Genomic DNA, 115,343 nt, shown 5'->3' on the forward strand with positions numbered 1-115,343 from the left:
ACATCGACGTTGATTTTAACGATATGATCTCCTGGGCCAACTTGCACCGATTTCAGCGTTTCAGAGAATAACACTTTATCAGGATTGTCTTTCTTGTAAACGGAAACTTGTAAATCCGTTGAATTCGATTTATCCTTCGTATTTCGGACAGTAGCATGCACCACCACACGCTTTGGCTCTGGTGTGTTCTGAACATAAACATCTTGAAGATATACGGGGCCAACAGCTTCCAGCCTCACGTCACCAGTAATACCACCGAACGCATGACCATAGGGCAATACATAATCACCCCATTTAAATTGGCGAAAATCTTCCCAGTCATAGTTTCCACCCGGATTGGTCACTCGGACATCCAATTCAAAGGAACTTCCCGGTTTTATCAAATCCGTGATATCCACTTCAAACGGGGTATAACCGACAACATCGTAGGCGACTAGTTGCTGATTGACAAAAACTTCCGCACGCTGCCGTACCGCTTCAAATTTAAGGATGAGTCGCTTGCCTGCAAAGGATTTTGGTACCTCAACCGAGCGACTCCACCAGCTGACGCCAAGAAACTGCTCGTACAGCTTAGACGCCCGAATTTCAATTAGATCAGGATTCCTAAATGCATACTCCACCACCGTTCCGGGAACAGACACATCCAAAACATCCGTGTTCGTCAGCATATGCCAACCTCCTGTTGGAATGAATGCCGGCACCTCAGCCAAATTGACCGGAGGAGCAAAAAGTGGTTCGTTCTGCCATGCGGCTTCCTTATCTTGCCATAATTTCCATCCAGGACCACTGAGATTCAACTGATCACGGGCATTAACTGAACTGGCAATCAGTAAAGCACCCAGTAGTACAATTATAATTCTTGTCTTCATATCGCTATTTATTCTAAGAAGTTATTGTCTCACTTTTCGTAATGCACGGTAACGGTCCCTTATAACCGCCTGTTACGGGTTTATACCCGTTAATTTTCGGTTTGGCACAGACGTTGGCAATTCCGAGCGAAGCGAACAGGAAAACAAATTGCGTTTATACATTGTGCCTGTTGCACAAGTTAGCGAAAAAGAGGGGTGAAAAAGCTTGCTTTGTCATTTTTAGTGGAAAACAGGTTCCATGAACCGGAAAGATCACTTTTAGGCTCCTAGAAATCCGGAGTGCCCAGTTGCCTAAAAACAAAAACCCCCTAAAAAGGGCGAAAAAGAGGTCTCTTTTTTGCTGTTCAAGGGTTTGTGCAACGATTACCGTTGTTGGCAATGGTTATTTTTAATTTCTTATCCTTAACAATTCGATTTCTAATTCTTCCTTAGCTTTTTTTTCAATAGTATTCAGCGTCGAATTCAGAATGTTGTTTTTTTCGTACGGATCATTAATTAAGTTGTACATTTCTTCTTTTCCATTAGCAAACACTAATAATTTGTATGTACCATTGCTAATTGTCCAGGCATCCTTTTTTTCATTCTTCATTTCAGAATACTGGTACTTTCTGATTGGTTTTTTTTCAGACAAAAGCGATTTAAAGCTTTTACTATCATTGATTTCATCAATTTCCACACCTGCTATTTCGGCTATTGTAGCAAAAATATCCGTACTCGTAATTAAATTGTTATCCATTCCTTTTCTTTCAACCCCCTTACCGGATACAAATAATGGCATATTAATACCACCTTGATATAGACTCCTCTTTACTTGATTTGAGGTGTAGGGAGCCTGTGTTACAACGGGTTCAGTGCCATTATCACCCATAAAAATAATAAGGGTATTTTCTCTATCTTCTTTTGACATTGAATTTAAAAGTTTTCCTATTTGAAAATCCATAGCCTCAATAGAGGCCATAAAATAAGGAGTTGGGTCTACATCCTTTGTGTAAGGAGGTAAATTTCCTTGACTATGCATTTCTGCAGGAGGAATATGAAAAGGAGTATGTGGAGCATTATAGGCTAACCACATAAACCAAGGCTTTTCTTGTTTTTTAATCCAATTGGATGCTAAATCCGTAAATTTTTTGGTAGTATATTCTGTCGATATTGTTTGTTTTCCTTTTTCTGATAAAGGCCAATTATAATAATCCTTTACAGAACCTATAAATATTCCTGCGTAATAGTCGATGCCAAATTTCTCAGGATTAATAGTTGTATCATAACCAGAGATATGCCATTTGCCAACTACAGCTGTCGCATATGAATTATCAGTGTTTTTGTTAATGTATTTTTGTAATAAAATTTCACTTTCACTCAATTTTTGATTTGCCCATCTTACATTTGTTCGATATCCATATTTACCCGTAATCATTGATGCTCTAGTAGGTGAACAAGTTGGATATGTCCAGAAATTATTAAAGCTCAAACCTTCTTTTCCAATAGAATCTATATTTGGTGTATGGGGTTTTATAGTTCCTTCGGTATATCCGGCTAATGCATCTTTCCCCATATCATCTGCTATAATAAATAATATGTTCGGTTCTTTATTGGATGTTTTTTTATTGTGATTTATTTCACAACTTAAGAATAAGATTGCTATTAAAATGTACAATGTTTTTTTCATTAATATATGGGAGTGGGTTATAATTATTGCCAACGTATTTGTGTATGATTTCGTTGCGTGATTAAGCAACTTAATTAGTATATAGAAAACGAACCAGGGGAAATTCCGAAGGATTTTCCGAATAGGCGAGAATCAAGCAATTATTTTTTACAAGATGTTGGCAACTGGCATTATTCCAGTATTTTACTTAATTTTTCATTCAGTTTTCCTCCTCTTAGATTCCGACCGATTATTTCTCCGTTTTCTGAAATTAGAAAATTGTCAGGAATTCCGTTAATTCCATAAATAAGTGATGCTTCATTCCCCTGTCCTTTTAAATCACTTACATGCACCCAATTTAAACTGTCTTTTCTAATGGCTTCTATCCAACTGTATCTGTCTTCGTCTAGAGAAACCGCAAGTATTTCAAATCCTTTTGGTTTAAATTTTTCGTAAGTTTTTACAAGATTTGGATTTTCTTTTCGGCAAGGACCACACCAAGAAGACCAAAATTCCAGAAGGACGGTTTTTCCTTTGAAATTAGATAATTTTTGTGATTTACCATTTTGGTCCGTCATTTCAAAGTCTGCATATCGTTCCCCAATTTTAGGGTCTTTATTTAGCTCAATATACTTTGCAATATTCTGTCCGTAATTTGATTCTTTGATTTTTTCAGGAAAGTGATTGAAAAGTTCCATTGTTTTTTCTTTTCCCCAAGTTGTAGAATAAACTGAAAGGATTGAAGCGCTAACAACGCTATTCGGATTATTCTCAACAAATTTCATTTCCATTTCCAACTGTTCTTTTCTGGATAAATTATCGGCAATGGGATATAAAGTTTGACTTAAATTCTCTGATTCTGACCCTGAAACTTTTGCGTTGATAAAATCCGTTTTAGAAGCGTCAAAAGTCATTGGAACATTTTCTAGCCATAGAACTCTACGTTGAAACCAATCGGACGTCCGCAATGTGGCTTCCATTGGTGATTTTGATAATTTAGTCTTAAAATAAAAGGCGTTATTCCCAATCATTGTAGAGTCTGTAACGTCATCAGTATGTAGAAAAATATAAGTGCCATTTTCAATTCCATTTGTTGTACCTCTCAATGAGAATTCAGCTGTTTGCTTTTCATTACATGAAATGATGAATAATGTTATTATTCCGAATATTAATTTCTTCATGGAGGTTTGTTTTGCTTGTGCGCAACGGTCTCGGCTATGAGTAGTTGCGTGAGTTAGTACTTAACTTTGCAAGTACACACCAAACTGAAAATCCGCGAGGATTTTCAGAAGTAGGCGAGAACAAGCAATTACTTATAGCCATTGTTAGCAGCTGCCTTTTCTTTTTTGAAACTATGTAGCATCATTCCAATTATTACTAATATAATTCCAATAATTGAGAAGATATCGGGTAAATGAATCTTTAAGATTATTATTTCTCCGATCAACGCAAATAGAACTTCAGCTGATTGGGTAGCTTCTACAGAGGCTAGTGCTTTCTCATCTTTTTGAACTTTATCTGTTGCCATGAAAAACAAAACAGTAGCAATCACTCCTGAACATATAGCTACGACCAATGTTTGATAAACCTGTGATTCATTTGGTAATTCATTTATAGCAACTCCGTAGATTGATAATAAAATCCAAAAAGGCAAACTCCCTAACGTCATTCCCAATGTTCTTTGAATTGCGTTTAAATTTCCGTTAGTGACTTGCATCATTTTTCGATTCCCTAGAGGATAAGCAAAAGCAGCGATTAAAACTGGGATTGTACCAAGTAAAAGTTCAGTTGTTGAAATGGATTTTGCTTGACTTATTTGCATTATTAATATTCCTAACAATATTATTAGAGAAAAAGCGAGTGCTTGTAGAGATATTGTTTTCTTAAAACTTGTTCGGTTAATAATTGGCGAGATTAACATTCCTGCAACTATGGTAATTTGCCAAGTACTGGCAACAAGCCAAGAAGGTCCATAAGCAGCTGCGAAAGTTAAAGGGGCATAAAACACACCAAAACCAATTGTACTCCAAAGTATCCATTGCCAAGGTTTTTTTCTCATTTCGGATAACAATGGGTTTAAGTTTTTCCTAAAAAATACTAAAATCAATAGGAAAGGAATCATCCAAAAGAAACGAAGTGAAGAACTCCAAATCCAATGCCCGCCATCTACAGACATTAATCTATTCAATACAAAAGTTACTGCAAAAAATAAGGCGGATAAAACGCCTAACAAAATTGCTGAGGATTTATTTGATTTCATTTATTTATACGTGTGTTTCTTTAGGTTGCTGCTAACTTGTTTATATCCGTGTAAAACACCTCTTTATACGACCCTACCAGTAAAAAACCAATTATAGAAACTGTTCGTTAGCACCTTACAAAAAACTTTGGATGGCCAGATCATAACTCTGTAGGCCGAACCCCAAAATAACCCCTTTGGCCGCCGGGGAAATATAAGAGGTATGCCGAAAGGCCTCCCTACCGAAGGTATTTGAAATATGTACTTCGATGACCGGGGCGGTAATGCCGCGTATCGCATCCCCAATACCGATGGAGGTATGCGTATAGGCCCCTGCATTCAAAATGACCCCATCATACGAAAAACCCACTTCCTGGATCTTGGTTATGAGTTCCCCTTCGATATTCGATTGGTAATACGCCAACTCCACCGTCTTGAACTTGGACTGCAACTGTCCAAAATATTCCTCAAAAGTGGTATTCCCATATACTTCGGGTTCCCGTTTGCCCAATAGGTTCAAATTGGGACCGTTGATGATCATTAGTTTCATTGTATTTATTTTTGGGCCGATAGCCGCACAACCGATGTTCCCCCATCCTTAGCATCCCGTTGGCCGCCTTCCTGTGGCATTATTTTGTATAAATGTATACGAATTCTACCGAATAAAAAAAGGGAAGCATGATCGCTTCCCTTCCTTGTTTTATTTTTATGGGATTACCGTTTTGGGCCTAACGACTACGTTTCGATTTAAAGGTATACAAGACCCCAAGATTCAGCGTGTTCCAAGTGGCCCCATCCAACGCTACCGTGGCATATGAAAAATTGACCTCGGTACTGGGCCCCATTAAATATCCGATTATAGGCCGATAATACAACCCGCCATCATTGTCCGCATTGATCCCAACGGCATAGCCCCCTTCTACCCCAAAGGAGAACGAATTGGAGGTCCATATACGAACGGCAGCGGCCAATGGCATAAACTGCATATCGGGATAATCGGCGGCTAAGGCCTCCGAACTGAAACTTTCCGCAAAACCATGGATAAAACCCGTGGCAATCCCGACATCGATCGTTTCGTTCACGGCATACATATACCCGAGATCCAAGCCCAGGGTCAGCGTTACGGCATCATTGAAATCATCGATGGGCAGTCCCCCGTGAAATCCAAGTTTAAATCCTTCTTGGGCGTAAATCCCGCTCCCCAAAAGAAGTATGGCAAGGGCAATCAGTTTTTTTTGCATGGGTCGGTAATTGGGTATTGGTTTTTATTACCAATCAAAACGCTCCCAATGCGCATTTGTTGCAAGACAACCGACTTTATTTTCGGGAAAAAACCATCATCCCGTAGGGCAATTGCAGGTTTTACAGGATTATTTTATGGGCATAAACATGGATTTAATCCAAAATTAATGGGATTTTTGTACCATGAAATGGGAACAAGCTTTGGAAGATTACCGGCACTACCTTAAACTTGAACGTGGCCTATCTAAAAACTCCATCGACAATTACATTCTGGATGTTTCCAAATTAATAGGGTTTCTTGAGGCCAATTCCCTTCCCGTAAGTCCTATAACCATAGATAGGGAAACCGTTCAACACTTTGTTTATGAAATTGCGAAGACCGTAAACCCCCGTTCACAAGCGCGTATTATCTCGGGCTTAAAAAGTTTTTTCAACTATTTGAATTTTGAGGAGTACCGTTCCGACAACCCCATGGATCTGTTGGAATCGCCTAAAATCGGAAGAAAACTGCCCGATACCCTTTCCGAAGAGGAAATCGACGAGATCATCGGTGCCATAGACCTATCCAAACCTGAAGGGGAACGTAACCGGGCCATGTTGGAAACCTTATACGGTTGTGGGCTGCGGGTTTCCGAATTGACCAATCTACGGCTATCCGACCTGTTTTTCAAGGAAGATTTCATCAAGGTAACGGGCAAAGGGGACAAACAACGCTTTGTACCCATTAGCGACCTTAATAAAAAGTATATCACGATCTACAGCAAAGAGGTACGTGTACACCAGAACATACAAAAAGGTTTCGAAGACATCCTTTTTTTAAACCGAAGGGGCAAGCAATTGACCCGTGCCATGGTCTTTACGATCATCAAACAATTGGCGACCAAGATCGAATTGGGCAAACGCATAAGTCCGCATACGTTTCGGCATTCCTTTGCCACGCATTTATTGAAGAACGGGGCCGATCTTAGGGCCATTCAGCAAATGCTCGGGCACGAAAGCATAACCACCACCGAGGTATATGTGCATTTAGACCGTACGCATTTGACCGAGGTTATGGACAAATACCATCCAAGGAAAAAATAGGTGCTTCATTCTTGTTACCAATCACTCGCTACCCCTTACAAATTGGATGAATTCATTATCTTTAATCATCGTTTCAATCTGTAAACGCTTCTGAAAATAATCGCGCTTGCTTTTTAAGAAAAACCAATAAAAAACCTCGATATATTATGATTTCCGCATTTCAAAAAACCATCCCGGTAATTGCCTTGACCTTTTTGACCTTAACTACGGCGACCGCCCAAAAAAATACCAAGGAGGTCCTAAAAAAATTGGATGGCAAAACCGAAGCCTACAGTGAAATTGCCCAGACCATTTGGGAGTGGGCCGAAATGGGCTACCAAGAAGAAAAAAGTAGCGCCCTATTACAACAAACATTGAGTGAAAACGGATTTACCATTAAAAAAGGGGTGGCCGGTATTCCGACCGCCTTTATTGCAGAATATGGGAGCGGCACTCCGATCATAGCTGTTTTGGGCGAATATGATGCCCTTCCGGGCCTATCACAGGAACGAATGGCAGAGAAAAAATCGGCCGGTAAGGCTGCCGGCCATGCCTGTGGGCACCATTTGTTCGGTACGGCTTCGACGGCAGCTGCCATTGAGGTAAAGGATTGGATGACGGCAACAGGAACAAAAGGCACCCTCCGGTTTTACGGTACCCCGGCCGAAGAAGGAGGTTCGGGTAAAGTATATATGGTACGTGAAGGCCTTTTTGATGATGTTGATGTGGCCCTACACTGGCATCCTGGCGCACAAAATGCCGCTAGTGCCGGCGCGGCATTGGCGAACAAGTCGGCAAAATTCCGTTTTTACGGGGTATCTGCCCATGCAGCCGCAGCTCCCGATAAGGGGCGTTCGGCATTGGATGGTGTAGAGGCCATGAATAATATGGTAAATATGATGCGGGAACACGTACCGGAAAAAGCACGTATACACTACGTCATAACCCAAGGCGGAAAGGCACCCAATGTGGTTCCCGATTTTGCCGAAGTCTATTATTATGCCCGCCATGAGAAAAGGGATGTGGTCATCGATATCTTTGATCGCATGGTCAAAGCGGCCGAAGGGGCAGCCTTGGGAACGGGTACTACGATGGACTATGAGATGATCGGGGGCACGCATGAATTGCTCCCCAACCTGACCCTCCAAAAACTGATGCACGACAACCTCACCAAAGTCGGAGGCGTTACCTACACCCCTGAAGAAAAAGAATTCGCGGATAAGATCGCGAAAACTTTGGGATATGAAGAAGCCAATGTGGCCATGGCCAGTGATATACAGCCTTATAAGACGGAAGCCAAGCCCTTTGGGTCTACCGATGTTGGGGATGTCAGTTTTACCGTGCCCACCGTAGGTATGGGTTCTGCAACCTGGGTACCCGGAACTCCCGCCCATAGTTGGCAAGCCGTTGCTGCCGGAGGTACGGGTATCGGTAACAAGGGGATGATGGTAGCGGCCAAAACCATTACCTTAACCGCAATCGACCTGTTGAAAGATCCGAAAATCGTGAAAGCCGCCAAACAGGAATTCCTGGAACGACGGGGACCCGACTTTGAATATATTCCTTTATTGGGTGACAGGGCACCTGCACTTGATTACAGGAAATAAGACTACATTCGAAATCCGGACTTTTGGATTTTGGAATTCAAATACCGATCATGGGCCATTGGAATTCATCCTTTGGCCTTCGGCGTTTGGTTCTTGAATTTCATTACCCTATCCTGTTTTTTCGATCAAGGTGTAACATTCTTATAAAACCTACTACTAACTAGGTACTAACTACCGACCAACGCGTGGATAAAAAACTGGAGCATCAATTTGTGACGGAGCTTGAGAACAATCAGAACATTGTTCATAAGGTATGTACGTTGTACACCAATGACAAGCATTCGCACAACGACCTGTTCCAGGAAATAACGATACAGCTTTGGAAGGCCTACCCAAAATTCCGGGGAGAATCGAAATTCAGTACTTGGATGTACCGGGTAGCCCTGAACACGGCCATTACGTTATACCGAAAATCAAAAAAAAGAGTACAAACACAGGATTATGACTCGGTCATATATAAAATTACCGCCAATGAGTACGATCCACAGGAAGAAGAACAATTAAAGTTGATGTATGCCGCGGTAAAACAGCTGGGCGATATAGAAAAAGCTTTGGTGTTCTTATATCTTGAAGATAAGGACTATCGGGAAATCGCCAGCACATTGGGGATTACGGAAGTGAATGCCAGAGTGAAAATGAACAGGATAAAAAAGAAATTAAAAACCATATTGAACCCTTGACGATATGATTGATGAACTTGAATTATTAAAGAAAGATTGGCAAAGTAGGGAGGAACACCTTCCCAAGTTGTCCTTTGACCAAATACATAAAATGCTCTGGAAGAAATCTTCCTCGATCGTACGATGGATATGCATTATCAGTATTTTGGAATTTACGCTTCCCCATCTATTGTACCTCTTCCCCTCCTTCACCAAGAACATGGAAATCTACGATAAATTGGGATTGCATGATTATATCATAGGGATTAGCATATTCTCGTATAGCGTGGCCCTATATTTCATTTTTCAATTCTATCGTCGCTATAAGGAAATATCCGTTTTGGATAGCGCCAAGAGTTTAATGCAAAAGATCATACGAACCCGAAGAACCGTAAAACATTATATCATCTTCTCCTTATCAATGATCATGGTCATCGTTATTTTTATGATTATCGGAGTTTATCTCAATGATGACATATTTTCAACGTTTACCGAACTGCAGAAAAAAGCCGGGACCGTTTCGGCCGAAAAGATAAAAGTGAGCCTTATGGTCGCCATAGGAATAATGGGGGTCGTACTAACGGCCCTTATAGGGGGAATCTACTTTTTGCTCTACGGATTATTGTTGCGGAAATTAAAAAAGAACTACAAAGAATTGAAACAATTGGAGGTCTAGAATTTCTTTCTGTTACGAAACCTACGGAGCTCATTCTCTTCTTCCATGGCCAGTAGGTCTTTTTGGGAAATCACTTTTAAGAACGATGGGTGCTGCTCTATGGCATATTCCAACTTTTCAATGATCGCTTCGAAAGATTCGTTTTCATAATCGATATCCAAGGGTTCCTTGATCACCATATTCTGGAGAATACCCTTTTTCTTTACCCGAAGGCCTTTCTTGTCAAAAGAACGTCTAAAACCGTCAATGACTACAGGTACCACGACCGGTTTGTATTTTTTGATAATATGGGCCGTACCCTTACGTAGCGGTTTCCAAGGTGTTGTGGTCCCTTGTGGAAAGGTAATGACCCAACCATCGTCAAGCGCTTTTCCGATATTCGTAATATCGCTCATCTTTACTTGGCGGTTCACGTCTTTTCCTTCGGCACGCCATGTACGTTCAACACTGATCGATCCCGCGTAGGCAAAGATCTTCGTCAATAGACTTTTTTTCATGGTCTCTGCGGCCGCCACATAATAAACGTTCAATTTAGGATTCCATAAATAACCGACATTCTTTAGGGAATCTTCCCGACCGCTTAAACTGGCATTGAATACATGGAACATAGCCACTACATCGGCGAAATAGGTCTGGTGATTGCTGACGAAAAGCACATTGGTTTCCGGAAGGTTTCGGATAATCTCAGATCCTTCAATCTCTAAAGTATTAAAACCCTTATACCGTTGGTGGGTAACTACCCCCAAGATACGTATCAACCATTTTTTAATAAAAAGGATGTGCCCAAATGGATTTTTTTTGAATATACCCATAACGACAAAGCTACGAAATAAGCCTTATAAAACCTGCTTCAAAAGTTCCTTGATTTCATTAAGCATCATGGCTGTTGCCCCCCAAACCGTGTAACCCTTTAATTTAAAGGCGGGTACTTCGATGTTTTCGGCATAGGAAGTCGATAATTTTTGGGTAAAGACCTTTCTGTCATCCATAAAATCGTGCAAAGGTACCTCGACCAAAGCTTCAACTTCAGATTCCTGCAATACAAATGGACTTGGATTTTCCATAAGCCCCATAAACGGTTTTACCTCAAAATTACTCGGTGGAATATAGATCTCGCTCAACGATTTAATGACCGATATCCTTTCCGGGGGCACACCGACCTCCTCATACGTTTCCCGTAATGCGGTATGTAAAATATCCGGATCTTCTTTTTCGGACTTGCCCCCCGGGAATCCTATTTGGTTCGAATGCACTCCCTTATAGGTCTTGCGGAGTATCAGCAGTAGATTGGTGATGCTTTGCCGATCTGGATAAAACAAAGCCATGACAGCGGCTTTTCTCGCATTTTGCTTCTGGATCACACCGGCCTCCAACTCCTTTATTCGAATCGAGGGGGCCATTTTATAATGCGATGCACTACCCGGTAAGGGCAGATTTTTTATTTTTGAACTACATATGGCAAAATCATCAAAATTCATGGCTTTCAACAAATCCTATAATATTACAATATTACTACTTATATTTTTGGTTGCCTGCCAAGAAAAACCAAAAACAACCACTTCGGACAAAAAGGCAACAATTACCATAAAGGATTCCGTACCGCCAAAGGAAGAAATACCAAAAGAGGAAGAACCCTTTAAACTTACCGATGAAAACGCCATAGAATTCTTCTTTAACTATAATAAATCATTAAAAGATGATAAAGTAAAGATCACGACCTCTTTGGGGAGTTTCACCATCCAATTGTACGACGATGTCCCCTATCATAAGGCAAACTTCATCTACCTGACAAAACAGGGGTATTTTGACCATACCCAATTCCATCGCGTGGTCAAGAATTTTATCATTCAAGGTGGAAATTCAGACGACAAGGCCACTGCCGATAAGCGTAGGGCCATCGGCAGGTACTTATTGCCCCCTGATGCCAAGAAAGGATACAAACACCACCGAGGCACCATTTCGATGCCCAGTAGTGAAGTCAACAATCCACATATGTTGGCCTCCCCTTATGAATTCTTTATTGTTGTGACCGATCCCGGATCCTATCATTTAGATGGCGAATACACCCCGTTCGGAAAGGTCATCGAAGGTATGGACGTCGTTGACAAGATCAATGTACAACCGGTAGGTAAAGGCGATTGGCCCTTTAAGAACATCTATATTACCAAGGCGGAAGTGGTGAAGTAGACGTCGATGGACAGTTAACAATTAGCAATTATCAATGAACAATTAGGATTCTGCGATAAGCGCTGTACACAGTAATCAGTGATCAGTGTGCAGTAGGCAGTGGGCAGTGATCAGTAGACAGTGGACAGTTAACAATTAGCAATGAACAATTATCAATTAGTAATGAACAATTAGGATTCTGTGAGAAGCGAAACGCAATGAGCGGTGATCAATGGGCAGTAGGCAGTGATCAGTGGACAGTTGACAGTTCTCAATTAGCAATTAGCAATGAACAATTATCAATAAGCGTTGAGCGAGAAGCGATCAGCGATAAGCGCTGTACACAGTGGACAGTAGGCAGTGGACAGTTGACAGTTCACAATTAGCAATTAGCAATGAACAATAGGCGTTGAGCGAGAAGCGATCAGCGATAAGCGCTGTACACAGTGATCAGTGGGCAGTATTCAGTGGGCAGTTGACAATTAGCAATTAGCAATGAACGATTATCAAAAAGCGTTGAGCGAGAAGCGATAAGCGATAAGCGCTGTACACAGTGATCAGTGGGCAGTGGACAGTTAACAATTAGCAATGAACAATTATCAATGAACAATTATCAATGAACAATTATCAATTACCAATGAACAATTAGGATTCTGCGAGAAGCGATTTCCTTTTGGATATCGGTATTTCCCTTGAACTTGATTCTTGAACTTGATCCTTGAACTTGCCCCTTGAACTTGAACTTGATCCTTGAACTTGACCCTTGAACTTGATTCTTGAACTTGAACCTTGAACTTGAACCTTGAACTTGATCCTTGAACTCGACCCTTGAACTCGACCCTTGAACTTGAACCTTGAACTTGATCCTTGAACTCGACCCTTGAACTTGATTCTTGAACTTGACCCTTGAACTTGACCCTTGAACTTGATCCTTGAACTTGAATATTATTTCTTGACCCTATAGATATTCGGTAAGGTAATATGAAATTTAACGGCCAATAGTCGCAACACAATAATCAGCACGATCGCACCCATATAGGAATACACCGGCTCAATAGGAAACATACTCAATAGAAAATAGCATATACCCCCTAAAATAGAGGGCGTAGCGTAAATTTCCTTATGGAAAATCACGGGGATGTCATTGCAGAGAATATCGCGGATTACCCCCCCGAAAGAGGCCGTAATGGTCCCAAGGACAATACACATAGGGGGTATCAATTCCGCCGCAAGTCCCTTTTCGATACCTACCATCGTAAACAGCCCCAGTCCGATGGTATCGAATAAAAAGAGGGTTTTTCTGAGGTATTTCAACTGTTTCACGAATATAATCGCCAATATGACCGCCCCTAATATCGTAAAGAGATACACCGGGTTAAGCATCCAGAACACAGGGGTGTTCCCAACAAGAACATCCCTTAGGGTACCCCCACCGGTCGCGGTTACAAAGGCAATGATAAGCACTCCGAAAAAATCGAGTTTCTTATCCATGGCAACCAAAACCCCTGAAATGGCAAAGGCTGCCGCACCTAAAATATCTATGATCAAATACATCATGGCCTATTAATTTTGGTCGGCAAAAATATGGAATTGCAATGAACTATTTTCAAAAATTTTCAAGGGGTGGCACCTACTACTTTTTCTTGAAAATCAATAGGTTGGAAAACACCTTTTTTACCTACTACAGGTCTTGTGTATAATAACTATAATCCTTGATGATCTTGTCCACAAAATCGAAAGGTTTATCCGCCGTCGTAATATGGGCCACTTTTTTAACCTGCTCACTTAAAGATAGGATGATCTGATGATTCCCTTCACGGCGTGCCTGATCGTACAATTCCTTGATGGTCTGCATTTCAGGATCTTTAAAAACAGTAACCTGTGGGTATGTAGGCACATAATCTTCCGGTAGGTCACGCAACAAGGTATCCTTGATGCCAAACCGCACCTTTTCACTGATAACCGTCGTACCTGCCGCTATATCGCCAATACGCTGACCTTTCCCACGTATCAAAATCGTCAATACCGCCAAGCCTCCGGAAGTAAGGGTCACGTCGATAATGCGTAAGATCCAACGAATGAAATAACTTGAAAATCCGGGTTTGGATCCATCCAATTTTACGACACGGATCTTCATCAATGCCTTTCCGATCGTTTTCCCATCCATAAAAGTTTCCAACAACACATAATATAAGAATGCCGGTAAACCCAATACCATATACGCAGCCCACATATCACCAAAATCAATATCCATTGAAACCAACAGCCATATGATTAAAATCGTATAGGCAAGGATCACAAAACTATCGATGATATAGGCCAGCATACGATCTCCCAAGTGGGCGGTATTTTGACTTATACTTATATTTTGGGCAGTTTCTATTTGAAATTGTTCCATATTTTAGTTTCTTTGGGTAAAACCCGGGATAATGCGAGAGGCCGCCTTTGTTAAGCAAAATAAAGACAAATGGATAACTTTTGAAAATGCCCTTTCGAACAAAACGAAGATATCACCCGATGTATTGTCGGATCTATACATTGAAATAACAGATCACTTGGGTTATGCCAAAACTTTTTATGCAGGTAGCAATACGGAGTTTTATCTAAACACCCTGGCATCACAGGCCCATCAAAAAATCTACAAAACCAAAAAGGAACCCAAGAACCGTATTCTGGCATTTTGGAAAACGGAGTTCCCCACACTTTTCTATTACCATCAAAGGGAACTTTTGATCGCTTTTCTGGTATTTGCCTTCTTTTGTGCGGTCGGGGCTTTTTCTGCCGCCAACGAAGGTGATTTTGTACGCTCCATTCTTGGGGACGGCTATGTGAACATGACCTTGGACAATATTGGGAAGGGCGACCCTATGGCCGTGTATAAAAAAATGGGCGAATTCAATATGTTCATGGGTATTACCATCAACAATATCAAGGTGGCCTTAATGGCCTTTGCCTACGGTATCATGTTGGGCATTGGAACGTTATGGATCATGATGCAAAATGGAATTATGCTGGGGAGTTTTCAGTATTTCTTCTATGAAAAAGGGCTGCTTTGGGAATCTGCCCGTACGATTTGGATCCATGGTACTATTGAGATTTCGGTCATAATAGTGGCAGGGTGCGCCGGATTGGTCCTCGCCAACGGGATGCTCTTTCCCGGCACGTATACCCGGTTGGAATCCTTTAAAAGAGGGGTTAAGAACGGACTGAAGATAATGCTCAGCACCATTCCCTTTTTTATCATCGCCGGCTTTCTGGAAGGTTTCGTGACCCGACATACCGAAATGCCCGATTGGTTGGCCATTTCGATAATTACCGCCTCTTTGGCACTAATTCTATTTTATTACGTTATATATCCACACCAATTACATTTAAAAACCAATCAATAATGATTTCATTCATCCAATTTAAGAAACAACGTGAATTAGGGGAGATCCTTTCAGACACTTTTGCATTTATCAGAACGCAGTTTAAACCCTTTATGACTACCTATTTTAAGATCGTCGCCCCCTATTTGGTAGTACTCCTGATTGCCTTGGGATTCTACATGTATTCTTTTTCCACGGTATTGGATTTTAACTCCACCAATTATAATGGGGTGTTTTCAGGAGTCAGTATGCTTGTTAGTGGACTCGTTTTTATGGTAGCCATGATATTGGTCTATGCCGTCTCCCAATCTACCGTTTTACACTACATAAAATCTTATTCGGACCTCAATGGGGAAATAGATTTTGAGGGGATAAAAACAAATGTCTACGGTTCTTTATGGAGCTTTATAGGCTTAGGTATTATCGTGGTGCTATCGATCATGGCAGGCTTTATTTTCTGCATTCTTCCGGGGATATACTTGGCGGTCCCCCTTTCTTTATCCTTCAGCATCATGGTATTCATGGACAAAAGTGTGGGAGAATCATACAGTTACGGTTTTACCCTGGTCAAGGATGAATGGTGGATTACCTTCGCCACACTATTGGTCGTCGGTATCATCGTGGGGATAGCAGGGTATGCTTTCAGCCTGCCTGCCGTAATCTATCAATATGCCAGTATGGGAATATTTTCCGGGGAAATGGATGCCACCTCCTTAACCGGCAATTTCGTCGATCCCGTTTATTTGATCTTGAATATGATAGGAACCTTGGCACAGATGCTTTTGAATATCATTTCGATAATCGCAGGGGCCTTCATTTTTTTCAATTTGAACGAAAAGAAAAACTTTACCGGCACCTATGAACGCATTCAAAACCTAGGGAGTACCCCTAGGGAATAACCGGCAGAGAGAACAGACCACCATGATGCTCAACAAGCTTTTCCTTATCATACTTTTCGCCCTGAACGCAATTCCCCTGTTCGCACGGCAAGATTCGACCCAGGTGCGGTACGATAAGGAAAAGTTACAGGTTCAAACAATCACCCAAGGGGATCTTGACGTCTATAAAAACGACCCTGATTTTGACTATGCCATTGTGGAGCCCCAAATAACCTGGTGGGACAATTTCACCTCTTGGATCGGTAATCTTATTCTCCGTTTCTTTGAGTGGCTGTTCGGGTCTGAAAAAGCCCTAGGGGTATTTGCTGTTTTCCTTCGGTCATTGCCCTATATCCTAATAATCATACTACTCTTTCTGCTGGTAAAATTCTTTTTGAATGTAAACGCCAGGGGCTTATTTTATGCAAAGAACAATGAGGCATCGGTGACCTTGTCCGAAGAGGAACATATCCTTAAAAACGAGGATATAGACCAACTCATACAAAAGGCCTTAAACGAAAAGGATTACCGTTTGGCCATTCGGTATTACTACTTACTCGTTCTGAAACAATTGGGGGATCGGGGACTGATTGCATGGGAACCCCAGAAAACCAATGATGATTATATCAAGGAATTGAAAAATAAAGCATTACAAAAACCCTTCTACCATATAACACGGCTGTACGACTATATTTGGTATGGTGATTTCCCGATCGATGAAAGCCAATACCTTAAGGCCGAGGACCAATTTACCACACTGCGAAAAACCTTGGATGCCCATGGGTAAGAAAGGATCCATATACCTCATTATCGCCTTGGTCACCTTGGCCGTCCTTATGCTCTTTCAATATAGCAAACCCAAGGAAATCAATTGGTTTCCTTCCTATGTTTCCCAACATAAGATACCGTACGGCACCTATGTCCTGAATGAGATTATGGCCAAGCTTTATCAGGATAAGTTTACCCAAATACCACGACCTCCTTATGAAATGCTTCAAGCTGCCGATACCCTTCAAGGAACCTATTTCTTTGTGAACGAAGCCGTTTCTTTTGGGGAGGCCGAGTTGAACGGTCTGCTCGATTGGACTTCCAAAGGAAATACGCTTTTTATCGCCTCTAACAGCTTTGACGCGCCCTTAATGGACACCTTGAACATTAAATTGTCGCGTTTGTATCCAGAATTGGATAACGACAGGATACAGAGGCATAAATTATTGAATCCCAATTTAAACAACGGGGCCTTCAACTTCGAGAAAGACCATAGTGCCGGCTATTTCAGTGCGATAGACACCTTACATACCTCGGTCTTGGCTGAAGTGGCGTATTCCCAGGAAAACACCTCCGAAAAACCAATGTACTATAATGTAATCAAACAGGAATTCGGCCAAGGTGAAATCATACTCAGCACCTTTCCAAAAGCCTTTACCAATTATTTTATTTTAAAAGACGACCATAAGGACTATACCGCCGGACTCCTAAGCTATATCGATGGCAATAGACCCGTGTATATGGACAACTATCATAAATCGGGGAAATCATTCTATTCCTCGCCCATGTATATCTTCTTGAACAATCCTGCGTTAAAATGGGCGTATTACATAGTACTGGTTGGGGCCCTACTCTATATCATTTTTGAAGGAAAGCGCAAACAAAGGGCCATTCCCGTAATAGAACCCTTAAAAAACCAGACCTTGGCATTTACCCGGACCATCGCCGACATGTATTATGAAAAAGGGGAACAGCAAGCGATCACCCTTCATAAAATCGAATATTTCTTGGAGTACATACGGTCCCGTTTTTATCTGAATACCATTGAACAAAACGACGTGTTCTTTCACAACCTTGCCGCCCGAAGCAACCATACCTTTGATGAAGTGAAAGAGCTGTTTACCTTTATGGATGGACTTAAAATCCGTTCGGTAATTACCAATGCCGACCTAATGAAACTGAATAAAAGTATTGAACAATTTAAATCGAAAGCCGATGGAAAATAATGAGCAACCTGCCAATGACCTTGAATTTGACAATAGGATTCCGTTAGAGGAACTTAAACAAGCCGTTACGCAGGTCAAGACCGAACTGGCAAAGGTCATCATAGGACAGGAAAATTTCATTGAGTTATTGATCGTCTCCTTGTTGGTAGACGGGCATGTACTTATTGAAGGGGTTCCCGGGATTGCAAAGACCATTACGGCCAAGCTCTTTGCCAAAACCTTGAAAACCGATTTTAGCCGTATACAGTTTACCCCCGATCTAATGCCCAGTGATATCCTGGGAACATCGATATTCAACGTAAAAACCTCGGAATTCGAATTTAAGAAAGGGCCTATTTTCTCCAACATCATCCTTATTGATGAAATCAACCGGGCCCCGGCCAAAACCCAGGCCGCCATGTTCGAAACCATGGAAGAACGACAAGTAACCATGGACGGCACCACCTATGCCATGGAAACCCCATTTATGGTACTTGCCACCCAAAACCCTATTGAGCAAGAAGGCACCTACGCCCTTCCGGAAGCACAATTGGACCGATTTATTTTCAAGATAAAGGTCGATTACCCTACCCCTGAGGAAGAGGTCAGGATCCTACAAACACATCATGAACGGAAAGGAAAAAAACCACAAGAACAGATTGCGGCCGTACTGACCCCAGAACAACTGGTCGATTTCAAATCAAAGATCCAAGATGTGGTCGTCGAAGAAAAAATCATTAAATACATTGCCGAGATCATCACCAAAACCAGAAATCACCCCCATTTATATTTAGGGGGTTCCCCAAGGGCCTCGATTGCCACGTTGAATGCCGCCAAGGCTTTCGCTGCCATCCAAGGTAGGGACTTTGTGATTCCCGAAGACATCAAAAGGGCTTTGGTCCCTGTATTGAACCATAGGGTCATACTCACCCCTGAACGCGAAATGGAAGGAATGACCACGGATAATGTCGTGAACATGATCATGGAGTCTGTAGAAATCCCTAGATAGCCCTATGCAGTTTTTAAGATCGTTCTATATCCATAACACCTTTTTTAGGTATATCGCAGGGCTTGCGGCCTGTTTTACGCTATCGTTCTGGATACCTGCCCTCTACCCCATTGCATGGGTGTTGATATGGGTGTTATGGGGACTTTTTTTATTCGACATCTATTTGCTTTATTCCAATTCCAAAGGTGTTGGGGCACATCGAAATTTGCCGCAAAAGCTATCGAACAGCGATTTGAACCCCATACATATCCAATTTCAATCGTACTACCCGTTCAACGTGCATGTCTCGATAATTGACGAATTACCACCACAATTCCAAAAACGAGACTTTGAACACAGGTCCCATTTGTTGAAAAATGAAAAAAAGGAATTTGAATATACCGTACGGCCGGTAGATCGTGGGATGTATGTTTTCGGCAACCTCAACCTATATGTCTCCTCCCCCTTAAGCATCGTTAAACGGCGCCTTGTTTTCCAAAAAGACCAGATGGTTCCGGTGTATCCCAGCATTATCCAAATGCAACAATACGACTTCCTGGCCATCAGCAATAACCTGACCCAGTTCGGCCTAAAAAAAATAAGGCGCATTGGACATACCCAAGAATTTGAACAGATAAAGGAGTATGTGGCCGGAGATGATCTACGTACCGTTAACTGGAAAGCCACTGCCAAACAGAACCAATTGATGGTGAACCAATATCAGGATGAAAAATCACAACCCATCTATTCGGTCATTGATACGGGTAGGGTAATGAAAATGCCTTTTAACGGACTCAAATTACTCGACTACGCCATTAATTCAACCCTGGCATTTTCCAATGTGGCGCTCAAACGGAACGATAAGACCGGAATGATCACCTTTTCGAAAAATATAGAAACGTTTGTACCCGCTTTACAGAAAATCAGCCACCTGAATACGATCCTAGAAAAACTGTACCATATAACCACGACGTTTACCGAAGCTGATTACGGACTGCTCTATGCCCATGTGAAACGAAAAATAACACATCGGAGCCTGCTGCTTTTATATACCAATTTTGAACATATCTCGGCCCTTAAAAGGCAATTGCCCTTTTTATTGGCCATAGCAAAGAAGCATGTTTTGGTCGTTATCTTTTTTGAAAATACCGAGTTGGAAGACCTCATAGCAACCGATGCCGAAGATCTGCAGACCATTTATCACAAAACCGTTGCTGAGAAACTATCCTTAGAGAAAAGATTGATGCAAAAGGAACTCCAGCGATATGGCATTCAGACCATACTTACCAAACCCGAGGAACTCACCATCAATACCATCAACAAATATCTGGAAATAAAGGCCCGGGGACTGTTATGATCATTCCACCGATGGCAATCGAAGAATTCGTTGTGCTTGGTAGGCCGAGGTAATGTCACGGGTTTCAGAATGGGTAATATCGAAATAATCAACGTTCCCGATTCCTATTCCCGGCCTATCGAATGATCCGGCGTAGCAATTACAAGATCTGTAATTCTTTCGTTTCTTACTTTTTTTCAAAAAGAGTTCGAGTACGACCCCAGATGCGACCCCCCCAAGGACGGTGAACAAAATATCATTATTGTCCCACAACCCATATTCGGCCTTATCTATGGCTTCCTTGGTAACGCCTGCAGCCAAACTGCTACCCACAGCACCGGCCCAGGTCCAATACGGATTGCCATTGAACATATGATGTGCCGTATAGCCCCCGACGGCCCCGATCACAAAACCCGCACCAAAATGCTTGGGTTTGTCCTCGCTAATGGTGATCTGGGCATTCATGACCCCGTGAAAAACAAAGCACAATATCATTAGGTACTTCTTCATAAGAAAAGAGATCGATCGCTTAAAGCATTCTTGATTTTCCAATATTCCGTTTGGAAATTACAAAATACCCCAATACGATTACATAAGCTTACAGATTTTCATTAATTCGATATATGGTAAAATAACCCCTACAAATGACTAATCTTCAATTTTAACATCGAATATTTATCCCATCGATAAAAATTCATTCAAAACCCTATGGCCCATGAAAATGAGCGGATGTTTTCCTGTCGATTTTCTATCTTCATGGCCATACAATACATTAAAACAATACAACTTTTTTTATGAAAACCCCGAAAAGAATCCCCCTCTTAGCACTCCTGTTCCTACTTTCCATTTTTAAGATTTCGGCCCAAACCTATGCCAAAAACGGGATGGTCGTTTCTTCGAACTTGGAATCGTCAAAAGTAGGTCGCACCATTCTTCAACAAGGTGGTAATGCCATCGATGCCGCTGTTGCCACTGCCTTCTCATTGGCGGTAACCCTTCCCTCAGCAGGAAATATCGGAGGTGGCGGATTCATTGTATTCATGGATTCAATAGGGAAGACGACCACTATCGATTTTAGGGAAAAAGCACCTTTGGCCGCCACCAACGACATGTATCTAAATAAAGACGGGGAACTCGTAAAGGGAAGCAACCATACCAGTATAAAAGCGATTGGGGTACCCGGCACCGTGGCCGGACTTTATATGGCCCATAAAAAATATGGAAAACTCCCCTGGAAAGACCTGGTACAACCCGCCATTGACCAAGCCAAAAACGGATTTATCTTTAATTGGTCGCTTTATAGGGCCGCACAGCGTTTTACCAAAGAGGGGAATGACAATGCCTTTATGGACGCCTATTTCAGAAAAGAAAACGGAGCGGTGCTAGAGCCCGGGGATAACTGGAAACAACCCCAACTGGCAGCTACCCTGACAGCCATAAGGGACAAAGGCAAAGATGGGTTCTATAAAGGGGAAGTCGCCAAAAAGATAGCGCTTTGGATGAAAGAAAACGGCGGTATCATCACAAAAAAAGACCTTAAAAAGTATGAGGCCATTGAGCGTAAACCCATTGAGGGCACCTATAAGGGATATACGATTTACTCCATGCCACCACCAAGCTCCGGGGGTGTGGCATTGGTAGAAATGATGAACTTAATGGAACAGGCCGATCTTAAGGATATTGAATTCAATTCTACGGCCTATGTACACCTAGTTGCCGAAGCCATGCGCCGGGCTTTTGCCGATCGTGCCGAACATTTGGGAGATGCCGATTTCAATCTGGATATGCCTTTGGAAAAGCTGACCTCAAAAGAATTTGCAAAACAACGTTTTAAGGGCATCGACATGAAAAAGGCTTCTGTTAGTGATTCCACCAAATTCGGTCAACTATACGATGGGCAAAACACGACCCATTTCTCCGTATTGGATAAGGACGGCAATGCCGTGTCATTGACCTATACCCTTGAATATAGCTATGGGTCCAGGATGGGCTCCGAGGAACTGGGTTTTATCTTCAATAATGAAATGGGCGATTTTAACCCACAGCCCGGAATAACAAAAGGTAACGGACAAATCGGTACGGCCCCCAACTTAGTGGCCCCGGAAAAAAGAATGCTTTCCAGCATGTCCCCTACCATTGTAGCCAAGGACGGCAAACCCTATTTGGTCATCGGTAGCCCAGGAGGGCGAACGATCATCAATACCGTATTCCAAACGGTATTGGGTGTTTTGGAATATGAAATGCGCATTGACAAGGCTATTGAAGCCCTAAAAATCCACCACCAATGGCTTCCCGATATCATACGTTATGAAAAGCATTTACTCTCTCCGGATACAAGGGACGCCCTTGAATCCATGGGACACACCTTAAAACCCACGAACAATCTGGGTTCTTTGATGGGTATTACCTGGGATGCGGAAAATAAGGTAATGACAGGTGCCTCGGATTCCTCAAGCCCGGATGGTGGGGCTGCAGGCTATTGATTACTATATTTTCAAATACGAATACACATGTTCCCATGAAGAAAATCGGAATGATCGGCGGTTTAAGCTGGGAGTCGACCCAAATCTATTACCAAATCCTCAACACCAAAGTAAAAGAGACCTTGGGTGGGTTTCATTCGGCCAAATGCATTGTTGAATCCGTGGATTTTGCTGAAATTGAAAAACTCCAAAGGGCAGATGATTGGGTAGCTTTGGACAACTATATGGTCGAAGCGGCCCAAAATCTTCAAAATGCAAAGGCCGACCTTATTATCATTTGCGCCAATACCATGCATTTATGCAGTGATGCCATCGTTGAAAACGTTGATATCCCCCTGCTCCATATCGCAAGGGAGACCGGTAAAGCGATAAAAGCCTCTGGTTTGGAAAAGGTATTGTTATTGGGAACTAAATTCACCATGGAAAAAGACTTTTATAAAGCTATGCTTGCCGATGAATTCGGTATTGAGGTATTGGTCCCGAACGAGCAGGATATCAACAGCGTTCACAACGTGATTTATAAAGAACTGGTACATGGACGCGTTTTACCCGAATCCAAGGCCATATATTTGGATATTATCGCAAAAGCCGCTGCCCAGGGTGCCCAAGGGGTTATTTTAGGCTGTACGGAGATTCCGATGTTGATCAAGGCCCATGATGTTGATATCCCCATCTTCGACACAACGAAGATACATTCAGAGGCAGCTGTGGATTTCGCATTGAAGGTTTAGGGGGAACTACCAACTTATCAGGGTAAAAAAGGCGTTCGCAATTACCGATCTGTAAATAAGGTAAGGAACCTTAAAACTTTACCGAAAACCATTTAAAATACCATAATACAATAAAACTAAACGGCATCCTATTTCCTTCATAAACAACTGAATTCTTAAGTTGTAAACCTACTTCACCATTTGTATAACCCGTTATGTTTTCGATATTAAAATCGGGAACAAGCCAAAATCAAACACTGAAACTTACTAACCATAAAGGTTTTTGGACCCCCTATTAATTCCAAAAAACCTTTAGTCCGATTTTGGCTTTGCCCCCATTGATTTAAAATCAGGCAACATCAAAAAGATGAGCAATATCGTGGATATCGCTATAATGGATTTTCCAATGGTACAAAATGTACACTCAAAATAGGTCGTTGAGCATCCGGCATAATTGCTGATACAACCTACCAAGATCATAAGCATATAGTCGACCATCGCGATGACCGATAAAAAGAACAACGATTTCAAGGCTATATTTTTCATATCAATATTTTTAACTTCCCTACCTATTCATAAAGGTATATGACGATGGTCGGCCAATAAAGAAATCCCCACCATCATTTCTTCTGCTTTGAAATGGTATATTTTGCCATCAATGATGTAATTTTACATGGCATGCCCTGTAAAACAAAAAGTTAGTAAACACAATGTAAATCCCATGCCAGATTTTTTGACCCAAAAAAGCCGCCTTAGCAATGAATTCATCAGTGCAGAAGCCTGTTTAAACACGCTATCGGAACAAGAAAAACAGGAATTGATAAGCCATAAGACCGATATTGAATTTGAGGCCGGGAAATATATCGTAAAACGTGGTTTATTGGCCAATAATGTCCTCTATTTGACCGAAGGCCTCGTAAAATTGGAGTTTTTCAACGACACTAAACCATCTACCATCGCAATACTCCAACCCCATTCCTTCATCGGTATTGTTTGCTGCTTTGCCTTTAAAAAAATAGATTTTACGGCAACGGCCTTGAACAAGGCCAAAGTCAGTTTTATAAGTATGGATGTATTTGAGCGCTTCATCAAAGGTAATGGGGATTTTGCCTTAAGCCTTATCAAACATATGTCAGGCATCAGCAATCAATTAATTCATCGACTTACCTTATTGTCCCAAAAAAATGTTGACGGGGCCTTGTCTTTCATTTTATTGGACTTTAAATCGATTATGGGATCGGATGAATTTGAGCTGCCTATGACGAGGATCGAACTGGCCAATATGTTGGATTATTCCAAGGAAAGCATCATTAACACCTTATCAAAATTCAACAAAGAAGGTATCCTAAAGGTCGATGGTCGTAAGGTCAATATCCTTAAACCCCAGAATTTGGCGCAGATCTGCAAGTTGGGATGAGCCCATATTGAAATCCCTCCCACAAAATCACCTTGTGTAGGCAATTAATTTACCCAAGGTGACCTATGTTACAAAAAAAACCGGTTTTAGACCATACCTTGCAGTGTTTCAAACCCTGATCTAGTGTGATCAACCCATAAAAGAAGATATGCCATGGAACCACATCATTATAACGTAGAAGTAACCTGGAAAGAAGATCGCAAAGGGGTTATGTGCTCCCCTGAATTGAACCTTGGAGCGAACAATTGTATAGAAGTGGCCACTCCCCCGGAATTCCCTAAGGGTATGTCGGGCATATGGTCCCCCGAACATTTATTTACAGCAGCTGTGAACAGTTGTTTAATGACCACCTTTTTGGCCATCGCCGAAAATTCCAAATTGGTGTTTTCAGATTTCAGCTGTAAATCCAAAGGAACATTGGAACGTATTGAAGGTAAGTTCTTAATGACCGAAATCACCTTGGAACCATCAGTGACCATTTCAGATGAAAAATACAGGGAAAAAGCCGAAAAAATCTTGCAAAAATCGGAAGCGGCCTGTTTAATTTCAAATTCGATAACCTCGAAAATAACGATGGTACCGACAATTTTGGTCAAGGAGTCCGTCCCAAAATAAATACCGTTTATTTTAGGGATGACTGCTTCCCGAAAACTATCTACAATGGAGCTAACACCCCAAAAATGCTCCTCATAAACCAGTTGTCCGTTCGGTTGCCATTTGTACCCCAATTTTGTACCTTACCAATTCAATTCGCTTTGAGACGATCAATTCAAAACATATGGATGTCATGAAAAACAAAACAAAGTCATTTGCGGTGGCCTGCTGTACGATTTTCCTATTTTCAGTTACTTTTGGCTGCAAGAACAAAGATTCAAAACCCTCAGAAGCCGAATCCACAGAAGTTCAGGCGAAAGCCGAACCAGACTTTAAGATTTCCTTGGCCCAATGGTCCCTGCACAAAACTTTTTTTGGGGTCGAGACCATGGATTGGGAAAATTTCGGAAAAACATTAAAGGAATCACCCGATGATCTTTTAAAAGGTCCGGATCCCATGGAATTTCCCGCTATGGCAGCGTCTTATGGGATAAACACCATAGAATTGGTGAATACCTTTTACTTCAGCAAAGGAGATGACATGGCGTATTGGACCGAGTTTAAAAAGAAATGTGATGAATCTGGGGTAACAGTTGGCTTGATCATGTGCGATGCCTTGGGGCATTTAGGGGATGCTGATACCGAAAAGCGCAAGGCTACGGTTGAAAACCATTACAAATGGGTTGATGTCGCCAAGTTCCTAGGGGCACATTCCATTCGTGTGAATGCAGCCGGTGAAGGTACAGGGGAAGAAGTGGCTAAACATGCAGTGGCCGGACTTAAAAGTTTGGCGGAATACGGTGCAACCAAAGGAATCAACATCATTGTTGAAAACCATGGTGGGTATTCCTCCGATGGTAAATGGCTGAGTGGGGTCATGGCCAAAGTAGGAATGGACAATGTAGGCACGCTACCCGATTTCGGAAATTTCTGCATCGAACGTGGCCCTGACGGTTGTAAAAATGAGTATGACCGTTATCAAGGTATTAAAGAACTAATGCCCTATGCCAAAGGAGTAAGTGCTAAGTCACACGAATTTGATGCCGAAGGAAACGAGGTACATTCCGATTTCCTGAAAATCATGAAAATTGTCAAGGAATCCGGCTTTAAGGGTTATATAGGCATTGAATACGAGGGCACCCAACTTTCCGAGGATGAAGGCATAAAGGCCACCAAAGCCTTGCTTGAAAAAGTGATTGCACAACTGTAATTAAGCACCAAAATTTTTTATACAAGAACAAGGTCTAAAGGGATATGGCCCCATTGAGGCCCCATGTCTTTGTTCATCTTTCGACCTGAGCCTGTCCCAAGTGCAATTAAAAGATGCAACCTGACCCTCCACTTCGTTTTTTAGACGTTGTTACCCCTGGCCCATTGTATCATTGCCCCTCCTAGCTTTGGAATATTGTTTAAACTGCATAAACAAAGGACAACCCCAAACATTGCAATCCGTTGGTTTGAAATCACCGACCTGCCCATACCCGATGGTACATTTAACAGGCCATCACCCAAAATTAATTACGGTAAGGCCGAAGGATTTGTGCCAAATGGTCGTTGCATTGTATATTAGATGTAAAATCAGGATACTATGAACAAATCTTTAGCACATTTTAAAGCCCAAATCGGTAAAGATGCCTCCCAATCCCCCTCTCCCCTTATGCAATGGTTAAACCCGACCTTGATCAGTGCCGAAGCCGGGGAACTTGAGTTTTCATATAAGGTACGTGAGGAAATGACCAACCCTATGGGGATAATACATGGTGGCACCACGGCTGCGATAATCGATGATGCCATAGGCGCCGCTGTTTTCTCCTTAGGGGTTACCCACGTGTATACCACCGTAAGTCTTTCGGTAGATTATTTTAGTCGGGCAAAAGCAGGTGAAACGATCATCTCCAAAACCAAGATCGTAAAAAAAGGCCAACAGATCATCAATGGGGAATGCGAAGTATGGAATGCCGATAAAACCCGAATGATCGCCAAAGGGCATTCCAACTTGATAAAGACTAAATTGGAACTTTAAAACAAGTCATTGTTCATCCTTGGAATAAGGTATATCTTAAGATTTCACCCAAGGTTTATAACGTGACCATTGCGTTCGCGGGCACCCTTTTATACTTGCATAAAAATTAATTCATAAGGCCTATTAATTTCCTTAAAAAAATCCAACCTGTTGTATATTTACCCTTTTCATTCATTTTTTTACTATTTTCCAATACGATAAACCTTAAAAACACACTACCCACAAAGCAATTCCATCCTTACATAACACATAGGCACCTAAACCACTAACCATTCTTAAACCATTTGCAATGCTACGACCTAAAGACCACATCAATGAAAAAGAACGATTAGCCTCCTTAGCATCCTATTCCATCTTAGATTCACTTCCTGAAGAAGATTACGATAACTTAACGGCAATTGCGGCAGAAATATGTGCCCCCCATTAGTTTGATCAGTTTAGTGGATCATGAAAGACAATGGTTTAAATCCCATTATGGTGTCGATGCTTCTGAGATCCCATGAGAATATGCTTTCTGCGCACATGCGATCAACGCGGACGAAAACATATTCGTCGTCCAGGATGCTAGAAAAGATGAGCGCTTCCATGATAATCCCTTAGTTACGGGTGATACAAATGTTGTTTTTTATGCAGGTATCCCATCGATCTCGGATAATGGTTTGCCTTTGGGAACCTTATGTGTCATTGATCATAAGCCAAAATTACTTAGTCATAGTCAGATCGATTCCCATAAAATCAAGTACGTAACCTTTTACAACTCCGAAAGAGCAACATGCTTCTTGAAAAGAACGTTGAGGAGCTGAAAGAAAAAAATATCGCATTGGAGCGTTTTGCCTAAATCGCCGCACATGATCTAAAATCGCCCTTATATGCGATAAACACCACCGCCCAACTATTCTCCGATTGTTACGCCTCTAATTTTGATGAGGATGGAAAAAAATGCTGGGGTTCATTAAATCCTCTACGAACCAATTAAAAAGACTCATAGACGGACTTCTTGAGTACAGTAAGAGTGAATCGCTAATTCAGGAAGATGTGGCACCGATTGAAATAGAAGTGCTCAAAGATGACATTAGTGGCCTTTTTTCATATGACAATTCATTGAAACTAAAGTTCCATTCCCCACTAAAGACCATCAACACCAATAAAACGGCCCTAAACCAAATATTGATTAATCTTGTTTCCAACGCCATCAAATATAGCGACAAGGAGGAAACAGAAATGCAGATTACCGTTGATAAAAAAGGAAACCATTATGAATTTTCAGTCAAGGATAGTGGTCCTGGAATCGCCAAGGAGCATCAAGAATAAATCTTTAAGACATTCAAGGTCCTAACCCCTACCGATAAGTTTGGGGAAAGGGGAAATGGTATTGGACTTGCCACCGAAAAAAAAATCACCGAAAAAATGGGTGACAGTGTTTTTCTTGAATCGGACCTAGGAAGGATGTAAATTCAATTTTACTCTTTTAAGTACCGATTGCGAAACGGGGAAACTAAAAATGGCATAACCCTACAGCAAAAAATACCCTTCTTCAGAATAACATAATATCGAATAATGCCTTGATACATGCAAATTGTTGCGTATCTTGAAGAGAATAAATCATGTACTCATGACATCAAACTATATAAAGATATACACAGGGGAATCATTTGTCGCACAACAAATAGTAAGCCAATTGCAAGGTATGGGTATTGAGGCTATCATCAAGGACGAAGCGGAATCTGCACGCTTGGCTGGCTTTGCATCATCGATGTTGGGACAAGTGGATCTATATGTAAACAAGGACGAGGTAGAGAAGGCGACCGCAGTGGTTAAAGCGGTTTTAAAAGAATCTTAGGCCCAACAATCGACCGAGCACGTAATGCTACCCGGGTACCATATACACACGGAATAGGGCGAATTAAACGCAGTTTGGCCCAAAGTATACAGTTTATCACATTAAAGGGAGTTGCTGTACTATATTCGTTACGCATGCAGTAGACAAACATTCATTTCCAATCTGGAGGTAATTTGTGTTTCCTTGCCATTTCAATTGGGCCAATGTCCCTGAAAAACCGAGTGAATATGGAAGTCACCCTCGTATTAAAACTGATTCCGTACACCTTTCGGCATCGCCTATGGGTTTCCCTTGCGGTTATTACCCTACTGACTTTCCATGCCGCACAATCCCAAAACGTTTCAGAGACCGGTCTCCCCTATATTCAGAATTATAGTCCAGATGAATATGGAGCTTTTATCCAAAATTGGGGTGCCGTTCAAGATAGTTTGGGTATTATTTATTTTGCGAATGGAGATGGCATACTCTCCTTTAATGGGGCGAGTTGGAAATTATTGGAATTACCTGGATTAGTAAGCCCAAATGCAATAGTATCTACAAAAAAAGGGACAGTTTTTTTGGGAGGAATTGATGAAATAGGCTATTTAGATTCAGATGAAATAGGCCAACTTTCCTACGTTTCTTTACTATCTATTCTACCGGAAAAATTTCATGATTTCAATAGAATAAGATCCATATATAGTGTAGCGGATGATGTATTTTTTAGTTCGGAAAAATACATTTTCAAATGGGATGGAATAAAATTTAAAATCTGGGAAAATTCTGGGGATCCTTTGCTGTTTTTAGCTCGCAACACCATATTTAAAAGAATACATGGGGAAGGGTTAACAGCTTATAATAAAGGAGATTTTGAATTGGTTTCACAAGGAGCAATGTTTGCCAATATAAAAATAAGAGCCGTTCTTCCCTATAAAAAGAACTCATATGTAATAGCAACCAATAATCAGCTATATATTTATGATGGCACCCGTTTTGAGAGATTTGAAACCAATGTTCCCGAATTCTTCAATGATAATGTCATTAGTTGTGGAATAGCTTTAAACCCCAATACTTTCGCTTTTGGATCCTTTAAAAAAGGAGTATTGATCCTAGATGACAAAGGACTGAAAAAAGTTATGCTCTCTAAAAAAGGAATATTTCAATCGAATATGGTAATTAATCTTTTCCAAGACCGATCTGACTTACTTTGGGCCTCATTAAATTCTGGAATAGCAAAAATTGAATATCCGTCTCCATTTTCCTTTTATAATGAGCTCAATAATACTCCTGGCTTAGTAATGGGTTTTCAAAGATATTATGACAAACTTTATGTGGGTACTGGGGAAGGATTATATGTGCTAAAAAATGATAATAAATCACAAGTTAATCTATTGGAACCTTTAGGTGACATGGGAATGGTTTTTGAAACCTTACTTCATAGAAACAAAATGTTAGTAGGCTCCAGAGGAGGGCTTTTTGAAATTGACAAAAAAGGAAACTCAAAAGAATTGTTAGATCTACCTAACGTTTCATCTTTGTGCGCCTCTAAAATAGATTCGAACAGGGTTTTTATTGGAACGAGTTCGGGATTGACCTCCTTATACCTAAAAAATGGCAGTTGGGCAATAGAACATATGTTTGAAGGAATAAATATTCAGGTCAGCAAAATTATTGAAGACATCAAAGGCAATTTATGGCTAACTATAAATAAAAACGAAGCAATACGAATTTCATTTGATGATATTCTGGAAACTAGGAATATAACAAATCCCATAGTAAGAACCTTCAAAGTGAAAGATGGGGTTCCTGATAATATTGGAAGGCAGTATTATATTGAAGATCAGCTTTATATTGAATCTGCTAATGAATTGTATTTGTTTGACCCACTTTCTCAGAAATTCGTCAATAATAAAAAATTACTTCAAAAACTAGGCCTTGATAACATAATAGCGAAAGTCCATTCGACCGATGATAATGGAAATATATGGTTAATAGAATATGACGGTGAAAATAGACTAGAACAATTGGCGGCCTTTGCCAAAAAAAATGGCTCCTATAAAGTGAAAGCGCTTGATGAAGAGAGAATAATGGACTTAAGAAAAAATGACATGTTTCCTGAACTGGAAGATAGTGTTATATGGTATCGGGGCAAAAAAGGGGTCGTCATTCGTCACGATTTAAAGCAAAAATTAGACAAAAGCATCCTGAATTCAAGGGCAATAATAACAGATATTTTTTGGCAAAACGACTCTCTGCTTTTTGGTGGTTATACGACTACTATTACAGCACAACTTCCCTATAAAAGCAATCAATTGCGATTTCAATACGCCAACCCGAGTTTCTACGACGAATCAAAAAATAAATTCCAGTATATCTTGGAGGGTTTTGATGAAGATTGGTCTGCATGGACCGATGAAACCAAAAAAGATTATACCAATATCCCGGCTGGGGATTATAGTTTTAAAGTCCGTTCAAAAAATATCTTTAATCAGGTTAGTTCATACGATAGCTATTCCTTTTCCATTCTACCGCCGTGGTATGGCAGTTGGTGGGCGTATGTACTCTATGGGTTGGGAGCGATCGGGATAGTGGCCCTATATTCTAAATGGAGGTCCCGGGAATTGCAACGGCAAAATGAAAATCTGGAAAATTTGGTCGCAGCACGCACTACGGAAATACGACATAAAAATGAACTTCTGAACCACCAAACGGAACAACTGGAGCAGTTGAACGAATCTAAGACACGCTTATATTCAAACATTACCCATGAATTTCGGACACCTTTGACGGTTATCCTGGGAATGGCGGAAACATTAAAAACGAATGTGCTGAACGACCGTTTTGAAGGGGCCGAAAAATCCTTGGAAATGATTCGTCGTAATGGCAAGAATCTATTGCAATTGGTCAATGAAATGTTGGATTTAGCCAAGGTGGAAAGTGGTTCCATGGAATTAAATCTGGTACAGACCGATGCCATTCCGTTTGTAAAGTATTTGAGTGAAAGTTTCCATTCCTTGGCACAGTCAAAAAATATCAACCTCACGGTATATTCAGAAATTGAATCTTTGGAGATGGATATTGACGTGAATAAAATGGCATCGATTATTTCCAATTTACTTTCAAATGCCATAAAATTCACCGGAGCCAATGGCAAAATAATCGTACACCTCAACAAAATCACGACAAAAGAGAGTGAGTTTTTCTCCATAAAAGTACAAGACAACGGTTTGGGGTTGGCAGAAGAAGATATTACCCATCTATTTGACCGCTTTTATCAAGTAGACAATGAATCGTCATCTAAACAGGAAGGGACAGGTATTGGCCTCTCCTTGGCCAAGGAATTTGTGGAATTGATGAACGGGACCATTGGCGTAGAGAGCACCCTTGGTAAAGGCAGTACTTTTACGGCACAAATACCGGTAACCCATAAGGCAGTCAAAACCTTGGATACCAAAATAACGGTTGAACCGCCCATTAAAAAAACAACGAACAGTAAAAACACGGAACCGTCAGTTTCAGAAGAGGCTTCCGCACTACCCTCTGTACTCATAATTGAGGATAATGAGGATGTGGCCCATTACTTAAAAACCTGTTTAAAAGGGAAGTACCAAACCATGCATGCCATCAATGGGGATTTGGGCATAGCAAAGGCCTTTGAAAACATACCTGATATCATTATCAGCGATGTTATGATGCCTGGTAAGGATGGTTTTGAAGTGTGTTCCATTCTTAAAACGGATGAGCGCACCGATCATATACCCATTATACTTTTGACCGCAAAAGTAACCACGGATGATCGATTGACAGGACTGGCCCATGGTGCAGATGCCTACCTTGGAAAACCTTTTAACGAGAAGGAATTGTTCATTCGATTAGATCAATTGGTATTGCTCCGCAAAAAATTCATCGATAAAATCCAAAAGGATGGCTTGAACATCTTTTTGGATAAAAAGGCTGAAGGTCCAGAAATAAAATTCCTCCAAAAAGTCATACAATCCATCAATGAAAATATGGACAATTCCGCATTTGGTTCAAGTGACCTAGCTGATAAATTACATTTAAGCGAATCACAGGTCTATAGAAAACTGAAAGCCATTACCGATAAATCCACAGCGGTCTTTATCCGTTCCGTCCGTCTTCAAAAAGCAAAAGAATTGATCCAAACTACGGATAAAACCATCTCCGAAATCGCCTATGAGTCGGGATTCAACGACCCATCCTGGTTTAGTAGGGCCTTTAAGGACGAATTTGGGTTTCCTCCCAGTGATTTATCTAAATAACTGATTACAAGCTTATTATATCTGTTAATTGCATTTTTATGCAATAATAGTACATGGATTTTCTTTCTGATTCAGAATTACTACATGGGATTGGAATAATGGTGAACCCCTTTTTTTTATTAGTACGATATCATTGTATCATATTTAATTAAATGGAATAGTTATGAAATCTACAATGAAATTTTTCACCTATGGATTAATCATTTTTTCATTAGTCATTAATTCTTGTGCTAAAGATGGAGAGGTTGGTCCGATGGGCCCAGCAGGTACAGCCGGTATTGACGGAACCAACGCGGAAGATGGTAATGCGAATGTACAAGCATTCGATATATATGTAAACAAAGAGGCTTGGAGTGAAAATCTACATTTTGGAGGGAACAATGAATATAGAAAATATACTATCCCAGCAGATAGTGTAGGAGGCGTTGAATTGAATTTTTTTTACGGTGCGGGAAATGTTATTCTTACGTATGCCAAACCATCCTATGCCTCTGGTGCTGATTACGGTACGCAGATCAATATTAAGCCACTACCCTATACATCTCTTGTTTCTGGAGTCTCGGGCAGTTTTGGCCTCCTAATAGATTATGCAGCCCAATATGGCAGCTTTACTCTTGCTAAGACTGTTAACGGGTATGAACCCGATAGAATTACAGAGGCAGAAATACCAGACACCATAGAATTTAGAATTGTCCTTATTGAGGCTTCAAATACAACTTCTAGTAAATCGATCCGTCCAGACATACTAAACGAATTGAAGTCGGCTGAAGTAGATATCAACGATTATTATGCAGTCTGTGACTATTATGGAATTTGTAAGAATTAAACTTAATGGCTTATTGGAATACTACGTACGATACTCCAATTGTCCTAGGAAGCCTTCTCTTGACTCAAAATTAAATCATATGGAAACAATAAAAACACTTTGGAAGAGCACCTACAAAATCCACCTCATCATTTACTTATTATTGGCCGTCGTGGTTACCCGGTGTAGCAAAGATGATACTAAGGAGCCTGTTGTCATAGCAACCCCAGAAGAAGAACCAGAACTAAGCGATGCCAAAGAGATCACCAGTTTTGTGTTTTTACTTACCAATAACCCCATTGACATTAATGTAGTGGCAAACATAGATGAAGACAATAAGACCGTTACGGCCGCCATGCCCCCAGATACGGACATTACAGGGCTATTGCCGGAAGTGAAAATATCTGAACTTTCAACTATTGACCATGATACAGCCCAAGACTTTACAGAGCCGATAGAGTATACCGTAACCGCAGAAGATGGTAGTACCACGGTTTATACCGTAACTATAACTAACCTGTTGACCCAACGGCAAATTTTACAGGCTATTCTAGATGCTAATCCGGGAAACATTCTCACTTGGAATCTAAATACAATCGAGAATTTAGGAGACTTAGACGGTGTAACGTTAAATACAGAAGGTGAAATTATTGAATTAAATATAGAATATGGGACTATTTCCACACTTCCTAAAGAAATAGGGCAATTAACAAGCTTGGAATCTCTAAATCTAGCTCGCAACCAACTTGCAGCAATTCCTGCAGAGATAAAGCAATTGGTTCATTTGGAATTTTTAAACGCAAGTAATAACGAACTTATGGTAATTCCTTCAGAAATAGGACAATTGACCAGTCTAATAGAATTAAACTTATTTGGATGTTATATTTCTCAAATACCCCCAGAAATTGGGCAATTGAAAAATTTAGAAAAATTGCATTTACACTGGAATAATATTACTTCGCTTCCTCCAGAAATAGGACAATTAACCAATTTGGAACTATTAAGGTTAGATGATAACGAACTTACTGAAATACCCCCAGAAATAGGACGCTTGTCAAATTTAAAAATGTTACTGATAGGAAGTAACGATTATACTGAATTACCTTCGGAAATAGGACAATTAACTAAATTAACAAGATTATCTTCAACCAATGGCCCACTAACTCACCTACCACCAGAAATAGGACAATTAAGAAATTTAACAGAATTGGAGGTTTATAATACCCAACTTACTTCCTTACCTCCAGAAATAGGCTTTCTTCGTCAATTAGAAAGGATAGAATTATTCCAAATAAATAATATATCTGTATTACCTGAGTCAATCTCTTATTTAGTCGAATTGCGAGATCTGATTGTTTTATCAGATGATATGATTACTTACGAAACTACTTCACAAAAAGATGCTCTTATTAGTATATATAGTGCCAACCCCGGTAACACCTTAGGTTGGGGAGTAGATAACTATCCTGAAGTTTCATTTGATGACAATGGCAACCCTAAGGCCATTACTATGAATAATAGAAACTTAACTAGAATACCAGGAAATATTTCGTCTTTATCAAGTTTAGAAAGCTTTAATGTAAATAGCAATAATCTGACAAGCTTACCATCTACGTTGGGCGATATAAATACATTAAGTGTAATAACAGCGGCGAGTAACAATCTAAGTACTGTCCCGTCAGAATTAGGGCAACTAAACAATTTAGCCCTATTGAGTTTGACCAACAACCCTATAAGTAGTATACCCCAAGAAGTATGTGAACTGCAAACAAATAGCGTCCCACTTACCCTACTTACAGATCCCGGTAAGGGTTGTGACTAAATACCTTTTTATCAAATTAAAAAACGCTTTAAACATATAGTTATGAAAACACGTACAACCCTTTATAAAAACATCTTTCCGATAAAGCTAATTGCCGTGCTCCTTTTAGTAACAAACACCATAGGATGTAGCAAAGATGATGACTCAGCCTCTAAGGAAATCACAAAAAGTAGCGAAAAGCAAATCACCAGTTTTGTTTTTCGATCAACCGTCACCTTTTTCCAAACCGATCTGGTGGCAACCATAGATGAAGAGAATAAAACGATCGATGTCACCGTACCACCAGATGCGGACGTTTCAAACCTGTTACCCGAAATTATGATATCAGAGGCAGCCACTATAGATAAAACCACAGCCCAAAACTTTACCCAGCCTGTTATGTACATGGTTACCGCCGAAGATGGGTCTACGGCCACATATACGATAACTGTTCATTTCCCATTAACACAACGTCAGGTTTTACAGGCCATTTTAGATTTTAACCCCGGCAATACCATAACTTGGGATTTACAAAACACCAATGATTTAAATGATCTTGATGGCGTAGTTACAAATACAGAAGACAAAATCACTCGTTTAAGCCTTGGAGAATTAGGCATAACTGCTTTACCCAAAGAAATTGGCCAATTAACCGATTTAACCTATTTATACCTTGGGGAATCCGAACTCAGGGAATTATCAAGTGAAATAGGGCAATTAACCAACTTGGAAGAATTGCATCTACATGATAACTTTCTTACCTCCTTACCCAAGGAAATTGGCAATTTAGCTTCTTTATTGTTTTTAGGTCTTGATGGAAACTCGCTGACAACATTACCTGATGAAATCAACAAGTTAAAAAACCTGGAAAAACTTTATTTAGGGGCCAACCAGCTCACCGCTATACCAGCAAATATTAGTGAAATGGTAAATCTTACACAACTTATCCTATCCAGCAACCTATTAACCGAATTACCTATTGAACTATGTTCATTGGTGAATTTGACCATATTGGATTTGAGTATCAACGATATCATATCGGTGCCCCAAGAAATAGGGCAGCTGGTTCATTTAGAAAGGTTATTCTTGGCTGGAAATGAACTTACTACGATCCCAAAGGAATTGGGGAAATTGGTAAATCTTGAAATTCTGTCATTAAACAATAATCAACTTACTTCCGTTCCTCCTGAAATAGGGTTTCTCATAAACTTAAAGACATTGCGCTTATCCGAGAACAACATAACTACTTTACCATTATCGGTTTATTATATTAAGAATTTTCATAATCCTACAATGACCATCACCCATGATCTGGTCCAATTGGGAAATGACACACCAATAGACGCGCTCATTGGAATTTACACTGCTAACCCCGAAAATACCTTGGGTTGGAGCGTGGACCACTATCCTGAGGTTACATTTCATGACAATGGTAACCCTAAAACCATTACCATGAACAATAAAAACCTGACAAGAATACCTGAAAACATCAACCGTATTAATTCCTTAGAGACTTTAAATGCAAACAACAATAATCTAGAAAGCCTACCCTCATCCCTTGGAAGTATAGAAACTTTAGCCGTTTTGACTTTGGCCAGTAACCAACTTAATACAGTTCCGCCGGAGTTAGGACAGCTAAACAATTTAGCCTTACTGAGTATAACCAACAACCCTATAAGTAGCATACCCCAAGAGGTTTGTGATCTGCAAATATCGAACGGAGGCATACTTACCATCTTAACTGATTCTGGTGAAGGTTGTGATTAAATGAAGGGACAGAATGATCTTTAAAACAATACTATTTCAAAATCATATAAATCAAAAATCATGTATACGGATATCACAGAAGGGCGTAAAAGAAATTTCATTTACTTAATTATATGTCTTTTGATATCCGTTTATCTTTCCCCTATACTCGCCCAAGATACACGCGATCATCGACCAAATAAAAAAGCCTTTGCCAGTCAAGTATTCTATTTTGATGAAGCTGATGCCATTTTTGGTAAAAGAACTGAGGTTAAAAAAGCATACCCCACATTTAAATATACGGGTAAGGTACCTACAATCAGGGTAACCCAAGCATTGAAGGACGGGGTGAATTCGATTTATGGATTGAAGTCTGGCCACACCTTATATGCCATTGTACAAAAAGGAAAGATAATTCGATTTGAAGGGGCCAATGACGGGTCCTCCAATACATTACTTTTTTCAGAAACTGACAAAAACAAATCTTGCTTTACTTGTACAGAACTCTGTTTTAATACGGCAGATGGCAGCGTACAAGATTGCTGGACGATTTGCGAAACGGTTGATTGTTCAAAAGATTACAATGCCCAAAAACAAGGACAATCGGCACCAACACCAAAATCACCCCCATTACCAGTAGGACCCATTCCCATACCCTATCCAAATAGCTCAAAGTTGGATAGCACGAACCGGTTTAACCCCAATTAAATACGTGTAGGTCAAATACCTGCATTTTGATAAGGGGACTTTATTAAAATCTTAGAACAAATAAATTTAAAGTCAAATATCATGAAGACAGCAACGATATTGAAGTTTATAAAGAACCCGATTTACCCATTTATCGTGTTTTTTACAACGGTTTGCATTTGGCCCGTTCAGGCGCAAACCGTTCGCGACCATAGAAATAAACCAAAAAAAACGGTGGTACGTGACCATAAAAACCAAACCACCTTTAAACCCTTAAACCATTATTGGAATGGTAGTAGAAAGGACAACCAGCTTACTGCAACAATCGAAGGTAAGAATGGGGCATTAGGCGCGGACTATCGTTTTGTGCGACAAGATGGATATGTCTTGGAAAAAGCTTCTAGCATAGAAGGTCAAGCAGTACCCCTCTATTTGTACTACAGCGATGCACGAAAAGACAATTTTACAACTGCTACAACTGAAGGAATCAGGGCTGCTAAAGCGGCGGGATATAAAAAAGTAAGAGTCCAAGGTTATATTCTAAAAAATGTAAAACCAAAATATCAACATTTATACAAGCCGCTTTGGTTGTATTACCATGACACACGAAAGGACAATTTCACAATTGCTACAGCAGAGGGGAGGAGCGTAGCAGAAGCAGACGGTTATAGAAAGGTACGAATTGAAGGTTATATTTTAAACGCTTTAGACAATAACCATCAAATAGAACTCACAACAGTACTAAGTGCAAGGTACTTGAACAATTATCCAAGCGACCGAGGAAATGGTTGGAGTGACAAACTACAAGGTGTTGGCCATAACGATGCCAATTGGTTTTTTACGCAAAAGAAGCGGTTGTGGAAGTTTCCTATATCACACGACCTGAACAAACATATTAGTCGAAGTAATTTGCCCTCTGGAGTCAAAACCGTATCAATTCCAAATGTATTGAGTAGTAAAGGCTACAACCATTTTGGTGATCTGGTCGAATATAAGGGCTTTTTGTTTATCCCTTTGGAAGCTGAGCACAATAGCTATGGAAAAGTAGTTAGTTATGTAGGTATTGAAGTAGACAGTCCTAAGAACGGAAAGAACCCATTAATTGCAGTATTTAGAGCCTCTGATTTATCTTATGTTGGTTCGGGTGCTTTACCAGCCCAGACCAAAGCTGGTTGGTGCGCTATTCACCCTCAAAATGGCATGTTGTATACGTCTAACAATAGTATGAATATCGACAATAAATTACTGGTCTATACCATGGACTTAGAAGCTTTGAAAGAGAATAGGAAATGGCTAAAGTATAGTGGTTCTAAAGATTTGTTGGATGAGAATGGAAACATTATTACCATAAAAGAATACATGCAGGGTGGGGAATTTTCAGATGACGGTAAATTTCTGTTCATCATAAATGGTAAAGGCACTGATTTCAATAAAAAAGATGGGGGTATATGGGTTTTCAATTTTAAAACTAGAAGAAAGGCACTAAAATCTGAAACCAGTGGAATTTTTAAATATGAATTTAATCCAGGTTATAATATGGAAGAACCGGAAGGTCTTACCTACTGGGATTTAGACAACTTAAACGCGCCAGGAATCAAGGGGAAGCTTCATGCTATCTTATTGAACAGCGATGCCACGAGTAGCGATGAATTTTGGTTTAAACATTATGATCTTAAATCAGTTAGAGTCTCTTTATATGGGAATTGAAGGCAAGAATAAAATAATTCTAAAAATTAAAGTTATGATACTAAAAACAAAATTAAAAAGAAACCTGATTTGCCTGATAATAGGCCTTTTTGTAACAGTCTATGTTTCGCCACTGCAAGCTCAAATTGTACGTGACCATAGAACAAAAAAAACAAGCGACCCTTTTACAAGGTTAAAGACCGAAGCAAAAAAAACGGCAGTACAGAAATCTAAAATGACCTCGGTTCAGATAACCGTAAACAATCCTAATTGGAAAGGAACGTCAAAGACTAAAATTGAATTCGTACCATTTAAACTTGAAGATAAAAACGGAAATCCTATTCCGCCAAATAAGAGGGTTTCATTAAAAGATGGTAGAGTAATCACGGCACAACAGTATTTGAATGAAACCAATGCACTCGAAAAAAAACTAAATAGCCAAGGTTATAGTTTAAGGAACAATGGTGAAAAGGTTGTTTCTAGAACTGTCACAAATAAAAAATTTTTAGATGGGAGAAGAGCTTTGGCACCGAAATCCATAGGTGCTTTTAAAAAAGAAGCAGAAGTTAAAAAATTCATGAGTTTAGAACAAAGGGTTAAAGTGGTTGGGGCATCGCCAAACGGTAGGTCCCCGATGATCATGCTAAAGCCATATAGTAGCTATACACAAAGAGAGCGGGAAAAGATAAATATGTATAATTTTTCTAAAAGAGCAGGAACTGTCATAGCACAAAAAACAACAAAACAGCGACCTTTTAAGGACCTGAGGCCAAAAAAAATAGGCAACCTTTCAAAACTCTATGAATTCAATAAAACGAACAGTAAAAATTGGGGGTTTGGAAATCCAGATACATTTCAAGCAAGTCTAGAAGGATCTATTACCCGTTTTGTAAAAATTTACCCTTTTGACCCACAAAATACCGACAATAACAAGTCGGAGTTTAAAGTAAAAGCAACAAGCAAAGCAACAGGCTCACTTTTAGGAAAATCCATAGATGTTCTTAATGCGAGTTGTCAATTTTACGCACCTTCCAATGTGTCCAAAAAAATGAGTGCGACAATTTCGGTAAAAGCATTGGAAATGAACCTTTTTCCTCCAAAATCAACCACTTTTTCACAGCAAGAATCATTTTCTAAAACCTATGGTAGATCTTTTGATAAATCTTTTCCTTTACAGGTGCCAATTTTGCCAGGAATAGATTTTGTAGGCCTTATTGGTGTAAAAGGGGAAGTAGGATTTGAATATGAAGCAAAAATTGAAAGAACGGTAGCCTCCGTTCATGCCAAGCCTTTAATTGATCTAAAAGTCTACGGCGAAGGCGGTCTTAATCTTATAGGGGTCTTCGAAGGCGGTGTTGAGGCAGAATTAACCTTTATCAAAGGTGAATTGGACTTAAATGCATTCGCAGGCATATTCAGTCAAAATTCTGAAAATATCGTGGTTGGCATCAATCATTATTTTGGATACGACATTGAAATCTTAAGTGGTTCAATAAGTGCCTATGGTGAAGCCTGCTCCCCCATAGATATCCCCTTTATTGATGATTGTTATCGGAAAGAACATGAATTGTTCGAATGGAGTGGCTTTATGGATTCCGGAACCATAACTGAAGGTGGATTCGAACCTTTTACATTGAAAAACATCGCAAGATATGATGAAACCCCAGTGTTCACCCAAGATTAGGAAATAATGAAAATCATCGGAAATTTAGGTACCCTACTTCTTTTATGTTCCTTTATTCATGGATGTATCGGGAGTAGAAGTACCCTTGGTCCAAACCGATCCCATTATACCTACAGTGCGGAAAATTTCGGGTATAGCGATATAAAAAAACTTTATAATCCTGATTCCGTAATTGCTGCCAATGACTTTTTCGATAGTGAATCATTACAGTATTTGGAAATGACCCTTCAGAGCGATTTAGAAAAAACAATGCTGATAAAAACTAAGGACAGTATGTTGATCTGTTATCAATTACAAAACCCGATACTGAATTTAAAGAACGAAGGAATTTCAATTGATCTACATCCGATTCTTCAAGAGTTGATAAAACCGGTATTTGTATATACCGATACTTATGGAAAAATAGGAACTATACGATTTGATTCTCAATTGTCTGAAATAACAACGGGAATATACAAAGACATACTTAGTAGAATGCAATTTGTAAGGCCCATGGAAAATGCTAAAGATTGGCGAACGACCGAAGAGAATACCCAAGGGACCTATATTGCCGAATACCAAAGCGTGGATTCCCATAATTCCAATCCAATCTACAAAAAGAATGTGCTTATTTATCTAGCCTACAAATCGGAAAATGAAAATCAAAAAATAAACACGGATAGCAATACCATTATAGAAACTGATGCTACCGGGGCAATCAAGAAAATAAATATTTCCGAAGCCCAAATCGTGGTACGGGACAATGACACTTTGAGTGTACAAGGGGCTAAAGTGTCGGTCTTTATGCTTTTTGAAAAGCAAATGGAAAATATTGACATTTCACCTCTCTTAACGCTGGAAAAATCTTCTGCCTATAATCAGAAAACAACATTGAGTGAGGCTACCTCACTAGGGGAGATCAGAAGAACGGCCTATAAAGGAACTTTAGGTTCGGATAATTGGGAGGCCTTAATTCAAAAACTGTCAAAAGTAAATACCTTGAACGAAGCTTTGAAAGAAGATTTGATTTTAAAGTTTAGGGCTCTATTTTATCTGCAGCCGGAGTATTGCAGTAAGGCTGTTTCTTTCCTCGATAATCAATTAGCCACCTCTAGTGAATTTGTCATATTAAGCAAAGCCTTAACCATTACCGAAACCCCTAGTGCCACAAATGCCTTGGCGTTGCTTATAGATAAGAACAAAAGTAACGAAGACCTAGTGGGGGCATTGATTCCCGTACTGACCACCACAAAGTACCCTACAGGCAAAGCCATTGAAGTTTTAAAGAAAATAGCCTTTAAGGAAGATGAATCCCTAGGATATTTTACAAAATCAACAGCACAACTCGCCTTAGGTGGTATGGCCAAACATCTAAGGCCTTCCGATAGTTTAGGATCCCAGGCACTGACAAATTATCTTATTGAAAAAATGAAAACCGAAAAAGATACGATGCAGCATCTAATGGTATTGGGCAATACAGGATCTCCTGCAATCTTCCCATATATAAAATCTTTATTGGAAGACAAACATCCGTCAGAGGAAATAAAACTTGAAGCCGTTTCCACCTTGGGGCCCATAGATGACATGGAAGTATCCGTTTACTTAAAAAAATTGTTGCAGCATGCGAATGTGGCTATACAAAATAAGGCTAAGGAAGTTCTTGATTTTAAGATGGACAATTAGGAATAAGCACATAGAACAGTAACACTAAAACCAAAAGCCATGAATATTGCAATGAAGTCAAAAAACACTATTATTCTACTAACAATAAGCATCTTAGCTTTGTTGTATATTGTTCCGGCGTACGCCCAAAATATCCGTGATCATCGAAAAAAGAAAACGGCAGAAAAATCGGGAGTCGAAACATTCCATCCCCAAAGTACAGAACGCATTGCAAAAAAAGTCAATGCATATTTACCTTTTCATCAAGAATCAAAACTTGTCGCTATGGAATTTGTGGATGGTATGGCGGTCATGGAAGGTGATATAGTATTGGGGCCAAGCCATCTATATTCCGGTGAAAATCAATTTGCCGTTGTCATTGATGGTGATACATATCGCTGGAGAGATGGTATAATTCCCTTTACGATTGAAAGCGGACATCCCCAACGGGAATTAATCCTACAGGCCATTCAACATATTCATGAACAAACCAATCTTAAATTAGTTTCACGCACCATTGAAAATGATTATGTCACATTCATTACAGGAGATGGTTGTTGGTCTAGAATAGGCAGATGTGGCGGAAAGCAAAGCATCAATATTGGGGCTTGTGGTTTTGGCAGTATTGTCCATGAAATTCTGCACACTGCAGGATTATGGCACGAACAGTCTCGCGAAGACCGGAATGAACATGTCACCATACTATGGGAGAATATAAAACCGGACAAAAAAAACAACTTTGAAAGACATATTTCTGATGGCATTGATATTGGACAATACGATTGTAACTCTATCATGCATTATCCGCCTTACGCTTTCAGTAAAAGTATTTTACCAACCATCACGAGTACAAAATGCACCTCTTTTGGTCAACGCAGCGGCATGAGCTCGGGAGATAAAATGGCAATCAATGAATTGTATAAAGTTACAGTGCCTGAAAATCTCACCAATAGGCCTTGGTATTTGGTGGCTAGGCATAGTGGTAAAGTAGTCAATATCCACGGGGGTCGCCTAAATCCTAAAGCCAATGTACTGCAATACGAACTCATTCATAAAGATTCCCAAAAATTCCGTCTGCTTAAAGCTGGAGGCGGATATTACTATATCCAAAATATTAGGAGTAATCTAATACTGGATATTGAGGGTGGAAATGCCTCCCCTCCTTCAAATGTTTGGCAATATCCAAAAAATGGCACCGATGCCCAAAAATGGCAATTGATAGATGCCGGGAGTGATTACTTTTATATACGTTCGAAATTGGGTGACTTGAATTTAGATGTACAAGGAGGACTTACAAACAATGGGACAAATATCAGGGTAGCGGCTATCAAAGGAGGTCCGGCACAACAGTTTAAACTTAAGGCAGCCCATAATTCCTCCCCACCAAGGGATAATTACGCCAAACCCTTAGAGCATTATTGGAACAGTAGCCGAAAAGATAACTTCACCACAGCTAGTGCCGAAGGTAAGAATAATGCCATAAACGGGAACTACAGATTTGTTCGCGTAGATGGTTATGTATTAAACAAACCTACTTCTTCCGAGGGTACGGTTGTACCCCTATACTTGTATTACAATAATTCAAGAAAGGATAATTTCACCACTGCCTCGGCCGATGGCATATGGGCTGCAGAAGCCGGGGGTTATCGCAAAGCTGGCATTGAGGGCTATGTCTTGAGATCGGTAAAGCAGAAATACAAACACTTATACAAACCACTTTGGTTGTATTATCATGACAAACGAAAGGACAATTTTACCATTGCCACACCAGAAGGAATGCGAATTGCAGAAGCAGGCGGTTACCGTAAGGTAAGGATAGAGGGCTATGTTAGGATTGATATGACTTCAAATCTTGCAACAAACCAAAATACAAAAACAAAAAATTAGTATGCTGAAGGATGTGCTTGACCAAACCCATTCACAAATACTCCTAGAAGTTGCATGAATGGTGAATGACTGTTCTTTAGTATTAAACTAGTATTGTATAAGCAAAATAATCAGTTGGGCCACAATCTCCTCCTAGCCACCCAACCCAAGCCTTTTAAAAGGCATAACCATTTATTTCAACAATCTAAAACCTAAAATCATGAAAAAAATTCTTGTTATCCTTTACGGGATTGTCGCCTATGTTATTTTTTTAATCGCATTCATATATGCCATTGGTTTTGTCGGCAATTTAGTGGTCCCAAAATCCATTGATTCGGGCGTTGAGGGGCCCTTACTGCAATCTATTTTAATTAACATTGGACTTCTTAGCATATTCGCCCTACAACATAGTGTTATGGCTCGACCTGCTTTTAAAAAATGGATCAAACGGTTTATCAATCCGGCTATTGAGAGAAGTACTTATATTCTATTATCGAGCCTTGCACTTTTACTTATTTACTGGAAATGGCAACCCATGACCACAATAGTCTGGGAAACGGATGGTACAATAGCCTTGCTATTGACCGTAGTTTTCTTTTTGGGTTGGCTGGTGGTATTCCTTTCCACCTTTATGATAAGCCATTTTGAGCTTTTTGGACTTACCCAGATCTATGAGAATTTCAAGGATCAAAAATTGACGTATCCAAAATTCCAGACGAAGTGGTTCTATAAAATCGTAAGACATCCGATTATGTTAGGCTTTATTATCGCTTTTTGGGCAACACCGACAATGTCACTTGGGCATTTGTTGTTCACAGTAGTCACTACTGCATATATTTTGATAGCGGTCAAATTTTTGGAAGAAAAGGATTTGAAAAAGATAATTGGCAAAGAATATGAAGAATATCAAAAAAAGGTACCTATGATCGTACCATTTATGAAGGCCAAAGCATAGCTAAAAAACATACAACAGGAAAACCATTTATTTGCTGACTATACGTAATCAATGACAGATCGAACGTGAATTGTTCCCTGACATACAGATTACTGATTTATTCGGATTAAAAATGTTACATTACAGCGATAACTATCTGTTTTTTAACAGCTTATTTATTATCAAACACTGCATCAACACCCCACGATCTTACTAAATACCGCAAGTAATTGCATACATAGTGGAGGTGATTCTTAGGGAAGAACATTAAAATTGTGACAATCGTATATAAAAGTGAATAACAACAATTTATGCTATTAAAAGTGTCCATTACCAAAAGTGCAGTTTAAATATTGACCATTACGCTTCCCTATCCCCACATTACCGCATGCTGGAAATAACAGCAATCGCTGTTATGAATGTTTAACTTAAAAATCATAATCATGAAAATCAAAAAAGAAGACCTTCCAACAACGATGCAGGACGGAAATTTACACATGCGCGCACAATCCGATTGCGGAGGCATAACCATAGGGTACAACGAACTACCGGCAGGGACCGATTTTACACCCCTGTTAAAAGGATTGATCAAAGACCTATGCCATTGTCCGCATTGGGGTTATGTCATAGAAGGAAAAATGCTGATTATTTACGATGACGGAAAAGAAGAATTGGTAACCAAAGGTGATGTTTACTACTGGCCCGCCGGCCATACCGCCATTGTAAAGGAAGATCTGAAATTACTTGAATTCAGTCCCACAAAGGAGCTCAACGAAGTACTCGCCAATGTGGGAAAAAGAATGGCTGAAATGACGAAGTAAGAATAACAATCCATTAACGAGTATTTTATGAGAAAAAAAGGGGAAACACCTATAGAAATCGAAAGAGAGGAATTCAAAAAATTGGGATATCAATTAGTAGATGCCTAAGCTGGATTTATGGATAATATTGACGAATATCCGGTTACTAGAGGGGAATCCCCTTTGCAAAATCTTAATGTATTAGGGGATTCCTAATTTCCCAAGCACTGAAAAACGGCTCAAGAAATAGTAACCCGATCAACTGAATTATTATTGGATCATTCCTTGTTTAACGGTCATCCGAAGTTTCTGGGTTATATTACCTCCTCACCTGCCCCTATAGGTATCCTGGCGGATATGCTTGCAGCCGCGGTAAACCAAAACCTAGGTGCCCAGATTTTAAGTCCTATGGCCACTGAAATAGAGAAACAAACCGTAAAATGGTTGGCCCAGTTCATTGGGGTATCACCGAGTTATGGGGGCATTTTGGTCAGTGGGGGCTATATGGCCAACTTTAACGCTTTTCTGGTCGCGAGGACCGCTAAGGCTTCTAAAACCCTAAATGAAGATGGACTCCTTGGCTCCAATTCAAAACTAATTGCCTATTGCTCTAAAACTACCCATACTTGTATAGAAAAAGCAGCCATATTATTTGACCATGGATCCAAACAAATTCGTTGGATTCCCACTGATGCATCAAATAAATAATGCCATTCTAGGGCAAACCATTGAAAATGATATTAAAAAAGGGTGAGTCCAAATATATAAATTAGAAAATCATATCCATTGTTTAATATTTGGCCCATGTCTCCTCGAACACAGTCGAGAAGTCAATCATCAACCATAAATTTCAGTAGGTCTCGACTGCGCTCGACCAGACATATTCTTAATTGTATGAAATTAGAATGACCATATAGATCGGAAGTAAAAACATTCCTTTCATGAATCCATTAAAAAATCACCTTCAGACACGATTCCTTTTCATAAAGTAGGCTACACAAGTGTTTTTGCTTCTATTTATGCTTCAAAGGAAATTCGCACGCTGCAGAATTCCCAACTTAACCTGTGTATTTTTCACAACCTCAATGCGAACCATAAGAGATTTTTGTTTTTCGACAATTCTATAAAAAAAGGACTGATTCCAATCCATAAACCGACGATTGAAAATGGAAAATTCGGTATCTTGAAATCATTAAAATAACCCACCATGACCCGATATTTCTTTACCTTATTGTTTACCGTAATTACGGGTGCGGTTGCCGCACAGACGAATATCATCGGATTCACTTCCGAGAACACCAAAAAACAACTAGAGCTCGAAAAGTCATTCGAATCCAAGCTCAACCCTAAAAACTTAGATGAATGGATGCAGAAAATGTCGGCCCAACCCCATTGGGTAGGTACCGAGTTTGGACGCAAGAATGCCGAGTGGATACAAAAACAATTCAAATCCTGGGGATATGATGCCAAAATCGAAACTTACCATGTGCTGTTCCCCTATCCAAAAATAAGGGTTGTGGAAATGACCGCGCCCACAACCTATACGGCAAAATTGACTGCCGTACCTGTTGATGGCGATGAATTCACCGCTCAGGGAGATGCCCTACTACCCAGCTATAATGCCTTTTCGACCGATGGGGACGTAGAAGCTGAATTGGTGTTTGTGAATTATGGCATTCCTGCAGACTATGAGGAATTGGACAAATTGGGCATTTCTGTCGAAGGGAAGATCGTTATTGCCAAATATGCCGGATCGTGGCGGGGCATAAAACCTAAATTGGCCGCAGAACATGGTGCCATCGGTTGTTTGATTTACTCAGACCCTAAAGATGATGGATATGTTCGTGGCGATGTATATCCAAAAGGCGCATTTAAAAACAAAACTGGCGTGCAACGTGGTTCCGTAATGGATATGCCAACATATCCAGGGGATGTGTTGACACCGGGCTACGGGGCAACAAAAGACGCCAAGCGCTTAAATCGCGAAGATGCCCCAACCATCACAAAAATACCGGTATTACCTATTTCTAATGAAGATGCCCAACCTTTACTACAGGCATTGGACGGCCAAGTGGTACCGAATTCTTGGAAAGGTGGATTACCTATTACCTATCATATCGGTCCGGGACCTGCCAAAGTACATCTGAAATTGGAATTTGACTGGCAACTAAAACCCGCCCACAATGTTATTGCCACCATGAAAGGCACCGATTTTCCTGACCAGTGGGTTATGCGTGGCAACCACCATGATGCTTGGGTACATGGAGCCAACGACCCTATCAGCGGTATGGTGGCCCTTATGGAAGAAGCCCGGGCGGTTGGGGAATTGGCAAAAAAAGGCCATAAGCCCAAGCGCACCTTAATCTATTGCGCATGGGATGCCGAAGAACCCGGACTTATAGGTTCTACCGAATGGGTAGAAGACCATAAGGCAGAGTTACAACAAAAGGTAGTCGCTTATATCAATACCGATGGCAATGGCCGTGGATTTTTGGGTGCCGGGGGCTCCCATTCCCTTCAGGCTATGGTAAGTGAGGTGGCCGGAACCGTAATAGATCCGCAAAAAGGCGTTTCGGTGAAAGAAAGGAAAAGTGCCTTGAACAGGGTCAATGGAGGTGAAAAGGACTTTGGTCTTTATGCTTTGGGATCGGGTTCGGACTATACCCCGTTTATCCAACATGCCGGAATTGCAGCCTTGAATTTGGGGTTTGGCGGTGAAAATGCAGGGGGAGAGTACCATACCATTTATGATACTTATCCCCATTATAAAAGATTCAAAGATCCCGAGTTCGCTTATGGGGTCGCCCTTGCCAATACCGCAGGTCGAATATCCCTACGACTGGCCAATGCCGATGTATTACCCTTTGAATATGAACAATGGCACCAAACGGTTTCGACCTATTTGCAGGAGGTTATAAATACCAGCGAAACCATGCGAAGAGAAGTTGAAAAACACAATAAAATGGTCGATGAAAATATATATGAGCTGGCTGCCGACCCTAGAAAACCATTTAAAAAACCGGTCAAAGAAGAAGAAATACCTTATTTGAATTTCGCTCCCTTGCAGAATGCGATGGCGGCCATGGAAACAAGTATAGCTGCTTTTTCTAAAATCGATATTTCCAAATTATCAGCTGCCAAACGCGATGACCTCAACAATAAACTGATGCTCGCAGAGCATGTCCTTACCTCAGAAGAAGGATTACCTAGAAGGGGTTGGTACAAACACCAAATATATGCCCCTGGTTTTTATACCGGTTATGGGGTAAAGACCTTACCGGGTGTACGGGAGGCGATAGAACAAAAAAATTGGACGGAAGCCCAGGAACAGATCAATAAGTTGGCCGACACCTTTAATGCCTTCAATACCTATATTCAAAAAATGAGCCCCTTAAATTAGCCCAATGCCCTGAACGTATTGAATGAAGTGTTCAAACCACGGGTTACGGTAATTGCCCTTATGCATTACAGTTGAAGAAGTAAAATCGACAAACGCGATCGATTTCGTTTATATAGGTTCAAAAGTATGTTCCCAATAGGCTCGTTGTTTTCAATTTTAGGGGTCTTTTGCCTAGTATTCCCTATAACCAATTCAACCTTGACCCTGAACGGGCCGATTAGGCTAAATAAATAAGCGGCGTCTTTGGGTACCGAAGAAGAAGATAAGAAGCTATTGATCGCATTGAAAGGAATATTAAAAATCCCTTACAGACCCAAGCATTCGATTTATAATTGGCTTACCTTCTTTTTTGCGGCTTCAAATTCGGCTACAATTTCGGAAACGATCTCGGCGGCCGGTTTTATATCATGTATTAAAGCGGATACCTGACCGATTTCAAGTTCCCCCTCTTCCATATCCCCCTCAAACATCCCTTTTTTGGCCCGTGCCCTACCCAAAAGTTCTTTCAACTGTTCTTTGTCCGCACCCTTTCCGTAGGCTTCCTGTACATCGTGGTAGAACTTGTTCTTGATCAATCGAACCGGTGTCAATTCTTTAAGGGTCAATTGGGTATCCCCTTCCCCGGCTTCAACCACTTTCTGTTTGAACAATTCATGGGAAGATGCTTCGCAACTGGCTACAAATCGACTCCCGATTTGCACCCCTTCCGCACCCAACACCATGCTGGCCAACATAGCCTTTCCGGTGGCAATGCCACCTGCAGCGATTACGGGAATATCGATTTTTTCCTTAACTGCAGGAATCAGTACGAGGGTAGTGGTCTCGTCGCGTCCATTATGACCACCCGCTTCAAATCCTTCGGCCACAATAGCATCTACCCCCGCCTCTTGGGCCTTTAGTGCAAATTTGACACTACTGACCACATGCACCACAGTTATGCCATGGGATTTTAAATGCCCTGTCCATGTTTTGGGATTACCAGCAGCGGTAAAGACGATTTTGACCCCCATATCAATAATGAGCTCCATTAGCTCATCAATATTGGGATACAACATGGGAATATTTACCCCAAAAGGGCGATCAGTTGCTTTTTGGCATTTTTGAATATGTTCCCGTAAAACATCGGGATACATGCTCCCGGCCCCGATCAGTCCCAAACCACCTGCATTCGAAACTGCGGAAGCCAAGCGCCAACCGCTGGCCCAAACCATTCCTGCTTGTATAATGGGATATTCAATCCCGAAAAGTTCGGTAATTCTGTTTTTCATTATAACTGGGTATATTAGCACCTCCCGATTAGGTTCGAAAGGAAATGATCAATTAAGAAATAACCCCTGAGCCGATCAACTCATCCCCATCATACCAAGCCACGAATTGTCCCTCGGTAATGGCCGATTGTTTTTCATCAAAATCCACATAAAGTCCATTCCCGACCTTATATAAGGTTGCTTTTTGCAAAGGTTGTCGATAGCGTATCCTTGCCATAACCTCCATGGTTTCCCCTTCCTGTAAAGCTAAATCCGTACGTATCCAATGCAACTCATCATTGGTAACGAACAAGGTCCTACGATATAATCCCGGATGTGATTTTCCTTGACCGGTATAGATGATATTCGCATCCACATCGGTTTCTATGACATACAATGGCTCTTTAGTGCCCCCAACATCCAAACCTTTTCGTTGGCCTTTGGTAAAATAATGCGCTCCTTGGTGTTCCCCAACGGTCTTACCGTCTTTAGCCGAATAAATAGGCTTTTTTGAATAAAACGCCAATTCATCTTCCTTTTTCGTAAACTCCGGAATCCTTTCCATATAAGGCCCCGCCGATGCATCGACTTCAACGATCACCCCCTTTTTGGGCTTTAATTTCTGCTGAAGAAATTCGGGCAACCTTACCTTACCGATAAAGCAAAGCCCTTGGGAATCTTTTTTATCGGCCGTGATCAAGTCATTGTCCGCAGCGATGCGTCGAACTTCCGGTTTTGTGAGTTCCCCGATCGGAAATAGTGTTCTAGACAACTGTTCTTGGGAAAGTTGGCATAAAAAATAGGATTGGTCCTTATTCCCATCAATACCCGACAAAAGCCGAAAGGTTTCCTTTCCATTCCCATCCATGAAGGAATCTTTACGACAGTAATGCCCTGTCGCAACATAATCGGCCCCCAATTCGATCGCGATCTTCATAAACACATCGAACTTTATTTCGCGATTACACAATACATCAGGGTTTGGGGTCCGCCCTTTTTCGTATTCATCGAACATATAATCCACGATACGTTCCTTGTACTCCTCACTCAAATCTACCGTTTGGAACGGAATTCCCAATTTATCGGCAACGATCATGGCATCATTACTATCTTCCAACCAAGGACATTCTTCTGAAATGGTCACGGAATCATCGTGCCAATTTTTCATAAAAAGGCCTATGACATCATATCCCTGTTCTTTCAATAGATATGCGGCCACACTCGAATCAACGCCTCCCGAAAGTCCTATAACTACTTTGTCCATATTTTTTTAAAAAGAGTACAAAAATACAAAATTAGGTTATGGGATGGCATAGTTGGGCATCACCATCCCATTGATCCCATTTATTTTTGTTAAACTTTTTCTAATTATAGTTAAACAAGAAGTAATCTTTCGTATAATTGTTTAATCTTTTATTGCATTTCCTAAACAAAACAATTTTTAACCTTTAAAATCTACTAGAAATGAAAACAAAATTCTTAAATCGATTTATGCTGTTGCTATTGGCAACATTTGTACTGGCCTGTTCCGATGATGATGACAATGGTGTTGATCACAATGACGATCCCGACATGATTGAATTGAACATTGTGGAAACGGCCCAAGCTACGGAAAGTGTAAGCATTTTAGTTTCTGCCTTGGCAAAGGCCGATGAAAGTTCGTCAAATGATTTAATTTCAACGCTTAGTGATGAAACCACCGATTTTACGGTTTTAGCCCCTACCAACGATGCCTTTACCGATTTATTGGAACGTTTGGACGGTTTTGACTCGCTTGATGATTTCAACGACGAACAATTACAGGATCTTCTGGCTACTATTTTAACCTATCACGTGGTTGCAGGTGCCTCAGTTACCTCGGGAGACCTTTCCGAAGGTCAGGTCATTACTACGGTTCAGGGTGAGGATTTAATGGTCAGTTTGACCGGTGGGGTATATTTTACCGATGCAGCAGGGGAATCCGCGCAAGTTACTTTAGCCGATGTGGAAACCAATAATGGCGTGATCCATTTAATAGATAAGGTTCTTTTACCACAGGCAGCCATTGATGCCTTGGCCGATGTACTACTTTATTCCATTACCGATTTGGCGATTGCCACCCCAACTTTGAGCAATCTGGTTGCGGCCCTTCAAGCGGCTGATGGTGACCTTCCTACGGTTTTGGCAGGCGACGGACCGTTTACGGTTTTTGCACCGACAGATGATGCTTTTGAAACCTTTTTATCCGATAATGGATTTGCTAGTTTAAGTGATGTGCCGGTAGACGTATTGACGCAAGTACTTTTAAACCATGTTATCAGCGGGGCGAATTTCTCCACTGATTTAACGGCAGGTTATATTTCCACCTTATCCACGGCAGGGGTAGATGGTAACAATTTGAGTATGTTGGTGGATCTTTCCAGTGGCGTTACCCTAAACGGAGTATCCTCGGTCTCAACGGCTGATGTCAAAGCCTTGAACGGAGTGGTACATATCGTGGATGCCGTAATCGGTTTACCCAATATCGTTGACCATGCGGTGGCGAATTCGGATTTGACCGAATTAGTAGGTGCCTTGACTGCTGAGGGGAATACCACCTTTACCGATTTATTGTCAGACAGTACTACTGATTTTACGGTATTTGCACCTGTTAATACAGCCTTTACCGCATTTACCAATCCTAATTCCAATGCATTGGATGCCATATTATCGAACCATGTAATCGTTGGTACCGCGGCATTCTCTGCCAGCTTGACCAATTCCTATGTAACCACGGCCGCCACGAATTCCGATGGTGATGCCCTAAGTATGTATATCAATACCGATGATGGGGTTACCCTTAATGGAGGCAGTATGGTTGCTGCCGCCGATATCGTAGCGACCAATGGGGTCATACATGCCGTAGATGCCGTAATTGACCTACCGACCATCGTGACGTTCGCCGTTGCCGATCCCACATTCAGCACTTTGGTGACCGCATTGACAGAATTGACACCTGAAACGGATTTCGCCGGAATCCTATCGCGTTCGGAAGGAGGAAACACCGACGGGATAAATCCCGATTTCACGGTTTTCGCACCCACAAATGATGCCTTTGCCGCCTTGGCCTCCATTCCGGAAGAAGATGTCTTGACCCAAGTGTTATTGCATCATGTAGTGGCCGGAGCCAATGTCCGTTCCACCGATTTAACCCAGGAGGGCGATACAATGGCCACAACGTTGGAGGGTGATAGTATGACGATAACACTTCCTGGAACCGGTACGAATATAGCCGATGTAACCGATGGATCGGGAACTACCGGAATTGGCATTATCGCAGTGGACGTACAAGCCAACAACGGTGTGATCCACGTTTTGAACCAAGTAATGATACCGGATACCACGAATTAATTTAACTTAAATAGGAAAAGTCGTCTTTATCGGCTTTTCCTTTTTTGTATGCATGCAATACCTGAACATCCGGAAGCAGGAAGACCGCAAGGGAAACGAGAAAAAAATAACCGAAAGAAGGAGGCCAATACCTTTTCGAATATGGGCTATAATGGCTTTTGACCGACATCTTAAGGTATTCTATTATGTGATCGATGAATGGGTTATTTAAACTTCCATGATTAAAATCTGAAGCTGTTTCAGATTTGGACTTGGGAGTTTTTTTATAGTCCCAATCCTTTATTCAGGAACGAACTGACGCGCTAACTACATTACACGCCCCGTTAGCATACAAAACCCCATACTTTACAACTTTTAATTCGGTAATTCACTATGATCCCCCATCTTTATAATCCCAAATCTTACCAAACTAAACCAAGCTAATGCTAAAAGCCCCGACTTCATGTCAGGGCTTTTTGTTTTATATCCATTTGGTATTCATCGGAAACCAAAATCAGCAATCCGATCTATTACGTCTAAGACACCTATCGCTTACCTGTCTTTTTCTGCTCTTCGGCCTGCTCCATCATTTCGCGCATCCTACGCTGAAATTTATTCTCTTTCTTAGGCTTCTGTTTGTTCTCCTGGATTTGGGCATGGATCTTTTCATCATCCAAGATGAATTTCTTAATCACCAACATGATTCCTATGGTAATCAAGTTCGATACAAAATAGTACAAACTTAAACCACTGGCGTAGTTATTAAAGAAGAACAGCATCATGAAAGGCATTAAGTACATAATGAATTTCATATTGGGCATTCCTGGCTGCTGCGGCATATTCTGCCCAGTGGTCATCATCATATAAAAGAAGATGGCGATAGAGGCCAAAATCGGGAATAAACTAACATGATCCCCGTAAAAAGGAATTGAAAAACCTTCCGGGAACTGATAAATGGCATCAAATGAAGAAAGGTCATCTGCCCATAGGAATGATTTTTGGCGCAATGCGAAAGATGTAGGGAAAAACATGAACAAAGCATAGAATATGGGCATCTGTAAAAATGCGGGCACACAACCACTCATGGGACTGACCCCTGCTTTGTTGTATAGCTTCATGGTCTCTTGCTGCTTTTTCATGGCATTATCCTTGTACTTCTCACCCAACTCCGTAATCTCCGGTTTCAAGACCTTCATTTTGGCTTGGGACAGATAGGACTTATAGGTGACCGGTGACATGGCCAAACGAACCAAAATCGTCATGATCACAATGGCAATCCCATAAGGGAAGTACGTACTTAAAAAGGTATAGAATGGGGTGAACACATATCTATTGATCCAACCGAAAATACCCCAACCGAAAGGAATCGAATCCGCAAGGCCCAAATCCTTATAATGCTCGAGCACGTCAACATCGGTAGGACCGTAAAACCAGTGCATGTTTTGTGAAATTTCGCCCCCTTTCAACTCCAAAGGTACCTTGGATTCGTAAACCTTTGTAAAACCAAAGGTCCTACTTTCTTCCTCTACCAAATTCTTGGAAGACAATTCGGCGGTTTTGAAATTCTCTTTGGTAGCCAGGATCGAACTGAAGAAATGTTGCCGGTACGATAACCATTTCACATCCTCTTCGGTTTCCTCATCATCACTACCTTCAGAAAGCTTACTTATTTTACCATCTTCATGGTTATAAGTCAATCGTGTATACCTATTTTCATATTGGATACTTTTTGAATGGCGTATCCCTTTTAATTTCCATTCCAATTGAACCGGCTTACTGCTATTGATAACTCCACTCAAGCCTTGGGAGCGGATCGTAAAGTCGACCAGATAATCATCGGGCTTCATTTCGTACCGGAATTCCAAAAATTTATCGGGTGCCACTTTGGCTTTCATGGAAAGGACTTGGTTTTCCCCATTTTTACCCATAGCGGGTTCAAAATAAAGATCCTTGGTGTTGAGGACCCGGTTATCTGATGTGGTAAAATCCAAACCAAAAGAAGCGTTACCATCCTTTACCAAATACACCGGTACGGAGTCATAGGTTACAAAATCCCTCATTTTGGCTTCGATAATCTGACCTCCTTTATTGTCGATCTTAAGGGTAACCAGTTCATTCTCCAATGTGGTAACACCTTCTGTCGGGGTAGTAAAACCAAATGCACCTATGGCCCCTTTATAATTCGCAATCGCCGTAGAATCCTGAAGATCAATGACATTCGAGCTTTCCTCTTCCGTTATTGATGGTGTTTCTTCCTTGGCTTGGGCCTCCACCTGTTCTTGTGCGGCTTTCTCCGCTTCAAGTTCTTCTGGAGTAGGTCTGTTTTGGTAAAACATAAAAATAAGTATCCCAAAAATCAGAACAAATCCTATTATAGAATTAATATCTAACTTCTTTTCTTCCATTTAATTATTTATCAATATTAAGTACTGCATTAAATTTTCGGCCCAACTTTCTATATTCCCAAGAGCCCAAAAAATTTATCAGTCTGCAAATATATGCCCAAATAAGTAGATTATGCCATACTGGCATTACTTTGTTCCTTTTTGTGGTTCAGTGCCGCTTTTACAAGTCCGACAAATAAAGGATGTGGATTTGCCACGGTACTTTTATACTCCGGATGGTATTGAACCCCAATAAACCAAGGATGGTCCCCGAGCTCTACAATTTCCACCAATCCGGTATCTTTATTGATTCCCGAGGTGATCAGTCCGGCTTTTTCCAATCGTTCCTTATATTTATTATTGAACTCATATCGGTGCCGATGTCTTTCTGAAATATCGGTAGCCCCCTTATACACTTGTTGTACCAAACTACCCTCTTTCAAATGGCAGTCCCAAGCCCCTAAACGCATGGTCCCTCCCATATTGGTGATGTTCTTTTGCTCTTCCATTAAACTGATAACGGGATCGGGGGTACTACCGTCCATTTCGGTAGAACTAGCCTTGGTAAGTCCGAGTACATTGCGCGCGAACTCGATCACCGCCATTTGCATACCCAAACAGATGCCCAAGAACGGAATTTTGTTTTCACGTGCATAGCGTACGGCTTCTATCTTTCCTTCGATTCCACGTTCGCCGAATCCTGGTGCAACCAAGATACCGTCGAGCCCGTCCAATGTTTTGTCCAGGCTTTTTTTCATAATATGTTCCGAATGGATGAAACGCACATTGACGCGTACTTCATTGACCGCCCCGGCATGTATAAAAGATTCCAAAATGGATTTATACGAATCCTGTAACTCCACATACTTACCGACCAAACCGATCGTCACTTCATGTTTGGGGTTTTTATGACGGTGTAAAAACTCGTCCCAATATTTTAAATCCGGTACCGTTGTATCGGACAAAGCCAACTTTTTCAACGTCACGGTATCAAGTCCTTCCTGTTGCATCAGTTTTGGAACATCGTAAATGGTGGATGCATCAATGGATTGAATCACGGCTTCCCGTCTCACATTGCAAAACAGTGCCAATTTGTTCTTTATTTCGTCTGAAATCTCATGTTCGGTCCTACAGACCAGAATATCGGCCTTAATCCCACTCTCCATCAAGGTCTTAACGGAATGCTGGGTCGGCTTGGTCTTCAATTCCCCTGCGGCCGAAAGATACGGTATCAATGTCAGGTGGATCACAATGGCATTATTATCCCCCAATTCCCAAAGTAATTGGCGTACGGCTTCTATATAGGGCAATGACTCTATATCACCTACGGTTCCCCCGATTTCGGTAATTACGATATCATATTCCCCACTTTTACCCAATATTTGAACCCTTTCCTTGATTTCATTGGTAATATGCGGTACAACCTGGACCGTCTTCCCCAAAAACTCACCACGACGTTCTTTATCGATAACACTTTGGTAAATCCTACCTGTAGTCACATTATTGGCCTGGGACGTCTTGACATTGAGAAAACGTTCGTAATGGCCCAAGTCCAAATCGGTCTCCGCCCCGTCATCCGTAACATAACATTCCCCGTGCTCATAGGGATTTAAAGTTCCGGGATCTACATTGATATAAGGATCCAATTTCTGGATGGTCGTTTTGTAACCCCGTGCTTGAAGTAATTTTGCCAAGGATGCGGCGATAATCCCTTTCCCTAGGGAAGAAGAAACCCCACCGGTTACAAAAATATATTTGGTTTGTGACATGAAGCGTTCGATTGTGTTCGTAACGCAGGCAAAAATACAAATTGCATTAAGAAATCGAAGGTATTAGCGGGGAAATTCTTTTTGAATTTTACGGATAAGGGGTTCTAAACCATTGATTTTTATCTCCAGCATCGATCGCAACAGAATCCCTAGCTTTCCTTCAGGAAAACCTTTTTGTTGAAACCACACCAAATAAGGCTCTGGCAGGTCTACCAAATAACGGTTTTTGAACTTTCCCATAGGCATTTTATAATGGGCCAATTCAATAAGTTGCTTATAATCGGGGCCAGCCTCCATCATTTAATATTTTCTAAAGTGGATATCGAATTTAAAGTATTTTCTTAGGATACCGGTACCAATACCCCTCAATTTTGCAATGCTTCCTTTATGCGGGTGTTCCATAAGGCCTGTTGCACCTTATCCCTCGAAAAATCGGTTTCCCTATCGTATTGACCTTGATACGCTTCCAGTTCCTTCAGGATTTCACGATAGATCGTTTTAACTTCTTGCTTTATATTTTGGGTAAACGTGCTTTGGGCCAAACAAGCGCCCAATTTACGGGCATAGAGTTCGGAAATATCAAAATGGAGTTGTTCATGGCTTAGAATCGTTGAATCGCATAAATGGGGGCGGTACCACGATTTATCGGGATAAAAATACGCCGAGACCTTAAAATCGACATTTAATTTACCGCTGGTATAGGAGGTGGAAAACCCGTAGGATATTCCGCTTGCCGTAACTGCTGCCGCCCTGTCATTTTGCGGGGCCCGACCTTTAAAGTCATCCCAGGATAGGCGATGATCTGGGCTCCATGCGATTTCAGGGTCTTCCTGGGCATGACCTAAGCCCATACCCACAAGGAACAACGGTAAAATATACTTTAAAGCACCCAATTGAAGGAAATCACTTTCTCAATTTCAGGATTCAGGCTGTAAAGTACCGGACAGGTTCTGGCCGTATTTTCCAAAATTTTGCGATGCTTGTCGGATAGCGTTGAAGGCAATTTTAATTCCACTTCGATTTTACCGATCCTTCGGGGGTCGGTTGCCATATGTTTGGTTACCTCAGCCGTAGTATCGCCCAAATCGATTTCCAAATCCCGCGCTTTGATCCCCATCATGGTGATCATGCAACTGGCCAAACCCGTCGCAACGGTATCGGTGGGTGAAAAAGCCGCTCCCAACCCATTGTTATCAACGGGCGCATCGGTAATAAAAGCATCTCCAGATCGTTCGTGCTCACAAATTGTCCTTAGATTTCCCGTATAGGTTACTTTTGAGGTCATACTATTTATTTGCTTGGATTACCCTTAGGCTATCGATAGCCATAATATAGGAGGCTTGGTTAAAATATCCGGAGTTTAAATCCTTTTCGTAAGAAAATTTATTCCCGGTATACTCCGTTTCCCCGATAATTTTGGAAACATCCATTAAATCGTTTTTATAGGCCAGTTTCAAAAGTAGGTCATAGGTTAAATCAAAACCTCTTACCGCGTACCGATCCGGAACATCACCAAAACGTTTCGAATAACTCTTTACAAAAGCATTGTTTTCCACTTCACGATGTACCGAAGGATAAGTGAAATGAAGGTTCGATAAATGGGTACTGGAAATAATATCATTGTCGAACGCCTTGTTCTTGTTCGTCGTGAACATACGTACTTTGACCTTTTCCTCACTCGTTTCCGAATCCAGGAAAGAGCCCTCAAAAGCATTTAAGATGGAAACCACACTGGAGGTCAATTTAAAGTTCTCGGTTTCCACAAATACCCAATTTTCGACTTCTTCCGACAACAAGGATGCCAATTTATCCCTATTGATCCCAATATTTTCTTTTTCCTCTATGACCCCGAGTACTTTCGCGTTAGGGAATTTTCGTAAAATCAAGGCCTTGGCCTCTTTACTTTTTTCATCGGCGATGATGATGATGTTCTCATTCGTTAACTTTTCTTCTACGAACGACAACATCCTTTCACGTAAAACCTCATCAGAGGTATACGAAAAATACACATTACCCAAACTCAGATCGCTATTGGCGGGTATTGGGGCAATTACGGGAACATTATAGGTCGAAGCCCGGACAGCAACTTCCTTCAGGGAAGGAAGATCCAATGGCCCCACGATCGCACTTACGTCGGCCAGGTTCTCCTTGAGCAGTATCTCTTTGGTCTTTGCAAGATCCAATTGATTGTCAAAGGTTTTTACATCGACCGAAACACCCAACTTCGCTACGGAATCAATGGCCATTAAGGCCCCTGAATACAGCCCCAAGCTATACTTTAGACTATTTCTGCCTTCAATGGTTTCCTTTACCCCTTCCTTATCCTTTAAATCCAGACGATCCAAACGAAAGGGCAACAGGAACATCAATTTCGGACGGTTTAAGGTATTGATACTGTCCAACAGGTCGATTTTATCGAGAACCAAAGAATTCCGAACTTCAAAATTACCTGTATGGTCCTTGGGCAATTTCAATACCATCCCGGCTTTTAGCCCTTCTTTTAAATCCGGGTTCAACGCCAAAAGCTCTTTATAGGTAACCCCTAATTTACGGGTCAAGGAAAATTCGGTCTGTTTTGGTTTTACCTCGTAAAAGATATAATTATCGGTATTGACTTCCCCCGGGTCGATCTTCTGCACCGGAATTCGGATGACCATTCCCTCCTTTAATCCTCCCCGTTCCGCTATTTCAGGATTCAATCGAACGATTTCGTCCGATTTTACATTGAACTGTTTTTCCAAACGGTAAAAATTCATCTTTGGAGGAACGGTATAGGACTGGAACAACTGTGTTTCCTGATCTTCGATCGTACTTCCGGGAAGCTTAGGCATCCTCAACTCCTGACCACTGGCCAAATAATCCGTAGTCTTGGAAAGTCCGGGATTCAACACCACCATACTATCTATGGTAATACCAAACTTATTGGCAATACTCCATCGTGTCTCTTTTGGAGCAACGGTATATATTTCAAAATCCTCCTCATTAAAAGTTGAACCCTCCTCGGGATCCACCCTTTTATACTTGGGTATTTTAAGCCGCATCCCTTTTTTGAGTTGGGAAGAGTACAATTCGGAATTGTATCGCTTTAAGTCATCCTCGGTAATATGATAACGCTGGGAAATTCCGTAGAGGGTTTCCCGTTTTCTAACTTTATGAACGGTAAAACCCATGGGTTTTTCCTGTACCGGTTCCGCTTTTTCAAAAAGGGCAACCGGTTTTTCCCCTTGAGGTCGTACGGTATCCCCGGGAACCCCTGCCGCTATCGGAATCACCAAAATAGTATTCTCTTTAATAGCCTCACCCCGTTTTATTTCCTTATTATAGGTAAGGATCGTGTTCGGACTAACTTCGTATTGCTTGGAAATACCCTCCAATGTCTCCCCTTTTTTCACCGCATGTGTGGTAAATTTTTGAGCCATTGCCGATCCTCCCAAAAAGATAAAAAGAAGCAATACAATACTATTCTTGAAAAACTGATTCATAACTATTCCCATTCTATGGTAGCCGGGGGTTTTGAACTTATATCATAAACCACTCTGTTCACTCCCGGAACTTTATTTATTATCTCATTAGAGATTTTTTGCAAAAACTCATAGGGTAAATCCACCCAATCGGCAGTCATCCCATCAGTACTTTCAACGGCCCGTAAAGCCACACATTTTTCATAGGTTCGTTCATCGCCCATTACCCCTACACTATTTACGGGTAAAAGCATGGCTCCGGCCTGCCAAATCTTATCATAAAGGCCCCATTCCCTCAAACCATCAATGAAAATGGCATCAACTTCCTGTAAAATGACCACTTTTTCACGGGTGACATCGCCCAAAATCCTAATGGCCAGTCCTGGACCCGGGAATGGATGCCGGCCCAAACGTTCACCGGTGATCTTTAAACTTGCCCCTACTCTACGAACTTCGTCCTTAAACAGCATTTTTAGCGGCTCTACCACTTTCAATTTCATATAATCCGGCAATCCACCAACATTGTGATGGCTCTTAATTGTTGCCGAAGGCCCTCCTGTCACTGAAACGGACTCAATGACATCGGGATATATCGTACCCTGTGCCAACCATTTGGCATCTTTGACCAAATGCGCTTCATCATCAAAAACATCGATAAAGACCTTTCCGATGATCTTTCGTTTTTTCTCGGGATCACTCTCTCCGGCCAATGCATCCAAAAAGCGTGCCGAAGCATCCACCCCTTTGACATTAAGCCCCATATTCTCATATTGATCCAATACTTCCTGGAATTCGTTTTTACGCAACAATCCATTGTTCACGAAAATACAATAAAGGTTTTTTCCAATGGCTTTGTTCAATAATACGGCAGCAACGGTCGAATCCACACCCCCAGACAATCCCAGGATCACCCTATCATCACCGATCTTTTCCTTTAATTCAGAAATCGTCCTTTCCGCAAAGGCATCCGGGGTCCAGGTTTGCTCCAATCCCGCAATATGCACAAGGAAGTTCTGCAATATTATTTTACCCTGACTTGTATGGTAAACTTCCGGGTGAAACTGGATGGCATAGGTATCTTCCCCTTCAATCCTGAATGCGGCGTTTTTCACATCTATGGTATTCGCAAGGACCACGGCGTTCTTCGGCAATTCCTGGATGGTATCGCTATGGCTCATCCAAACTTGGGAGCCACCTATGATCCCATAAAAGAAGGGTTCATCCCCTTTGATGTTCGTTAACCGGGCCCGACCATACTCCCTCGTATTGGAAGGCTCTACCTTTCCGCCATTAAAATGGGCCAAGTACTGGGCACCGTAACACACCCCCAGCAAGGGGATCTTTCCTTTGATTTGGGAAAGATCAGGGTGCGGTGCTTCTTCGGATCGCACTGAAAACGGTGAACCGGATAGGATCACAGCCTTATAAATCGACAGATCTTTAGGTAATTTATTGTACGGTTTGATTTCACAGAATATATTGAGTTCCCTAACCCTCCTAGCGATGAGTTGTGTATACTGGGAACCAAAATCGAGTATTAGGACGTTATTTTGCATGGGCAAAAATAATAAAATGCAAATTTTAAGAAAGGGTCTTGGGCGGATATTTATTCAAGAATTTCAAAACTTATAAACAGATCGTACGGGACCACAACCCAAACATCAAGATTTAACCGTAAAAGCACCATGGTAAAAGTAATGAATATGGATTCGGGAAAATTCGGAAAAACCCTGATAATTCCTTTTCAGACACAAGGAATTTTACCTAAAATCCCTTATCTTTATATACACATCATCCTTTGGCAATACACCTTAATGGTTTAGTATCCAATGTATTTGAATTGAAATCGGTGCAAGGCACAAGATGCTTGTTAAGGAATTCTGCCAAGTCGGGAAGAAGACAAATTAGTTATAACTATAAAACTAAATAATATGCAGACAGAAGCAGTATATTCAAGCGACCTTAAATTCAACTTGGAGATTTGGAAAAGGGAATTGAAATTCCATTTGTCCGAGATGGACTTGTTTCAAAAAAAGCTGGAAGAAATCGCGGGCAGGGAAGATATCGACACCTCTTCGTTAGAGCTGGAAGGATTTCAGAACAGGATTTTACTGGAACGGGATGCCATAAACAAATTATTACATCGTTGTCGCTCTAAATTGGGAAATCTACATAGTGCCGACCAATACATAAACATAGACGGTCAGCTACACTACGAAAAACGTTCGTTATACGAAGACTTAAAACATTACATCAAATTACATTACGATTTTAAGGAAGAAATCATGGACTTCTTTTCCAAATGGCTATAAATCAATATCCCATTCATACGACCTATTTAAAATTAAAGCCTCGACCCTACATCGAGGCTTTTTCTTAATCAAAAATCAACCTAAACACATGAACGAATTGATTGCAATTTAAATTTTCAACTCATAGCTATTTGGGTATAGAACAACACACGCCCTAAAAACCCTACCTTTTTTTTCAAAAAAAATTTCCCGCCCGCAACGGAATTCGTTCAAAACCCTTGAAATCCGCTCATTGCACCCTAAGAATTCGATTATTATGGGGGTTTTTACAGGGTCTTTTTTTATCTTTATGAGTACGAAAACAATCATACACCCATGAAGGTCGATTTTGAGGAAATACTAACGGAATTGGAAAAAGGAGCCAAGGATAAGAAACATCCCTTCCATTATTTCACCATAGCCACGTTGGGGGTAGATAAATTCGCCCGTTTGCGGTTAGTGGCCCTTAGAAATGTGTCCAAGGATCTCAAATTGACCTTTTTCACGGATAAACGTTCGAAAAAAGTCCTTCATATAAAAGAAAATCCCAGGGTCAGTCTTTTGTTCTACCATCCGGGAAAACTCTTACAATTACGTATCGAAGCGATGGCCACCATAAATTCGGACCAGTTCCAAATTCAAAAAACCTGGGAAATGATCGATGACGAATCCCGAAAGGACTACCTTACTACCGAGGCTCCGGGAACATCGATTACACATCCGGACTCCGTGGAATATTTAAAAGAAGGGGATTACTTTTCCATCGTGGATATTGAACCTTTTCGCATAGAACGATTGCAACTTAATCCTGAAGGGCATAAAAAAATCAAATATTTCAAGCAAGACCAAAACCAAAAAGAATGGTCTAGTGAATATTTGGTTCCTTAATCCTTTTTATTCCATGGATTGCAAAATCGCGACAATATCCTCTATGGTCGTATGCGGATTGATAAAACAAAACCTTGCCACGGTTTCCGATGTACCTTGGGTTTTCCATTTCGTTGGCGTCACCAATGCAAATCCTTCCTCATGGTTTTTATAGGTCCATGACCTATAGTCATCAGGCGACCACCCTTTACGCCTAAAAAGCACACATGAGAGACTAGGTTCCCTCACCAATTCCAAATCGTCATGGTCGGCGATAAGCTCCCCGGCCAAATTCGCCAATTTTATTCCCTCTTCCACGGCCCATTTATATTTATCGGTCCCGTGCATTGCCAAGGAAAACCATAAAGGCAGTCCCCGCACCCGTCGTGTAAGTTGAATTTGATAATCGGAAGGATTGAACCCCCTGGCCCCTTCATCTTTAAAGATATCCAAATAAGAACCTTCTTGCTCATGGGCTTCTTTCGCCAATTCCGGATTCTTATATATCACTGCCCCACAATCGTAAGGGGAAAAAAGCCATTTATGCGGATCTATCGTAATACTATCGGCCTTTTCGATTCCTTTGAACAAATGCCGCGCCGAATCCGATGCCAAAGCACCCCCTCCATACGCTGCATCAACATGAAACCATAATTCTTCCTGGGCACAAACTTCGGCCACCCCTTCAAGGTCATCAATAATTCCCGCATTTGTAGTACCTCCTGTTGCGACGACAGCAAATAACCTTTTGCGCTGAGCGGGATCCAAACCGGCAATTTTCGCTTTCAACATGTCAGCGGTCATCAAATCCTCAGTCTCTACCAAAAGTACATCGGCATCGATGACTTTTGCCATCGATTTAATAGAGGAATGGGCACCTTCCGAGGTAATGACCAACGCCTTTACATTGCGGTTTTCCGGATTCTTTCTCCAATTTTCCCGGGCCGTCACCATCGCGGACAGGTTGGCCGCCGTACCTCCACTGGTAAATACACCGAATGCCCCTTTTGGCAACCCTGTAAGGGATACCAGCCATTTCATGGCCTCATTCTCACAAAATATGCCCCCTGCACCTTCCATCCAATAGGCTCCATGGATACTGGAAGCCGAGGTTACCAAGTCGAACATGATCGCAGCCCTAGTAGGCGATGCCGGAACAAAGGCCAAATGCCTGGGGTGATCTATGGGCACGGTAGCCTTTACCAATACGTCCTTAAAGAGACCAAAGGCACTTTCACCTCCTATTCCTTCGGGAGTTATGGTCTCGCCCACCAATTCGCGAAGATCCTCCTCACTTTTAGGTTTTCCCAACTCCGGTGAGGAATGGGTGATTCGACTAATGGCGTATTTCATGACATCCAAGGTCATTTCCACTACTTCAATATCTATGTTGTGCATTAAATCAAAATTAATATTTACTTTTTCGTACGGGCATGCCCGTTCCCTTTACGTTCCACTATAAATAAGGCACTCCTTTCTTTTCCGAAATCAGAAATACTATCGAGCACTTTCCGTTCTTTCACCAAATCTTTTCCCAGTACTACTTCAACACCTTTAAAATTCAGGAATTTCGATTTCGGGTAGGAAAAATCGTCTTTGGAAACAATCTCCTTTTCAGGATCCAGTAGCCTGATATTACCTCCATAGGTAACATCGGGAAGCATCCAATCCTTACCCCCATAATCTTTGCGCAAGGTATTGTAAATTGGTCCAAAATCAAAATGCACCGAAGACGGTATACCCAATACTTTTTCGGCCGGGGTCCGTACCACCTGAAAGCCGATTACGGTTAAAAAAAGGACAAAACCATAAGTCGACCATTTACTTACCGATTTGAATTCGATAGTCCGTACCAACACTATCACAAAAGGCAACACCAGAGGCATCAACCAACGTTCTTCCACTTTTTGCACATTCAGCACCACAAAGAACAGGACCAGGACCACCATTTGCGCTATAGCCATTTTTACAAACCAGTCCATTTTCAGGGTTTGCCACCGTAATTTCCTCAACAGCGTTCCCAATCCCAGGACCACTGCCAAGGGGAGTATCAACCGTAACAAATTCAAAAGCAAGGAAAACAACGGTCCGATGACGTATAGGCCATTACCGGAAACATTTTCCGTTTTTTCAGCTATGCTTTGCTGCAATTCCGTCAAATAACCTTCAGGCCCTAAAAGCCAATGAAAATGGGGGAATGAAACCGCAACCACAAGCAGCACGGTCAAAAATATCTTTTTATGGCATACGACTTTTTGAACAGGGGCATCAAAAAACATCGTAAGTCCCAAAGCGGCCAAAAAGAATGCATAATTGTATTTGGATAAGAGCCCAATACCGACAACAAGACCAAAAAGGGCGTAATTACCCCATGTTCTTCGATGCATCAACCGTTCCAAAATAAGATAAGAAGCAAGGACCGCCGCACACAATAAGGAGGTATGGGAAAGTCTTCTAAATGTAAAATCGATAAAGACCGGTAACAGCACCAACCCCAATATGGCCAGTTCGACCTTATTAGTATCCTTGATCATTTTATGGGCAAATCGCCACATCAACAGTAATATACTTGCAAAAATAGCTCCCCGTAACAATGAAAAAGATACCTTATGGCTACCGAATACCTGATTTACGCCATATTGCAACCACGTATACAATGGGGGTTGGTCATCGTAGCCCCAACGCAACCATTGGGTATAATAAGCCTGTTCCGCATCTTCAAGTTCCAATGCCGCTTTGAATAAGGTAATACCGGTGATGGCCGCAAAGGAAACCACGGAAAGAAGAACGGGTCTTTTTACAAAGAGCTTCTTTCCCCAAACCATTGCTATTCTGCAGTAAGTATGGCAAATTCCAGTTGAAGCGGATCTAGTCTTTTAAAGAGCATAGGCAGTAATGCCTCCCCGTATTCGAGATATAATTCCGAAAAATTAAGGTTTCGTTCTTGTAATGATCGTCCTGGGAAGAGTTCATCCTGTATTTGGGTCATTCGCCCCACATGATCCTTTAATTTTCTTTTTTGGGCTTTCAGCAATCGTTTTTCCAAGTGGTCCAATCCTTTCAATTGCTTTACTTCCTGGGCTTTTACCGCCCCTAAAAAAGAAGCGTCGGTTTTTGAGGCAATGTCGTACATGGATTTGAAGTGCTCTTGCAAAAAACGCCTCTGGGGAGAAAAATCTATCTCTATATTCGAGATTTCCCTTATTTTCTTATTGATGAAACTGTTTCGTTTTAAAAACAGATCAGCTATGGACACCTTCATTTTGTCCAATTTCAATTGCTGTTTTTCCGATAGGACCAAGGCCGAATTCCGTGGTAAGAGTATGGGGAAAGTAACTTCCATAGCCTCGAAAGAAGCCTTCAGTTCCAACCAATACGCAAGTTCCCCTCCACCTCCGATATAACAGAGATTGGGAAGAATGATTTCTTGATAAAGGGGTCTGGCAATTACATTGGGTGAAAACCGTTCGGGGTGGTTTTCCAATTCATTCAGAATTTCGTCCTTTGTAAAAACCATTTCGGTATCATGTACATGAAACTTACCGTTCCTGTGTACAATACGTTCCCGAAGTCCATCCTTTAAATAAAAATAGTTTATTTCCCTAGGATTGACTTGAATTTTGTACGTATCGGAAACCTCTCGCAATTGGGAAATAGACTCGGTAACCTTGTTGAACGAAACCCTATCGATGATATCCTTTTTGATATAGGGGACCAACAACTTTTTCAAACTTTCATCATCCCCATCGACAATTACGAGTCCGTATGGCCCAAACAGTTCATTGGCAAGATAGCGGGTGGCGCCTGCCAAGGTATCATGTTCCAGATACGCCTTTCTGAAAAGGGTCTTTAAGGTCTCCGCATTCGCCCCTCCTCCCAGTTCGTGGGCAAAGGTTTCATATATATCTTCCAGACCCTTGGTATGCAACCTACCTACGGCCCCGGAGGCATCCTTATTCCATTGGATTTTTTTGCTCTTAAAATTAAAGTAATTGATTTCCTCGAAATCATGGTCTTCGGTAGCCATCCAATAAATGGGCACAAAATTGAATCTTGGGTATTGTTTTTTTAAGGCAATGGTGAGGTTTATGGTCGAGATGATCTTGTATAAAAAATAGAGCGGTCCTGTAAATAAATTGAGTTGATGCCCTGTAACTATCGTAAATGTAATGGGTTCCTTAAGCTGTATCAGGTGCTCCCCCGTACTTTCGGAAACCGGGACACCTTGGTATTGTCGCTGAAGGGCCTCATATAGGATCGATCGATGCTTCTCAGGATAATTGCTCGATTTTTCCTCCAGTTGCCCCTTAAAGTTTACGATTTTCGGATATCGATTATAAAACGGCCCTAAACCTTCCTTTCCACCAATATAATCACAAATCAAATCGGAAAAATATCCCGTATCCTTAAAGGGTAAACAATCAATATCCATATAGCTATAAAAAATAGAGGTAAAGATAAAACTCTTCGATTTTCTTGTTCCTAAAAATACGTTAATTACTTCAGCCCTTGATCCCAAAAATGGACCGGTCGAAAAAAGTTAGGCCGATCTATCGTTTTTATCATTAAATTGGCTCCTGCCAAACCAAAATAAGACCATGAAGCATTTTTTTTACCTTTTCATTACGATTTTCACCTATAGTTTAACGGCCCAAGATTTAAAATCCCCGTCCGAATTTCTAGGATACGAACTTGGCACACAATTCACAAGACACCACGAGGTTGTGGATTATTACGAATATCTGGCGAATAGTGCCCCAGACCGTGTTTTGCTTCAAGAATACGGGAAGACGAACGAGCGAAGACCCCTACTTTTGGCCATCGTGTCAACTGCCGCGAATATCGGCAATCTCGAAAAAATACGGACCGAACACCTAAAAAGCACCACGGGTGAAGGTAATCCTACAAAAGCCATCGTTTGGCTGAGCTATAATGTACACGGCAATGAGAGTGTAAGTACCGAAGCTTCCATGCAAACCATTTATGAACTACTTACACAAAAAAGCGACTATCTCGAGGACACCATCGTTCTTTTGGATCCCTGTATCAATCCCGATGGCCGGGACCGATATGTAAACTGGTACAACCAATACAAGAACACTCCGAACAACATCGACCCCAATAGCAAGGAACACCATGAAGGTTGGTGGAACGGAAGAAGCAATCACTATATGTTCGACCTTAACAGGGATTGGGCATGGCTCACCCAAGTCGAAAGTCAGAATAGATTGAAGGTCTACAACAAATGGCTCCCCCACATACATGTCGATTTTCACGAGCAAAATGTTGATAGCCCTTATTATTTTGCCCCTGCGGCAGAACCCTATCATGAGGTCATTACTCCTTTCCAAAGAGAGTTTCAATCGACCATAGGTAAGAACCACGCCAAATACTTCGATGCCAATGGCTGGTTTTATTTTACCAAGGAGGTCTTTGACCTATTGTATCCAAGTTATGGGGACACCTATCCCATTTACAATGGAGGTATCGGCATGACCTACGAACAAGGAGGAAGTGGAAGGGCCGGTTTGGGCATTGAGACCCAAATTGGAGACACACTAACCCTAAAGGACAGGATCGACCACCATAGGACCACTGGCCTATCGACGGTGGAAGTCGCTTCCCAAAACATCCAAAAATTGAATGAAGAGTTCAAGAAGTTCTATACGAATAAAAATTACGTCTATAATAGCTATGTCTTGAACGGCGATCCCGACCGCATCAATGCATTGACGCAATTATTGGACAAACATGAAATCGAATATGGAAAAGTAAAACCAACTACCCTAAAAGGTTTTAAATACGGTACCAGTAAAACCGGTAACATGAATATTTCCGAAAATAATTTGGTAATCAACATGGACCAACCAAAAAGCACTTTGGTGAAGGTGTTGTTCGAACCTAGGACAAAATTAAGTGATTCGGTCACCTATGATATTACCGCCTGGTCATTGCCTTACGCCTATGGCCTGGATGCGTTGGCCACAGAGCGTATGGTCGCCAAAGTCCCTTTTGACAAGCAAAAAGACATCCAAGAACCTTTGAATCCCAATTCCTATGCCTATGTCACGGAATGGAACAGTTTTAAGGATGCAAAGTTCTTAGCCGAATTATTGGAAAACAGGATAAAGGTCCGTTATACATACAAGCCTTTTTCACTGGAAGGAAAATCCTATGACAGGGGTAGTTTGATCATAACCAATGGAGATAACAGGAACAATTCAACTTTCTTGAAGACCTTAAATAAAATAGCCTCCGATCATGGGATAAAACTGACCTCCACAACTACCGGTTTTGTGGATTCGGGAAAAGATTTTGGTTCCGATTACGTAAAAATGATCAAGGCCCCTAAGGTCGCCATACTTTCGGGAAAACCAACATCCACTTTGAAGTTCGGCGAAATCTGGCATTATTTTGAACAACAGCTCCACTATCCGATTACCGTGATCGACACGGATTATATGGGCCGTGTGGACCTTTCTTCCTATGACATCCTTATCCTGCCCGATGGTCGGGGGTACCGCTCATTCCTTGATGGGGATAAAAAGGAAGACTTGAAAAATTGGGTATCACATGGTGGTAAATTGATTGCCATGGGTGGCGCGATCGATGGCCTTACCGGAGAAAACGGTTTCAAGATCAAATCCAAGGAAGCCCCTAAAGACTCAACAATGAATCTTCAGGTATTCGATGAAACCGAAAGGGAATCGATCAAAAAGAACATCACCGGGGCCATCTTCAAAGCGAAGGTAGACAACACCCACCCTTTGGCCTATGGATACAAGAACACGTATTTCACGTTAAAAAACGGATCGGCCGCTTATGACTATCTAAAAAATGGTTCCGTTGTTTATCTAGAAGAAAACCAAAACGTTCCCATCGCCGGGTTTGCGGGCAGTGAAGCGCAAAAGAAAATAGCGAACACCTTGGTTTTCGGGGTAGAATACTTTGGCAGGGGCCAAGTAGTTTATATGGTCGACGACCCTTTGTTCAGGGGCTTTTGGGAAAATGGAAAACTATTGTTCTCCAATGCGCTCTTTATGGTGGATTGATTCAATCCACCATAAAAATGCTGAAGCCATAAATGACCATAAAGGCCGAGACCCCAAGAATCAATGTTCCCAAGGTCAAGGTTTTATTCCCTTGTTTTACATCCATACCGGTCAATTGGGTAAACACCCAAAAGAAACTATCATTGGCATGGGACACGACTAAGGAACCCGCACCAATGGCCAAAACGGTCATGGTAGCCATCGTGCTTCCGTCTAAACCCAAAGCGGGCATTATGGGAGCAATAATTGAAGCTGTCGTAATCAACGCCACGGTCGAAGAGCCTTGTGTCGTTTTCAAACAAGCTGCCAGTAAGAAAGGCAATAAGAGGCCGACGCCCATATCCGGAAAATTATCGGTAATGAGATCTGCAATACCCGAACCCTGTAACATCTTCCCAAAAATACCCCCAGCACCCGTAATCAACAGTATCGGTGCAGCAGATTTTACGGCATCCCCAAACCAACCTGTGGCCGAGTATACCTTTTCATCCAGCTTCCTTGGCAACATCAGGGAAAGGGCCACCCCTATCAACAAAGCAATTACCGGAGTGCCCAAAAAAGAAATCACGGGATAAAGGGCATTCGTTGTCAATGCGGCATCGGGATACTCAAAAACCGATTTAAGGACAATCAGGACTATAGGCACAAGAATGGATAATAACGACACCCATAGTTTGGGCCTATATTCCTTTTCTTTTACCACTTCCAATAGAATGGGTATTTTCGTTTTAGAGGCGATTTGGGTTGCAAAAAAATAACTGGGGACCAATGCGATCGAACTTACTATGACTCCCCATAAAATGACATCCCCTAAATCTGCCTTCAAAATTCCGGCAGCTGCAATAGGCCCGGGTGTTGGGGGAACCATAACATGGGTCGCGAACAGTCCCAATCCCAGGGCAACCGATGTACCTGCAAATGATTTCCCTGCCTGATCGGACAAAGCTTTGTTCAACGAATTCAACATGATAAATGCACTATCCGCAAATACCGGAATGGAAACCAGATACCCTGTAAGCAACATGGCCAAATGGATCGATTTCTCCCCGATAATCTTGATCATACGTACCGAGATTACCATGGCTCCCCCGGATTTTTCCAAAACCGTACCTATGACCACCCCAAAAAATATGATCAGGCCTATTTTGCCCATCAAGCCACCAAAACCGTCATTGATAGCACTTAAGATATCCGAAATGTCCATCCCTTTTATAAATCCGTAGGCGATGGCCGCAATAAGCAATACAAAAAACGGATGTATTTTCCATTTCACGATTCCCAATACAATAAAGGCCAAGGAAAGTACTAAAGCGAAGATATACAACATGGTAAGTGGTCGGGATTAGATAATACCTAATCCTAAAAATAGGGATTATTTTTGTTCCCGCCCTATATGATCTTCCATTTGGATTGGGTCCAACCCAAAATCGCCATGGGATATTTACTTATGAAACAGGCACACCGTATAGATCGAAATCAGCAGCTTCCACGATTTTGATCATCGCAAATTCGCCCTGTTTCAAATAAAATTGAGTAGCATCTATCAATACCTCGTTATCCACATCCGGCGAATCGAATTCGGTCCTACCCACAAAATAGTTGCCTTCTTTACGATCGATGATACATCGGAACGTTTTCCCTATTTTTTCTTGGTTCAGCTCCCATGAAATCTGTGATTGTATCTCCATGATCTCATTGGCACGTTCTTGCTTTACTTCCTCAGGAACATTATCCTCTAGATTATAGGCATGGGTATTTTCCTCATGACTGTAGGTAAAACAACCCAAGCGCTCAAAACGCATGGCTTGCACCCAATCTTTCAAGGTTTGGAAATCTTCCTCGGTTTCTCCGGGATACCCAACGATCAAGGTGGTCCTGATCGCCATATTGGGGACATACTCCCTAAAATCGGAAATAAGTTTGGTGGTTTTCTGCTGGGTAGTCCCACGACGCATACTCTTTAGAATGCTGTCCGAGATATGTTGTAATGGTATATCGAGGTAATTACAGACCTTGGGTTCTTTGTTCATAACGTCAAGAACATCCATGGGGAATCCGGTAGGAAATGCATAATGCAAACGGATCCACTCAATTCCCTCAACCTTCACCAACGCTTGGAGCAATTCGGCCAAATTCCGCTTTTTATAAATATCCAAACCGTAGTAGGTAAGGTCTTGGGCAATCAAAATCAACTCCTTGACCCCCTTTACAGCCAACTTTTCGGCTTCAATGACCAAGTCCTCAATAGGTTTGCTTTTATGCTTGCCTCGCATTAGGGGGATAGCACAAAAAGAACAAGGCCTATCACACCCCTCAGCTATTTTTAGGTAGGCATAATTTTTCGGGGTCGTCGTCAAACGTTCCCCAATCAACTCATGCTTATAATCAGCCCCTAAGGCTTTTAACAAATTGGGCAATTCACTGGTTCCGAAATAAGCATCTACATTGGGGATTTCCTTTTGAAGATCGGGCTTATACCGTTCACTTAAACACCCGGTCACAAAAACCTTGTCCACTATACCGCTCTCTTTCTTTTCGACATATTCCAATATGGTATTCACACTTTCCTCTTTGGCATTATCAATAAAGCCACAGGTATTGATGACGACCACATTGCCCTCCTCCTCATGTACAACCTCCTTCTCATTGGCCTTTAACTGCCCCATGAGCACTTCGGAATCGTACACATTTTTGGAGCAGCCCAAGGTTACTACATTGATTTTGTTCTTCTTAAGTGATTTTGTTCGCATAGCTTTTTTAATGGGATGCAAAAATACAACTTGACACAGGAACAATCGGAATTAAAGACGATTTCTTGACTTTTTTCGTTACAACATTAACTGATCTTAGCAATAAACCTTAAATCATTGGCAGAATGAGACCAATACCACTGACTTTTATTTCCTTTTTTCTTACCCTGATTATTGGGTGCAACGGCGATTCGGACGAAATTGACATTGAGAATGAAGAACCCATTCCGTTGAACATGTACTTTCCGCCATTGGAAGGCACTACCTGGGAAACGGTAACCGCGTCCCAATTACAGTGGAATACCGAAAATGAAACCGCTTTGAACGATTACCTTGAAGAAACCAACTCCAAAGGTTTCATTGTCTTAAAGAATGGGAGGATCGTCTTCGAAAAATACTTTAACGGCCATGATATCAATGCGGAATGGACCTGGTACTCCGCCGCTAAAAGTTTGACTGCGACATTCGTGGGCATCGCCCAAGATGAAGGCATCTTGGACATCAACAATAAAACTTCGGATTATTTAGGCGATGATTGGAGCCAATTGACCCCTGAAAAGCAGGATTTGATTACCGTAAGACATCATTTGACCATGACCACCGGACTTACCCCCCATTTGGGCGATTATATCCCTTGGATATGCACTTTACCGGCATGTCTTGATTATACGGCCGATGCAGGTACGAGTTGGGCCTATCATCAAGGAGCCTATATGCTGCTCCAAAATATGATAACACAAAGCTCGGGAATCTCATTTCAGGACTATTGCAAAACCAAAGTCTCCGACAAAATAGGAATGCAAGGCAATTGGACCAGCACCTTAGGACTTAATGTATACAACAGCAACACACGAAGTATGGCCCGTTTTGGCCTCTTAATATTGAATGAAGGAAAATGGGACGGTACGACAATAGTGGGTAAATCCTATTTTGATGAGATGACCAACACTTCACAGGAGATTAATGAATCCTATGGGTATTTATGGTGGTTGAACGGAAAAGAGACGGTTGTAGGTACATCCTCAACAGAAATTCTTTCTGGCCCATTGGTACCGAATGCCCCGGAAGATATGATTGCCGCCCTTGGGGCCAACGACCAAAAAATCTATGTTGTCCCCAGTCAAGAACTGGTTGTGGTACGCTGCGGTGAAAGTGCCGGGGAAATGCAATTGGGGCCTTCGAGCTTTGACAATGAATTATGGGCCAAGATCAACGCTGTTATCGACCAATAACAGCACATGGATCAAACCCGGGATTTAAGACAAGAAAAGATAAAGTGCAAATAATAGTACCGGAAGCACTACCAGCAAAGAAAGAACAATGACATTGGTCTTGAATTTCTTAAGCGTAACGGCATCAAAACCCTTCAAATCAATTGGATTGGGGTATTTGTCCATATAGTGCTTTTTCAGATACCTTATAATCCCAAAAACCAAAACCAAAAACCCAATGATAATATACCATCGGTACGGTCCAAGACTGAATTTCATTTTGATACCGGACACCGTATTGAGGACGACCAAGACAATATTCATCAGATAGAAAAACAGTACGACCATACAAGACACCAATTTATAAATAGCCGTGCCCACATGCTTTTTATGGACGATGCCTTTCTTTTGCAACCCTTCGATTACATAAAAACTTAAAAATAGTTTATCCATGGGTTTCATTTTTATTCTTCAATTTTAACGGGCGGAATTGCCTTCCAAAGCCTTATGTTTTTTTCATTCATTCGAACAAACTCGTCTTTACCTTCCTGCCTTGCGAGTTTCAATGATTTTTGGGCCGAGATGACAGCTGCCCCATAATCGCCCAAGGCCGCCTCTACCATTGATTTGACCCTATGGAAATAATACGTGTCCCCTCCAATTTCAATGGCTTTATCCAAATAAGACAAAGCCGTCTTCAATTTCACCCCTTCTTCCTGATAATACCTTGCAGCTTCATAATAGGTCTGTGCCGACGGATTTTCCTTTAATTGCCTGCCGATTTCCTCTTCCATGATACCCTGTGTATCAACTTGTATGGGGACACGGACCTGGGTATGTGCCCAATGCCAAACCATCTGCGCCGAATTATGGCCTATGCTATCGAAACCGATAAAAAAGTTCTCTTGGAAATCCGCTGATGTCACCGGTGCCACCTGCACACGTAAGGCATCTTCGGCAGGATTATAATCTTTTCGCCCATCACCCCAATGGGCAGTGTTTTTATGAAAGACCACTTCCCAACTATCGGCTTCGGGAAAAGCATAAAGGGCATAGGTCCCTTTTTGCAGGGTACTGCCATTGATGATGACATCGTTACTGAAAGTAATCTTGGTTGATTCATTGGCCCCTACACGCCAAATACGGCCATAAGGAACCAAATCGCCGAATATTTTTCTACCACGGACCGCCGGTCTGGAATATGCAACCTTGATATTGGCCAACCCCACATCCTGACTAAGGGTCGTAAACGGACTAGCTTTAGGATGTTTTATTTGTGCAGATGGGATCAGCACCGTAAATAAGCAAACAACAAAGAGGATGCCTTTAACCATTACATAGTGAAAAAGGAATCTACGAACTCGTATTTATTGAAGATTTGAAGATCTTCGATACCTTCCCCAACACCAATATATTTAACAGGAATCTGAAACTGATCCGATATTCCGATCACCACACCGCCTTTTGCGGTACCGTCCAATTTGGTTACTGCCAAGGAAGTGACCTCCGTGGCCTTGGTGAATTGTTTTGCCTGCTCAAAGGCATTTTGACCGGTTGAACCATCCAATACCAATAAAACGTCGTGCGGGGTATCGGCGACCACTTTTTGCATTACCCGTTTTACCTTGGTCAATTCATTCATTAAATTGACTTTATTATGTAACCGACCGGCGGTATCTATGATTACGACGTCTGCATCTTGGGTTACCGCCGAACTTAAGGTATCGAAGGCAACGGAAGCGGGATCGCTGCCCATTTTTTGTTTTATGATGGGGACATCCACACGATCGGCCCAAACCTGTAATTGATCGATCGCTGCCGCCCTAAACGTATCGGCCGCACCAAGGACCACTTTGAGTCCTTGTTTCTTGAATTGATAGGCCAACTTACCTATAGTAGTGGTTTTACCCACCCCATTAACACCAACGACCATGATCACATAGGGTTTTTTATCTTTTGGGATACTAAATTCGGTATCCTCCCCAACATTGGTTTCCGAAAGGAGCCCGGCGATTTCTTCCCTTAAGATCTTATTCAGCTCCTCAGTACCCATATATTTATCCTTGGCAACACGCGCTTCAATCCGATCAATGATCTTTAAGGTGGTATCAACACCCACATCCGAAGTAACCAGTACCTCCTCCAGATTATCGAGCACCTCATCATCTACCTTGGACTTGCCGGCAACGGCCTTGCTTAACTTTGAGAAAAAAGTGGTTTTGGTCTTTTCCAACCCTTTATCCAAGGATTCTTTTTTCTGAGAGGAAAATATATTTTTGAATAAACTCATAATTTCTTGACAATTTTAACCAAAGATATAAAATAAAAAAGCTCCTTTCTTTCAAAAGGAGCTTTGACGAATTGATTATCTCAATCCATTATTTTTTCGCAAGCCATTCATTGACAACTTCAGGAGCCATAACGGACTCTTGGAAAATGTATGCCCCACTCTTTGGAGACTTAACCATTTTAATTGCCTTGGTTAATCTTTTTGAACTTGTTTGTAAACTTGCTACCGTCTTCTTTGCCATGACCTTATACGTTATTTGACATTTTCACAGATTGCGAATGCCTTAATTACTTAATTTCTTTATGAACAGTCATTCTCTTAAGGATAGGATTGAATTTCTTGATTTCCATCCTTTCCGGAGTGTTCTTTTTGTTTTTCGTGGTAATATACCTAGAAGTCCCTGGTTGTCCAGATGCTTTGTGCTCTGTACACTCCAATATAACTTGAACTCTATTTCCTTTTTTTGCCATTGTAATCTATCTTTTTAGGATTATTTTACCAACCCTTGTGCTTTAGCCTCTTTTAAAACAGCAGAAATGCCTTTCTTATTTATGCTTTTCAACGCCTTGGCAGATACCTTTAGCGTAATCCAGCGGTCTTCCTCTGGAATATAAAAGCGCTTTTTAGAAAGATTCACATTAAATCTTCTCCTGGTTTTATTGATGGAAAACGATACGTTGTTTCCAAACATCGCTCTCTTTCCCGTAATTTCACAAACTTTTGACATCGCGCCTAATTTTTCATTTTAAACAGGCTGCAAATTTATATCTTTTTTATGTGATGGACAAAATTCTACTTCAGATTTTTGAAATTTCTTTTAGAATCAATTCAAACGCCTTATTTACAGCCTTTTGTACAATCCTAAAACGCTGTTTCCCAAAGACGAACTTCTCCACGATCACTTCTTTGGGGGTTGCAATGGCAATATATACCGTTCCTACCTCTGCATCCGAATCCCCTTTTGTGGGTCCGGCATTCCCTGTCGTGGCGACCGCAAAATCCGCATTCATCATCGTCTTCACATTCAAGGCCATGGCCTTTGCCACCTCGGCACTGACTACGGAATGTTTGTCGATCAGTGTTTTTGGCACATTCAGTACATTGATTTTAGTTTCGGTGGCATAACTCACGACAGTACCCTTATAATAGGCGGAAGCCCCGGGCAGGGCCGTAATTTGTTCCGCGATCTTTCCTCCCGTACAGCTTTCCGCGGTGGCCAAGGTCATTCTTTTGGCCGTAAATGATTTCGCGACCTGCTCTTCGACGGTTTCTTCATCCTCGGTACCATATAATATATCACCGATCAATAGTTGCAATTTTGCGATTTGCGCTTCCATGGCATCGACCAACATTTGCCGATCCTCCCCTTTTGCGCTTAAACGCAACCTGACTTTCCCTAAATTGGGCAAATAGGCCAATTTTATGAATGAAGGCAGATTATCTTCCCAATCCTCGATTTTTTCAGCCAAAGCACTTTCCCCCATCCCATACGTTACCAAGGTTTTGTGAATGATGTACGGCCTTTTGAATTCCTTGACGATCTTTGGTATCACCTGACCTACGATCAAGGCTTTCATTTCAAAGGGTACTCCCGGTAGGGAAACGAAAGCCACACCATCCGATTGCATCCACATTCCCGGTGCGGTGCCATTGGCATTATGCAAAACCGTCGCCTTTGCCGGCACCATGGCCTGTTGCCTATTGATCTCGGAAATAGGCGCTGCGATGACACCTTCGAAATAATGCTCTATATGCTGAAGTACCGACTTGTCCCGAACCAACTTATCTTCAAAAAATTCACAAAAAACCTCTTTTGTTATATCGTCTTTGGTGGGTCCCAACCCTCCTGTGACAATAACGATTTGAGCTCTGGACTTGGCTTCCGATAGTGCATTGAGAATATGTTGCCTATCGTCCTGTACCGAAGTAATCTGATAAACCAATACACCTATCTTATTCAGCTCTTTGGCGATAAAAGCCGAATTGGTATCAATAACCTGACCGATGAGGATCTCATCGCCAATGGTGATTATCTCTGCGAACATTACAGATTGAAATCATTTTTCAGTTCTGCAACCACTTGGTGGATATCTTTTTTCAATAAGGGAAATACAGTTCGGATCTCACTCATATTGGCAGAATTTTTACCCAAAGTTTCAATTTGAAGCGCTACCGCCCTGGTCTGTTCCATTCCCAACAAATCCACATTGGGTTTTATTTTATGGGCGAGCTGGTACACCTGTTGATGATCTTGTTCTTCCAAGGCCTTTTCAAGCCCTTCAAGATCCTGGGGGACTTCGTCAAGGAACACGGATATCACAGAATTGATGAAATCCTCATCACCCTCTGCCATTTCATTTATTTTATCAAGATTGTATATCATTATTTTATTTTTAAAGAAAAAATTTCCTGTCCCTCCAACTTACCCGAAAGATAATCATTTGCCACAATCTGACCAACCCCCGCCGGTGTTCCCGTAAACAAAACATCTCCCTTTTTCAAGGTAAAATAGGTAGAGACATAGGCAATGAGTTCATCTATCTTCCAAAGCATCAAATTCGTATTGCCCCGCTGCACGGTCTTACCGTTTTGCTCAAGGGTAAAATTCAAATTTTGAAGATCCTTAAAATCGGATTTCGGCAGCCATTTACCTATAACCGCAGAGCCATCGAAACCCTTGGCTTTTTCCCAGGGCAATCCTTTCGCTTTCAATTGCGATTGGATGTCCCGAGCCGTAAAATCGATTCCCAATCCTATTTCGTTATAATATTTATGCGCAAAGTCTACCCCGATGTGCTTACCTACCTTACATATCTTAACCAAGACCTCGACCTCATAATGTACATTTTGGGTAAAATCGGGAATGTAAAAGTCCTGTTCTTTGGATAATACCGCAGAGTCCGGTTTTATGAACACCACGGGATCTTTGGGTCGTTCATTCTCCAATTCCGCTATATGCGCCGCATAATTCCTCCCTATACAAACAATCTTCATATCGCGGTCAATCCAATTTATTGTTCAATCTGCTCAGCTTTATCTGGGTCAGGACCTTTTTAGTATAAAGGGGAAAATCGGCATTCAATATCCAACCAAAATAACCGGGTTCTTTGTCCAAAACCTCCAATACTTTTTTCCCTTTATGCTTTCCAAAAGCAAAAACCTCCTCTTCTTCTTCATCCAAGGCAATGAAACCGGCAAAATCGACCATTTTCCTGTGGGTTGAAAACTCCGCCAACTTTTTAACGTTGTTCTCCAATTCGGGGTAACGCTCCAATTGGGACAAAAGTACCTCATAAGTCGCCATAGTATCCGCCTCAGCACTATGTGCATCGGTCAGATCTTTATCGCAATAGAACTTATAGGCCGCCTCCAAGGTTCTTTTTTCCATTTTATGAAAGATGGTCTGTACATCTATCGAGACCATATTCTTCATATCAAAATCAACATCGGCACGTAACATTTCCTCCGCCAACAAAGGAATGTCAAAGCGATCGGAATTGAAGCCTCCCAGATCACTATCCTTGATCATTGCATAAATTTCCTTTGACAACTCCTTGAAAGTGGGCTCATTAGCCACTTTTTCATTGGAAATACCATGGATTTTCACGACCTCATCAGGGATCGGGACCCCAGGATTCACCAACCAGGTCTTACTTTCCTTATTGCCATTCGGATACACTTTTAAAATAGATATCTCTACGATCCTATCCTGAGCGACATTGGTTCCTGTCGTCTCCAAATCAAAAAAGCAAATCGGTCTTGTCAGTTTTAATTCCATTCCTTCTATAAATTTGAACAAAGATAAGTTTTAGGGGTCTCCAACCGAACGAATACACCCAATAATTGTCCATGGTTTTTTTTTTGATACTATTTTTAAGGTAGCCCAATCGTTGTACAGTGACCCGACAATCCTCGGTTTTAAAGTCAATAACTTCCGATGCCGTAAAAATCACCATTCCCAAATACCCTCCACGTATAGGAACCGGTCATTTTACACCTCGCGACTTACATCCCAAGCTTCTAAATAATCGGCCACGGCCTTTACGAACATACTGCCTAAAGCCCCATTCACAACCCTATGGTCATAACTATGGGAAAGATACATCTTACTTCGGACACCTATAAAATCACCTTCAGGGGTTTCTATTACCGAAGGCACTTTCCTAATAGCCCCCAAGGCCAAGATACCCACTTGGGGCTGATTGATTATGGGCGTACCGAATACACTTCCGAAAGTACCGACATTGGTAACCGTATATGTGCCATCTTGCACTTCATCGGGCTTCAATTGGTTGTTTCGTGAGCGTTCCGCAAGATCGTTGACAACCTTGGTCATCCCCACTAGGTTCAATTGATCGGCATTTTTAATGACAGGAACGATCAAATTACCATCGGGAAGGGCCGCGGCCATCCCGATATTGATATTTTTTTTCTTCAATATCGTATCGCCCTCGACCGATATATTCATCAGCGGATATTTCTTCAAAGCCTTGGCTACCGCCTCCATAAAAATTGGGGTATAGGTCAATTTCTCCCCTTCAGCGGCATAAAATACATCCTTGACCTTGTTCCTCCACTTGACGATATTGGTTACATCAACCTCAATAAAACTCTGGACATGGGCCGAAGTTGAAACACTTTCGCTCATATGTTTGGCAATGAGTTTCCCCATTCGCGACATTTCAACCACTTCAACACCATCGACCGATTCCCTCGGCATGGGCTTTGGTTTTTCAATTACAGGTGGCAAGGTATTTTCGACTACTGCGGGTTCCTTTTTTTGTACCCTAGGCTGTGCATCGGGCATACCTGAGGATTTTCTTGAGGCAACGAATTTCAAGATATCATCTTTTGTCACCCTTCCTTCCAGCCCGGTACCAAGTATGCTATCCAATTCAGACATGGAAATTCCTTCCTGTTTGGCAATATTTTTTACCAAAGGGGAATAAAACCGATCTGAGGAGCCTTGGATCTGTTTCGCACTACCCGCGGTTTCCTTGGCCAAAACTACGGTTTCCGAAATTTCTTCAACCACTTGGACCGGCACCTCGGGCACTTCTTCTTCAACAGCCCCTTCTTCAGGAGCAGCATCCATTTCCCCTTCTACTTCGATGATCGCCACCGTATCACCGACTTTGACCACATCATCAACATTGAATAATTTTTCGACCAATACACCATCCACTTCGCTAGGTACTTCAGAATCTACCTTGTCCGTAGCTATTTCAAAAACAGCTTCATCCATTTCGATGGCATCACCTACTTCTTTCAACCACGAGGTCAATGTTGCTTCGGCAACACTCTCTCCCATTCGCGGTAATTTCAATTCAAATTTTGACATATTGTTAATTTGTATACTATATTCGGTAGATTATTTGCAAAATAAATAAAAAATAAAGCAAATCAATCCATTAGTTGCAACCTTAATTTGTTTTTAATGATTTTTCAAACGGAATTCGATTCAGGATACTACGCCCCAAGGTCACCTCATCTGCATATTCCAATTCATCCCCAATGGCAATGCCACGGGCAATGGTCGATGTCGCAATTTCCAGACCTTCAAGCTGTTTGTAGATATAGAAATTGGTGGTATCCCCTTCCATCGTCGAACTTAAGGCAAAAATCAACTCTTTGATCTCTCCTTCTTTGGCCTTGTTCACCAAGGATGAAATGGTCAGCTCTTGTGGGCCGACACCCTCCATTGGTGAAATCTTTCCACCCAAAACATGATAAAGTCCATTGAACTGACCTGTATTCTCTATGGCCATTACATCGCGAATATCCTCCACCACACAAACCACGGTTTCATCACGATTGGGATTCGTGCATATTTCACAGACCTCAACGTCTGAAATATTATGGCATCGGTTACAAAATTTCACCGAGTTCCGAAGGTCTTCCAACGCAGATGCCAACCGCATGGTTTGACTATTGGGTTGTTTTAATAAATGAAGTACCAACCGCAAAGCAGTCCGTTTTCCTATACCGGGCAACTGCGACATTTCATGAACGGCGTTCTCCAAAAGTTTTGACGAAAAATCCATAACAACAAAATTACACACTATTTTTGCTTTATGTACTTTGCATTTGAATAAAATTTATATGACAGCAACCCACATTCTGCTTCTTATCGGGGCCTATTTCATTGTACTTTTATTAATATCCCATTTTACCGGCAAAAACGATTCCAATGTCGATTTCTTCAAAGCAGGCAAACAATCACCTTGGTATTTGGTCGCCTTTGGTATGATCGGGGCTTCCCTTTCAGGGGTAACTTTCATTTCCGTTCCAGGTTGGGTAGAAGCTTCCGAATTCAGTTATATGCAAGTGGTTTTCGGTTATTCCCTGGGGTATATAGTGGTTGCTTATGTACTTCTCCCCATATACTATAAGCAGAATGTTACATCGATTTATGAATACCTCGATGAACGATTTGGATTTGTCAGTTATAAAGTAGGTGCGATTTCATTTTTTGTTTCCCGTGTGTTGGGGGCTGCGTTTCGGCTTTTCTTGGTAGCCATAGTCTTGCAGCAATTCGTGTTCGACACATGGAATGTTCCTTTTGAACTTACCGTTACCCTGTCTATTTTACTTATTTGGATCTACACCTTTAAAGGAGGTATAAAAACCATTGTTTGGACAGATACCCTACAGACGTTGTTCATGTTGGTATCCGTTGGACTTTCCATCTTTTTTATCCTTAAGCAACTGGATTGGAGTTTTATGGATTTTTTATCTTCCTCCGAACTGAAACAATACAACAAAACTTGGTTCTTGGATGATTTTTCAGCAAAGAACCATTTGATAAAATCCTTTTTGGGCGGCATGTTCATTACCATTTGTATGACAGGTTTGGATCAGGACATGATGCAAAAAAACCTGACCTGCAAAACCTTGAAAGACGCACAAAAGAACATGATAAGTTTCAGCATTGTCTTGGTTGCCGTCACCTTCATTTTCATGCTACTGGGGGCTTTACTGTTTATTTTTGCCGAAAAATCGCAAATCCAAGTCCCTTTAATGGACGGCAAACCAAAACCCGACCTTCTTTTTCCAGAGATCGCCCTAAACAGCGGATTGGGTATGACCGTCGCCACAACCTTCATCCTAGGCCTTATCGCGGCGGCATATAGTAGTGCCGACAGTGCATTGACCTCATTGACCACCTCTTTTTGTGTGGACTTTTTGGGCATAGGCCACAAACCGGAAAACAAAAGAAAGAAAATACGAAAGATCACCCACATTGGCATGAGCCTTTTATTGATCCTTGTCGTTATCGCCTTTAAACATATCTTGGACACCAATGTGATCGACGGACTTTTACAAGTAGCCTCTTATACCTATGGCCCTTTACTGGGCCTATTCGCCTTTGGTATCTTTACCAAGTACCAAATCAAGGATAAATATGTGTGGATCGTCGCCTTGGTATCCGTCGCCATTTGTTATATCTTAGGAAAACTGCCACCCGAAAATCTAGGCGGATATGTCTTTGGTTATGAACTGCTCCCTTTGAACGGCCTTATTACCTTTATAGGCTTGCTGTTGCTAAGAAGGAAATGAACCTTAATACTTATCAATTGCCAAAAGCACCAAAGTACAGGCGACGGTGACCTCAATTCCGTTTTTTTCCAATAATCCATAAAATTCAGGATTTTCCGTCCCTGGATTAAAAATCACCCGCTTTGGCCGTAAGTTGATGATGTCATTGTAATATTCTTTTTGTCTTTTTGCATTTAAATACAAAGTAATCGTATGTATATTTTGGAAATCATTCAAATTGGTCTTAATTTGTACACCGTGAATTACTCCTACTTGTATTCCGTATGCTTGAGTCGCAATTTTTTTGCCAACCAGTCTTTCAATGGCTAAATTGCTGTAACGGTCAGGTTTCAATGAAGCCCCAAAAACGAGTGTGTCTTTCATATGTTAATACAGTTGACTATTTGTAAATTTTGCAATGATAATACGTCTAATATATAACATAAAGAGTATTGCAATATAATATTAGGTCGTTGATGAAGCTATATGTTTATAGTTAATGGTTAGTGTTTAGTATAGCATATCAGCGAAAAGGGCCCTGATGGAAACATCAGGGCCTATTTTTTCCCCCAACCTTTTATTCCCTAAAGATCCCCTTTTATTATCCAATAGTACCCAAAAATTGGAATAAGGATGGATCGTACTGTTTTTTTTGCGGTTTTAAGAATCTTCGAATTCTTTGTTTGTTCATGGAAACCAAAGAAGGACACTGTTTTTAAGCGCTATAGTTTAACGGTGCAAGGGAACGACCCATTTCCAGTTTCAATGTAAATCAAGTAGCTTCCACCTTGGACATCGATAGTCCTCCCTTACAATAAGTAAACGCCCATAGGACATTCCATCCGAGATAAAACATTGCCGAATGGCTTCGATGCCCTTCATCATACATATTGGTCAACTGGACAGGGCTACGGCCGGCTACGCTTAACCAAGGTGCGGCACTTGGTATTCGGCCTTGGCCATTATAAAGCTATGTAAATATGAACGGAACAAACTCCGGGATGGTTTATACTTACTTTTTTCAATTCACACAAGGTTCGGGGTTGCCCCTCACAAAGCCTTTAGTCAATTCCTTTTTAAAGCTGAAAAATAGATTCAACCCTAAACTGAAAAAAAATCACCCAAAAACGAAAAAATCCTGTTCTGGAGCATTGGTTCCAAAGTTAAAATAGTGCCTAAGTCCACTAAATTATCCTGATTGTACTCAATATTACCCCTTAATATTAAGTTAACCTACCGAAGTGATAATATACCATATAAATTAGAGAATCGTGATGTAGTAGCCGCTGTTTTGTCGCCGTATGTTTGCCCTGTAATTAGTTATTGAAAAAAAAGCGAAAAAGAAAATTAAAAATTGATTAACCCTCTAAATCTAAAAGTTATGAAAAGAATCATGAAAATCACCCTTAGCATCGCCTTCCTATTCATCAGTGCATTAGGTATGGCCAACGAAATGGATTTAAGAATCATTTCAAAAAATGAAAGCAAGACCTTATTGTTCAACTATGACAACTCCGCTACCGATGCGCAACTAAGATTCGTGGATGTTGAAGGTAACGTCATTTTTACCGAAAGCCTTGAGGACAATTCGGAATACTCCAAAAAATTCAATTTGAGTAGCCTTGAGTCCGGTATCTACTTTTTAGAAGTGGAAGATGCGGTAAAACAAACTGCCTTTACCATTAATGTAGAAGACACCAATGTGGAGATTAAAAGCAAGTCTGAAAAGACCAAGCCTTTTTTCAGAAAAAAAGATGGAATGGTTTATCTTAACCTATTGAACTTGGACAAGGAAGAAGTTACGATTTCCGTTTTTGATGGACATGAAAGAATTGTCACAAGTGAACTATTGGAAAACAAAGAAATCGTGGAAAAAGCGTTCAACTTCAAGAATGCCCACGAAGGACTTTATATCATTAAGGTAAAGAAAGGTTTCGAAACCTATTACGAAAACATTCAAATCGATTAATTCGTTTTAATTCTATTCTAGGAGAAAAGAGAGCTTTACGGCTCTCTTTTTTTTTGCCTTTCATTTGGGCTTACAAATAAGAATACGCCCAATAGATGAGTGCGAATTGAAGCGGTATCCTTAAAATCAAAATCCATCGAGGTATACCCGCTCCGGCTTTTTTACTGCTGAGCATATAAAAATGGACCAGGAAAAAAATGGTGAGCATGGCAATGATCAAGTATATGGCATATACCTTGGTAAACGAAAAACAAAGACCTACTCCCAAAAGAATCTCCGCCACACCACTTATGCCTACCAATAGTTTGGGCCAAGGTAGATATGCAGGCATAATTCGAAGATACATTTTTGGTCGGACGAAGTGCATGATACCGGCAATGACGTACATCGCAGCCATGATCAAAAGATGCCAAGGAGCTTTCATATTTTCGGATTTATTACCCTTTGATTAAAGGTACTTTCTAAACCTTTCACGTTTGTATTCGGGAAGCGCTTTGTTTTCCACAGCCAATTTAACAAGGGTAAGGTCTTTTTGTTTTGCGTATAAAAGGTTGAAAAACTGTTGTACCGTAAGTTGGTTTTCAGATTTTTCAACTAAGATCAATGGCGTATTTTCGGTTATTTCCCCCGATTCAAGTACCCGCACATAGGTGCCGGGACGACCATGGTCTATGAACTGCTTCAATATTTCTTGGGAACCAAAACGAATACCCAGCTTGTAGCAAGGCTCCCTAGGTTGCGACACCTGAACCAATGCTGAGCCAATACGGTAGATATCCCCAATGCATATTTTGGTCTCATCCAGTCCTTCAACAGTTAGGTTTTCACCGAACATACCCCAATCCCATTCTAAATTAGGGTATTTGGCCTTCCAATACGGATATTGATCCGCAGAAAACAAATAACAGGCCTTATTCGCACCTCCGTGATGCTTTCTGTCTATTACCGCATCGTTATAAACATCGGTATCCCCTAAAACAATGGCATCTTGGGTGGGATATTTATAAATCCCGGTCAGTTCTTCCCTTCCATTCCATAAAATGGTGGTGGGTTTTCCGATATTGGTTGCGATTACCTTCATACCTTAAAAATATAAAACCACTGTGGATCCACAGTGGTTTTATAAAATTATTTCCTGCCTTTGTTTAGGCTTTGTATTCAATTTGACATAAAACAGAATACCTGAAACCCCTTATTCCGTCCTTACAGATAGAACAGATTGATTTTTATGGTTTTATCTTGGGACAAGCTAATAATTGATTTTTTAAAACTGGGTATCCCTTTATGGTTGTTTGAATTGCCTACACCTTCCTTAGGCATTCCAAACCAATTGGTTTTCAGTTTATTGTCATCATCCTCATCATGAAATACCATTACGGCATAGTCCCCATTGGGGAGGTCCAAATCAATATCGGCTTCACCATTTTTAATAGGGGCCAATCCTTTTTCGATGGCTTTATCCACATCACTGGGGAAACCCGATTTATCGGAAAATATGGTATATAGTATTTTACCTTTTTCGGACTGTATGCCTTCTATCTTAATATTGAGATGTGCCTCTTGGGCAAATGAGAAGCACCCCAAAAGGAGTGCTGTCCCTAATATTACATTCTTCATCCTTCGACGTTGGTTTGACCAAATTTAACCAAACTATTTGACCATTTCGTAACTCCTCTTAATAAATTTGGTCAATTCCTCTCCTTTCAGAAGTCCTTTTGACAATCTGGCTAAATCCAACGATTGGTTGATCAACCGTTCCCGTTTTTTAGCCGTTTTGGTATTTAGGATTTCCCCGACCAACTCATGGTTGGTATTAACGATAAGATTGTACATTTCCGGCATATTGCCCATACCGAACATTCCTCCACCCCCGGTTTGTTGCATTTCTTTCATTCTACGCATGAACTCCGGTTCGGTAATGATGAATGGCGATGCATCGCTGTCCATCGCTTCCATCTGAATGGTATAACCCTTACCGGTAATGACCTCTTCCAAATTGGTTTTGAGCTTTTCCTTTTCTTCGTCTGAAAGTTTTGAAATCTGAGTATCTTCTTTTTTGATCAAGTTGTCCAAATGATCGGCATCGACCCTTGCAAATGATAGGTTTTCCTTAGAAGTTTCCAATTTTTGCATTAAGTGGGCAATGATGGGGGAGTCCATCAACAACACTTCATATCCTTTCGCTTTGGCAGCTTCAATATAGCTGTGTTGCGCTTCTTTGTCGGAAGCATAAAGTACCACCAGTTTATCGTCTTTATCGGTCTGGTTTTCCTTTAAGGCCTCTTTCAATTCATCAAAAGTGTAGTATTTACCATCAATCGTAGGGTAAAGGGCAAATTTGTCAGCTTTCTCGAAGAATTTCTCTTCGGAAAGCATACCGTATTCAATGACGATCTTAATGTCATTCCATTTCGCCTCGAATTCTTCACGATTGTTCTTGAACAGGGAATTCAATTTGTCAGCAACCTTTCTGGTAATATAGGACGATATTTTCTTAACCGCGCCATCGGCCTGTAAATAGGAACGGGAAACGTTCAATGGAATATCAGGGGAATCAATGACCCCTCTTAGCATGGTCAAGAATTCAGGAACGATACCTTCAACATTGTCAGTTACGTAAACTTGGTTTTGATACAATTGGATCCTGTCTTTCTGTATACTAAGGTCATTGGTCAATTTAGGGAAATACAGAATTCCCGTTAGATTGAAGGGATAATCAACATTCAAGTGAATGTGGAATAATGGTTCCTCAAATTGCATTGGGTACAATTCCCTGTAAAAGTTTTTGTAATCCTCATCCTTTAAATCGGCCGGTTGTTTGGTCCAAGCCGGGTTTGGATTATTAATGATATTATCCACCTCTTTCGTTGGGGCCGGATCTTCTTCTTTGGCGCCTTCCGGTTTGGGCAAGGTTTCGGTCTTTGTTCCGAATTTAATCGGAATAGGCATGAATTTATTGTACTTTTTCAACAATTCGGAAATTCTGCCTTCTTCTAAAAATTCCGTGGAATCCTCAGAAATATGAAGAATGATTTCGGTACCCCTTTCTTTTTTATCACTCTCTTGTAGTGAAAATTCGGGGGAACCGTCGCACGACCAGTGGACGGCAGGTTCCTCTTTATAACTCTTGGTAATGATCTCTACCTTATCGGCAACCATAAAAGAGGAATAAAAACCAAGTCCGAAGTGTCCTATGATACCGGCTTCCTTACCTGCATCCTTATATTTGTCCAAAAACTCTTCTGCACCTGAAAAAGCCACTTCATTGATATATTTTTTCACCTCTTCTTCGGTCATTCCAAGGCCCTGATCAATGATATGCAATTTTTTCCCCTCCTTATCAGCCTTGATTTCAATCTTGGGGTCACCGTATTCAACCTTGGCCTCACCAATCGATGTCAGGTGTTTTAATTTAAGGGTTGCATCCGTAGCATTGGAAATAAGCTCTCGTAGAAAGATTTCGTGGTCACTGTATAAAAACTTCTTTATTAAAGGAAAAATATTATCAACTGAAACATTGATTTTGCCTGTTGCCATTTTATATATTTTTTAAAATTAACAGAATATCCCTTTCAAAAAAAATACCATAGTCACAAAGGGTGACAAACTGACACTTACTGGAAATCAAACTTTAACAAAAGTTTTGTTTAATTTTTTACCAAAAACTTTAAACATGATTTATATTTGTGATGATTGGGAATTGATTTTGCTATAAAAAATCATGCATATCCAATTACTGCCAGATTCTAGTGGTTAGGTTGTTTGAAAACGTGTTTTCCCAGGAAGGCACGTTTTTTAAACATTCGCCATAACATAGGTTTGGACCGTATCAAAAACACAACTACTATGGGAGCAAAAAAAAAGAAACTTACCGAAAATGAGGTGATTACCATGTATATGGATGATGTGCTGGAGAATGGAACCACACCAAGATCCGTCTATAAATTCTGTAAAAGGCATTCGATTACCGAAGCCGATTTCTATGGGATATTTGGTTCCCTGGAAGCGATTCCGAAACGAATCTGGAATTTGTTCTATGAGAACACCGAAGATTTATTACTAAAGAACAAGGAGTTCGAAAGCTTTTCCAACAAAGATAAAATGCTGACTTTTTTCTATTCGTTTTTTGAACTTTTGACCTTAAATCGCAGTTATGTGCTGTTTGCTTTGCATCAAGAGGGAAATCCTTTAAAAAATTTAGAGCAATTGAAAGGATTGAGGAAACGGATCAAAAAATTCGCAACCGACCTAATTGCGGACGGGAATACCGGAAAAACTTTGAAAATTACCAAATTCAATCCCAAGTTGTTCTCCGAGGGCGCATGGTTTCATTTTTTGTTTTTACTCAAATTTTGGAAAGAGGATGAATCCAAAGATTTTGAAAAAACCGATATGGCCATAGAGAAGTCGGTAAATACCATTTTCGATGTTTTTGATACTACCCCTTTGGAAAACATCATTGATTTCGGGAAATTCCTTTACAAGGAAACCTCTATTTAACCCTTTACCTTAATCCGATAGCATATTGAAAACACTTGATAAAATACCCACGGGAAAGATAGAACGAGCAAGTAAGCTGGTACAAACCGGTGTAAAGATAGGGGGCAATTATGCCAAGTATTACGGAAAGAAATTGGTAAACCCCTTACATACCAAAGACGAACTTAATGAGGACAATGCAGGGGATATTTATGACGGACTGAAAAGCCTTAAGGGCAGTGCCTTGAAGGTTGCCCAAATGTTGAGTATGGAGAAAAATCTACTCCCCAGTGCCTATGTCGAAAAATTTTCGCTTTCACAGTTTTCGGTACCCCCCCTTTCGGCGCCTTTGGTACGTAAAACCTTTAAAAAATACCTGGGTAAATATCCTGAAGAACTTTTCGATACGTTCGATCGCGACTCGATTAACGCCGCAAGCATTGGACAGGTACATAAAGCCACAAAGGATGGGAAAGAATTGGCCGTAAAGATCCAGTATCCCGGTGTGGCGGAGAGTATAAGCAGTGATTTGGCCTTGGTAAAGCCCATAGCCATACGCATGTTCAACCTTCAAGGTAAGGATTCCGATAAATATTTTAAAGAGATGGAGTACAAATTGGTTGAGGAAACCGATTATTTACTGGAGTTGGAGCAGAGTATGGAAATTACCGAATCCTGTGCGTGTATCCCCAATATGGAATTTCCCGGATATTATAAAAACCTGTCCAGTGATCGTATCATTACCATGGACTGGATGCACGGTGTTCATTTAAGTGAATTTACAAAGACCGATTTTACCAAGGAACAAGGCGATAAAATCGGGCAGACCTTATGGGATTTCTATATGTTCCAAATCCATGGTTTGCGCAAGGTACATGCAGACCCCCATCCGGGAAATTTTCTGATTGGTGAAGAAAAAACCCTTATCGCTTTGGATTTTGGCTGTATAAAAGTGATTCCCGATGAATTTTACATCCCTTATTTTGAATTATCCGATAAAGAAAACATTTCAAACGATGCCATTTTTACCGAGAAGTTGTATGCGTTGGAAATCTTGACGTCTACCGATACCCAGGAAGAATTTGATTTCTTCAAGGAGTTGTTCAAGGAAATGTTGACCCTGTTCACTTCGCCCTTCAATGAGGAGGTTTTCGATTTCGGGGCAGATGCATTTTGGCAAAAAATAGCCGATTTGGGCCAACGTTATTCCACAGACCCACAAATACGTAAAATGAATGGGAATCGGGGTTCTAAACATTTCCTGTACATGAACCGAACCTTTTTTGGGTTATTCAATCTTTTACATGATTTAAAAGCTACAGTTCGGGTCAATGATTTTAGAAAATATTTGGGGTAGTTTAAAATCAAATACCTCCTTACAACTGTTGATTTAGATTTTGATTTAAAGCGGGGCAATCACTACCTTGCACCTTAATAGATCGTTGAGATCTATGCACAAACCAAAACGACTTCAAAAATGTACAATTCTAAAATTACGGGCCTCGGGTACTTTGTACCCGAAAACGTTGTCACCAATGATGATTTAGCCAAAGTAATGGACACCAATGATGAATGGATTCAAGAACGAACCGGGATCCAAGAGCGCAGACACGTTATAAAAGGAGAGGATACCACCATGAGCATGGGGGTGAAAGCTGCAAAAATAGCTATTGAAAGGGCGGGTATAGACAAAAACGATATCGATTTCATCGTCTTTGCGACGCTTAGTCCGGATTATTACTTTCCGGGGCCCGGGGTAATGGTACAGCGGGAATTGGGAATAAAAACCGTTGGAGCCTTAGATGTAAGAAACCAATGTTCCGGTTTTGTATATGGCATTTCAGTTGCCGATCAGTATATAAAGACCGGTATGTATAAAAACGTATTGGTCATCGGTTCTGAAGTACATTCAACTGGATTGGATTTCAGCACAAGGGGAAGAGGGGTCACCGTGATTTTCGGTGATGGTGCCGGTGCGGCGGTTCTTTCAAGGGAAGAAGACAATTCGAAAGGGATACTTTCAACCCATTTACATTCCGAAGGCGAACACGCCGAAGAACTTTCATTGGTTGCACCCGGTATGGGTAAAAGGTGGATTACCGATATCATCAAGGACAATAACCCGGAAGAAACCTCATATTACCCTTATATGAACGGTCAATTTGTTTTTAAAAATGCCGTTGTCCGTTTTAGTGAGGTGATCATGGAGGGTTTAATGGCCAATGGATTAACGGAAAAAGATATTGACCTATTGATCCCGCATCAGGCGAACTTGAGAATCTCACAATTCGTCCAAAGGAAGTTTGGTTTGAACGATGATCAAGTATACAACAATATCATGAAATACGGTAATACTACAGCGGCCTCCATTCCCATAGCCTTGACCGAAGCTTGGGAGCAAGGTAAGGTAAAAGATGGCGACTTGGTCGTTCTTGCTGCTTTTGGTAGTGGATTTACCTGGGGGAGTGTCATTATCAGGTGGTAATGGTTTCCCAAAGGGGAATAATAAAAAAACCCTGTCCATAACGGCAGGGTTTTTTCTTGTCAAACCTTTTTTTTGGGAAGGGAACATCAACACAATTTCCCAATAGGAATTCGCCATTTCATTAAATCGGAAATTCCCAAATAGGTACAAACAAAAAAAGAGAGCTTTTCAGCCCTCTTCTCTCCTAGAATAAAATTAAAACTAACTTAATCAATATTAATCCCTTCATAAAAGGTATCAATTCCTTTTTTAACTTTAATGGTGTACTGTCCCTTGTGGGCATCCTTAAAGTTAAATGCTTTTTTTACGATTGCCTCGTTCCCTGAAATGGTCTTCACAACAGCCCTTTCGTTGATATCGTAAACCGAAACGGTAATATCTTCTTGCTCCAAGTTCAATAAGTTTAGGTAAACCATACCTTCTTTTTCATAGAATACGGGCTTGGTCTTCTCTGACCTGCTTTTGATGGCAACCGTCGAATCTTCCAAAGTAATGGTGAACTCGGTCTCCTTGATGGCATCTTCCACTTCAAGGAAATAAACACCGGACTCAAGGCTGGCCAAATTGAATTTTTTGGAGTATTCCGAATTGTCCTCAAGGCTTTCGGTAAAAATGACGTTACCTTCACCGTCTACGAACCTTAGTTCGGCATCTGTTGTTGAATTGGTATAATTGAACAATAAGGTCTTACTTTCTTTATTAGGGCTTATTCTCAAATCCATTTCGTTGGCCATACCTATAGTGGTAAAAAATAGGAAGGCGGCACTTAGGGAAATTTTCATTATTCTTTTCATAACTTTTTGATTTAAAGGATCAATCAATTTTGATTTTCTCTTTCGCTTTTTTTTCAATAACTAATTACAGGGCAAACTTACGGCGGCTATTTAGCCCTGACTACATCAAGTTTTTCCATTTTGTATGCTATTTTACCACCCTACTGGGTTAACTAAACGTTAAGGGTTAATTTGGAATACATTTTAGGCAATTTAGTGAAGTTTGGCCTTTTTCGTCTTTCCTGAACAAGGTGAAAAAAAATAAATTCACACACGTTAACAAGCACTTGTTCGCCCGATCGGTGAAACCTGATTTAGACCTAATATTGACCATTATTGAAATACCGGATTATCTTTAGTAGGCTTAGCTCCCTTCATCGAACGATCGCTAAAACTTATAATAACCTTAAGGGTTCCGAAATAAGCCAACTCCTTTCTGACGAATTTTTTTATGATCGGTTAAATTCCATTCATAAAAAAAGAGGGCTTAAAAGCCCTCTTCTCTCCTAGAATAAAATTAAAACTAACTTAATCAACATTAATTTCTTCATAAAAGGTATCATTACCCTTCTTTACTTTAATCGTATAATGACCTCTGTGGGCTTCCTTAAAATTGAATGCTTTCTCGATAACCTGCTCGTTTTCCACAATTTTACTGGCAACCATTCTTTCATCTTCATCATATACCGCGATAGCAACATCTTCTTTTTCCAAATTCAAAAGGTTAAGATACACCATATGGTCTTTTGTCCTAAATACAGGTTTGGTCCTTTCAGACTTGTTTTTGATGGCTACGGTGTAATCTTCCAAGGTAATGGTGAATTCGGTCTCCTTGATGGCATCTTCCACCTCAAGGGTATAAACACCCGACTCAAGGTTTCCTAAATTGAACTTTTTTGAGTATTCCGAATTGTCCTCAAGGCTTTCGGTAAAAATGACATTCCCTTCACCGTCAACGAACCTAAGTTCAGCATCCGTGGAAGAATTGGTATAATTGAACAACAGGGTCTTGCTTTCCTTATCGGTAAAGATCCTTAAATCCATTTCGTTGGCCATGCCAAAAGCAGAGATAAATAAAAAAGCCGTGCTTAGGGTAAGTTTCTTAATCGTTTTCATAACATTTTGTTTTTTAGGTTAATGTAGAACGCGCTTTACTTTTCTTTTTCTTTTTCGATCTGTAATCAATTACACTACAAACTTAGCACCACCTTACCTCCCTTACTACATCAAGATTTACAGGTTTATATGTTATATTACCATTTAATTAGGTTAATTAAATGTTAAGTGGTAATTTTGCATACTATTGAGGTAATTTTACAGAGTTCAGTTAATTACACCCTTGCTAACTTTGTTCCTTGAAAAAGAAATGCTATGCTAAAACAGAAACCTACTTTTGAAGTCATTGAACCTAATTTTGGACATTCATATACGTACCAAAAATTCGATGCCAACACGAACAATAAAAACAATAAATGGCACTATCATCCCGAAATTGAACTGGTATACGTCAATGGAGGAGCCGGTAAAAGGCAAATTGGCAGCAACCTATCTTATTATACCAACGGTACCCTAATACTTGTACCCAGTAATTTACCCCATTGCGGATTTACCGATACCTTAACCGGGAATAGGAGCGAGACCGTAATACAAATGAAAACGGATTTCCTGGGGGAGAATTTTTTCCTTATTCCTGAAATGGCGAAAATCCAAAACCTTTTTGAAATGGCCAAAGGCGGTATTGTTTTCTTTGGAGAGACCAAACAAAGGCTGGGCAAGAAAATGGAAGCCCTTGAGCATCTGTCGAATTTTGAACGTTTATTGGCCATATTGGATATCCTCCACGGATTGGGAACAACGGAAGAATTCAGGATATTGAATGCCCATGGTTATTCGTTGGAAGCGGATACAAAAGACAATGATCGTATCAATATCGTCTTTAACCATGTGAAGAATAATTTCAAGGACGAAATAACCTTACAGGAAATTTCGGATATGGTAAGTATGACCATACCTTCGTTCTGCCGGTATTTTAAAAAGATAACCAATAAGACCTTTGTACAATTCGTCAATGAATATCGATTGGTACATGCCTCGAAATTATTGGCGGAACAACCTATGAGCATTACTGAGGTCTGTTTCGAATGCGGGTTCAACAATTTCTCACATTTCAACAAATCATTCAAGGCCTTTACGGGGCAAAATCCGTCAGCGTATAGAAATCAATTGAAAACGGTTTTTCAATAAGATCGGGAAATGGTATCATTACGGCTCATTGATAGTGATATTAGGTATTATCCAGGATTTATCGATGCACCAAAAGCAAATGGTTATTTTGATCGTTTACGAAATTCGGTCCCTTGGCGGCAAGATGAAATCAAGGTATTCGGAAAGATATACCCACAACCCAGATTAACGGCATTCTATGGTTGTGGGACAAAAACCTATTCGTATTCCAATATCACCATGACACCCAATCCTTTCACAAAGGAACTATTGGAAATAAAGGCTTTACTTCAACAAATCGTAGGTGTAGAATTCAATGCCTGTCTCTTAAACCTATATAGAAATGGTAAGGATAGTAATGGTTGGCATTCCGATGATGAAAAAGAACTTGGAAAGGATCCGGTCATAGCTTCAATAAGTTTGGGACAAGATCGATTTTTCCATTTACGGCACAAGAAGAACAAACATCTAAAACATAAGTTGTTATTGGAGCATGGCAGTTTATTACTTATGGGAGGCCAAACACAGCACTATTGGCACCATCAATTGCCCAAAACGGCAAAACCCATTAAGGAACGTATAAACCTTACCTTTCGGTCCTTGAAATAAAAAAAACCGGTTACGTACCCGTTACCGGTTTTTTTTATACCCTTTGACTCCTAGTCAAGCACTGCCTTTAGCGGACGGGTCACTGCACTAATGTCCTCATGCGTAACTACACTTATAGAACGTCAAATGGTATGCCAAGGTATTATTTTTCGACAAAATTCCTTTTTTAAAGGTTGTAGGGTTCAAATAATCCCCACATAATAAGGCTCCCTTTCCAACGGGATCATTTAAAAATCCCATTCAACATTCGGGCCAGTCGCAGCCCCCCTTTTTGGAGTTGTGTCTCAACCGTTGCCCACCATATATAACTATACTGGTAGGAAAGTTTTTGACCAACCTCAACAGAATCATAGAGCCTGTCGGCAATTAACTGGGATTCCTTGACCCAATCCAGAAGGGTGCCTTGCTGGATATCCTTTATTTCCTTTTTATCCAATTTAGGTAGGGAACTGGACAGTTCGGTAAAACTCATCCCATAATCGTCGATCATATTTGAATCCCACACCCGGTGTAAATTGGTTCCCCGCCCAAACCATTGCAGTTGAATATCGTTACCTCCTTTGTCCTCTACCCTACCGACATGCATGGGTTGGTGTAGATCGCCTATCAGATGAACCAACATTTTTAGATAAAAGACCCTATCCTCCTTGGGGTTATCTTCGTTTTGGATGATGTCAAGGCATTTTTGAACACCCACTACCAAATCTCCGTATTTACCGGGTTCAATATCCTTATAATCCTTACCCGGGGGAATATTCACATAATGCCACGCACTGAATTCCTTATACTTCCTGTCTGCCTTAATTTCATCCGCAAAATTTGAAACAGACGCAAGGCTTTGTCCATCCAACAATTTAAAAATGGCACGTTTCGCCTTACCTGAAAGTTCCTCCTGTGCGATTTCCCCAATTACCCTATGACCTGTTTTGGACCAAAATGGGGCATTACCGAAAGAAATTTGGGCAGTTAACAAAAGAAGGAAGGCTATTTTTTTCATTGTCTTTGTTTGGCTTAAAATTAGAAAAAGCTTTTTAATCTATTGTTAACCCTTGGCCGATTTTAAATTTTTAGTTTGATATTGCACCCCAAAAATCCAACGATTTTATTTTGAGAAAAAGAAAACATGTTTTTATCAAGCTTCTGCTAAAATTATCATTGGCAACACTGGTAATGATTTTTGCGTTCCTATTAAGTGTCCGCATGGGATTCTGGGGCCAATTACCAAGTAACCAAGAACTTTCCACCTTACATTACAACAGAGCTTCCGAAGTTTATTCGGCCGATAGCGTGTTGATCGGCAAATATTATTTGAACGACCAACAACCTATTCCCTTTGAGGATATTCCCGAACAGGTCAAAAATGCCTTGATCGCTATTGAAGATGAGCGTTTTTATGAACATTCGGGCATCGATTACCGAAGCCTTATGCGGGTAGCGGTAAAAACGATAGCAATGCAAGACCAATCCTCAGGAGGTGGCAGTACGCTAACCCAGCAATTGGCCAAAAACCTTTATCCCAGGAAAGAACGCAATAACACCAACCTTGTTGTGGACAAGGTTAAGGAAATGATAATCGCCAAGCGATTGGAAAACCTGTTCACCAAAGATGAGATACTTGTCCATTACTTAAACACCGTCTCCTTTGGAGGCAATACCTTTGGTATTGAAAGTGCTGCACTCAAGTTTTTCAATACACCTACCCGCCAACTTACCGTTGAAGAAACCGCAACCCTCATTGGAATGCTAAAAGCCACCCATAGTTATAATCCTAGATTATTCCCTAAAAAGAGTATTGCAAGAAGGAATCTAGTATTGGCCTCAATGGTTAAGAATGGTTTTCTCGATTCAATTGAAAAAGATAGCCTTTTGGCCCTACCCTTGAATTTGGATTATCGGGAATTCGATCATGACATGGGTTTAGCCCCCTATTTTAGGGAGGAAGTACGAAAAAAAATGAGAAATTGGTGTCAACTTGAAAATGAACGTGGTGCCAATTACAATCTGTATACCTCAGGTTTGAAAATTTATACCACCTTGGATTCCAAAATGCAGGCATTGGCAGAAGAAACCATGGCAGAACACATGGCCTCCCTTCAAAAAAGATTAGAACAGAGTTATGGTAAAAATGCCCCCTGGTTAAAGAATAAAGACTTGATCCATAAAATGGTGAAGAGAACGCCGGCTTACCAAAAACTCAAGAAACTCGGATGGGACGAATCCAGAATAATGGATTCGCTCAAGATAAAGAAATCGATGAATCTAGGTGATTGGACGGGAGAAAAAACCGTAAAGGCCAGTACGATCGATAGCGTACAACATTATATGAAATTTCTCAATACCGGTTCATTATCGGTCGACCCCAATACAGGAGCCGTAAAAACATGGATAGGCGGCATCGATTACAGGCATTTCAAATATGATCATATAGCACATAGCAAACGGCAGGTAGGTTCTACTTTCAAACCCATCGTGTATACGGCCGCCCTTGAAAAAGGGCTATCGCCATGCACCTATTTTTCTGCCGAGGAAGTTGCCTATGAGAACTTAAAGGGTTGGTCCCCCAGTAACTCTGGGGAAAAGGATGAGGCTTACCTCAACTATTCCATGGAGATGGCCTTGAGCCATTCGGTGAATACGGTGGCCGTAAAGGTTTTGGAAAAATCCGGTATCAATAGCGTCATCGAACAGGCCAAAAAAATGGGGATAGCATCCGAACTCCCCCGTCAGCCCTCTTTGGCCTTGGGTACTGGGGAACTTTATGTTACCGAATTGTCCCAGGCCTACACCAGTTATGTAAACGATGGCGTGGCCGTGGCACCTTTCTTTATCGAAACCATAACAAACCAAAACGATTCCATTTTGGCCCATTTTACCCCAAAAAAGACAAAAAACCGTGCTTTTTCTAAAGAAACAGGAGAGATAATGCTAGAAATGATGAAGTCTACGATTGATCAAGGTACTGCCTCGCGTATACGTACGACCTACAACTTAAAAAATGAAATTGCGGGTAAAACGGGTACGACCCAAAATAACAAGGACGCTTGGTTCGTTGCCATAACGCCCAAACTGGTACATGTGAGTTGGGTAGGCCTTGACAATCATGAAATTGGATTCAAAAATACAAGCCTAGGCCAAGGGGCAAATGCCGCCCTTCCCCTATTCGCCATTTGGTATCAAAAACTGAATGCCCGATCAAAGTACAATCGGATTACCCAAGCCAGGTTTCCGAAAACCGACAGCTCCGTACTGGAATTATTGGATTGTGAACCGATAAAACGGGATGGATTTTTCAAACGCCTTTTTAAGAATCCAAATAAAAAGCGAGTCAAAAAATTTAGGACTAAAGAATAAATCAAAGGGTTTGTGCGATAAAAAAGTCAGGATATTAATTTATTTTCATATATTTATGATATCATTTTAATATCACTAAAAAACAATAGATCATGGCACAAGAGAAAAACGCTACCCCGATAAATGGCTATATCATACTGGTAATCTTTGTTGTTTTATTCTTTGGAGGGCTCCTCGTGTTAATACAGGCCCCGAACATTTCCGCTGTTGTAGCCCTTGTCATTGCATTACTGATGGTCCCTGGTTTTGTATTGGTCAACCCAAATAGTTCAAGGGTCCTGCTTTTATTCGGCAAATATGTGGGGACCATAAAAAGCAATGGTCTTTTTTGGGTAAACCCCCTTTATTCAAAGAAAAAGATTTCATTGCGTGCCAGCAATTTCGATAGCGAACGCTTAAAGGTAAATGACAAATTGGGCAACCCGGTAATGATCAGTACCATCTTGGTTTGGCGGGTGACCGACACCTATAAAGCCGCTTTTGATGTTGATGACTATAAAAATTTCGTTAGGGTACAGACCGATGCAGCCGTTCGTAAATTGGCCAGTATGTACCCCTATGATAATTTTGCCGATGATGGCCATGATGAGGACATTACCTTACGGTCCAGTGTCAATGAAGTGAGCTTAACATTGGAAAAAGAACTGCAAGAGCGATTGTCGATGGCCGGAATCGAAGTTATGGAAGCACGTATCGGATATCTGGCCTATGCACAGGAAATCGCAAACGCCATGCTAAAACGACAACAAGCCACTGCGATTGTCGCAGCACGTCATAAAATCGTGGAAGGTGCCGTAAGTATGGTTGAAATGGCCTTGGCAGAATTAGGCAAAAAAGAATTGGTAGATTTGGATGAGGAACGAAAAGCCGCTATGGTAAGTAACTTAATGGTCGTACTCTGTTCGGACAAAGATGCTTCACCCATAGTCAATGCAGGAACATTAAACCATTAAAAAATGAGGGTATTCAATGAAACACAACGCTTCAACCAATGGTGGCTGCAATTGATCCATATAGCCTCAATAATATTTCTTATCTACGCCATTTATCACTGGTATTTCAAGAATGAAGCGGTAGGCAATGTAGCTGCCGGTGATTCGGTGGGACAATTGATCGTCATTCTATCCGTTTTACCTCTTTTGCTGGTATTCTATTTTTTAAAATTACATACGGAAATAGATGAAAATGGCATCAAATACCAATTCTCACCCTTCCATTTCACTCCCAAAAAAATAACCTGGGATGAAATCCAGCATTGTCATGTCAGAACCTATAACCCGATTTTGGAATATGGTGGATGGGGATACCGAACTTCGATAGGAAAAGGGAAAGCGTACAATGTCAAAGGAGACAAAGGCATACAAATTGAACTCAAAACAGGTAAAAAACTATTGCTGGGAACCCAAATGGAAACCGAAGCAAATCAAATAATCGCCAGGTATTTTAAAAGAGGATCATGAGCAAGAAAAAAGGCTTTGCGTTACGGTTGAATGAAGAAATGCTAAAAGCAATCGAGAAATGGGCTGCCGACGAATTCCGTAGTACCAACGGACAAATAGAATGGATGCTCATGAAAAGTCTAAAAGAAGCCAATCGTGAGCCTAAAAAGAAAAACGGATAGCTTTCCCAATCGGTTTTTAATCCTAAATTCCTTCGAAAGATACGGCTTTCATTCGGGGCAACGAAAAAGGGGACTTAAGACCTTTTTGAAGCTATCCTCCGACTCTTGACGTCAACCTTTTTATGAAATCGACAATAAACAAGGATGTTTATTAAGTTTTAACACTTCTATTTATATTGCCATAAAAATATCCATCATTCTATAGGTATTTGCCGTTACTTTCGGCATTTATATCCTAAATTTGAATACCAAGCCAGCTAAACCAACTTTCCATGTTAAAATACGCAAGTGTTCTAGCGCTTTTATGTTCCTCTTTATTACTTAACGCCCAATCGCGCCCAAAGAAATTCACCGTAAAGACCATTCCCAAGGAAACGACCATAACCCCGGATGGCATCCTTGATGAAGCTGTTTGGAAAAAGGCTGAAAGTGCCCTTGATTTTTGGCAATATTTTCCTTCAGACTCCATCTTGGCCACCAAACAGACCGACATCAAGATGCTCTTTGATGACGAAAATCTATATATCGGTGTTACCGTTTATACTTTGGGGAAAGATTTCCGTGTCGAGTCCCTAAAAAGGGACTTTAGGGCAGGAAACAGCGATAATATAACCTTGTTGTTCGATACGTTCAACGATGGTGCAAATGCCTTTTTATTCGGTATAAATCCTTATGGGGTGCGAAGGGAAGGTTTGGTTTCAGGCGGTGGCAATGACCTTACAGGTTTTACGATTTCCTGGGATACCAAATGGAAAGGGGATTCGAAAAGATATGAAGATCGCTACACTTCCGAATTGATCATTCCCCTTACGGCTTTTAAGTTCAAAGAAGGGGAAACCAAATGGCGTTTCAATTGTTATCGTTTTGACACCCAATCAAACGAAAACAGTACCTGGATGAACATCCCCCAAAATCAAAACATCTACGGCCTAACTTTTATGGGGGATATGCTTTTTGAAAGACCCTTGGGAAAATCGAGGAGTCCATTGGCGATCATACCTTATGTAAATACCATTTCCCAAAACGATTTCGAAAACGACGAAAAACTCAATAATATAAAAGTAGGCGGGGATGCCAAATTCGCTATCGGTAATAGTATGAATTTGGATATTACCGTGAATCCCGATTTTTCCCAGGTCGAAGTGGATGACCAAGTGACCAACCTCACTCGATTTGAAATTTCCCTTCCTGAAAAAAGACAGTTCTTTATCGACAATAGTGATCTTTTTTCAAGTTTTGGGGATACCAGCCAAGAAAATCCGTTTTTTTCGAGAAGGATCGGTATCGCTACCGATACAGCCGACAATTCCATTGAAAACAAGATCATAGGAGGGGTACGATTAAGTGGTAAGCTGAACAAAGGCTTACGACTTGGGTTTTTGGACATACAGACCGAAGCAGATGAGGAAAACCAAATCGCATCGAACAACAACCTGATGCTGGCCCTTCAACAACGTGTATTCGGACGATCCAATGTCAGTATGTTCCTCATTAACAGGCAAACTTTCAAGAATTATGACTTTCAGGAAGATGAGGACAGGTATAACCGCGTTCTCGGTATTGATTATGATCTTATTTCAAAAGGAAATAGGTGGAATGGCAAATTCTTCGTACATAAATCCTTTGCGCATAACAGCGGTGGCAAAGATAATTCTGCCGGAACAAAATTGGATTATAATTCAAGATATTATAACACCTTTTCAAAATTGGTGTATGTAGGGGAAGACTATAGATCTGACCTGGGTTACATTCGTAGAACCGATATATTAAAGGGCTACGTGGGCTTTGAAAAGGTCTTTTGGCCCAAAAAAGGCATCATCAATTCCCATAGTTTTCAATTCTTCCCCGTATTTATATGGAGTCCAAGTATGGACTTACAAAATACCGATTATAAGTTTCAAGGTGAATGGGAAGCCAAATTTGTCGATTCTTCCAACTTCAATCTGACTCTAAAAAACGAATACACCTTTTTGACCGATGAGTTCGAACCTACCGGAAAGGACGATGCAATAGCCTTACCCGAAAATGTTGGCTATCATTACAACAATATCCAATTGGAATATTCTTCCGATAGCAGAAAGCTTTTTTCCTATAAGATGGAAACCACATTGGGAAATTTCTATAACGGCAGACGTTATGCGTTCCAAAGTACCATGACATACCGTATACAACCCAAAGTCTATATTTCAATGCTTGTTGATTACAATAAGATCAAACTGCCACAGCCCTATGCCAGTGCCGATTTATGGTTGCTCAGTCAGAACATCAATATCACTTTCAACAAATCGCTGTTTTGGTCTACCTTGGTACAATATAGTACGCAACAGGATAATTTTGGACTCAATTCAAGATTACAATGGAGGTTCGCCCCACTATCAGATTTATATTTAGTGTATAATGATAACTATTTTGTCAATACTTTTGCACCCAGAATACGAACTATAAACCTGAAATTTACATACTGGCTAAATATATAGCATGAACCATAAAATCTTATGTTCCGATTTGGATGGCACCTTATTGTCTACCAAAAGTGATGTTTCCCCTTTTACGATTTCCGAAATACATCGAATAAAACCTAGTACGAAAATAATACTGGTATCGGCCAGAATGCCCAAATCCATGCGATACATACAGGAAAGCCTAGGTATCGTGGATGAACCTATCATATGTTATAATGGTGCCTTGGTACTCGATGGCCTTGAAGAAATACACTCCTCAATCATTCCTATGGAGACTTTGGAATCGTTATACCACCTGAGCAACGATCATGACATTAAACTTGGCCTCTATTTCAAGGATGAATGGTACGTAGAAGAAAACTCGGAACGGGTAACCAAGGAAATCAACAATACCAAGACCACTCCTGTATATCAAAAAAACGCGGAAACCCTTACCGATTGGGAAAAAAGGGATATCGGTGCCCATAAAATAATGCTTATGGGTACTTATGAAACCATTGAACGCATACAACCGAAATTAGTGTCCTCCTATTCCAATATTTTGAACATTTATCGTTCTAACGATACGTTGATCGAGCTCAGTCCAAAAGACGTCTCCAAACTATCGGCCATAGAACTGTTGATCGAAAACCGCTATTCGCTTAAAGACATCATTGCCTTTGGGGACAATTACAATGATGCCGAAATGTTAAGGCTTGCAGGTTGCGGCGTGGCCATGGGCAATGCCCGTAAAGAGGTGAAAAAAATAGCGGACCATATCACAATGGAGAATACAGAGGACGGCGTAGCCCATTTTTTAAAGCAACATTTTAAGATTTAACTATATTTGAACCTAACATCCCAATCCAGCTACAATGCATCAATTACCACTTACTGAAGATACCGTTATTCTTGGCCTGTTAAGCCTATGCTTAGGATTTGTTTTCTATACCTCATCAATAAAAAAAGGATTCTGGAAAAAATTCTATACCATTATCCCTACCTTGTTGATGTGCTATATGCTTCCGGCCGTTTTAACAAGTATTGGCCTGATTTCGGAAGCGGATTCCAACCTGTATTACATCGCAAGTCGCTATCTTTTACCGGCTGCATTGGTCTTGATGACCTTGAGCATCGATTTAAAAGCCATTATGAACTTAGGTTCAAAAGCCTTGATCATGTTTTTAACAGGGACTGTGGGTATTGTCATCGGGGGTCCTATTGCCATATTGATCGTCTCGATTTTCTCACCTGAAACGGTTGGTGGTGTCGGCTTCGATGCAGTTTGGCGTGGTCTGACCACCATAGCCGGTAGTTGGATCGGTGGCGGGGCCAACCAGGCTGCCATGCTCGAAGTATTCCAATTCAATCCCAAGAAATTCGGGGATATGGTACTTATTGATATTGTTGTTGCCAACATCTGGATGGCCATTATCCTATTGGGGGTAGGTAAATCGGACAAAATAGATAAATGGCTAAAAGCAGATAATTCATCCATAACGACCTTAAAGGCAAAAGTATCGGCCCATACCGAAAAGATAACAAGGGTCCCCACACTCCATGATTATATTATATTGTTGTGTTTGTCCTTTTTTGCCGTTGGTATATCCCATTTTTTGGCAGAGCATTTTGCCCAATACCTGGAAAACACTTTCGAAGTCATAAGAAATAAGGAGAAGGCATTATCCTCTTTGGGTTCCAAATTTTTATGGATGGTCGTTTTCGCTACGACCGTAGGCATTTTATTGTCGTTCACCAAAGCAAAAAATTACGAAGGTGCCGGTGCCAGTAAGATAGGCGGCTTGTTCATTTACATACTCGTAGCTACCATCGGTATGAAAATGGATCTGGGGCGATTCTTGGAAAACCCAGGCCTGATAGCCGTTGGGATCATTTGGATTTCCATTCATGCCGGACTACTGATCTTGGTCGCCAAAATGATCAAGGCACCATTTTTCTTTCTTGCGGTCGGCAGTCAGGCCAATGTAGGGGGGGCAGCCTCCGCCCCTATCGTAGCTGCGGAATTCCATCCTTCCCTAACCTCTGTGGGAATACTTTTGGCAGTCCTGGGTTACGTGGTCGGTACTGCGGGTGCCTATATTTGTGGCCTTCTCATGGAAATAGCGGCCAATGTGTAGCCCCATTTAAAATCAAACGCCCTAATTGGTAAATTTCAAACAAATTGCACTTAAAAGTTGATATTCAAACTCAATTATTTTATTGATATTTGCGGCACGGAATAAGTACGTCACATTCGGCAATTGTAGTCGCCGTAGAAATTACATTCAAATGAAACATTTTCTCTTTTTTGGCTTAATCGCCCTTTTTATCGCATCCTGCAATGAGGATACATCGAACACCATGGTCGTGACCGGAAATGTCAAGGGCCTGAAAAAAGGCACCTTGTATTTACAGCATATACCCGATTCCATTTTGGTAACCATAGATTCCCTGCAAATAGAGGGAGATGGAAATTTTACCTTTAAAACAAAACTGGAAAGTCCTGAGATTTTTTATTTGTACCTGAATAAAAAGGACTATAATGATGTTAATGATAGAATCACCTTTTTTGGCGAACCGGGCAACATTACGATCAATACGAGTTGGAACACTTTTGATTCCAATGCCAATATCGAAGGCTCTGCCACTCAAAAAAAATTGGAAGAATACCAAAAGGTCATGTCACGGTTCAACAAACGTAGCCTTGAAATCATACAGGAAACGGCAAATAGTACTGCAGCCTTCGACTCCGCCCAACTCGATTCCATTGAAAACCTATCCTATAAAAATATTCAAAAAGGGTATGCTTTCGCATTGAATTATGCCTTAAACAATAAAGATTCTTATATCGCCCCCTATATAGCATTGACCGAAGTATCCGATGCCAATATTAAATATCTGGATTCTATCAACAATTCATTGACTCCCGAAGTCGCGGATTCCAAATATGGGAAGGAACTCCAGGTGTTTCTGGAACTTAGAAAAAAGAAGCAATAAAAAAAATCCCGCCAAGGCGGGATTTTTTTTCAACTATTTTATAGTTCTTTCTTATTGCAACTTATTCAATTGATCTACCAAAGCGGTTGCTTTTTCTTCCAATTCTTGACGAACACTTTTTAAGTGGGCTTTTCTGTCCTCAACACTTTTGTCGTTTACCTTAACGATCAAACTGTCGAAAGTCTCGATAGCCTCGTCAATGATCTTGCTTCCTTCAGAGGAGTCGTTTTTACCGTTGGTACCTTCAACGATGTATACCGCTTCAATGATATCCCCTAAAACAAAATTTATATCTTTTTTTAAATCCCTTATACTTGCCATAGTCTATTTATTTTTTTGCAAAAATACTGTTTTTAGTTTTTCCTTCTTCAAGTAATCGAACTTATTTCATTTATACCGTGACCTCCAGCAATTTAGTATTCGATGTATGTATGTCGATGCTTTCCGTATCAGCAGGAACCAAAACGGTCTCCCCTTTCTGAATAGCCACGGCACCACTATTGGTTACGATCTCTGCCGACCCCCCCACACACATTAAAATCGTAAATGAAGATCTATCTGAAACATCAAGGCTCAAGTCTTTCTCCAATTGTAAAAAATTGGTTTTGAAATAAGGACAATCGACCATGGTATTTACCGCATCCGATTTTCGGTCATACGCCACCTTAAAATCGTCCTTTTTATCATAATCCATGGCATCTAGGGCCAAATCGGTATGTAACTCCCTTAAGTTCCCGTTTTTATCTTTCCTGTTGAAATCAAAAACACGATAGGTTATATCGGAGGTCTGCTGAATTTCGGCCAAAAGTACCCCGGCCCCAATAGCATGTATTTTTCCGGTATTGATGAAAAAGGTATCCCCTTCTTTTACCTGTTCATAGTTCAATAAATCCAAAAGGGTGTCATTATCCAAACTTTTGGAATATTCTTCCTTGGTCACGTTTTTATTGAAACCAACAATAAGATTGGCTCCCGGATCGGCATCCATAACATACCACATTTCGGTTTTTCCGAAAGAATCATGTCGCTTTTTGGCCAATTCATCATTGGGGTGCAATTGTATGGATAGATCCTGTTTGGCGTCTATGAACTTGATAAGGATAGGAAAGTCTTTCCCAAAACGCTCAAAAACATCCTTACCCAATAATGCTTCGGGCTGTTCATCAATGATTTCCTGGAGTGTGGTACCGGCCAAAGGGCCATTGGCCACCGTTGAAATATCACCTTGTACGGCTGAAAGCTCCCAACTTTCACCGGTAATATCACTTTCAATGGGTTTTCCCAATACTTCTTTTAATTTGGTGCCGCCCCAAAGGCGTTCTTTTAATATCGGTTGGAATTTAAATGGATAGAGGTTCATGTAATTAATTTGTATTTATATAATTCTTTCATCGATTATTCACCGGAATAGGTCACGAAATTCCTCGGGGTTTCGTAAAGGACCACTTCCAGGTCTTTAGAGGCATCTATATGTGGTCTGAGTTTGTTCCAAATAAATACCGCAATATTCTCTGCTGTCGGATTCAAATGTTTGAATTCCGGCACTTCAACATTAAGGTTTTTATGATCCAAGACATCTTCGATCTTATCCTTAATCAAGGCTTTCAGGATTTTCATATCCATCACAAAACCCGTCTCCTTATCTATATCACCATATACGCTGACCACCAAATCATAATTATGCCCGTGATAATTGGGATTATTGCATTTCCCGAAAACATCACTGTTTTTGGCATCGTCCCAATCTGGCCGAAACAACCGGTGCGCTGCGTTAAAATGCGCCTTTCTACTGACTTTAACTTTCATGGTTCGTATTATGATGCATTAAATGGTCGAAGAACTTTTCAAAAATGATCTTGAACCAAACCGTATAATCTTCCGGATTTTCGGCAATATCTTTTTGGATTTCCTCGGGGCTCATCCATTTAAAATCCGCTACTTCTTCGGGATTTATCTTTGGATCACCGCTATAGGAACCCATCATCACATGATCATATTCGTGCTCGGTAAGTCCGTTATCGAACGGAGCTTTATAAATAAAGGAAAACAATTCCCGCAAGTCCGCTGTAAAGCCCATTTCTTCCTGTAACCTTCTTCGACCAGCTTCGATATTGGTTTCACCTTCCCGTTGATGGCTACAGCAGGTATTGGTCCATAATAAGGGAGAATGATACTTGTGTGCTGCCCTTTGCTGTAGCATGATCTCCCCTTTATCATTCATGATAAAAACGGAAAATGCCCTATGTAACAAGGCTTTTTCATGGGCTTCCATTTTTGGCATGGTACCCATTTGCTCGTCTTGGGTGTTCACAAGAATCACTTCTTCTTCCTTCATACCGTAAAAATAAGACCTTTACCCAACTTTTGGGTTAAGCCAAGTGTAAAAATATAAGGATGGATGAAATAAAAGGAATAATTACTAGAAAAACCGAGGGGATTTCACAAACCCTTTGGAACTTATGAAATCATATCTGAAAATGATTTCAAAGGATCCATCATTAAAGGCGGCACTTCCCAATTCCGTAACTTCACGGTCATAAGCCAAGCCTATTAATAGGGATTCACTGACATTAAAACCGAACATTCCGCTAAAAGCCGCATCCCATCGATAAGCCCCTCCAAGAATGAATTTGTCATTGAGCAGAAAATTCGCGGAAAGATCCACTTGAAGCGGTGCGCCTTTTACCATCTTAGTGAGGATGGTAGGTTTGAATTTCAAATTAGGGTTTAAATCAAAAACGTATCCTGTAATCATATAAAAGTTCATCTCCTCGTTGGCCGTGGATAACGAAGACTCATCAAAATGGGAGGTTTCCAATATTCTTGGTACCGATAAACCGGCATAAAACCTTTCCGTATGATAGTATACCCCAGCTCCGATATTAGGGGAAAACTTGTTATCGATATCCTGTTGTAAGGTTTGATCCGTAGTATACTGGTTGAGTTCGGAAAAACGAATATCAAGCAAATGGCCACTAGCCTTCAATCCAAAACTCAATTTACCTTCGTCAGAAAGTTTTACGGTATACGAAAAGTCAATATCCAAATAGGTTTCAGAAGTAGGACCGATTTCATCATTGACGATCGACAATCCCAAACCTACCCCATTATAACCAATGGGGGAATGTATATTCAACGTTTGGGTTTTTGGCGCCCCATCCAGACCAACCCATTGCGACCTGTGAAGGGCCGCAATACTTGCATTTCCCCGAGAACCTGCATAGCCCGGATTAACACTCACGGTATTATACATATACTGGGTATACTGGGCATCTTGTTGGGCTTGTACTTTAGTGGTAAAGAACAATACCGCAATACCTATAAAACTTACTGTCTGTATTACCCCTGAAATATGTTTCATAGTTCTTGCCTTTATCATCATCTGTTAATATATATATACCCTGATAGCGTTATTATTTCACCCGTCACATTTTCATAATCAAGAATATAGAAATAGGTGCCAACAGGCAATTTATTGTCTTTATCAACGGTAACCCTACCTTGGGAGGTACCATCGAAAACATTCCCATTGGTATTGTAGGACTTGGTGGTATAAACCAAAACACCCCATCTATTATAAATTTTAAGTGTATTGTTCGGGTAATTATCCAACCCGCCTATTACCAATACATCATGTGCACCATCGCCATTTGGTGTAACGACATTGAATACCTCCACTTCCTCTTCAGGGGCATTCGGCTCAAGATAATCGGGTATTCCATTACCGTTGATATCATCATTGGAAAAATCCCCATCCCCATTCAAGTCCTCATCAATGGTCATTAATGCATCATCATCATCATTGGGATCCCTATAATCCGACTCATAATCACCATCCGTATTCGGAAGGTCCAAGAAAGGATCATTGTACTTATCATTAACATCTACGTCAATCGTGGTATCCCCTTCATAACTGTCATCCAATCCGTCATTATCCTTATCTGACCCGATCAAGAAGACATCGGCAATACCATCATGATCGAAATCATGGCCTTCAATGGCGTCAGGAACACTATCATTATCACTGTCCTCATCCAAATAATCGGGAAGACTATCCCCATCGGTGTCTACAGGGAATAGACCTAAAGCACCGACTTCATAGGCATCATCAAGACCATTGCCATTGGCATCAATTAGACTTGGTAAGATATAACCATCCGTCGTCTGTGCCTCGATATTGTCAGGAATACCGTCATTGTCACTATCAATATCCAAATAATCAGGTATACCATCACCGTCACTATCGGTCGGATTGGTCGACGGATCGCCATCACCATCCAAATCCAAATCCTCGAAACTATCAAGGATTCCGTCATCGTCCGAATCCAGATCCAATGCGTTTGAAACAACTACCGCCACATTGGCCGTACTACAATTGGATGAATTATCACAAATCGAATAGGTAAAGGTATCGTTACCGACAAAACCGTTGTTGGGCGTATAGGTTACGGCATCGTCCGAAGGATCGGTAGGTGTACCGTTATCATCATGGACCAAAGTTCCGTCTGAAGGGCTTGAAATCGTAATGGTTCCGAGGGTCGGAATGTCATTATCGTTGGCCAAAATAGCAATTTCGACGAGTATCCCCTCTTCTGTTGCTACGGTATCATCAATAGCATCAACAATGGGCAGAATATCAAGGGATACCGTTGCCGTACTGCAATCCCCGGAAGAATTACATACCGTATAATCAAAAGTATCCAAACCATTATAATCGGGATTTGGGGTGTAAGTGACCACATCATCCGACGGATTGTTCGGTGTAGCATTATCATCTATGGTAACTACCCCGTTTGTGGGATCGGTAAAGGTCAAAGCCCCTGAGGTCGGCAAATCGGAATCATTGCCGTAAATATCCACTACCAATGGCACATCTTCATCCGTAGTGACAACATCATCTACCAAATTAGCCGCCTGATCCAGACATACCACTGTAAAGTTGGGCAGATCGAAACTATTCCCAGCTTTGGTCACTGTTGCCGTATACGTCACGACACTTTGCGTTGATAATACCGTAGGACTGGTTTGATTTCCAGAAACCGAAGGGGTCCAATCAAGGGTTGCCCCAGAGGATAAATCCACATTAGCGGAAATGTCCAAAG

Annotated in this window: 106 protein-coding genes (2 of these 106 running past the window's edge); 54 read left to right on the forward strand and 52 right to left on the reverse strand. The window is 41.0% G+C overall.

Annotated features, from left to right (window positions below):
- From PHU20_RS05535 to PHU20_RS05560, 6 genes are all read right to left on the reverse strand, one after another.
- A protein-coding gene (locus PHU20_RS05535; RefSeq protein WP_274824345.1) for a PA14 domain-containing protein crosses the window boundary here: on the reverse strand, positions 1 to 869 show its 5' portion. Its footprint begins 2,554 nt before the window's first position; 869 of the gene's 3,423 nt are visible here — the first part of the coding sequence; its start codon is at positions 867 to 869; its stop codon lies off the left edge, out of view.
- A gap of 388 nt (positions 870 to 1,257) precedes the next feature.
- A complete protein-coding gene (locus PHU20_RS05540; protein WP_274824346.1) occupies positions 1,258 to 2,535 on the reverse strand; it encodes a sulfatase-like hydrolase/transferase in 1,278 nt (425 codons plus the stop codon).
- 170 nt (positions 2,536 to 2,705) lie between these two features.
- Entirely contained in the window at positions 2,706 to 3,695 is a 990-nt protein-coding gene (locus PHU20_RS05545) for a TlpA disulfide reductase family protein (protein WP_274824347.1), read from the reverse strand.
- Positions 3,696 to 3,823: 128 nt separating this feature from the next.
- Positions 3,824 to 4,774, reverse strand: coding sequence for a DMT family transporter (locus PHU20_RS05550; RefSeq protein WP_274824348.1), 951 nt, complete (start codon positions 4,772 to 4,774; stop codon positions 3,824 to 3,826).
- 115 nt (positions 4,775 to 4,889) lie between these two features.
- On the reverse strand, positions 4,890 to 5,303 hold the full coding sequence (gene aroQ, locus PHU20_RS05555; RefSeq protein WP_274824349.1) for a type II 3-dehydroquinate dehydratase: 414 nt from the start codon (positions 5,301 to 5,303) through the stop codon (positions 4,890 to 4,892).
- 178 nt (positions 5,304 to 5,481) lie between these two features.
- The gene (locus PHU20_RS05560; protein WP_274824350.1) at positions 5,482 to 5,994 is read right to left on the reverse strand and encodes a hypothetical protein; all 513 of its coding nucleotides are present in this window, start codon (positions 5,992 to 5,994) and stop codon (positions 5,482 to 5,484) included.
- Positions 5,995 to 6,178: 184 nt separating this feature from the next.
- Here PHU20_RS05560 and PHU20_RS05565 point away from each other — a divergent pair, with 184 nt between their 5' ends.
- The 4 genes from PHU20_RS05565 (at position 6,179) to PHU20_RS05580 (ending at position 9,999) form a co-directional block, all read left to right on the forward strand.
- Positions 6,179 to 7,078, forward strand: a complete 900-nt coding sequence (locus PHU20_RS05565) for a site-specific tyrosine recombinase (RefSeq protein ID WP_274824351.1) — start codon at positions 6,179 to 6,181, stop codon at positions 7,076 to 7,078.
- 146 nt (positions 7,079 to 7,224) lie between these two features.
- The gene (locus PHU20_RS05570; protein WP_274824352.1) at positions 7,225 to 8,664 is read left to right on the forward strand and encodes an amidohydrolase; all 1,440 of its coding nucleotides are present in this window, start codon (positions 7,225 to 7,227) and stop codon (positions 8,662 to 8,664) included.
- 185 nt (positions 8,665 to 8,849) lie between these two features.
- Positions 8,850 to 9,344: an RNA polymerase sigma factor gene (locus PHU20_RS05575; RefSeq protein ID WP_274824353.1), complete on the forward strand. Its 495-nt coding sequence runs from the start codon at positions 8,850 to 8,852 to the stop codon at positions 9,342 to 9,344.
- Positions 9,345 to 9,348: 4 nt separating this feature from the next.
- Complete coding sequence (locus tag PHU20_RS05580; protein WP_274824354.1) at positions 9,349 to 9,999, forward strand: hypothetical protein; 651 nt, start codon at positions 9,349 to 9,351, stop codon at positions 9,997 to 9,999.
- Here the strand turns inward: PHU20_RS05580 and PHU20_RS05585 are convergent.
- Positions 9,996 to 10,811 (reverse strand): lysophospholipid acyltransferase family protein, encoded by an 816-nt coding sequence (locus tag PHU20_RS05585; protein WP_274824355.1) that lies wholly within the window; start codon positions 10,809 to 10,811, stop codon positions 9,996 to 9,998. The genes PHU20_RS05580 and PHU20_RS05585 overlap by 4 nt on opposite strands.
- Positions 10,812 to 10,835: 24 nt before the next feature.
- Positions 10,836 to 11,477 carry an NUDIX hydrolase gene (locus PHU20_RS05590; RefSeq protein ID WP_274824466.1) on the reverse strand — a complete coding sequence of 214 codons (642 nt, stop codon included), beginning with the start codon at positions 11,475 to 11,477 and terminating at the stop codon, positions 10,836 to 10,838.
- On the opposite strand from PHU20_RS05590, the gene PHU20_RS05595 reads away from it, so the two are divergent.
- Positions 11,476 to 12,186: a peptidylprolyl isomerase gene (locus PHU20_RS05595; protein ID WP_274824356.1), complete on the forward strand. Its 711-nt coding sequence runs from the start codon at positions 11,476 to 11,478 to the stop codon at positions 12,184 to 12,186. The two genes, PHU20_RS05590 and PHU20_RS05595, sit on opposite strands and share 2 nt — an antisense overlap.
- A gap of 924 nt (positions 12,187 to 13,110) precedes the next feature.
- On the opposite strand, the gene PHU20_RS05600 is transcribed toward PHU20_RS05595, so the two are convergent.
- Together PHU20_RS05600 and PHU20_RS05605 are read right to left on the reverse strand one after the other, a co-directional pair.
- Positions 13,111 to 13,722 carry a trimeric intracellular cation channel family protein gene (locus PHU20_RS05600; protein ID WP_274824357.1) on the reverse strand — a complete coding sequence of 204 codons (612 nt, stop codon included), beginning with the start codon at positions 13,720 to 13,722 and terminating at the stop codon, positions 13,111 to 13,113.
- Between the two features lie 124 nt (positions 13,723 to 13,846).
- On the reverse strand, positions 13,847 to 14,563 hold the full coding sequence (locus PHU20_RS05605) for an RDD family protein (RefSeq protein ID WP_274824358.1): 717 nt from the start codon (positions 14,561 to 14,563) through the stop codon (positions 13,847 to 13,849).
- A gap of 31 nt (positions 14,564 to 14,594) precedes the next feature.
- Here PHU20_RS05605 and PHU20_RS05610 point away from each other — a divergent pair, with 31 nt between their 5' ends.
- Genes PHU20_RS05610 through PHU20_RS05635 form a run of 6 tightly spaced genes read left to right on the forward strand, consistent with a single transcriptional unit; the run spans position 14,595 to position 20,729 of the window.
- Complete coding sequence (locus PHU20_RS05610; RefSeq protein ID WP_274824359.1) at positions 14,595 to 15,554, forward strand: stage II sporulation protein M; 960 nt, start codon at positions 14,595 to 14,597, stop codon at positions 15,552 to 15,554.
- Positions 15,554 to 16,432: a hypothetical protein gene (locus tag PHU20_RS05615; RefSeq protein WP_274824360.1), complete on the forward strand. Its 879-nt coding sequence runs from the start codon at positions 15,554 to 15,556 to the stop codon at positions 16,430 to 16,432. The genes PHU20_RS05610 and PHU20_RS05615 overlap by 1 nt, the downstream gene beginning before the upstream one ends.
- 22 nt (positions 16,433 to 16,454) lie before the next feature.
- Complete coding sequence (locus PHU20_RS05620; RefSeq protein WP_274824361.1) at positions 16,455 to 17,198, forward strand: DUF4129 domain-containing protein; 744 nt, start codon at positions 16,455 to 16,457, stop codon at positions 17,196 to 17,198.
- Positions 17,191 to 18,405, forward strand: coding sequence for a DUF4350 domain-containing protein (locus PHU20_RS05625; protein WP_274824362.1), 1,215 nt, complete (start codon positions 17,191 to 17,193; stop codon positions 18,403 to 18,405). The genes PHU20_RS05620 and PHU20_RS05625 overlap by 8 nt, the downstream gene beginning before the upstream one ends.
- The gene (locus PHU20_RS05630) at positions 18,395 to 19,393 is read left to right on the forward strand and encodes an AAA family ATPase (protein ID WP_274824363.1); all 999 of its coding nucleotides are present in this window, start codon (positions 18,395 to 18,397) and stop codon (positions 19,391 to 19,393) included. Before PHU20_RS05625 ends, PHU20_RS05630 begins: the two co-directional genes overlap by 11 nt.
- A gap of 4 nt (positions 19,394 to 19,397) precedes the next feature.
- Positions 19,398 to 20,729: a DUF58 domain-containing protein gene (locus tag PHU20_RS05635; RefSeq protein WP_274824364.1), complete on the forward strand. Its 1,332-nt coding sequence runs from the start codon at positions 19,398 to 19,400 to the stop codon at positions 20,727 to 20,729.
- Here the strand turns inward: PHU20_RS05635 and PHU20_RS05640 are convergent, their stop codons facing one another.
- Positions 20,730 to 21,218: a hypothetical protein gene (locus PHU20_RS05640; protein WP_274824365.1), complete on the reverse strand. Its 489-nt coding sequence runs from the start codon at positions 21,216 to 21,218 to the stop codon at positions 20,730 to 20,732.
- Positions 21,219 to 21,502: 284 nt separating this feature from the next.
- Here PHU20_RS05640 and ggt point away from each other — a divergent pair, with 284 nt between their 5' ends.
- Entirely contained in the window at positions 21,503 to 23,191 is a 1,689-nt protein-coding gene (ggt, locus tag PHU20_RS05645) for a gamma-glutamyltransferase (protein ID WP_274824366.1), read from the forward strand.
- Between the two features lie 35 nt (positions 23,192 to 23,226).
- The gene (locus PHU20_RS05650; protein ID WP_274824367.1) at positions 23,227 to 23,922 is read left to right on the forward strand and encodes an aspartate/glutamate racemase family protein; all 696 of its coding nucleotides are present in this window, start codon (positions 23,227 to 23,229) and stop codon (positions 23,920 to 23,922) included.
- A 291-nt stretch (positions 23,923 to 24,213) separates the two neighbouring features.
- Here PHU20_RS05650 and PHU20_RS05655 read toward each other — a convergent pair whose 3' ends face one another.
- Positions 24,214 to 24,447, reverse strand: coding sequence for a hypothetical protein (locus PHU20_RS05655; RefSeq protein WP_274824368.1), 234 nt, complete (start codon positions 24,445 to 24,447; stop codon positions 24,214 to 24,216).
- 175 nt (positions 24,448 to 24,622) lie between these two features.
- Between PHU20_RS05655 and PHU20_RS05660 the strand changes: the two genes are divergently transcribed.
- The 21 genes from PHU20_RS05660 (at position 24,623) to PHU20_RS05755 (ending at position 51,084) form a co-directional block, all read left to right on the forward strand.
- A complete protein-coding gene (locus PHU20_RS05660) occupies positions 24,623 to 25,318 on the forward strand; it encodes a Crp/Fnr family transcriptional regulator (RefSeq protein WP_274824369.1) in 696 nt (231 codons plus the stop codon).
- 153 nt (positions 25,319 to 25,471) lie between these two features.
- Positions 25,472 to 25,933, forward strand: a complete 462-nt coding sequence (locus tag PHU20_RS05665; protein WP_274824370.1) for an OsmC family protein — start codon at positions 25,472 to 25,474, stop codon at positions 25,931 to 25,933.
- 172 nt (positions 25,934 to 26,105) lie between these two features.
- Complete coding sequence (locus tag PHU20_RS05670; RefSeq protein ID WP_274824371.1) at positions 26,106 to 27,122, forward strand: sugar phosphate isomerase/epimerase family protein; 1,017 nt, start codon at positions 26,106 to 26,108, stop codon at positions 27,120 to 27,122.
- Between the two features lie 378 nt (positions 27,123 to 27,500).
- Positions 27,501 to 27,935: a PaaI family thioesterase gene (locus tag PHU20_RS05675; RefSeq protein ID WP_274824372.1), complete on the forward strand. Its 435-nt coding sequence runs from the start codon at positions 27,501 to 27,503 to the stop codon at positions 27,933 to 27,935.
- A 289-nt stretch (positions 27,936 to 28,224) separates the two neighbouring features.
- Positions 28,225 to 28,362, forward strand: a complete 138-nt coding sequence (locus PHU20_RS05680; RefSeq protein WP_274824373.1) for a hypothetical protein — start codon at positions 28,225 to 28,227, stop codon at positions 28,360 to 28,362.
- 118 nt (positions 28,363 to 28,480) lie between these two features.
- Positions 28,481 to 28,738 (forward strand): GAF domain-containing protein, encoded by a 258-nt coding sequence (locus PHU20_RS20090; RefSeq protein WP_338040881.1) that lies wholly within the window; start codon positions 28,481 to 28,483, stop codon positions 28,736 to 28,738.
- A 136-nt stretch (positions 28,739 to 28,874) separates the two neighbouring features.
- Complete coding sequence (locus tag PHU20_RS05685; protein WP_274824374.1) at positions 28,875 to 29,246, forward strand: ATP-binding protein; 372 nt, start codon at positions 28,875 to 28,877, stop codon at positions 29,244 to 29,246.
- 301 nt (positions 29,247 to 29,547) lie between these two features.
- Positions 29,548 to 29,775 carry a putative signal transducing protein gene (locus tag PHU20_RS05690; RefSeq protein WP_274824375.1) on the forward strand — a complete coding sequence of 76 codons (228 nt, stop codon included), beginning with the start codon at positions 29,548 to 29,550 and terminating at the stop codon, positions 29,773 to 29,775.
- A gap of 227 nt (positions 29,776 to 30,002) precedes the next feature.
- Complete coding sequence (locus PHU20_RS05695) at positions 30,003 to 34,034, forward strand: hybrid sensor histidine kinase/response regulator transcription factor (protein ID WP_274824376.1); 4,032 nt, start codon at positions 30,003 to 30,005, stop codon at positions 34,032 to 34,034.
- Between the two features lie 163 nt (positions 34,035 to 34,197).
- A complete protein-coding gene (locus PHU20_RS05700) occupies positions 34,198 to 34,860 on the forward strand; it encodes a hypothetical protein (protein WP_274824377.1) in 663 nt (220 codons plus the stop codon).
- Between the two features lie 79 nt (positions 34,861 to 34,939).
- Entirely contained in the window at positions 34,940 to 36,661 is a 1,722-nt protein-coding gene (locus tag PHU20_RS05705) for a leucine-rich repeat domain-containing protein (RefSeq protein ID WP_274824378.1), read from the forward strand.
- A 42-nt stretch (positions 36,662 to 36,703) separates the two neighbouring features.
- The gene (locus PHU20_RS05710; RefSeq protein ID WP_274824379.1) at positions 36,704 to 38,407 is read left to right on the forward strand and encodes a leucine-rich repeat domain-containing protein; all 1,704 of its coding nucleotides are present in this window, start codon (positions 36,704 to 36,706) and stop codon (positions 38,405 to 38,407) included.
- A 60-nt stretch (positions 38,408 to 38,467) separates the two neighbouring features.
- Positions 38,468 to 39,094 carry a hypothetical protein gene (locus tag PHU20_RS05715; RefSeq protein ID WP_274824380.1) on the forward strand — a complete coding sequence of 209 codons (627 nt, stop codon included), beginning with the start codon at positions 38,468 to 38,470 and terminating at the stop codon, positions 39,092 to 39,094.
- Between the two features lie 81 nt (positions 39,095 to 39,175).
- A complete protein-coding gene (locus PHU20_RS05720; protein WP_274824381.1) occupies positions 39,176 to 40,780 on the forward strand; it encodes a hypothetical protein in 1,605 nt (534 codons plus the stop codon).
- Positions 40,704 to 42,443, forward strand: coding sequence for a hypothetical protein (locus tag PHU20_RS05725; RefSeq protein ID WP_274824382.1), 1,740 nt, complete (start codon positions 40,704 to 40,706; stop codon positions 42,441 to 42,443). Before PHU20_RS05720 ends, PHU20_RS05725 begins: the two co-directional genes overlap by 77 nt.
- 6 nt (positions 42,444 to 42,449) lie before the next feature.
- Entirely contained in the window at positions 42,450 to 44,105 is a 1,656-nt protein-coding gene (locus tag PHU20_RS05730; protein WP_274824383.1) for a hypothetical protein, read from the forward strand.
- A gap of 39 nt (positions 44,106 to 44,144) precedes the next feature.
- Positions 44,145 to 45,971 carry a M12 family metallopeptidase gene (locus PHU20_RS05735; protein WP_274824384.1) on the forward strand — a complete coding sequence of 609 codons (1,827 nt, stop codon included), beginning with the start codon at positions 44,145 to 44,147 and terminating at the stop codon, positions 45,969 to 45,971.
- Between the two features lie 199 nt (positions 45,972 to 46,170).
- Complete coding sequence (mddA, locus tag PHU20_RS05740; protein ID WP_274824385.1) at positions 46,171 to 46,905, forward strand: methanethiol S-methyltransferase; 735 nt, start codon at positions 46,171 to 46,173, stop codon at positions 46,903 to 46,905.
- Between the two features lie 422 nt (positions 46,906 to 47,327).
- Positions 47,328 to 47,705 carry a cupin domain-containing protein gene (locus tag PHU20_RS05745; RefSeq protein ID WP_274824386.1) on the forward strand — a complete coding sequence of 126 codons (378 nt, stop codon included), beginning with the start codon at positions 47,328 to 47,330 and terminating at the stop codon, positions 47,703 to 47,705.
- 252 nt (positions 47,706 to 47,957) lie between these two features.
- The gene (locus PHU20_RS05750) at positions 47,958 to 48,392 is read left to right on the forward strand and encodes a pyridoxal-dependent decarboxylase (RefSeq protein WP_274824387.1); all 435 of its coding nucleotides are present in this window, start codon (positions 47,958 to 47,960) and stop codon (positions 48,390 to 48,392) included.
- Between the two features lie 499 nt (positions 48,393 to 48,891).
- A complete protein-coding gene (locus PHU20_RS05755) occupies positions 48,892 to 51,084 on the forward strand; it encodes a M28 family metallopeptidase (protein ID WP_274824388.1) in 2,193 nt (730 codons plus the stop codon).
- Between the two features lie 326 nt (positions 51,085 to 51,410).
- Here PHU20_RS05755 and PHU20_RS05760 read toward each other — a convergent pair whose 3' ends face one another.
- Positions 51,411 to 52,352, reverse strand: a complete 942-nt coding sequence (locus tag PHU20_RS05760) for an NAD(P)H-dependent flavin oxidoreductase (RefSeq protein WP_274824389.1) — start codon at positions 52,350 to 52,352, stop codon at positions 51,411 to 51,413.
- A gap of 52 nt (positions 52,353 to 52,404) precedes the next feature.
- Positions 52,405 to 53,595: a tRNA 2-thiouridine(34) synthase MnmA gene (gene mnmA, locus PHU20_RS05765; protein ID WP_274824390.1), complete on the reverse strand. Its 1,191-nt coding sequence runs from the start codon at positions 53,593 to 53,595 to the stop codon at positions 52,405 to 52,407.
- A 200-nt stretch (positions 53,596 to 53,795) separates the two neighbouring features.
- Between mnmA and PHU20_RS05770 the strand changes: the two genes are divergently transcribed.
- On the forward strand, positions 53,796 to 55,700 hold the full coding sequence (locus PHU20_RS05770) for a fasciclin domain-containing protein (protein ID WP_274824391.1): 1,905 nt from the start codon (positions 53,796 to 53,798) through the stop codon (positions 55,698 to 55,700).
- Positions 55,701 to 56,224: 524 nt separating this feature from the next.
- Here PHU20_RS05770 and yidC read toward each other — a convergent pair.
- The 7 genes from yidC to guaA form a co-directional block, all read right to left on the reverse strand.
- Positions 56,225 to 58,084 (reverse strand): membrane protein insertase YidC, encoded by a 1,860-nt coding sequence (yidC, locus tag PHU20_RS05775; protein ID WP_274824392.1) that lies wholly within the window; start codon positions 58,082 to 58,084, stop codon positions 56,225 to 56,227.
- A 110-nt stretch (positions 58,085 to 58,194) separates the two neighbouring features.
- Complete coding sequence (locus tag PHU20_RS05780; protein WP_274824393.1) at positions 58,195 to 59,832, reverse strand: CTP synthase; 1,638 nt, start codon at positions 59,830 to 59,832, stop codon at positions 58,195 to 58,197.
- A gap of 63 nt (positions 59,833 to 59,895) precedes the next feature.
- The gene (locus PHU20_RS05785; RefSeq protein WP_274824467.1) at positions 59,896 to 60,129 is read right to left on the reverse strand and encodes a DUF3820 family protein; all 234 of its coding nucleotides are present in this window, start codon (positions 60,127 to 60,129) and stop codon (positions 59,896 to 59,898) included.
- A 68-nt stretch (positions 60,130 to 60,197) separates the two neighbouring features.
- Positions 60,198 to 60,725, reverse strand: a complete 528-nt coding sequence (locus PHU20_RS05790; protein ID WP_274824394.1) for a DUF922 domain-containing protein — start codon at positions 60,723 to 60,725, stop codon at positions 60,198 to 60,200.
- Positions 60,713 to 61,117 carry an OsmC family protein gene (locus tag PHU20_RS05795; protein WP_274824395.1) on the reverse strand — a complete coding sequence of 135 codons (405 nt, stop codon included), beginning with the start codon at positions 61,115 to 61,117 and terminating at the stop codon, positions 60,713 to 60,715. The genes PHU20_RS05790 and PHU20_RS05795 overlap by 13 nt, the downstream gene beginning before the upstream one ends.
- A 1-nt stretch (position 61,118) precedes the next feature.
- Entirely contained in the window at positions 61,119 to 63,314 is a 2,196-nt protein-coding gene (locus PHU20_RS05800; RefSeq protein ID WP_274824396.1) for a PBP1 and LysM peptidoglycan-binding domain-containing protein, read from the reverse strand.
- A 2-nt stretch (positions 63,315 to 63,316) separates the two neighbouring features.
- Positions 63,317 to 64,849 (reverse strand): glutamine-hydrolyzing GMP synthase, encoded by a 1,533-nt coding sequence (guaA, locus tag PHU20_RS05805; protein ID WP_274824397.1) that lies wholly within the window; start codon positions 64,847 to 64,849, stop codon positions 63,317 to 63,319.
- A gap of 375 nt (positions 64,850 to 65,224) precedes the next feature.
- Here guaA and PHU20_RS05810 point away from each other — a divergent pair, with 375 nt between their 5' ends.
- On the forward strand, positions 65,225 to 65,605 hold the full coding sequence (locus tag PHU20_RS05810; protein WP_274824398.1) for a hypothetical protein: 381 nt from the start codon (positions 65,225 to 65,227) through the stop codon (positions 65,603 to 65,605).
- Between the two features lie 315 nt (positions 65,606 to 65,920).
- A complete protein-coding gene (locus tag PHU20_RS05815) occupies positions 65,921 to 66,472 on the forward strand; it encodes a pyridoxamine 5'-phosphate oxidase family protein (RefSeq protein ID WP_274824399.1) in 552 nt (183 codons plus the stop codon).
- 6 nt (positions 66,473 to 66,478) lie between these two features.
- On the opposite strand, the gene PHU20_RS05820 is transcribed toward PHU20_RS05815, so the two are convergent.
- From PHU20_RS05820 to bshC, 3 genes are read right to left on the reverse strand one after another with little or no spacing between them, the layout of a single operon-like run.
- Positions 66,479 to 67,849 carry a pyridoxal phosphate-dependent decarboxylase family protein gene (locus PHU20_RS05820; RefSeq protein ID WP_274824400.1) on the reverse strand — a complete coding sequence of 457 codons (1,371 nt, stop codon included), beginning with the start codon at positions 67,847 to 67,849 and terminating at the stop codon, positions 66,479 to 66,481.
- 17 nt (positions 67,850 to 67,866) lie between these two features.
- On the reverse strand, positions 67,867 to 69,276 hold the full coding sequence (locus tag PHU20_RS05825) for an ArnT family glycosyltransferase (RefSeq protein WP_274824401.1): 1,410 nt from the start codon (positions 69,274 to 69,276) through the stop codon (positions 67,867 to 67,869).
- A 2-nt stretch (positions 69,277 to 69,278) separates the two neighbouring features.
- A complete protein-coding gene (gene bshC, locus PHU20_RS05830) occupies positions 69,279 to 70,883 on the reverse strand; it encodes a bacillithiol biosynthesis cysteine-adding enzyme BshC (protein WP_274824402.1) in 1,605 nt (534 codons plus the stop codon).
- Between the two features lie 166 nt (positions 70,884 to 71,049).
- Here bshC and PHU20_RS05835 point away from each other — a divergent pair, with 166 nt between their 5' ends.
- The gene (locus PHU20_RS05835) at positions 71,050 to 73,503 is read left to right on the forward strand and encodes a M14 metallopeptidase family protein (RefSeq protein WP_274824403.1); all 2,454 of its coding nucleotides are present in this window, start codon (positions 71,050 to 71,052) and stop codon (positions 73,501 to 73,503) included.
- Position 73,504: 1 nt separating this feature from the next.
- Here PHU20_RS05835 and PHU20_RS05840 read toward each other — a convergent pair whose 3' ends face one another.
- Entirely contained in the window at positions 73,505 to 74,830 is a 1,326-nt protein-coding gene (locus tag PHU20_RS05840) for a GntP family permease (RefSeq protein ID WP_274824404.1), read from the reverse strand.
- Between the two features lie 118 nt (positions 74,831 to 74,948).
- Positions 74,949 to 76,253, reverse strand: a complete 1,305-nt coding sequence (gene rimO / locus PHU20_RS05845) for a 30S ribosomal protein S12 methylthiotransferase RimO (RefSeq protein ID WP_274824405.1) — start codon at positions 76,251 to 76,253, stop codon at positions 74,949 to 74,951.
- 125 nt (positions 76,254 to 76,378) lie between these two features.
- Here rimO and PHU20_RS05850 point away from each other — a divergent pair, with 125 nt between their 5' ends.
- Positions 76,379 to 77,485, forward strand: coding sequence for a serine hydrolase domain-containing protein (locus PHU20_RS05850; protein ID WP_274824406.1), 1,107 nt, complete (start codon positions 76,379 to 76,381; stop codon positions 77,483 to 77,485).
- 24 nt (positions 77,486 to 77,509) lie between these two features.
- On the opposite strand, the gene PHU20_RS05855 is transcribed toward PHU20_RS05850, so the two are convergent.
- From PHU20_RS05855 to recR, 12 genes are all read right to left on the reverse strand, one after another.
- The gene (locus PHU20_RS05855) at positions 77,510 to 77,917 is read right to left on the reverse strand and encodes a hypothetical protein (protein ID WP_274824407.1); all 408 of its coding nucleotides are present in this window, start codon (positions 77,915 to 77,917) and stop codon (positions 77,510 to 77,512) included.
- Between the two features lie 11 nt (positions 77,918 to 77,928).
- Entirely contained in the window at positions 77,929 to 78,798 is an 870-nt protein-coding gene (locus PHU20_RS05860; RefSeq protein ID WP_274824408.1) for a DUF2911 domain-containing protein, read from the reverse strand.
- Positions 78,798 to 79,754: a signal recognition particle-docking protein FtsY gene (gene ftsY / locus PHU20_RS05865; protein ID WP_274824409.1), complete on the reverse strand. Its 957-nt coding sequence runs from the start codon at positions 79,752 to 79,754 to the stop codon at positions 78,798 to 78,800. Before ftsY ends, PHU20_RS05860 begins: the two co-directional genes overlap by 1 nt.
- An 88-nt stretch (positions 79,755 to 79,842) precedes the next feature.
- A complete protein-coding gene (locus PHU20_RS05870; protein WP_274824410.1) occupies positions 79,843 to 79,995 on the reverse strand; it encodes a DUF4295 domain-containing protein in 153 nt (50 codons plus the stop codon).
- A gap of 46 nt (positions 79,996 to 80,041) precedes the next feature.
- Positions 80,042 to 80,224: a 50S ribosomal protein L33 gene (rpmG, locus tag PHU20_RS05875; protein ID WP_274824411.1), complete on the reverse strand. Its 183-nt coding sequence runs from the start codon at positions 80,222 to 80,224 to the stop codon at positions 80,042 to 80,044.
- 20 nt (positions 80,225 to 80,244) lie between these two features.
- Positions 80,245 to 80,481, reverse strand: coding sequence for a 50S ribosomal protein L28 (gene rpmB, locus PHU20_RS05880; RefSeq protein WP_274824412.1), 237 nt, complete (start codon positions 80,479 to 80,481; stop codon positions 80,245 to 80,247).
- Between the two features lie 70 nt (positions 80,482 to 80,551).
- Entirely contained in the window at positions 80,552 to 81,799 is a 1,248-nt protein-coding gene (locus tag PHU20_RS05885) for a competence/damage-inducible protein A (RefSeq protein ID WP_274824413.1), read from the reverse strand.
- Complete coding sequence (locus PHU20_RS05890; protein ID WP_274824414.1) at positions 81,799 to 82,137, reverse strand: Hpt domain-containing protein; 339 nt, start codon at positions 82,135 to 82,137, stop codon at positions 81,799 to 81,801. Before PHU20_RS05890 ends, PHU20_RS05885 begins: the two co-directional genes overlap by 1 nt.
- Positions 82,137 to 82,748: a fumarylacetoacetate hydrolase family protein gene (locus PHU20_RS05895; protein WP_274824415.1), complete on the reverse strand. Its 612-nt coding sequence runs from the start codon at positions 82,746 to 82,748 to the stop codon at positions 82,137 to 82,139. Before PHU20_RS05895 ends, PHU20_RS05890 begins: the two co-directional genes overlap by 1 nt.
- Positions 82,749 to 82,755: 7 nt before the next feature.
- The gene (locus PHU20_RS05900) at positions 82,756 to 83,532 is read right to left on the reverse strand and encodes a 3'-5' exonuclease (RefSeq protein WP_274824416.1); all 777 of its coding nucleotides are present in this window, start codon (positions 83,530 to 83,532) and stop codon (positions 82,756 to 82,758) included.
- A 213-nt stretch (positions 83,533 to 83,745) separates the two neighbouring features.
- Positions 83,746 to 85,095, reverse strand: a complete 1,350-nt coding sequence (locus PHU20_RS05905; protein WP_274824417.1) for a dihydrolipoamide acetyltransferase family protein — start codon at positions 85,093 to 85,095, stop codon at positions 83,746 to 83,748.
- A gap of 82 nt (positions 85,096 to 85,177) precedes the next feature.
- Positions 85,178 to 85,798, reverse strand: a complete 621-nt coding sequence (gene recR / locus PHU20_RS05910; protein ID WP_274824418.1) for a recombination mediator RecR — start codon at positions 85,796 to 85,798, stop codon at positions 85,178 to 85,180.
- Between the two features lie 58 nt (positions 85,799 to 85,856).
- Here recR and PHU20_RS05915 point away from each other — a divergent pair, with 58 nt between their 5' ends.
- Positions 85,857 to 87,314, forward strand: a complete 1,458-nt coding sequence (locus PHU20_RS05915) for a sodium:solute symporter (protein WP_274824419.1) — start codon at positions 85,857 to 85,859, stop codon at positions 87,312 to 87,314.
- Between the two features lie 3 nt (positions 87,315 to 87,317).
- Here the strand turns inward: PHU20_RS05915 and PHU20_RS05920 are convergent, their stop codons facing one another.
- On the reverse strand, positions 87,318 to 87,677 hold the full coding sequence (locus tag PHU20_RS05920; protein ID WP_274824420.1) for a CoA-binding protein: 360 nt from the start codon (positions 87,675 to 87,677) through the stop codon (positions 87,318 to 87,320).
- Between the two features lie 997 nt (positions 87,678 to 88,674).
- Between PHU20_RS05920 and PHU20_RS05925 the strand changes: the two genes are divergently transcribed.
- Positions 88,675 to 89,262, forward strand: coding sequence for a T9SS type A sorting domain-containing protein (locus tag PHU20_RS05925; RefSeq protein WP_274824421.1), 588 nt, complete (start codon positions 88,675 to 88,677; stop codon positions 89,260 to 89,262).
- 70 nt (positions 89,263 to 89,332) lie between these two features.
- Here PHU20_RS05925 and PHU20_RS05930 read toward each other — a convergent pair whose 3' ends face one another.
- The 4 genes from PHU20_RS05930 to htpG all read right to left on the reverse strand — a co-directional run bounded on the left by PHU20_RS05930 (position 89,333) and on the right by htpG (position 92,799).
- Positions 89,333 to 89,686, reverse strand: a complete 354-nt coding sequence (locus PHU20_RS05930) for a DoxX family protein (protein WP_274824422.1) — start codon at positions 89,684 to 89,686, stop codon at positions 89,333 to 89,335.
- A 24-nt stretch (positions 89,687 to 89,710) separates the two neighbouring features.
- On the reverse strand, positions 89,711 to 90,343 hold the full coding sequence (locus PHU20_RS05935) for an MOSC domain-containing protein (RefSeq protein ID WP_274824423.1): 633 nt from the start codon (positions 90,341 to 90,343) through the stop codon (positions 89,711 to 89,713).
- Between the two features lie 122 nt (positions 90,344 to 90,465).
- On the reverse strand, positions 90,466 to 90,879 hold the full coding sequence (locus PHU20_RS05940; protein WP_274824424.1) for a DUF2141 domain-containing protein: 414 nt from the start codon (positions 90,877 to 90,879) through the stop codon (positions 90,466 to 90,468).
- Between the two features lie 33 nt (positions 90,880 to 90,912).
- Positions 90,913 to 92,799 (reverse strand): molecular chaperone HtpG, encoded by a 1,887-nt coding sequence (gene htpG, locus PHU20_RS05945; RefSeq protein ID WP_274824425.1) that lies wholly within the window; start codon positions 92,797 to 92,799, stop codon positions 90,913 to 90,915.
- A gap of 309 nt (positions 92,800 to 93,108) precedes the next feature.
- Between htpG and PHU20_RS05950 the strand changes: the two genes are divergently transcribed.
- The 3 genes from PHU20_RS05950 (at position 93,109) to PHU20_RS05960 (ending at position 96,226) form a co-directional block, all read left to right on the forward strand.
- A complete protein-coding gene (locus PHU20_RS05950) occupies positions 93,109 to 93,762 on the forward strand; it encodes a TetR family transcriptional regulator C-terminal domain-containing protein (protein ID WP_274824426.1) in 654 nt (217 codons plus the stop codon).
- 25 nt (positions 93,763 to 93,787) lie between these two features.
- On the forward strand, positions 93,788 to 95,098 hold the full coding sequence (locus PHU20_RS05955) for an ABC1 kinase family protein (RefSeq protein ID WP_274824427.1): 1,311 nt from the start codon (positions 93,788 to 93,790) through the stop codon (positions 95,096 to 95,098).
- Positions 95,099 to 95,218: 120 nt separating this feature from the next.
- Positions 95,219 to 96,226: a 3-oxoacyl-ACP synthase III family protein gene (locus tag PHU20_RS05960; RefSeq protein WP_274824428.1), complete on the forward strand. Its 1,008-nt coding sequence runs from the start codon at positions 95,219 to 95,221 to the stop codon at positions 96,224 to 96,226.
- Positions 96,227 to 96,432: 206 nt separating this feature from the next.
- On the opposite strand, the gene PHU20_RS05965 is transcribed toward PHU20_RS05960, so the two are convergent.
- Both PHU20_RS05965 and PHU20_RS05970 read right to left on the reverse strand, forming a co-directional pair.
- On the reverse strand, positions 96,433 to 97,020 hold the full coding sequence (locus PHU20_RS05965) for a T9SS type A sorting domain-containing protein (protein WP_274824429.1): 588 nt from the start codon (positions 97,018 to 97,020) through the stop codon (positions 96,433 to 96,435).
- Positions 97,021 to 97,527: 507 nt separating this feature from the next.
- Complete coding sequence (locus PHU20_RS05970) at positions 97,528 to 98,115, reverse strand: hypothetical protein (protein WP_274824430.1); 588 nt, start codon at positions 98,113 to 98,115, stop codon at positions 97,528 to 97,530.
- 255 nt (positions 98,116 to 98,370) lie between these two features.
- Between PHU20_RS05970 and PHU20_RS05975 the strand changes: the two genes are divergently transcribed.
- On the forward strand, positions 98,371 to 99,243 hold the full coding sequence (locus tag PHU20_RS05975) for an AraC family transcriptional regulator (protein WP_274824431.1): 873 nt from the start codon (positions 98,371 to 98,373) through the stop codon (positions 99,241 to 99,243).
- 9 nt (positions 99,244 to 99,252) lie between these two features.
- Positions 99,253 to 99,831 (forward strand): alpha-ketoglutarate-dependent dioxygenase AlkB family protein, encoded by a 579-nt coding sequence (locus PHU20_RS05980; RefSeq protein ID WP_274824432.1) that lies wholly within the window; start codon positions 99,253 to 99,255, stop codon positions 99,829 to 99,831.
- Between the two features lie 223 nt (positions 99,832 to 100,054).
- Here the strand turns inward: PHU20_RS05980 and PHU20_RS05985 are convergent, their stop codons facing one another.
- Positions 100,055 to 100,828, reverse strand: coding sequence for a S1/P1 nuclease (locus PHU20_RS05985; protein WP_274824433.1), 774 nt, complete (start codon positions 100,826 to 100,828; stop codon positions 100,055 to 100,057).
- A gap of 158 nt (positions 100,829 to 100,986) precedes the next feature.
- On the opposite strand from PHU20_RS05985, the gene PHU20_RS05990 reads away from it, so the two are divergent.
- The 8 genes from PHU20_RS05990 (at position 100,987) to PHU20_RS06025 (ending at position 110,241) form a co-directional block, all read left to right on the forward strand.
- Complete coding sequence (locus PHU20_RS05990; RefSeq protein ID WP_274824434.1) at positions 100,987 to 103,182, forward strand: transglycosylase domain-containing protein; 2,196 nt, start codon at positions 100,987 to 100,989, stop codon at positions 103,180 to 103,182.
- A gap of 92 nt (positions 103,183 to 103,274) precedes the next feature.
- Positions 103,275 to 104,135 (forward strand): SPFH domain-containing protein, encoded by an 861-nt coding sequence (locus PHU20_RS05995; RefSeq protein WP_274824435.1) that lies wholly within the window; start codon positions 103,275 to 103,277, stop codon positions 104,133 to 104,135.
- 3 nt (positions 104,136 to 104,138) lie between these two features.
- Positions 104,139 to 104,642: a hypothetical protein gene (locus PHU20_RS06000; protein WP_274824436.1), complete on the forward strand. Its 504-nt coding sequence runs from the start codon at positions 104,139 to 104,141 to the stop codon at positions 104,640 to 104,642.
- Entirely contained in the window at positions 104,639 to 104,803 is a 165-nt protein-coding gene (locus PHU20_RS06005; protein WP_274824437.1) for a type II toxin-antitoxin system antitoxin, read from the forward strand. The genes PHU20_RS06000 and PHU20_RS06005 overlap by 4 nt, the downstream gene beginning before the upstream one ends.
- A gap of 272 nt (positions 104,804 to 105,075) precedes the next feature.
- Positions 105,076 to 107,280 (forward strand): DUF5916 domain-containing protein, encoded by a 2,205-nt coding sequence (locus PHU20_RS06010; RefSeq protein ID WP_274824438.1) that lies wholly within the window; start codon positions 105,076 to 105,078, stop codon positions 107,278 to 107,280.
- Between the two features lies 1 nt (position 107,281).
- Positions 107,282 to 108,085, forward strand: a complete 804-nt coding sequence (locus tag PHU20_RS06015; protein WP_274824439.1) for a Cof-type HAD-IIB family hydrolase — start codon at positions 107,282 to 107,284, stop codon at positions 108,083 to 108,085.
- A 34-nt stretch (positions 108,086 to 108,119) separates the two neighbouring features.
- Positions 108,120 to 109,382, forward strand: a complete 1,263-nt coding sequence (locus PHU20_RS06020; RefSeq protein WP_274824440.1) for a DUF819 family protein — start codon at positions 108,120 to 108,122, stop codon at positions 109,380 to 109,382.
- A 151-nt stretch (positions 109,383 to 109,533) separates the two neighbouring features.
- Positions 109,534 to 110,241 carry a DUF4369 domain-containing protein gene (locus PHU20_RS06025; protein ID WP_274824441.1) on the forward strand — a complete coding sequence of 236 codons (708 nt, stop codon included), beginning with the start codon at positions 109,534 to 109,536 and terminating at the stop codon, positions 110,239 to 110,241.
- Between the two features lie 51 nt (positions 110,242 to 110,292).
- On the opposite strand, the gene PHU20_RS06030 is transcribed toward PHU20_RS06025, so the two are convergent.
- The 6 genes from PHU20_RS06030 to PHU20_RS06055 form a co-directional block, all read right to left on the reverse strand.
- Positions 110,293 to 110,562, reverse strand: coding sequence for a hypothetical protein (locus tag PHU20_RS06030; RefSeq protein ID WP_274824442.1), 270 nt, complete (start codon positions 110,560 to 110,562; stop codon positions 110,293 to 110,295).
- Positions 110,563 to 110,632: 70 nt separating this feature from the next.
- The gene (locus PHU20_RS06035) at positions 110,633 to 111,601 is read right to left on the reverse strand and encodes a type I phosphomannose isomerase catalytic subunit (RefSeq protein WP_274824443.1); all 969 of its coding nucleotides are present in this window, start codon (positions 111,599 to 111,601) and stop codon (positions 110,633 to 110,635) included.
- Positions 111,602 to 111,636: 35 nt separating this feature from the next.
- The gene (locus tag PHU20_RS06040; protein ID WP_274824444.1) at positions 111,637 to 112,047 is read right to left on the reverse strand and encodes a 6-pyruvoyl trahydropterin synthase family protein; all 411 of its coding nucleotides are present in this window, start codon (positions 112,045 to 112,047) and stop codon (positions 111,637 to 111,639) included.
- Positions 112,037 to 112,576: an isopentenyl-diphosphate Delta-isomerase gene (gene idi, locus PHU20_RS06045; protein ID WP_274824445.1), complete on the reverse strand. Its 540-nt coding sequence runs from the start codon at positions 112,574 to 112,576 to the stop codon at positions 112,037 to 112,039. Before idi ends, PHU20_RS06040 begins: the two co-directional genes overlap by 11 nt.
- 84 nt (positions 112,577 to 112,660) lie before the next feature.
- Positions 112,661 to 113,602 (reverse strand): PorP/SprF family type IX secretion system membrane protein, encoded by a 942-nt coding sequence (locus tag PHU20_RS06050; RefSeq protein ID WP_274824446.1) that lies wholly within the window; start codon positions 113,600 to 113,602, stop codon positions 112,661 to 112,663.
- A gap of 17 nt (positions 113,603 to 113,619) precedes the next feature.
- A protein-coding gene (locus PHU20_RS06055) for a T9SS type B sorting domain-containing protein (RefSeq protein WP_274824447.1) crosses the window boundary here: on the reverse strand, positions 113,620 to 115,343 show its 3' portion. Its footprint extends 223 nt past the window's final position; only the last 1,724 of its 1,947 coding nucleotides appear in the window; its start codon lies beyond the right edge, outside the window; its stop codon occupies positions 113,620 to 113,622.

It is taken from the genome of Maribacter polysaccharolyticus (assembly GCF_028882255.1).
GTDB lineage: Bacteria > Bacteroidota > Bacteroidia > Flavobacteriales > Flavobacteriaceae > Maribacter_A > Maribacter_A polysaccharolyticus.

Bases quoted from the DNA above. Each gene is read 5' to 3' on its own strand.
- PHU20_RS05540 (WP_274824346.1), bottom strand. From the start codon at position 2,535: ATGAAAAAAACATTGTACATTTTAATAGCAATCTTATTCTTAAGTTGT.
- PHU20_RS05545 (WP_274824347.1), bottom strand. From the start codon at position 3,695: ATGAAGAAATTAATATTCGGAATAATAACATTATTCATCATTTCATGT.
- PHU20_RS05550 (WP_274824348.1), bottom strand. From the start codon at position 4,774: ATGAAATCAAATAAATCCTCAGCAATTTTGTTAGGCGTTTTATCCGCC.
- aroQ (WP_274824349.1), bottom strand. From the start codon at position 5,303: ATGAAACTAATGATCATCAACGGTCCCAATTTGAACCTATTGGGCAAA.
- PHU20_RS05560 (WP_274824350.1), bottom strand. From the start codon at position 5,994: ATGCAAAAAAAACTGATTGCCCTTGCCATACTTCTTTTGGGGAGCGGG.
- PHU20_RS05565 (WP_274824351.1), top strand. From the start codon at position 6,179: ATGAAATGGGAACAAGCTTTGGAAGATTACCGGCACTACCTTAAACTT.
- PHU20_RS05570 (WP_274824352.1), top strand. From the start codon at position 7,225: ATGATTTCCGCATTTCAAAAAACCATCCCGGTAATTGCCTTGACCTTT.
- PHU20_RS05580 (WP_274824354.1), top strand. From the start codon at position 9,349: ATGATTGATGAACTTGAATTATTAAAGAAAGATTGGCAAAGTAGGGAG.
- PHU20_RS05585 (WP_274824355.1), bottom strand. From the start codon at position 10,811: ATGGGTATATTCAAAAAAAATCCATTTGGGCACATCCTTTTTATTAAA.
- PHU20_RS05595 (WP_274824356.1), top strand. From the start codon at position 11,476: ATGGCTTTCAACAAATCCTATAATATTACAATATTACTACTTATATTT.
- PHU20_RS05590 (WP_274824466.1), bottom strand. From the start codon at position 11,477: ATGAATTTTGATGATTTTGCCATATGTAGTTCAAAAATAAAAAATCTG.
- PHU20_RS05600 (WP_274824357.1), bottom strand. From the start codon at position 13,722: ATGATGTATTTGATCATAGATATTTTAGGTGCGGCAGCCTTTGCCATT.
- PHU20_RS05605 (WP_274824358.1), bottom strand. From the start codon at position 14,563: ATGGAACAATTTCAAATAGAAACTGCCCAAAATATAAGTATAAGTCAA.
- PHU20_RS05610 (WP_274824359.1), top strand. From the start codon at position 14,595: ATGCGAGAGGCCGCCTTTGTTAAGCAAAATAAAGACAAATGGATAACT.
- PHU20_RS05615 (WP_274824360.1), top strand. From the start codon at position 15,554: ATGATTTCATTCATCCAATTTAAGAAACAACGTGAATTAGGGGAGATC.
- PHU20_RS05620 (WP_274824361.1), top strand. From the start codon at position 16,455: ATGATGCTCAACAAGCTTTTCCTTATCATACTTTTCGCCCTGAACGCA.
- PHU20_RS05625 (WP_274824362.1), top strand. From the start codon at position 17,191: ATGGGTAAGAAAGGATCCATATACCTCATTATCGCCTTGGTCACCTTG.
- PHU20_RS05630 (WP_274824363.1), top strand. From the start codon at position 18,395: ATGGAAAATAATGAGCAACCTGCCAATGACCTTGAATTTGACAATAGG.
- PHU20_RS05635 (WP_274824364.1), top strand. From the start codon at position 19,398: ATGCAGTTTTTAAGATCGTTCTATATCCATAACACCTTTTTTAGGTAT.
- PHU20_RS05640 (WP_274824365.1), bottom strand. From the start codon at position 21,218: ATGAAGAAGTACCTAATGATATTGTGCTTTGTTTTTCACGGGGTCATG.
- ggt (WP_274824366.1), top strand. From the start codon at position 21,503: ATGAAAACCCCGAAAAGAATCCCCCTCTTAGCACTCCTGTTCCTACTT.
- PHU20_RS05650 (WP_274824367.1), top strand. From the start codon at position 23,227: ATGAAGAAAATCGGAATGATCGGCGGTTTAAGCTGGGAGTCGACCCAA.
- PHU20_RS05655 (WP_274824368.1), bottom strand. From the start codon at position 24,447: ATGAAAAATATAGCCTTGAAATCGTTGTTCTTTTTATCGGTCATCGCG.
- PHU20_RS05660 (WP_274824369.1), top strand. From the start codon at position 24,623: ATGCCAGATTTTTTGACCCAAAAAAGCCGCCTTAGCAATGAATTCATC.
- PHU20_RS05665 (WP_274824370.1), top strand. From the start codon at position 25,472: ATGGAACCACATCATTATAACGTAGAAGTAACCTGGAAAGAAGATCGC.
- PHU20_RS05670 (WP_274824371.1), top strand. From the start codon at position 26,106: ATGAAAAACAAAACAAAGTCATTTGCGGTGGCCTGCTGTACGATTTTC.
- PHU20_RS05675 (WP_274824372.1), top strand. From the start codon at position 27,501: ATGAACAAATCTTTAGCACATTTTAAAGCCCAAATCGGTAAAGATGCC.
- PHU20_RS05680 (WP_274824373.1), top strand. From the start codon at position 28,225: ATGCTACGACCTAAAGACCACATCAATGAAAAAGAACGATTAGCCTCC.
- PHU20_RS05685 (WP_274824374.1), top strand. From the start codon at position 28,875: ATGCTGGGGTTCATTAAATCCTCTACGAACCAATTAAAAAGACTCATA.
- PHU20_RS05690 (WP_274824375.1), top strand. From the start codon at position 29,548: ATGACATCAAACTATATAAAGATATACACAGGGGAATCATTTGTCGCA.
- PHU20_RS05695 (WP_274824376.1), top strand. From the start codon at position 30,003: ATGGAAGTCACCCTCGTATTAAAACTGATTCCGTACACCTTTCGGCAT.
- PHU20_RS05700 (WP_274824377.1), top strand. From the start codon at position 34,198: ATGAAATCTACAATGAAATTTTTCACCTATGGATTAATCATTTTTTCA.
- PHU20_RS05705 (WP_274824378.1), top strand. From the start codon at position 34,940: ATGGAAACAATAAAAACACTTTGGAAGAGCACCTACAAAATCCACCTC.
- PHU20_RS05710 (WP_274824379.1), top strand. From the start codon at position 36,704: ATGAAAACACGTACAACCCTTTATAAAAACATCTTTCCGATAAAGCTA.
- PHU20_RS05715 (WP_274824380.1), top strand. From the start codon at position 38,468: ATGTATACGGATATCACAGAAGGGCGTAAAAGAAATTTCATTTACTTA.
- PHU20_RS05720 (WP_274824381.1), top strand. From the start codon at position 39,176: ATGAAGACAGCAACGATATTGAAGTTTATAAAGAACCCGATTTACCCA.
- PHU20_RS05725 (WP_274824382.1), top strand. From the start codon at position 40,704: ATGCCACGAGTAGCGATGAATTTTGGTTTAAACATTATGATCTTAAAT.
- PHU20_RS05730 (WP_274824383.1), top strand. From the start codon at position 42,450: ATGAAAATCATCGGAAATTTAGGTACCCTACTTCTTTTATGTTCCTTT.
- PHU20_RS05735 (WP_274824384.1), top strand. From the start codon at position 44,145: ATGAATATTGCAATGAAGTCAAAAAACACTATTATTCTACTAACAATA.
- mddA (WP_274824385.1), top strand. From the start codon at position 46,171: ATGAAAAAAATTCTTGTTATCCTTTACGGGATTGTCGCCTATGTTATT.
- PHU20_RS05745 (WP_274824386.1), top strand. From the start codon at position 47,328: ATGAAAATCAAAAAAGAAGACCTTCCAACAACGATGCAGGACGGAAAT.
- PHU20_RS05755 (WP_274824388.1), top strand. From the start codon at position 48,892: ATGACCCGATATTTCTTTACCTTATTGTTTACCGTAATTACGGGTGCG.
- PHU20_RS05760 (WP_274824389.1), bottom strand. From the start codon at position 52,352: ATGAAAAACAGAATTACCGAACTTTTCGGGATTGAATATCCCATTATA.
- mnmA (WP_274824390.1), bottom strand. From the start codon at position 53,595: ATGGACAAAGTAGTTATAGGACTTTCGGGAGGCGTTGATTCGAGTGTG.
- PHU20_RS05770 (WP_274824391.1), top strand. From the start codon at position 53,796: ATGAAAACAAAATTCTTAAATCGATTTATGCTGTTGCTATTGGCAACA.
- yidC (WP_274824392.1), bottom strand. From the start codon at position 58,084: ATGGAAGAAAAGAAGTTAGATATTAATTCTATAATAGGATTTGTTCTG.
- PHU20_RS05780 (WP_274824393.1), bottom strand. From the start codon at position 59,832: ATGTCACAAACCAAATATATTTTTGTAACCGGTGGGGTTTCTTCTTCC.
- PHU20_RS05785 (WP_274824467.1), bottom strand. From the start codon at position 60,129: ATGGAGGCTGGCCCCGATTATAAGCAACTTATTGAATTGGCCCATTAT.
- PHU20_RS05795 (WP_274824395.1), bottom strand. From the start codon at position 61,117: ATGACCTCAAAAGTAACCTATACGGGAAATCTAAGGACAATTTGTGAG.
- PHU20_RS05800 (WP_274824396.1), bottom strand. From the start codon at position 63,314: ATGAATCAGTTTTTCAAGAATAGTATTGTATTGCTTCTTTTTATCTTT.
- guaA (WP_274824397.1), bottom strand. From the start codon at position 64,849: ATGCAAAATAACGTCCTAATACTCGATTTTGGTTCCCAGTATACACAA.
- PHU20_RS05810 (WP_274824398.1), top strand. From the start codon at position 65,225: ATGCAGACAGAAGCAGTATATTCAAGCGACCTTAAATTCAACTTGGAG.
- PHU20_RS05815 (WP_274824399.1), top strand. From the start codon at position 65,921: ATGAAGGTCGATTTTGAGGAAATACTAACGGAATTGGAAAAAGGAGCC.
- PHU20_RS05820 (WP_274824400.1), bottom strand. From the start codon at position 67,849: ATGCACAACATAGATATTGAAGTAGTGGAAATGACCTTGGATGTCATG.
- PHU20_RS05825 (WP_274824401.1), bottom strand. From the start codon at position 69,276: ATGGTTTGGGGAAAGAAGCTCTTTGTAAAAAGACCCGTTCTTCTTTCC.
- bshC (WP_274824402.1), bottom strand. From the start codon at position 70,883: ATGGATATTGATTGTTTACCCTTTAAGGATACGGGATATTTTTCCGAT.
- PHU20_RS05835 (WP_274824403.1), top strand. From the start codon at position 71,050: ATGAAGCATTTTTTTTACCTTTTCATTACGATTTTCACCTATAGTTTA.
- PHU20_RS05840 (WP_274824404.1), bottom strand. From the start codon at position 74,830: ATGTTGTATATCTTCGCTTTAGTACTTTCCTTGGCCTTTATTGTATTG.
- rimO (WP_274824405.1), bottom strand. From the start codon at position 76,253: ATGCGAACAAAATCACTTAAGAAGAACAAAATCAATGTAGTAACCTTG.
- PHU20_RS05850 (WP_274824406.1), top strand. From the start codon at position 76,379: ATGAGACCAATACCACTGACTTTTATTTCCTTTTTTCTTACCCTGATT.
- PHU20_RS05855 (WP_274824407.1), bottom strand. From the start codon at position 77,917: ATGGATAAACTATTTTTAAGTTTTTATGTAATCGAAGGGTTGCAAAAG.
- PHU20_RS05860 (WP_274824408.1), bottom strand. From the start codon at position 78,798: ATGGTTAAAGGCATCCTCTTTGTTGTTTGCTTATTTACGGTGCTGATC.
- ftsY (WP_274824409.1), bottom strand. From the start codon at position 79,754: ATGAGTTTATTCAAAAATATATTTTCCTCTCAGAAAAAAGAATCCTTG.
- PHU20_RS05870 (WP_274824410.1), bottom strand. From the start codon at position 79,995: ATGGCAAAGAAGACGGTAGCAAGTTTACAAACAAGTTCAAAAAGATTA.
- rpmG (WP_274824411.1), bottom strand. From the start codon at position 80,224: ATGGCAAAAAAAGGAAATAGAGTTCAAGTTATATTGGAGTGTACAGAG.
- rpmB (WP_274824412.1), bottom strand. From the start codon at position 80,481: ATGTCAAAAGTTTGTGAAATTACGGGAAAGAGAGCGATGTTTGGAAAC.
- PHU20_RS05885 (WP_274824413.1), bottom strand. From the start codon at position 81,799: ATGTTCGCAGAGATAATCACCATTGGCGATGAGATCCTCATCGGTCAG.
- PHU20_RS05890 (WP_274824414.1), bottom strand. From the start codon at position 82,137: ATGATATACAATCTTGATAAAATAAATGAAATGGCAGAGGGTGATGAG.
- PHU20_RS05895 (WP_274824415.1), bottom strand. From the start codon at position 82,748: ATGAAGATTGTTTGTATAGGGAGGAATTATGCGGCGCATATAGCGGAA.
- PHU20_RS05900 (WP_274824416.1), bottom strand. From the start codon at position 83,532: ATGGAATTAAAACTGACAAGACCGATTTGCTTTTTTGATTTGGAGACG.
- PHU20_RS05905 (WP_274824417.1), bottom strand. From the start codon at position 85,095: ATGTCAAAATTTGAATTGAAATTACCGCGAATGGGAGAGAGTGTTGCC.
- recR (WP_274824418.1), bottom strand. From the start codon at position 85,798: ATGGATTTTTCGTCAAAACTTTTGGAGAACGCCGTTCATGAAATGTCG.
- PHU20_RS05915 (WP_274824419.1), top strand. From the start codon at position 85,857: ATGACAGCAACCCACATTCTGCTTCTTATCGGGGCCTATTTCATTGTA.
- PHU20_RS05920 (WP_274824420.1), bottom strand. From the start codon at position 87,677: ATGAAAGACACACTCGTTTTTGGGGCTTCATTGAAACCTGACCGTTAC.
- PHU20_RS05925 (WP_274824421.1), top strand. From the start codon at position 88,675: ATGAAAAGAATCATGAAAATCACCCTTAGCATCGCCTTCCTATTCATC.
- PHU20_RS05930 (WP_274824422.1), bottom strand. From the start codon at position 89,686: ATGAAAGCTCCTTGGCATCTTTTGATCATGGCTGCGATGTACGTCATT.
- PHU20_RS05935 (WP_274824423.1), bottom strand. From the start codon at position 90,343: ATGAAGGTAATCGCAACCAATATCGGAAAACCCACCACCATTTTATGG.
- PHU20_RS05940 (WP_274824424.1), bottom strand. From the start codon at position 90,879: ATGAAGAATGTAATATTAGGGACAGCACTCCTTTTGGGGTGCTTCTCA.
- htpG (WP_274824425.1), bottom strand. From the start codon at position 92,799: ATGGCAACAGGCAAAATCAATGTTTCAGTTGATAATATTTTTCCTTTA.
- PHU20_RS05950 (WP_274824426.1), top strand. From the start codon at position 93,109: ATGGGAGCAAAAAAAAAGAAACTTACCGAAAATGAGGTGATTACCATG.
- PHU20_RS05960 (WP_274824428.1), top strand. From the start codon at position 95,219: ATGTACAATTCTAAAATTACGGGCCTCGGGTACTTTGTACCCGAAAAC.
- PHU20_RS05965 (WP_274824429.1), bottom strand. From the start codon at position 97,020: ATGAAAAGAATAATGAAAATTTCCCTAAGTGCCGCCTTCCTATTTTTT.
- PHU20_RS05970 (WP_274824430.1), bottom strand. From the start codon at position 98,115: ATGAAAACGATTAAGAAACTTACCCTAAGCACGGCTTTTTTATTTATC.
- PHU20_RS05975 (WP_274824431.1), top strand. From the start codon at position 98,371: ATGCTAAAACAGAAACCTACTTTTGAAGTCATTGAACCTAATTTTGGA.
- PHU20_RS05980 (WP_274824432.1), top strand. From the start codon at position 99,253: ATGGTATCATTACGGCTCATTGATAGTGATATTAGGTATTATCCAGGA.
- PHU20_RS05985 (WP_274824433.1), bottom strand. From the start codon at position 100,828: ATGAAAAAAATAGCCTTCCTTCTTTTGTTAACTGCCCAAATTTCTTTC.
- PHU20_RS05995 (WP_274824435.1), top strand. From the start codon at position 103,275: ATGGCACAAGAGAAAAACGCTACCCCGATAAATGGCTATATCATACTG.
- PHU20_RS06000 (WP_274824436.1), top strand. From the start codon at position 104,139: ATGAGGGTATTCAATGAAACACAACGCTTCAACCAATGGTGGCTGCAA.
- PHU20_RS06005 (WP_274824437.1), top strand. From the start codon at position 104,639: ATGAGCAAGAAAAAAGGCTTTGCGTTACGGTTGAATGAAGAAATGCTA.
- PHU20_RS06010 (WP_274824438.1), top strand. From the start codon at position 105,076: ATGTTAAAATACGCAAGTGTTCTAGCGCTTTTATGTTCCTCTTTATTA.
- PHU20_RS06015 (WP_274824439.1), top strand. From the start codon at position 107,282: ATGAACCATAAAATCTTATGTTCCGATTTGGATGGCACCTTATTGTCT.
- PHU20_RS06020 (WP_274824440.1), top strand. From the start codon at position 108,120: ATGCATCAATTACCACTTACTGAAGATACCGTTATTCTTGGCCTGTTA.
- PHU20_RS06025 (WP_274824441.1), top strand. From the start codon at position 109,534: ATGAAACATTTTCTCTTTTTTGGCTTAATCGCCCTTTTTATCGCATCC.
- PHU20_RS06030 (WP_274824442.1), bottom strand. From the start codon at position 110,562: ATGGCAAGTATAAGGGATTTAAAAAAAGATATAAATTTTGTTTTAGGG.
- PHU20_RS06035 (WP_274824443.1), bottom strand. From the start codon at position 111,601: ATGAACCTCTATCCATTTAAATTCCAACCGATATTAAAAGAACGCCTT.
- PHU20_RS06040 (WP_274824444.1), bottom strand. From the start codon at position 112,047: ATGAAAGTTAAAGTCAGTAGAAAGGCGCATTTTAACGCAGCGCACCGG.
- idi (WP_274824445.1), bottom strand. From the start codon at position 112,576: ATGAAGGAAGAAGAAGTGATTCTTGTGAACACCCAAGACGAGCAAATG.
- PHU20_RS06050 (WP_274824446.1), bottom strand. From the start codon at position 113,602: ATGAAACATATTTCAGGGGTAATACAGACAGTAAGTTTTATAGGTATT.